The organism is Lacticaseibacillus parahuelsenbergensis (assembly GCF_030770265.1).
Taxonomy (GTDB): domain Bacteria; phylum Bacillota; class Bacilli; order Lactobacillales; family Lactobacillaceae; genus Lacticaseibacillus; species Lacticaseibacillus casei.
In genome coordinates this window covers 921,686-1,037,028 of sequence record NZ_CP132482.1, presented here as the reverse complement: position 1 = coordinate 1,037,028, position 115,343 = coordinate 921,686, and the positions used below count along the sequence as shown (strand labels likewise).

The following is a 115,343-nucleotide window of genomic DNA, read 5'->3' as shown; positions in this document are numbered from 1 at the left end:
TATTTTTTAACGACAGAATCATTATTGCGTTTTGTCGCTTTCTTAACGAATTTCGCCAACAATTGCGAGTCTTCTGCGCCGGGAATTTCCTGCATAAGATGATTGACCTCAGTGGATTGATAGAAGCGATCCAAGGCACCAAGCTTGAAGAGATCCCGTAAGGTTTTGCGATAAATGCTGGCATCGGTTTGCACCAGCTCATCTAACTTATCTGCCGCAAACTCCTGCTGATCGCCCAGCAGATAAACACTGGTTAGTAAACGTTTGATATCAAACTCAAAGCTATTAATCTGGGCTTCGTCAAAGTCATTGAGGTCGAACAGCAAATTCCGTTCCGGTGAGGCGTAAAAGCCGAAGTTTTGTAAGTGCGCATCGCCATCGATTAACAGATTGATCCCCGATTTCTCACCTTGGCGCAAATCATATGCCATCAGTTCGGCAGTGCCACGGAAAAAGGCCGCCTGCGATGCACCCATTCGCTGGTGACGCATTGGCAATAGCGATTCCGTCAAATTCTGTTCCACACTATTAATAAACTGAACTGGATCACGATCAATTTTACTAACGGCAGCGAGGCTCTCAATCGGGGCGGTTTCTCGAATCTTTTTCCCCGTCTCCTTCAAATCATCAATCGTATACTTAGCTGCGACTCGCTCGCGTAATAATTCTTTAAGGTCGGATGAACTTCCCATAACTGACTCCTTCTTGGTTTTAGGTGCTGTCCGTTTCATTTTGTTAGGATAACACTTGGTAAGTCAAAAATAGCGCATTGTTGAGCGGTTTTCCAGTACTGTGAGCGCTGGAGCAACAAAAAACCTGCTTGCACGCGACCTTACACCGGTCAATTGGCAAGCAGGTTTTATTCACATTAGTTTTATCGACAACAAGGCACACGGCAAAATGATGTTCCCCAGTTTATCGTTTAATAGCCTTGTGCGATTTGGGCTTTTTCAAACCATGAGATTCGCGGGTCGTCTGAAAACCGGCCATTGACAATAAAGTCTTGCGTTACGGCGGTTAAAATGTCGACCATCTGATCGCGGGTGATATCGATGAAGCCAGGTGCCATTAAATTAGCAATCCCTGTTGCGACAATCCATACCCCACAAATCGTGTTACGCAATTGCGCTTCGCTTAAGTTCTTAGCAGGTTCATAAGCATCAAAGACGCGCATAGCTGTGCTCATCGCATATTCGCGCATCTCGTCAACCCCAAAATGATCTTCAACAAAAACTGCCCGATACAGCGGACGATTTTCTAAAGCAAAATAAATGTACGCTAACCCCAAGTCAACAACCGGATCATTTGTATAATGCTTCGCCATTTTCAATGCCAACAGTTCTTTGATACGATCCATGACCGCTTGCTTTAATTCAGCCATATTCTTGAATTCTAAATAAATCGGCTGGGTCGAGCAGTTCATTTTCTTTGCAATATTCCGTGCAGTAAAACTCTTAAAGCCTTGTTCCACAACCAGGTCATATGCTGCGTTGAGAATCTGATCATGCGTGATAGTTTTCTTTCGTGCCATATTGTTCCCCTTACTTTCTTTAAAAGTTATTTAAAACTAACTTGCACACAACTAAATTTTAGACACTTGGGGCAACATCTCCACTCCAAAAGATATACCCCGTGCCTTGCTGTTATTTTACCAGAGATGAAAGCATAAAGGAACAGAATTCATAAAGAAATTTCAGTTTTTCTTAATTTATTTTGACATTTTTTGATACCAGCCCGAAGCATCTTACGTCAGTCAGCGATTTGACTATGGTAAACTGTTGCCAAACTACTTGGAGGGATCCCATTATGCCATTAGCCAACTTTAACGAAAAGCTTAAACAATACGCCGATCTGGCGGTGGACATTGGTGTTGCCGTCAAACCCGGCGATACCGTCTATTTGCAGATTGCCGTGGACCAGGCCCCGCTTGCCCGCCTGATTGTTGCCGCCGCTTATCAACGCGGTGCGGCGGAAGTTCAGGTTCAGTGGTCTGACGATACGCTCAAACGCCTAGACATGGCACATATGGCCGAGGATCGCCTTTTCAATATTCCGCCTTTTGTTAAAGGTCAATTTGATTACTGGGTCGATCATCAAGCCAAACGGATCACTGTCATCTCGAGTGATCCGGACAATTTGGCGGCCATTGATCCGACAAGAATCGCCAAATACCAGGAAGCTTTCACGAAAGCCTACCAACGCCTGATGAACGCCATCAGCTCAATGAGCATTAGCTGGACGATTATCGGTGCTGCCAGTCCGGCATGGGCGCAGAAAGTCTTTCCAGACGCCAAAACACCGCAAGAAGCAACTGACCAGTTGTGGGAAGCGATTTTCAAAACCACCCGCATTGACCAGCCTGATCCAGAAGCCGCTTGGAAAGCGCACGATCAGAAATTGAGCGCAAAGGCGAAATGGCTGACGAATGAACAATTTGATCAACTTCATTACATGGCGCCGGGGACGGATTTGGTCGTTGGATTGCCGAAGAATCACATTTGGAAGGGCGGTGACGCCTTCAATCCGCGTGGCGAAGAATTTATGGCCAACATGCCAACGGAAGAAGTCTTCACGGCTCCGGATTTCCGGCGAATCGACGGCACGGTTGTTTCGACCAAGCCCCTTAGCTACAGCGGCCAGATCCTGGAAGGCATGCAATTTACGTTTAAAAACGGGCAAGTTGTGAACGCCCATGCCGATCGGGGGAATGATGTTTTGCAAAACCTACTCAAAACGCCTGGCGCCCGTTCACTAGGCGAAGTGTCGCTGGTGCCGGATCCATCCCCCATCTCGCAATCCGGGCTCATTTTCTTCAATACCCTTTATGACGAAAATGCGTCAGACCACATGGCACTCGGCCAAGCCTACCCATTTTCAGTCAAAGACGGCGTGGCAATGAACGCCGAACAACGAAGGGCAGCCGGCTTAAATCAAAGTCCTACCCATGTTGACTTCATGATGGGCTCCGCCAACATGAACATTGATGGCATTAAACCTGACGGCACTGTGGTACCCATCTTCCGCAACGGCGACTGGGCGTAGTGTCCAGCATCATAGCAGCGTTAAAAAAACCGAATCAAAGCATTTTGCAACAATTGCGAAAATGCCTTGGTTCGGTTTTTGAGTGATATGCCAGTCGATTTAGCTTTGCGCTTTTTCCGGCTGGATCGCCTTCAAGACATCCAAAAAGATTTGACCGTATTTGTCGAGTTTGGCTTGGCCGACCCCTTTAACAGCCAAAAACTCGTCCATCGTTTGCGGCATCGCGCCGCCAATCGCCTTTAGCGTTTTGTCCGAAAAAATCATGTAAGGCGGCAAATGCTGTTGTTCTGCCAACTGACGCCGAGTACTGCGTAATTCCTGGAAGACTGTGTCATCGACTTCCAGTGTTTGCTTCGCTTTCTGCGCGGTTTTCTGGAAAACAGTTGCCTGGCCGCGTAAAACCTCGGCTCCTTTGGCGGTAAGCCCAAGTGTCGGATACTGGCCGCCGCGGGTCTCAAGATACCCACCAGCCGTCAAAAAGTCGATAAACGTTGTGATGTCACGCTGACGGCGATTTTGCATCAAGCCGTATGTAGACAGCTGATCCAAGTGAAACGACAAGACACGCTGATTGTGCGCCCCTGCAAGTACTTGGGCAACAACGCCCTTGCCAAATCGTTCGTGTAGCCGCACAACACATGACAACACCTTCTGGGCATCGATGGTCACGTCAACCGATTCGCGATCATCAAGACAATTAGAGCAGCGGCCGCATGGCTTAGTTCCCGTTTGCCCAAAATAATCCAAAATAAACTGTTGCAGACACTGGTCGGTATTGGCATAACGTTCCATTGTTTTTAGTTTGTCGTATTGCCGCTGTTTGTGCGCCTCGTCGCCTTCGGATTGGTCAATGAAGAACCGTTGTACCTGTAAATCTTGCGGCTTGAATAACAAAATGGCTTCGCTTGGAAGGCCATCCCGTCCGGCACGCCCGGCTTCCTGATAATAAGACTCCAAATCCTTGGGAATTTGGGCATGAATGACAAAACGAACGTTGCTTTTATCGATGCCCATGCCAAATGCATTCGTTGCAATCATAATCGGCTTGCGATCGAACAGAAAATCTTCTTGATTGGCTGCCCGCTGCTTTTCAGTCATACCGGCGTGATACTTTGCCACTGGTAACTTTTTATGTTCTAAGAACGTATAGAGGCGATCCACCTCTTTGCGAGTGCTCGCGTAAATAATGCCGGATTGATCGACATTGAGTTTAAGATAATCCAGCAGATAACGATCTTCGTCCTGATCACGAACCACTTTAAAGCTAAGGTTATCGCGTTCAAATCCGGTATTAATGACCCCATCATCCGGAATCATCAGACGTTGACAAATATCCTGACTGACCCGCGGCGTAGCGGTTGCAGTCAAGGCAATCACAGGCGGATGTGCTGGCAACTGGGCAGCGACCTGGGCTAGATTCAGATAACTTGGCCGGAAATCATGTCCCCACTGTGAAATACAATGGGCTTCATCAATCGCAAAAAGCGCCACATGCGTCGCGGCAAGTTGCTGCACAAACCAATCGTTGTCAAATCGTTCTGGAGCCACATACAACAACTTGATCTGCCCCGATTTTGCCTGATCCAGTCGCTCGTTAATTGTCTGAAAATCAAGCGTGCTGTTAATAAACGTCGCTGGGATATCATTGTCATTTAATGCATCAACCTGATCCTTCATCAAGGCAATCAAAGGCGACACCACCAATGTCAATCCCGGCAGTAACATAGCCGGCACCTGATAGCACAACGACTTACCACCACCGGTCGGCATCACGACTAGGGTGCTTTCTCCTGCCATCACGCGATCAATTGCCTGTTTTTGGCCGGTTCGAAAATGATCGTAGCCAAATTTTTCTTTTAAAATCGTTGTTGGTTGCGTGACAACCATACTTGTCCTCCTAACCGGTTTTTGCTTGCCTCAATTATAGATTTTGATAACTATAGCAGATGCCCTTTTCAAAAGTATTAACTGCGAAATGTGACGCCCTACCACAAATTGCCGTATTTAAAGCAAATTGACTACAAACCAAATAACCAGACTAAAGCCTAACACCATTAAATCCAGTAGTAATAAATTCAAATTCAACAAAGTCCACCACGCAAAGCCAGCTGGCCAAAACGTGAGGAAGAGATAGAAAATGACGATAGTGCCTAAAAAAGCCACCGGTGCACTTTGCCACATATTCTGCAGGTCGCGATGCGATAAAGCGACACCTGGCGTCAAAATCAAGGTCACGACTAGAAAAATAGCCAACCACTGCCAGTTAATCGCCACCATGCCGCGCATCATGACCCATTTTTCACTGAGGCTCGATGAAGCCGCAAGCACTTGCCACACCTGATTGCCTGCCGGGAAAAACGCCCACCGACCAAGGACCAGAAGAACAACGCTGATGCCCCAAACCGGTGCGCTGCTGGATAAAAACAACCCCAGCTGGGCAAGCGGATCATGCCTGTCATAACGCAAACTGACATGTGCGGCGCTGCCTTGCAACGGATCAGCCCGCAACGAAAAATTCGTCACCTGTAACCCAAATAATCGCGCAACAGCCGCATGCAACAGCTCATGAACAAAAATGCCCGGCTTCATGTACCAGATTTGCGTGTTCGATCGGCCGGCATGATTTACCATGGCTTGAACGGTTGCGCCGTTAACCGCGCTGATCATCAGGATGCCACCAATGAAGATCAACCAGCCGGGGACATAAACATTCATGAAAGCTTGCATGTGGGCATCCTCCTTTGGTATGGGTGGATTTTGGATCAGTTAACGTGTTGCTGAAGGAGATGAGGTTATTCACCGATCATTGACAGCATAAGAATGACAGGTTGCTTGGCGCTTTTTTTGCCATTCATTTTGCTTCCATAAACCGTTTGCCAGCCCAGAAATCTGCGTTTAAGGACCTTGTTAGCAATTGTTAGTTAATTTGTGGGGAAGCTCGGTCCGACACTGCCGCGAAAACGCGCTCACTGGCGCAGAAGTCTACGTGTAAGGACCTCAGGCGCAATGGCCAAGACCGGGCCATCACGCCTGAGGCCACTTACACTTCGACTTCTAACCGCGCCAGTTCGCGCTCTGATTAATTTGCCCTAAACGCAGCTTTAGTTTAAACTTGTGAATGTTCCGCGGTAGTAGCTCAATCGGATAGAGCGCCGGCCTCCTAAGCCGTAGGTTGAGAGTTCGATTCTCTCCTGCCGCATCATTATAGCATACCAAAATCGACTAACATAAAATCCACAAAAAGCCTTCCGTCTGTGTTTTTCAGGAAGGCCTTTTGCTTACACGGTAAAAAAACCAATAAAAATAGTAATAAATCTCAAACGGTTCAGTGCCTTTGTTAGTCTGCAATCATTTTGATGGCAGTATTTCGGCTAACACTTCTTTGCTTATGACGTGCTGAAGTGGATTTTTTGAAACGCTTGTAATCATTTTCTTACTTTCCAGCATATCAATGGCACGTTTAGTTCGTGTTCTCGGAATCGAGTTAGGGGTTCGCTTAAGAACTTCAACAATATCACGATCTTGTATACCATAAGTGATGCTTTCGGTAAATAAATACGATTGAAGAAGAACGTACAGGACCTCCTTCATCACGTCATCTAGATCAGTGAACTTCGCATACAACTTTTTGCTAGTTGATTGCAGCTGTTCCTTAGACGACTCCAGCTCATTTATAACGTCTGTTTGACCACTTTCGATAATCTTTAACATCCCTTTTAGAAAGAATGTTAGCTCTGCCCTGTTTTCAATATTATCAGCTTCTTGAAAGAGCCGATAATAGGTCGAAAGATTGTTGTGGATAGCAGTTGAAACAGATAAACCCGTAAATGGATCGAGCTTACTTGAAAGATACGATGACAGCAAATATCGTCCGGTACGGCCATTTCCATCCAAAAATGGATGCGTATTCTCGAACATGAAGTGCGTGATAACCGCTTTTTCAAGGGTAAGCAAATCATCACTGTTCATAAATATGATTAATTGTTCCAAGGCCACTTCAATTTCGTTTTCGGTAACAGGCGTTATATGAACAGCGTGAGCATCTGTACCAATAAATGCAAATTTATTCCTAAATAATTTACCATCGGGCAACTTTGCGTCTGGTATTTCTCCTTTTAGCAACTCATCACAAATGTCACGGTAATCCTTCAACCCGTTAATCTGCCTCATTCTACCAGTGGCCGAATCATGATACTTCCGAATGGTAGACTCCAACCGTTTCTCAACTCTACCAGGCTTCTGCTGTAAATTACCAATGATGGTTCCAATTTCCTTAGGATTTGTCTGAACGCCTTCGATTTCGTTCGTAAAAATAATCTCGTTACTCAAAAGCTTCTTTAAATAACTTCTAATCGCAACAGGAGGCAATTGCTGATGATTGGCTAAACTGACAATCGTCGCCGAATGACTCTGAATACGACTCATAAGGAGATTGATGTCATGTGTCTCGACAAAGAATATAGGATATTTCGCGACAGAAATCGCTTTATTTTCTGCGGCCGCGAGATCCAACAGAGCCGGGTTTTCAAGTACAGGAAAGAGCGTAGTTGTAACCGTTGACGGCCCTGAAAGTCTGAGTCGATATTCAGCATCAATTTCCTGAGGGCTCTTTCTGCCCGTGCCATTATTGTTGTACTTAAATTTGCTTAATGGTAAATAGCTCACGCGTCGCCACCTTCATTCTTTAAATTCCATAAATATTGCTGATTGTTCTTTAATTATCGCCCTCAATTTTAAAAAATCAAGTATTTTTAAAAATAGGAACTCGGAAATATAAGCCAACATGTAATATATCCGAAAAATAGAGAATAGAAAAAGTCTTCCACTTGCACCAGCGAGCAGAAGACTTTTGTTGTCATTAACTTTCATTGCTAGTAACAATGGTTCAACGCGTAACTTACTTGTTAAGCAGTTCGATACGACCGTTCAATCGAGTCGAGCATTCGCCCAACGTTGCGCCGGCGCTTGTGGCCTACGAGCAGCTCAGTGATCATTTGCTTCAGCTGGGCAACCCAGTTGATCGGCTGAACGGTTTCACTCACCTGAACGCGACTAGCCGCAGCACTCAACGGCGTAATCAAATAACGGACTTTGAACCGTGAGAAACGCGTCATTGTCAGCATCGCAAATTCGCGATTGATCACATTTTGTGTGACTTTCACCTGTGCCCATTCACCATCAGGAAACTGCTTGCGGTAGGTAAAACCACCAAGCTCAGCCATATCAACTGGCTGATGGCCAGCTGCGATAATATCGGCTTGGACCGGCGCTACGATTTTACTATATAAAAATGCTGCCGGTGTCTGTAATGTCTTTTCAATTTTCATGGGGATTACCTCTCTTGCTTGTGAGCGTGAGCCGGCGCGCTTAGGGGTCGGAGTGTAAGTGGCCTTGGGCGTGATGGCCCGGGCTTAGGCCATTGCGACCAAGGTCCTTACACGCAGACCCCTGCGCCGGGGAACGCGTTATGGTGACGACGGTGATGCTGATACCTGCCATAGCCGCCCGTTTTACTTTTGGGCATGGACTTGCTGGTAAAGATCAATAATCTCATCAGCAAGGCGACGAATTGTCATGGCACTCATAAGATGATCCTGACTGTGCACCATTAATAAGGTGACGTCAACTTTTTGACCTCGTGCCTCGTACGTCAGCATTTGGGTCTGAGCTTGATGAGCTTGCTTCAGCTTCGCATCCGCGTGTTTCAACAGTTTGCGGCTGCGTTCGATTTGATCGGCTTTGGCTGCATCAATCGCTGCCATCGTCGCTTTCTGCGCATCACCGGCTGCACTCATCAGCGTCATCATAGCAGCCATTTGTTTCGCCTTCATACTTTCCATGACTGCCCTCCGTCCCTATCATACCGCTGATTTCGTCTCATGGCAGCTTCTTATGCTTACCTTTATTACGCCGATCCCGTACGCGATTTTTTTTGTGCTTACGATGTTGCTTTGCGCCGGATTCAGCTGCTTCAGCTGGCTGCTCTTTCTTAAGCATTTTTCGTGCTGACTTTTGCTTAGGTACTTGAGCTGCTGAATCAACGGTGGCGTTGTCTTTTGACGTGTCTGCCGATGGTGTTGGTGGCGTGTCGACTAACTTTCCATCCACCATATACGCCCGGTGAATCCCATATTGCGGTACCAGCTTGGCCAAGTCACGGCGATCATGATCATCCCCCAAGGTCACGACTATCCCTGACTCACCCATGCGGCCGGTGCGTCCGGCGCGATGAATATACACTTCGGCTCGCTTGGGCGGATCAAAATTCACCACGGCCGGTAGCTTGGGAATATCCAATCCGCGGCCAGCCATATCGGTCACTAACAGCAAGGTCACGCGGCCATGCCGAAAATCGGTTAAGGCCCTTTGCCGGCTGGTTTGGCGACCTTCACGCGATAATACGGCAAAACGTACGGCTTGATGGCGCAAAATGCCGGCAGCCCGCTCTAACGAAGCATTTTGATTGAAGAAAACCAATGCCTTGAAGCCATCGGTGTGGGCCAGCGTACGTAACCAATCGATTTGATGCGCGCGATCGGTTTGCAAGAAAAGATGCCGAACTGTTCCTTGCGTTTTATCGATGGCACGGACATCAATCAATTTAGGCGTTTTGCCAAACCACTTAGACATTTCCCTGAAATAAGGACTTGGCGTGGCGGAGAAAAATGCCAGCTGTGTTTCGGCCGGAGCCGCCGCAGCGATTTCCCGAACCTGAGCAAAACCGGGATCCCGCAACATCTCATCGGCTTCGTCAACGACCAGTGTTTGCAAACCAGCCAGTTTTAACTTGTGTGATTGAATCAGTTCCAACAAACGTCCTGCTGTCGCCACAATCACTTCCGGTTTTTCTTTAAGCCGCGTCAACTGCCGCTTCACGTTCGCCGAACCGATAATGCCTTGAACGTTGACATGGATATCTTGCGCGTAAGGCGTTAACACGTCACGCGTCTGGATGGCCAACTCTTGTGAAGGTGCCAAAATAAGCAGCTGAAGGCCATCACCCGGCACGATTTTTTCTAATAACGGTAAGCCAAATGCCAGCGTTTTGCCCGATCCGGTCGGTGCCAGGCCAATCACATCTTCATCGGTTTTTAGCGGCTGATAAACAGCAGCCTGAATCGGCGTTTGTTCGGTAAAGCCATCAGCCTGCCACCGTTTTTGAAACGGGGTTGCAATTGTCAAAATGATCGTCCTCACTAAAAGTCCAGATTAGCGGAAGTCCGCAGAATCGACATAACTTGGTGTACTTCCTTGGCGAGTTGCCAAGCTTTATCAAAGGCATTCCGATCCTGACCGGTAATTGCCTTGGCAAAGTAAGCCGCTTCCGCTTCCATTGGGTTAGCCAGCTTTTCGGTGCTTAAAACCTGATCATCAAGTTTGATCGTCTCAAGTTCCGCTGCATTATCCATCGTCAGGGTCTGCCTGCCGGAATAAATTTCTGATGGCAGCGAACTATTGGTCGTTTTGCCGGTGATTAATGTAACAGAAAAGTCACCATAATCCAACCGTGCTACACCATCGCCATCAACGCCGCTTTTAAGAAAATGCGGCAGGTAAACGGCATTGTCAGGAACCCCGAACCACGCAACGGCATCGTAAACCAGATAAATGCCCAGATCCATTAAGGCACCGCCTGCGAACTCGGGGTTGAAAACATTCGGTAATTTGCCAGCCAAAAAAGCATCATATTTGGACGAATACTTCATATACGTGAGGGTTGCGCCATCGATTTGCTGGCGGTGGGTGAAGTCATTGACAACCTGGAAATTATGCTCATACACATGGCGCGCAGCTTCAAAAAGATACAGTTGTGGCTTTTTGCGCAACGCTTCATCTAATTTCTCAAATTCCATGGCTGTTGCGACCAATGGCTTTTCAACAATCACGTGCTTATCGGCATCCAGTGCCGCCAACGCTTGCGAGGCGTGCAGACTATTAGGACTGGCAATATACACCACGTCCACATCGCTGCCCAGAAAATCGTCCATCTTCGTATACGCCGTTGCAGGTGCCGTCTGGTCGATGAATGACTGAGCACTTTCTTCGTGTCGCGAATAAACTGCCGTCAGCTCAAAGGCATTGGTGGCCTTTGCTGCAGCCACGAATTGCTTGGTGATCCATCCTGTTCCGATCACGCCGAGTTTCAACATGGCAAGTCCTCCTTCAAACATGATCACAGCTGCATTCACACGCAACTGTGCACGTTCTTTTTTGATTCAACCATGGCCTAAATTAAAGGCCATTAGAACCGTTCATGATTATTGTAACAGCCCAGTAACAGAAAAACAGCACCACTGTAACCACTAAATAAAAATCTCATGGTAGACTAAGCATAGATAAAAATGGGAGGTCGAAAACATGGCGAGTTTTTTACGCGGGTTGAAATATGCACTCGCGCACCGCGGTCATCATCACAAGGATAAGGGCAAAGCACCGAATCCGGCAATGGCATTGGCAAAGAACTTCACGGGAAGCTTTGCTTTTCTTGATGAACAGACCAACAAGACCCACTCGCTAGCGATCTCACCGCAGCTGCAGATCGCAATCGACAATAAAATCCTGCCAGGACAAGTGGTTGGAATTACCATTAACGAGCTGACATTTCTTGATCATTATGGGTACAAACTGGTCATCACAGCAGACGACAATGGCCCACAGACCATTTATGACGAAGCCGAAGACGCCACCTATGCCATTATTATTCCAAGTGCGTGACAAGCATCAGCTATTCATCAGTGCAGAAGCCGACTTACGCTAATAGCAAAAAAAGTGCCGATCCATTGCGGACCGGCACTTTTTGCTGTTTTTTTATGATGGCCTACTCAAGCTTGGCCAACGCTGCTTTGGGAACCTGTGAACGTGAGATGCTTTCCCAACTGGTGACGCCTTTTTTATCATTATAGGTGACTTTCAGAAACGCATTTTTTCTTAACGGACGATCTCGATTCGCATTAAACTTCAACTGTTGTAAGCCGCCTCGCTCGTCAAAGCCAGGCAGATCGTAAGCATAAATCGTGTGCTTGTTGCCTTCATTATCACGATTGGTGACTCGCTGACCAGTGTTGGTAATTTTTGTGTAGTACGTGGTGCCGCCATAATTGGTGATTTCAAAAATCTTTAAACCGCCAAAAACGAGTACAACCAGCACGACCAGGCCGATCAGTACTTTTTTCATCCTGTTCACCTCGCTATTAGTATGGCCCAATATGCCACAATCGAGGATAGTTTCGGCGAACATTTAACGAACAGTTTTGTTAGATCAGCTCGTTTTGCGAATGGCCAGGATGATTGCGCAATTGTGCGCCTATTGCGCCAGCCGCAAGAAGCTACTTCGCTTTCCCATAAATACGGCAGCGCGATAAGTTGCTTGCGGTCCGTTGGGGATACGGGCACCTGCAGTATATTGCCAAAAGTTGCCCTTTTGCGCCGGCTGTTTGTCGCTCACGAACCACCGTGGTGCTTGAGGTACAACCGTTTTGACTTTTCCCAAAATATCCGGGCTCCCCATCAATAATACCGGCCGATGATATTGCTGCTGAATGGTCGTTATAAACGCGTTCAAATGCTGAGTCAGCCATGCAGTACTTGGCTTTCGCTCACTGTAATAACTTAAATAAATGCCGATGGGAAGATCGCCAATATTTGATCCGACTTTTCGCTCGAATTGAAGCGCCTGTGCTTGTGGCGTGGTTTCAAAACTGAAAACGTGATAGACGCCAATGCTTAACCGACTGCCGGCCGCCTGGTTAAAATTCGTATTGAAATTGTCATCAAAATAGCTGCTGCCTTCCGTCGCTTTGAGATAAACAAAGCTGACTTTACTGGCGCGTAAACGATCAAAATCCTGAACACCGTCTGTCTGGTCCAACCGCACGCCCAAAATGGGGTATGTTGACGGATCCGGTCGCGGATTGCGCTGCAACCACCATCCTACCAGCAACAAGACAACCAGTATGCCACCGGCGACGAATAACCACCGATGCCACCGATGGCGATAAGTATCTGCATAAATGACCCGCCGACTTCGCAAAAAAATCCTCCCTTATCGCCGCACCCCTTTTTAAAGGCAAACGGTCGCGTTGATTGGTCCTATTGTAACAAAGTCAAACGTTTTTCGGATAATAGGGTTAGAAAATTCTTGCCAATGAACATACAAAATGCAATTTTTACTACGGTAATCCGGTATTTTACGGCGCATGCTAAAACCCCGATTCAGCGCTTTATCAATATCGCAACAATCCTCACCATAAAGCTTACTGTCGCTGAGCCGTCCTGATTGTCTTTCCACTAACCGTGCTTTAGAATTAGCTTGTGATGATAATGGTTAGGGTCAGCCGCCATTATTAATCTGGATACATTTGGAAAGGAGCGACGCCAATGCTTGATGATCGGCTTTTAGGAACCACCTTTATTTTGCCAACCTCGGCGCGACAAGGCGAGATAACGCTTTATGGCATTCATTATCATTATCGCGTCAATGATGATGCTGCGGCTGGCGATTTGGTTGTCGTGAATGCGGTTTCACCTTTGTTCCTCGGCGTCGTTAAACCGGAACATCGCTTAAAATATTAAGCCTTAGAGCAGTTTTGACTCATGGGGGGTCTTGGATATGAATGTTGTTCTTATTTCAATCGCAGTGATTGTTTTAGTCATTGTCATCGCTGTGCTTTTCACCAGCGTTGCCATTATCCATACTGGTGAAGTTGGCATCGTCGAGCGACTTGGTAAGTATGTGGCAACGTTGCAGCCTGGTTTTCATGTGGTACCGCCGTTTATCTATCGCATCACCGAAATTGTCAACATGAAGCAGATTCCGTTAAAAGTTGACGAGCAGGAAGTCATCACAAAGGATAACGTTGTCGTGCGGATTTCTGAAACGCTTAAGTATCACATTACCGACGTCAACGCTTATGTTTACCAAAACAAAGATTCCGTCCTTTCAATGGTTCAGGATACCCGGGCCAATTTGCGTGGGATTATCGGTAATATGGATCTGAACGATGTTTTAAACGGCACCGAAACCATCAACCAAACCTTGTTCCAGCAAATTGCCGAAACAACTGCCGGTTATGGCTTGAATGTCGACCGGGTCAACATTGATTCCATTCAGGTAGATGCCACGATTCAGGATTCCATGAACAAACTACTCCGGGCTTCACGGGAAAAGGAAGCCAACATCATGGAAGCGGAAGGCCACAAACAAGCAGCTATTGCCAAAGCTGAAGGTGAAAAGCAGGCAGCCATTTTGGAAGCCGAAGCCAATAAGCAAACGCAGATTCTCCAAGCTCAAGGTCACGCGGAAAGTCAACGGTTAATCGCTGCTGCTGTTAAGGATCAAATCAACTCAATCAATGCCGGGTTGATCGACAATGGCGACTTATATTTGAAGTATAAAAATGTTGAAGCCATCGAAGCTTTGGCTAAAGGCACGGCCAACACGGTTGTTTTGCCAAGCACGGCTATTGATTCATTAGGCACTTTGCCGGCGTTAGGCAAGTTGTTTAACCAAACGTCTGATACGAAAGAAAATTGAGTCTTTTAAGTCGAATCGCACAAGTTGCCCTTCGACTTTTTAGTTCTGGGTAAATTTAACGCCCATCAGAGCACCCCGAATTTTTAACCACTTTGACCTACGTTATGTTGGTAACAGCCCCTTCACTTTCGCAACCAGGTCAAACAGCGTAGTATTGATTTAAATAAACCCGTTATTTGTCGGGTATTTTGAGGTGAGTCCATGTATCAACTCTTAACCGATTCTTGTTGTGATCTTCCTTATCAGACATTGCATGATCATCACGTCGATTTCGTTTCGATGCACTTTACGATTGATGGTGTGGAATACGAAGACGATCTTGGTGAGGATCATTATGATATCAACGCCTTTTATCAGCAGCTAAAGCAGAATGTCATGCCGACCACCACGCAGGTTAACGTCGGCCAATTTGTTGACTTTTTCACGCCTTACGTCAAGGCAAAAACACCCATTCTTTACATCGGGTTTTCCAGCGGCCTGAGCGGTACATTTAACTCAGCCACCCAAGCTCGCGCTATGCTGCTGGAAAAGTATCCGGACGCCCAGATTTACTTGGTTGACACTTTGGCCGCGTGTGCCGGTGAAGGCCAGTTTGTCCTTGATGCCATTGATAAACGCGATGCCGGCATGCCGATCGATGAATTAGCAAAATGGCTAACCGATCACCGACTTGACTATCGGATGTGGTTCACAGTTGACAAGCTTGATTTTCTTTATCATGGCGGCCGGGTTTCCCGAACGTCAGCGGCGCTGGGCACTATGTTGAATATCAAGCCGGTGATGGATGTTGACACTGAAGGAAAGCTACGCGTCGTTCGAAAAGTTCGCGCCCGCAAACGTTCACTCATCGACTTGGCTAACGAAACCTTAAAAGCTATTCAGGAAAATCCGCAGCACCGCGTCATCATTTCCACGTCCGGTGATCAGGAGGCAGCTAACTTTATTAAAGATCGGCTTCATGAAGCCTCGCCACAAACGCCACTGCAAATCGGCAACATCGGGCCGACAATTGCCAGCCACACCGGTTTCGGTTGTGTCGCGGTTTTCTCGATGGCAACGGAAGATCGGCAGTAATGATCGGTAACCGCAACCGTCACATATGCTTGTGTTTAAGAAAAAAATGCCACAATACCTCTTTAGCAATTTCATCAATAGGAAATCTGATAATGCCATATTTTTAAACGAGGAGGATGCCCGTTATGGCGACACGACGCGCAATGCCAAAAGATATCCCGCATCTATTACCGCTTATCCAAGGCTATTATCACGACAGCCCAGTACCGCTAACGATCGATTCACCGGCAATGGCCGCACATCTCGAACGTTTGCGTAACGACCCTGGGCTTGGTTATTTGTTAGTCGCAGAACACAATGAGCAGTTGGCTGGTTTTGCCATTTTATATCGCAGCTTTGATACGCGAACGTTAAAACCGGTGCTCATCATCAACGACGTCTATGTTGCACCCGAGTTTCGGCGACGCGGACTGGCGCGGCAACTCATGGCCGCAGCATTTGAGCTGGCAGCCGATGAGGGCTTTGCGAGTGCCAACTGGCAGACCCACACCAGCAACCTAGGCGCCCAGCATCTATATGACCAGATCGGTGAACGGGAAACCGGATGGCTGCATTATCATCATGCAATTCCTGACACATAGAAAAAAGGCCGGCTCTTGTCATTAGTAATGAGAACCGGCCTTTTTGTCAATTATGTTTCATTTAAAACACTTTCGTTTAAAAATTAACGATGCCAAATCGTCAATCGCTTCTGCGGCTGCCGATACATCCCATCTTGCGGTTGTACCTGAAAAGCCTGGTACCATGCCGGAAAGTTCTGGACTGGCACATTCACGCGTAACGCAGCCGGCGCATGGACATCCTGACGTAACAGCGTTTTAACTCGCTCCGGCCGCATTTTCGTGGCCCATGAACGGGCGTAAGTCGTGAAAAATGCCTGCAGATCCTTGGCGTCAGGATGTTCGCCAAGCAAAGCCAACGCGACATCCATTCCTGCGTTATCCGCCATGTTTTCACTCACTGTCAGCGTCCCGTTGACTTTAACGCCTTCGTAAGTGAGCCCATCAAATTGCGCCGCCATCGCTTCAACCAGTTGATTGAAAGCCTGCTTATCGGCCGGCGTCCACCAGTTGTGCAAATTCCCGTGTTCATCATACAACGCCCCATTATTATCAAATGAATGTGAAATTTCATGGCCAATGGTCACGCCAGTACCGCCAAGATTCTGTGCCTTTGTCCAATTAAGCGCGTAATAAGGCGGCTGCAGAATCCCAGCCGGAAATGTGATGTCATTTTTCAATGGGTCATAACTGGCATTCACCAAGTGGCCCGGCATGTTCCACTCATTGCGATCTACCGGCTGGCCTACTTGCTTAAACCAAAATTGCTGCGTCTGGCTGCTTAACTTAAGAATGGCTGTCAGTAAATCGTCATCGGCATCTACCGTCAAGTGGTCATACAGTGAAAAGAGCTGATCGGGGTATCCCATCTTCACCTTCATGGTGGCCAACTTGCGGATCGCTTTTTGCTTGGTCGTCGAACTCAGCCAGGTATTGTTCTCGAGTTGAACGCGGTACTGCGCAAGAATCTGTTCGACTATCGCGGTGATATCTGCCTTTGCATCGGCACCAAAATAAGTTTGACCGTAATATTGACCGATCACATCGTCAAAATATTCGTTGGCAATGCCAAAAGCATGCTTGGTCCATGATGACGGCTCCGGCTGCCCCGCCAAGAAACGGTCGTATTGTCCGGCGAGCTGCCGTAGATCATCGCTTAGGTAAGTTGCGCAAGACAACAATTCGTTGATCACCATCCACGCATGCCACTCGGGATAATTGTCGGCCGTGATAAGTGTTGGTAGGTTCGGCACGTAATTCGGGACCACGGCATTAACCTTGGTCTGCGTTTGCGGCATTAAATCGGCAAAGACTTGGGGGATACCCAAGAATCCGGCAGCTTCCTCAAATGCTTGCCACGTCATCGGATTGTCAAAGGTACTATCCACGGCCAAATCAACATTATCCGGCACATCCGCTGCCAAGCGTCGGTCAAACCGCTTAGCCGCTTCAACATAATCTTTTTGGTCACTTTCACTGAAACCTGCAGCTGCCAACATGGCCGTCGCCATTTTCGACCAGGCTGCTAGATCAGCGGCGTTTTCCGCATCACCATTACGATACATCGCAGCATCAGGCAAAATTGTATCCGGACCACTCAGATTTAAAATATTGTGCTCAGCATCATGCATATCGGCATCGACATACGACGTCACCGGCAACACGTATTGCGCAGCTATCAGCGTCGGCATCGCTGCCCGAAACTGATCTAAGGTTTTAAGCTTTACCAGTGTCTGGACGCGCGTGCGCACAGGATCAATCCCCAACTGCTGCCGCTTGGCTTTGTCATCAGCCTTTGCGAATAACCGGGCGGCATATCGCAGTGGTGACACAGTGTCACTTTCTGTCAACGCCATCTTTCTTAAATCGGCCACCAGTTTCGTGCGAATTTCGTCCGATAAATCACTATCCGCACTAACAACGCTCTTATCCGGTGGAATCTGCGTTTTCTCCTGCCACGCGCCGTTAACCGCCATGTACAAATCATCCTGAATCCGTGGTAAAGCCATTGAAATCCCCTCGTTTCTTGATCGTAAGTTTAGCATAGGTTTAAACACAAGGAGCGTCAATCACTTGCACATCACGCTTGGAACCACTATGTTGAAAATAAGCAAATAGTGAGGGTGATTAAATGACATTAGAAAAATACCGTTTCGACGGAACTGGCACGTTTGACATTAAGGCATTCGCCACGGCACCACCAGATGAATTTAAGAACAAAAAGGACAAAATCAAGGAAGATATCGAGCATAACATCAAGACACTGTCGAAGGTGCAAGAACATCTAGCCGCGCAGAAGCAATACAGCGTTCTCATTATTTTTCAAGGGATGGATGCAGCGGGAAAAGACAGCATGATTGAGCACGTGATGTCCGGAATTAATCCCCAAGGAACAACGGTTGTGTCGTTCAAGGTGCCTACTGAATTGGAATTAAGCCATGATTTTTTGTGGCGGATTCACAACGCCTTCCCGGCTGGCGGCGAATTAACCGTCTTCAATCGATCGCAGTATGAAGAGGTGCTCGTCGATCGAGTTCACCCAGAACTACTACTGAAAGAAAATCTTCCCGGTATCGATTCGGTTTCCGATGTGCATGACGACTTGTGGACAGAACGCTTCAATGACATTAAGGCCCTTGAAGCATACGCTCGCCGCAACGGCATTCTACTTTTAAAGTTTTTCCTGCATATTTCCAAAGCCGAGCAAAAAGACCGTTTCCTTAAACGCATCGAAATTCCGGAGAAAAACTGGAAGTTCTCACTGGCTGATATTCGCGAGCGCCGCTACTGGGACGACTATCAAAAGGCTTACCAAGAAGCCATTCAGCACACTGCCACCAAGAAAAATCCGTGGTACATTATTCCGTCTGATGACAAATGGTACTCGCGCCTAGCCGTTTCGCAGATTATCAATCGCGAAGTGACCGCCTTGCCACTCAAGTATCCGGTCATCTCGGAAGCGCAAAAGCAGGGGCTGGTTCAGGCCGTGAGTGATTTGAGAGATTAGATTAATTTCATTTGAAACTGTTTCAAATGAAAATCCCTTCAACTTCATGACTTCCGAAGTTGAGGGGATTTTTATTGCGCTTCACCCATGGCGTAGCGCTGAATTGCAACGGCGGCGCCATCGTGATCATTATCAGGTACAACTGTTTTAATCACACTTGACACTTGTGGCAAGGCATTGTCTAAGGTCACGCCTAACCCAGCGGCCTGCAACATAGGAAGATCATTTTCACCATCGCCCAGCGCCATCGTCTCCGGTATCGGAACGTTATACAATGAGCTCAGGGTTTGCAACGCCGATTTTTTCGAAACGCCATGCCGCACAATTTCCAGATAAGTTGCCTTCGACCGGCTGGCAACCAGCTGCCATTCCGGATGCGCCAAAATGATTTTCTCGGCGCGGTCTACCATAGCAGGATCGCCCATGCATAGCATTTTCTGCACCGATAAGTTATCACGCAACATGTCCCGTATCGGTGCGGTTGTCGGCATTATATCAGTGATTGCGGCTTCCTGATCGGTCCATTTGTCAAAAGCAGCAACATACCAGTGCGTGCCGCTGAACACGTTCAAACTCAGAGGAAGCGTCGATAAAGCGTGATAGACACGGGGTGCAACCCCTTCCGGCCAGGAGGTTGCCGCTAATATCCGAAGTTGCTCACCTTCTGGCTGGCCAATCAAAGCACCGTTCAGACTGACCAGCGGCACTTCCAGTCCCATTTGGCAGGCCAACGCGATCATCGCCAACGGAGGGCGTGCCGACGCCAAGACGAAAATCCCACCTGCAGCAACATAAGCCTGAATTGCCTGCTTAACCCCCGCCGTCAGTTGATGTTGCGAATTCAGCAACGTGCCATCAATATCACTCAAAATCAAACGATAGCGCAAGAAAAAATCTCCCTTCCCGATCAGGATGAATCGGACATTTTCAAAAAGGCAACCGAAAACATCGCACCCTCATCATTTCAAGCGGCAACTGACCTTGTCAAGCACTATCTGCTGTGTGCTGCTGGATGCAACGGATCATTCAGCGCAGGAATGCTCTCCCGAACCGTAAAGGCAAAGCCTAACACCGCCAAAAGAATCAACCCCGTCGCACTGATGAAGAGCAGGCGATAACTGCTAGTTCCCTCAATAATCATCGCGCCCAACAGCGGTCCCAAAGCCCGGCCTGCGGAGGCAAATCCCTGAATCAGCCCTTGATAACGGCCTTGTTGCCCAAGTGGCGTAAACAACGTCACATAAGTCGAAACCGCCGGCAACGCTAGAACTTCTCCTACCGTCAAAACGACCATCGCAACAATGAACGTCAGGTAGGCACCGGATCCATTCAACAAAATCAAAAACGATCCGGCAAACAAGATAAAGCCAACGACCAAGCGTAACCGAATATGTTTTAGCAACCAGCGATCAAATGCTGTCAAAATTGGCTGGAACAACACAATCAATAACGCGTTGATAGTCCATAAGAAACTGTAGTCCTTAATTGTGAGCCCTTCGCTTAGCATAAAGGCAGAAATGTTACTCTGCCACTGTTCGTACATCAACCATGTTACAAATAACGTCACCATCAACATCACCAGACGCGGCCGCGCCGGATTCCGGCCTTCTTGGGTCACTTGCTTAGCTGACGCCGTGATCGTCACCTTTTCAATGCGATAGTGCCAGAGTGCGACTACCAAAAAGATGGCAAATAAACCGGCCGCCAACGCAAAGACCATGGCAATGCCATAAGGTAAAACAAAGCCGACAATCAGAGTACCGATAACAAGGCCAAGGTTTGACGTAAAATAGAGCACATTAAACACAACACTCGGGCGCTTGTCCCGAATGCGCGTCGCATAAGAATTAATGGCTGTGGCTGTCACCCCGCTGCCTAAACCGGAGATGACTAACAGCAACGGATATGCCGGCCACCCATGAAAGAATATCAGCAAAGCGGTTGCGCCAAGATTCAAGCCGATCCCGGCCAAAATGGTGCCATAAGGTTGCCAATGATCAAACAGCCAGCCGCCGAGACTATTGCCCACAACCATAAACATCGAATTCAAAAACAAAACGATGCCAGCCACGGTCAGCGACTCACCCAAATATTCATGCATGTAAATCGTTGTTAACGGCCAAATCAGGCTAATACCCGTATTGGTAATCAGTGATCCCAAAAACAACCACTTCATGGCCAAGGTCTTATGTTGCACAATACTCCCCCATTTCATGTCACTGCTACTGATGATAATGGAAACGAGCGGAAAATGGCAACACGAATGAGCAAATATTTAGGGGGTTATCATGGTTTGCCCAAAAATCTTAGGCAATAAGTTCCCGGCCGTGCCAAACTCCGCAATCTCCGGCCAGCTGGGGCTGGAACGTGGTGGGCACGACTTAGAGCCTCTGCAAAACCGGCAGAGTCTCTAAGCTCGGCCTTGTACTACGCCGGGAAGATCGCCCGGCTAGTACAATTTCACCACTGAGCCCCATCTGGCCTACGATTGCTCCGCCTTGGCACTCATATCTCAAATAACGCCATCATATTACCTCAGGGAAATAAAAAGTGAATATACTCTCATCATTGCACAGAGTATGTTCACCTTTTTTATTGTGACTAGGCTTTATGAACCAGCCTCTTGTTTGTTAACATATCTTCCAAATAACTTGGCAGAAGCAGTCCGTACTATCTGATCATTTTAGTCGCGTGCTTTACGCCACCAAATCATACCCACCGTGGTCAAAATGAGCACGACACCGAGTATCACAAGTCCGTTAACCACTTTTTCGCCTGCACGTGGCATCACGTTATTGTCTCCGCGAACTTTGTTAGGCGACTTTTTATCGGTAAAGGTCACTTTCTTCTGCTGCCCGGCTTCGCTATCTTGAGTTTCCAATCCGGTTGCGGCCGCTTTTAGCACTTGAACCGCATGATCAATGACGGGTTGCGTCGCATTTTTATCAGCAAGAACCTGTTTGGCCGCAGCTAATGCCGCTTCCAGTTTTGTCCAGGTACTGTTGGTGTATCGCTTAGCATCGTATGCCAGGACTTGGTCAACCAATTGCTGTAAAGCATCTTTATTGATTTTGACATTAGCTTTAACAAGCTCGGTAATGGCTTTCTGCAATGTTTGCGCTGCATGATCAACCGCAGCTTGGGTCGCCTCCTGGTCCGTCAAAACCTGATTGGCCGCAGTCAACGCAACTTGGTATTTGCCCCACGAATCGCTGGTGTAATCATTGGCGGCATAGGCGGCGCCCAGGTTCACAAGTGACTGAAGCGCGGTTTTATCGACTTTCGCGGCTTGTAGCGGTTCAATTGTCACCTGAGCATCTTCAATCCCCGGCAATCCGGTCGTCAGGGTCAGTTGTTGCGCCTTTACTGTTAACGGAATCGTGAAGTTGAATTTACCGCCTGCCCCGACATCAGCCGTAGCGACAACATGCCCTTGATCGTCTTTAACTGTCAGCGGCTCGCCGGTTTGCCAGTTACTATCCACGACCGTGCCCGACACAGTTGCGGTCTTTTTCGCTTGATCATAAGCCACGTTGTCGACCCGCACCTGTTTGGTTTCGAGTTGTGCGGCAGTTAAAAGTCCCAACTTGCGCTTCAATGACAAGATCCGGAAAACATGCTGATCGATCGCCTGTTCCGAGAGCTGACCACTGGTGACGGCTTGGTGAATCTGCGGAATCGCCGTCGCATAATCATCGTTCATAATGCAGTCATTGCCGGCCGCTACCGCCAGAACATCGACCGGAACGTTGTTATGACTGGCCGCAAATTTAGTAATGGCGCCCATCCCCAGCGCATCGGTAATAATCAACCCTTTGTACCCGAGTTTGTCACGCAGAAGGTCAGTGACAACACGCTTGGAAAGTGATGCTGGATAAACCGGATCGACGGATTGCATCACAATATGGGCAATCATAATTGAATCAACGCCAGCATCAATGCCTGCTTTAAAGGGCAGAAGATCCTCTTTTTCAAATGCTTCTTCCGATTTCGTCACAACAGCAAAATCAGTATGGGTGTCAACTGCCGAACCATAACCCGGAAAATGCTTAACCGTCGCTGCAATGCCGGTATTTTGCCATGCAGGAACAACCTGTGAAATATAATCTGCTGTTGCCGTATAATCCTGGCCGATCGTGCGTGGATAAATGAAACTATCGGTATCAGCCGTGCTGTCAGCGACCGGCGCATAATTCCAGTTAATGCCCAAATTCTTAAGTATCGTACCAACCTGCTGCGCTTCCTGGGTCACTTTTGCCATGCCGCCTTCAGCGAATAAGGCTTGCGGTGACGGAAAAGCGCGCCCATTTGCAATCAACGGGTTCTGACTCAATCGGGACACACTGCCGCCTTCTTGATCGACGCCAATCAGCAACGGTAACTTGGCACTATCTTGAAAACTCTGCAATTTGTTCTTAAAGGCTGTTTGTGCCGCCTCCGGTGTTGATCCTTCCACACTTGTGAAATCAGCTCCATAAACGATTAAGCCTCCAAGATGATACTTCGCCACATCGGCACGCGCCTGTGCTGTGTCTTGCGGTGTCCGTGAAACAAACATCTGCCCGATTTTCTCATCAAGCGACATCTTGGAAATGTACTGGTTCAGTTCCGCGTCGCTAATCGGTTGGTCACCAGCAGCATGAGCGACTGAAGCACTTGAAGATAGACCAATTGATCCTAAAAGTAAGACGCCACATCCAAGTATGGACGCCACCCGTTTGCCAAACTTCTTCATGAAAGTCCTTCTCCTTCCACAAATCTCCCAACAAATACTTAACATCATATTCTTTATCAGGTGAGATGACTGCCAAGCGCTAATAACTGGTAGACTTGACAGTGCACTAAATCCGGTTGTCTAGAGAATCATTAAGCACAGGCTCATTCTTTTCGGAAACTAGCAATTCCTAGTCATTTCTATTCCTATACCGAAAGTTGAAATATTATTAATATTTTGTTATCCCCTCCCATTTAATTTGCAAATCCCAGCCATTAACGACAGTGTAAGCGTATGCGCCATTGCTGATGGTGTCAAGCAATAATTGATTTAGAACTATTTAATTTTTAATGATAAGATAAGGCAATCACTATTAAAAAAGCCAATCTCAGATTGACGATTTTCGTCACTAAGATTGGCTTTCGCAAATACTTATGCGTTAAATACTTTATAAAAAACCTTACACCCGAAATTAATCGAGCGTCAAAGCCGTAATGCTCTCAATATGCTGCGTCTGAGGAAACATGTCCACCGGCTGAGTTTGCTTGGCGGTGTAGCCGAATCCTGCCAACAATTGCAAGTCGCGCGCTAATGTTGCAGGATTGCAGGAAACATAAACGATCTTTGGCGGTTTCATGTAACCCACCGCATCAATGAAGCTCTTGTCCAAACCCTTACGCGGCGGATCAACCATCAAGACGTCTACAGGCAAGTCAGCGTCTTTCCATTTTTGAATCACATCTTCTGCCTTACCGACTTCAAACGTCACATTTTTAATATGGTTGCGGGCGGCGTTTGCCTGAGCATCGCGCACCGCTGATTCAACCACTTCAACGCCATAAACGTGTTTGGCATGACGCGCCATGGTGAGCGAAATGGTGCCGATACCGGAATAAGCATCAATAACAGTTTCTTTACCGGTCAATCCCGCTGCTTCAATGGCTTGGGTGTAGAGTACTTCGGTTTGAACCGGATTCACCTGATAAAAGCTAACCGGCGAAATCTGAAATTCGCTGCCTAACAGTTTATCCAAAAGGTAATCCTGGCCATAAATCGTTTTTGATTTGCGACCAAGGATGACATTGGTGCGCTTATCGTTTAAGTTCACCACAACACTTGTGACTTCCGGTAGTGCCAGCGTAATTTCTTCGACAATATCTTTCAGGTGTGGCACCTGCCAAGTGCGCGATACCAAGACGATCATCATCTGGTGCGTGGCGTGACCACGGCGAACCATGATGTTCCGAATAACGCCGCGGTTGGTCCGCTCATCATATGCTGGCACCTTGTATTTTCGTAAAAGATCCCGAACAACCACAATGGCGTGGTCAATTTTAGGATCCTGAATCAGAAAATCTTCAATTGGCACCAGGTCATGGCTGTGTTTTTTATAGAAACCGGTTTGCAATTCACCGTTGACCATGCGTACCGGCACCTGCGCTTTATTGCGGTAACCGAGCGGATGGTTCATGCCAATGGTCGGCAAGACATCAATCGCTAAGTGGGCTTTTTTATAAAGTTCTTCGATTTGGCGCTGCTTGAACTTCAGTTGCGCCGGATAAGCCAAAATCGACAGTGGCGCAATCCCTGTGCGAATATAAGCACCGTCTGCGCCCGCGACTCGATCGGGCGAATCGGTTAAACGTTTGACCACCTTGGCAAAGCCGTATTGTTTTTGAACTTTCAGCACGTGCACCTGCATTTTTTCGCCAGGTAAAGCATCCTCGATAAACAGTGGAAAACCAGCGACTTTTGCGACGCCCATGCCTTCATAAGTGAGATCCTGAATGGTAACTTCCAGATCCTGATTCTTGGTAACAGCTGGTTGGGCCAAATTAGTCATCCTTTTCATCTTGTGAGCCGATTTGACCATCACCATCAATATCACGATGCGAGATCGATTCGACTTCTGCCATGTAATCCTTTTGCTTCTGCGCATCCGTCCCAAGATTCTTGGTCGGGATTTCATCCAGATTAGCATACATCGCAATATGTTGCTTCAAATTAACAAATGTCATCGGTGCATCGCCGCCATATTCACCATCTAAGTTGATTTTAAGCGTCTCATTACCACCGGTTTTGACTTTCAGCTTCCTGGTCTTGGTATACACAATGTTCGGGTCGTCGACATGCCGCCCGCCGTTAAACACCAACGCCATCAGCTTCAGTAAATTCGCCATATTCGCCGTTTTGACGATAATCAGGGAAAATTTACCGTCACCCAAAGCAGCGTCAGGCACAATCTGTTCAAAGCCGCCAACCGAATTTGTCAAACCAAGAAAGAACATGCTAGCCGGGCCTTCGTAAACGCCGCCATCATACTCCAGCTTCATCGGCATCGTCCGAACAGCCGGCAGCATTTCCGCTCCTTTGATCACGTAAGCAAAGTAGCCAAAAATCGATTTAACTTCAGACGGCACTGAGTAGGTAAGCTCACTTAATAAGCCGCCTGCCGCGATATTCATGAAGTAGTGATGGTTTGCCTGACCAATGTCCATCGCCAGCGTCTGCCCTTTTAAAATCACCCGCGCCGCTTCAACCGGATTATCCCGGGAAATTCGCAGTGCCCGCGCATAGTCATTGGTGGTGCCAGCGGGAATGATCGCCATTTTCGGTCGCTTCTTGGCCGGCGCGATGCCATTGACAACTTCATTAATCGTCCCATCACCACCGGCCGCGACAATCAGTTCAAAACCGGCTTCCGTGGCGCGTTTTGCTTCTTCGCGAGCAGAAAAAGGCTTCGGCGTTGTCTGAAACGTCGAGCTTTCATAACCTGCTTGCTCCATGATATCTAAAATGTCAGGAACGAAACGCTTTAGCCCTTCGTTGCCGGAGGTAGGGTTGTAAATCAAACGCGCTCGTTTTCTCATGGCTTATTGACTCTCCTTCAGTGCACAAGTTAACGCGCAATGCTGCGAACTTGTGGGTTCTCTTTATTCGGTTGGTGCATGTCCAAATCTGATAGCGACAAAAAATTTTAGCTTAGCCTAAACCGGAAAAACGGCGGCCCCGTGATTCACTCCGGACCGCCGTCAATCTTTACCAATTGTATGCTTACTTGCTAATGGTTCACAAGTACTGAAACGAATTAGCGCTTCTTGATCTCTGCCATCAGAATTTGGTTGACGACTTTAGGATTGGCCTGACCATGCGTTTGTTTCATGATCTGACCCACAAGAAAGCCAATTGCCCGGTCCTTACCTGCTTTAAAGTCATCAATACTTTGCTGGTTATCATCCAACACTGCTGTGATAATCGGGGTTAGTTTAGCCGGATCAGACAGTTGAATCAAGCCTTTTTCGCGAACCCAATGATCAGGATCGGTATCATGTTGGATAATTTCTTTGAAGACTTTCTTAGCCATCTTGCTGGAAATCGTACCGTCACCGATTAACTTGATCATCCCTGCCAAATGCTCCGGAGTCAGCGCGACTTGGCCTAATTCCATATGCTTGGCGTTCAAGTAGCCGGACACTTCGCCCATCAGCCAGTTAGACGCCTGCTTGGCATCAGCGCCTTGTGCCACGGTGGCTTCAAAGAAGTCTGACATTTCCTTGGTCTGAGTCAAAACGCCGGCATCATATGCTGGAATGCCCCAGTCTTGGATGTAATGCTCACGCCGTTCTGCCGGTGGTTGCGGCAACGATGCCTGAACCTCGTCAATCCACTGTTGTGATACCGTGACAGGCGGTAAATCCGGTTCCGGGAAGTACCGATAATCATCGGCTCCTTCTTTGACCCGCATCAAAATGGTCTCTTTTGCATCCGGATCCCAACGCCGGGTTTCCTGACGTACTTCACCACCACTAAGCAACACCGACTGCTGGCGCTTTTCTTCAAATGCTAGCCCATCGCGAACATGAACAAAGGAGTTCAGGTTCTTGATTTCGGTTTTAGTGCCAAGATGTTTTTGCCCGATTGGCCGAATGGAAAGGTTAGTGTCGACACGCATGGAACCTTCTTCCATTTTAACATCGGAAGCACCGGTAAACTGCACAATCTGGCGAAGCGTTTCAAGATAGGCATACGCTTCTTCCGGACTGGTGATATCCGGCTTAGAGACGATTTCGACCAGTGGTGTGCCTTGCCGGTTCAAGTCAACATAGGAATAGCCGTCATCTTCGTGCTGGTTTTTACCGGCATCTTCTTCAACGTGCAGTTCCGCAATGCCGACTTTTTTCTTTTTGCCATTGACTTCAATTTCAACCCAACCGTTTGTCCCAAGCGGTTTCTCACTTTGGGTAATCTGATACGCTTTTGGGTTGTCCGGATAAAAATAGTTCTTCCGATCAAAATGAGTCTCGCGGGTCACATCCGCATGCAGTGCTAAGGCAACCATAATGCCAAGTTGGTAAGCGCCGCGGTTAATACTCGGCAAGACGCCTGGGAAGCCCCAATCAATGACATTGGTTTCGGTATTAGGTTCCTGACCATAAGTCACCGGTGCTGGCGAGAACATTTTTGACTTAGTTTTTAATTCAACGTGGACTTCAAGCCCGATTGTCGTTTCAAAATTCATCTTATTTGCCTCCCGGGATCTGTGCTAAGTAGTCGTTTTGCGTTTCAAAAGCTGCGGCAACTTGGAAGATCGTGCTTTCGGCAAAAGGCTTGCCAATGAGTTGCAACCCAACCGGCATCCCATCAACAAAGCCTGCCGGTACGGAGGCCGCCGGTAACCCGGCTAAATTAACAGGGATTGTCAAAATATCATTCATGTACATCGTGACCGGATCGGTAACTTTTTCGCCAATCTTAAAGGCAACCGTTGGCGTCGTTGGCCCAATGATTAAATCATAATCGTTGAAGACTTTTTCAAAGTCGCGGGTGATCAAGGTTCGTACCTGACCGGCTTTTTTGAAGTAGGCATCGTAAAAGCCTGCAGACAGACTAAAGGTGCCCAGCATAATCCGCCGTTTAACTTCTGGTCCAAAGCCTTCGGAACGGGAACGAACATAAACGTCTTCGATATTGTGGACGTCCTTGGCGCGGAACCCATAACGAATTCCGTCAAATCGCTGCAAGTTCGAACTAGCTTCAGAACTGGCGATGATGTAATAAGCTGGGACAGCGTATTGGGTGTGCGGCAGTGAAACTTCCGTCACCGTGGCGCCCAAGTCTTCAAGCTGTTTGGCCGCCGCTTTGATCTTGTCAGCAACTGCCGGATCGACCCCTTTACCTAAGTATTCCTTAGGCAGTGCAATCTTCATACCTTTGATCGCCTGGCCAATCTTTTCGGTATAGTCAGGAACCGGCGTGTCAGCGGTCGTACTATCCCGTTCGTCGTGGCCGGCAATCACATTCAGAACCTGCGCCGCGTCTTTAACGTTACGAGTCAGCGTCCCAATTTGATCAAGGCTTGAGCTGAAGGCAATAAGCCCCCACCGGGAAACCCGGCCGTATGTCGGCTTGAACCCGACAATCCCGTTAAAAGCGGCCGGTTGACGAATCGAACCACCGGTATCACTACCCAAAGCAGCGACCACTTCACCAGCAGCAACAGCAGCCGCAGAACCGCCTGAAGAACCACCTGGAACGCGCGTATAATCCCACGCATTTTTGGTTGTCTTAAAAGCCGAGTTTTCGGTTGAAGAGCCCATCGCAAACTCGTCCAGATTGGTTTTTCCAACATTGATCGCACCTGCTGCTGCGAGTTTTTCGACAACGGTTGCATTATAGATCGGATTAAAGTTAGCCAGAATCTTGGAGGCTGCGGTCGTCACCACACCCTTGGTCACGATGTTGTCTTTGATGGCGATCGGAACCCCGGATAACGGTTGGCCTGCATCAATCCCGGCAGCATCCACAGCAGCTGCCTGCTTCTTGGCTCCGTCTGCATTGATGGCAAGAAAAGCCGCAACATCCGGGTCGATTTTGTCAATGCCGGCTAATGTCTCGTCAACTAATTGCTGACTGGTTAACTTACCAGTACGCAACTGTTCATGAAGCTGATCGAGACTGGTCTTAAAGTAATCCACGCGTTAATCGTCCTCCTTATCAATAATCGCCGGCACTTGAATCAAGGTACCCTTCTTGGTCGGAACATTCTTGAGCAATTCGGCAACCGGTTCCGCTGGCTTGGCAACATCCGGACGCATTACGTTCTCCAGATGAATACTTTGCGTGGTGACCGGTACATCTTCGGTCGAAACCTGCTCCAACTGTTCGACCATATCCAGAATCTCCGCAAGTTGATCGGTGTACTTCTCCAAATCAGCTTCAGAAAATTGCAGCTTGGCCAGACCGGCCACATGCGCAACACTGTCTTTAGAAATCATGCAATCCCCGCTTTCATTTTCTTTTTCATTCGTAGTTTACCATAAGATTGCCTCAATAACTCCCAAATACATGAGTATAAAAGCCTTTGTCACCGGAACTGCGCGAAACAAACGCCTGGATGCCTTGGGTACTTTGAATGGTAATTTCAATCGGAACGCCTGAAGGAAGGTATTTGCTGGCAGCAGTTGAAATATACTGGGTAAAGCTCTGAATTTCGGTCAACCCATAGAACTGGGTATTAACGGTGATATTCAGGCCAGCCAGGTTGCCATCTTCATAATGTGCCTGAGCGGTAATCCCCGCCAATGTCGGGAAGAACCCTTTTACCTGATTCGTAAAACTGGAAAAATCATTTGAAACGGTACTGTTAATCGCCTTGTGATCGCCGACTACCGGCAAAACCTCATTTTGCTGATTCAGTTTCTTCCATGAACCGATATCAGTGCCGTTTTTACTGGTGGCATGTTCGACATAAACACCGCCGACCAGACTATCCTGTTCCGCATTTTTATAAATGCCGACCACAATTGGAATATCATCCGGCACTTTTTCCATTTTGCGTAAACGGGCGACGACTTTTGCCGCAATCGCTTCGCCTTGCTTTTTGATGGTTTCATCGGAGATTTCTGTCTGATATTGGGCGCCATATTCCGTCTTGGTATAATAGTCGACCTTGTTCATACCTAACGCAATCGCAATCCCGCCTAACTTCATGCTATTGCCATCTTGCAGCATGAAATCCTGTTCAAGAATTTGTTGCAGATAAATCGGGTTACGGGTATCAGGATCCTTTTTCCCATTATCAGGCGGATTTAGGCCTTCAGCATTGGATTTTGATTCACGTTTCAGCCAGCTTCTGGCAGTGGCGGTGCTCAAGAGCTGCCCTTCTTCAAAAGAATACTTATCAGTCGGGAACTGGTTCTTGGCTAACGTCTGCAAGCCACTTTCCATACTCTTGATATTGAAGGTGTTGTCGCCTTGGTCATTTTGCTGCAGCGTCAAACCACGTGCACTGCTCGTCTGATAACGGCCGTTCTTGATAACCCCTTGATACATACTGTTATCAACTGTCCCCGTTGTCTGGTAGCTTCCTGTTTTAGTGCCGCCTGTACTGCTGCTATTACTGTCTAGATTCAACTTGCCACACGCTGCTAACAGCATAATCGCACCGGTCAGTAAGGTTAACGTCAAAAATTTCTTCATTGATGAAGTTCCTCAATTCTTCAAGTTCGCCAACAATTCTGTTTCATCCATCGTCGGAACATTTAATTTCTGGGCTTTCGTCAGCTTACTGCCAGCTGCTTCACCGACAATCACCAAATCCGTTTTCTTTGAAACCGATCCGGTAACTTTGGCGCCTAATTTTTCAAGCTGTTTCGTCAGATCCGGGCGGGAAAACTCGGCAAATTTACCTGTGATGACCACGGTTTTCCCGGAAACAAAGCTGTCTTTTACCGCGGACTGCGTTGGACCGGTATAACGTAGGTTGACCCCTGCAGAACGCAATTGATCGATCAGCTTTCGTACCGTATCAGTCTTGAAATAGGTCACAACGGCTTCGGCAATAGTCGGCCCAATATTAGGAATCTCCGCAATGTCTTCCTGACTGGCAGCCATCAGGTGATCCAAGTCGCCAAAATGTTCCGCAAGAATTCGCGCGGCTTTCCCGCCAACGTGACGAATCCCCAATCCAAAGATTAGGCGTTCCACGGAATTTTGCCGACTGTTATGAATCGCACTTAATAAATTATTAATTGATTTTTCTTTGAATTTGTCCAGCTGAGCCAGATCGGTTGCAGTCAGGCGGTAGAGATCGGCGACATCCCGCACCAGGTGTTTGGCCTGCAGCTGCGCAATGATTTTAGGACCCAAACCGTCAATGTTCATGGCGTTACGCGAAGCAAAATGTGTCAGCTGCTCCTGCATTTGTGCCGGACACATCGGATTAATGCACCGCAACGCCACTTCATCATCGAGGTGCACTAGTTTCTGACCGCACGACGGACATTTTTCCGGAATTGGCGTCGGTGGCGTATTCGCCGGGCGCTTGGCAACCAACACCCGCGAAACTTCCGGGATAATGTCGCCAGCTTTATGCAGCATGACCGTATCGCCAATGCGAATGTCTTTATCATGAATCATATCCGCATTGTGTAAGGTTGCCCGCGAAACCGTCGTCCCCGCCAGCTGAACCGGATCCATCACCGCAGTCGGCGTGACAACCCCGGTTCGACCGACAGTCCAGACGATTTCATGGATTACTGTCTCGGCTTCTTCAGGCGGAAACTTATACGCAATTTCCCACCGCGGCACTTTAACCGTGTTACCTAACTGGGCTTGCAGCGCCAAGTCATTGACTTTTAAAACGATCCCATCAATTCCATACGGCAACGCATCGCGATCACTTGTGTACTTAGTAATGTACGCATCAATCGCCTGCATATCACTGGCGACTTCCGAACTGGGATTGGTGGTAAAGCCCAAATCATGCATGAACGCAATCGCTTCATGTTGCGTTTTCACGTTAAACCGATCAGGATCAATCAACGTGTAAATAAACGTGTCCAGTTCCCGGCCGGCCGTGACACGCGGATTTAGCTGACGCAAGGAGCCCGCGGCCGCATTACGTGGATTGGCAAATGGCGGATTGCCTTCAGTTTCCTGCCGGGCATTCAATTTGGCAAACGCCGCTTTAGGCATATAGCATTCACCGCGTACTTCGAGTGACAGTGGCTTTTTCAAGGTTTTCGGTACCGAATCAATCGTTAGCACATTCTTGGTAACATCTTCGCCAATGTTACCATCACCACGCGTCGAGCCTTGGACTAACTTGCCATCTTCATAAATAAGCGATAAGGCAAGTCCATCAATTTTTAACTCCACATTATAATCAACCGGATGCCCAACATTAGCCTGCATGCGCGCATCCCATTCGCTAAGTTCTTCAAATGAAAAGACATCGCCCATCGACAACATAGGGATCGGATGCTGAACTTTGGCAAAATCCGAGTTGATCACATCGCCAACCTGTTGCGTCGGCGAATCGGGGGTGACCAGTTTAGGAAATGCCGCTTCTAACGCCTGCAAGTCACGATAATGATCGTCATAAACGTTATCCGTTACGGTCGGTGCGTCTTTGGTGTAATACTCCAGACGCCATTGATTTAATTGCTTGCGCAGCTTGGCGACTTCCGCCTCGGCTTCTTCAAGCGTAAATTGAGCAGCTGGTTTTGTTAACACGGCGAGCCTCCTTGAACACCATACTTCATCCTCACGAGCCTATCATTAAGATTCAATTTTCTTGATCGGGGCAAACGCTGCTAGCAACCGCTTGATCCCCATCGCTTTAAAGGCAATGTCCAATTCCTGATCATCGCCTGTTCCAGTGACCTTGACGACGGTACCCGTTCCCCACTTACGATGCGTCACCTTGTCGCCAGCTTCCCAACTGGTTTTCCCTGCACCGGTTGTCGGTACGGGTTTAACCGTCACCGGCGTTGCAGCAGTCTCGGCATGGCGGCTATACGGCGAACTAAATGCCCGATCGGTCCGGTTAATAAACGGAATATCGCTTTTCGGCTGATTGCCGCCAACGACTTCAAGCAAGTCCGGATCGATTTCTTCAATAAAACGACTAGCCGGATTATTTTGTCGCTGGCCGTATAGCATTCGGGCATAGGCATTGGACAGATACAGCTTCTGCTTGGCGCGCGTGATGCCGACGTATGCGAGACGCCGCTCTTCCTCAAGCTCGCCTTCGTCCATAGCCGCTCGACTCAGCGGGAAAAGGCCTTCTTCCATGCCAACCAAAAAGACAACCGGAAATTCCAGTCCTTTAGCCGCATGCAACGTCATTAAGGTAACTTCCTGGGCATCTTCTTCTACTTCGTCCTGATCCGACAGCAGCGCCAGCTCAGCCAAAAAGTCGACAAAAATGTCACTGTCTTCATTCTCCGGCTGATAGCGCTCGTCAAATCCTTGCGTCACCGATAGCAGTTCTTCCAGGTTTTCAATCCGAGTATCGGCTTCCAGCGTGTGTGCTGCCCGCAACGCATCCAGATAACCGCTCTCATCCAAAATGGCCCGCATCATGTCCGTAACATTCAAATCTTTGCGGCGGGTGCCGAGTTCCTGAATCATTTTGCCAAACTTCGCCAGATTACCGCGCGCTTTGCCAGAAATGGGACTGAGTTCGGCATTGGCTGCTGCTTCCAACAACGACCACCCATGCTGGCTGGCAAATGCTTCCAGCTTTTCGACACTGGTATTACCAATGCCACGCTTTGGTTCGTTCACAATCCGTGTGAAACTCATATCGTCTTCAGGATTGACGACTAACCGAAAATACGCAAGCGCATCCCGAATTTCCTTACGATCGTAGAACTTGTGACCGCCCACCATTTTGTAAGGAATATTGGACTTGACGAATGCTTCTTCAATCGCGCGCGACTGGGCATTTGTTCGATACAAAATCGCAAAATCACCATAGTGGCGATGATGTTCGGCCATTTCTTCTTCGATGCGTCGGATGACAAAAATCGCTTCGTCAGTTTCGCTTTGGGCGCGATAATACGTGATTTTGTCACCTTTGCCATTTTCGGTCCACAACGTCTTCACCTGCCGATTCAGGTTATTCTTAATCACGTCATTGGCCGCACTTAAAATGGTCTTCGTGGAGCGATAATTCTGCTCAAGTAAAATCACACGGGCCTTAGGGAAATCCTTTTTAAAATCCAAAATGTTCTGCATGTTGGCACCACGCCAGCCATAAATGCTCTGATCCGCATCCCCGACAACACAAAGATTGTGGTAACCTTCTGCCAGCATGTGCACGAGTCGATACTGGGCCTCGTTCGTATCCTGATACTCATCAACGTGAATATAACGGAACTTACGTTGATAAAAAGCCAGCGTCTCTTTGTCCTTTTCAAATAACACGATGGTTTGCATGATCAGATCGTCAAAATCCAACGCCTGATCGCTATGGAGCCGTTTTTGATACTCCGCATAAACTTCCGCGACAATTTTGGTAAAGGGACTATTAGCCTGTTCATCTGCATAAGTCTGCGGATCGATTAAATCATTTTTGGCATTCGAAATGGCCCCCAGGATTGACTTGGGGTCGTAGCGTTTGGGATCCAAATTGAAATCCGCCAGAATGTGTTTAACCAACGTCAGCTGTTCAGCTGGATCGGCAATTGTAAAGGCGCGATTATAGCCAAGCTTGTCAATATCCCGCCGTAAAATCCGGACGCAAAGTGCATGGAAGGTCGAGACCCAGATATCCCGAGCAATTTCGGGATCAACGAGCTTCCCTACCCGTTCACGCATCTCACGAGCTGCTTTATTCGTGAAGGTGATGGCAAGGATGTTCCATGGATTAACGTTTTTTTCTTCTACCAAATAAGCAATCCGGTGCGTTAACACCCGCGTCTTGCCGGAGCCTGCGCCAGCCATAATCAAAACCGGTCCTTCGGTGGCCAGTACCGCCTCGGCCTGCTTATCGTTCATACCCTTTAATGCGGCATCCATTACCATTTAACGAATCGTCCTTTCAGAAAAACCAAGTGAAAAATTCCTTGACCTATTGTACCAAACTTTGGGCCTAAGCGTGAGTGCCGGCAAGATACGATAGCGGCCAAAACAGGCGGTATTTAATGCTTATTTTAGATTCTCGCTTGACCCGAAATTTCCGTCATTCGTTGTTATTGCATATTCATTGCGTTGACAGGTCACTCTGATACACTTAAAGAAAGCAGTCAGAGAAACAGTGACTTAAAACAAGGTGGTTCTATGAAAAAAGTTTGGGTGGGGTTGGGACTTTTATTATTACTGTTGGCTGCCGGTTGCGGTGTTCAACGGCATGCAGCTAAATCCAGTCGCGCATCGACATCCGCAAGTTCGCGCCAAGTAAGTGCTTCACAGAAGGCATCATCGGTACCAAAGACGCCGTTAGCTAAATTGAAGGCTCGCTCAAAAGATACATTGGTTTATGCACCTTTTGGCGACAGCCTTTCTGTCGGGCTTTTTGCAGATAAAAAAGCCAGTCGCTTCACTTCGCTTTTTGCTCAGCAGTTGGGGCAATTAACCGGCAAAACCGTTACTGAGGCAGGCATTGCCGAAGTCGGTAAAACTGCCACGAATCTCGGCGTCTCGGCGTTGTCAAGCTTAGTGGCGCAGCAGCCGGACGTAGTGACGATCGAGTTTGGCACCAATGACGCTGTGGGTGGTGCGACGCCATCCGCCCTTGCTGCTTACCGCCAAGCCCTCACAACCATTGTGACGACGCTTCAGGAAAAGACCACCGCCCAACTGATCCTCATGACAACCTGGTCGCCGAACAACGGGCCGTATGCCGCCGCGGATTTAAAATTTGACGCTGTTGTCAAAGAGATCGGTCGCTCTTACCACGTGCCAGTGGCTAACTTAGCGACGATCTGGCAAGGCCATGATGATGTAATCGGCCCGGCTGGCACCGCCATTCCCGACTTTGCGGCTAATGGTCCGCGCGACACGTTTCATCCTAATCAAAAGGGGCATGATCAAATCGCTGCCCTACTCATCAAAACTTTGGAGGAATGATCCATGCAAGCATCTTTAAAATTTTGTCCTAACTGCGGTCAACCGATTGGCCCTGATGACGACTTTTGTCCAAACTGCGGCTTTGATTTGCGTGCTGCGCGACAACAGGCGCAAAGCACAAATCAAAAAGAAGCAGCCAATTCACAATCGTCACCTGCCACTCCTTCGTCCACCGCTTCTTCCACAACGGCTACTGCCGAACGTCGCCGCCCACCACGGTCACCACGGCGTTGGCTGCTCATAACCGGGATTGCCGTGATCTTAATACTGGGAATCGCTTATTTTGCTGGTGCGACTTATTACAGTCAGGATCGGCAAGTCACCGAGCTGGCCGAAGAAATGACCAGTGGAGATGCCGATGATATGGCGGAAGTCGCGGTAGCCAGCGATGGGACGGCGTTGCACGAGGACGATTTGAAGCCCCTTGCGCAACTCATCAAAAACCGCAGCGATCGTAGTCTTCTGCATAGCATGATTATGGCTAAGTCGACCAGCGGCACAGTTCAGATTGTCAAGGCAGGCCATGAGCTGCTTATTTTTCCAAAATATAAAGTCAAATTAGGGACAGCCGATGCCGTCGTCAAAACCAACCTTAAAAATGCCACACTCACTTTGAACGGCACGCCAGCGCAAGCCAAAGCGCATGACGGGCAATATATCATCACCGGTCAACTGCCGGGCGTCTACACGCTTAAACTCAGCGGCACGCATGACGGCACAACCAAAGATTTCACACGGGAAGTGGTGATCCCGCTAAAAGGTCAAGCATCGGATTTAACTTTAGATGCGGCAACGGCCTCCTCCAGTACCACATCTTCCAGTACCACATCATCGCAAAATTCACATCCGGACAGCAATACCCACGACGATGACAACGATGACGATTATGATGACAATGGCGTCACGAAAACAACCCGCCAGTATCCTTCCGACACGTCAAAACGCAACGACAATCATTCCACCAGTGGCATTGTTGGACGCTGGGAATCAGGCGACCGGGCAACGTTCACTTTTAATAGCGACGGCACTTATACAGCGACCAATAACGGCACACCAAGCAACGGTAAGTGGGAAGTCGTTTATCGTGACGGCAATGTCTTCAACATTAAATTCACCAAGTCTGATGGCGGCAGTGTCGTTGAACCCTTTGCACTTGATGACGAAGACTTGATCGAAACCAATCTCAAAATTAAATGGGAACGCGATGACTGATTTGTCCGTATCCCCTTTGTCATTGATGCCATGGTGTTATACTAATGGTAGTATCCGAATTTAATTCGTTAGGAGGCGGATCGTATGACATCAGATAAGTGGCGGCCATTAGTGGTCACGTTAATCGTCATTGCCGCCATCTTTGCCGCCCTGTTTATTTTGGAAGTCTTTAACAATGGCGGTGGCATGGGAATAGCCCACGGCAGCATGATGCGCGGCATTTCGTCCTGGCACATGGGCGGTTGCATGCGCTAGATGTTTGCATTTTGATAGCTTCATTGATGCCCCTGTTTGTGCATATGCACAGCAGGGGTTTTTATGTGGTGCTGAGCGTGAGCCGGCGTGCTTAGAAGCCGAAGTATAAGCGGCCTTGGTCGCAGACTTCTGCGCCGGGGAGCGCGTTATAGCATCCCCCAAAAAAATAAATAACTTGCCTAAGCAAACATATGTTCGTATAATGATAAACAGAGGTGATCTTCATGGCCTATGATTATCCACACGAACCGCATCGGGTCATTTTTTTGATTGACAATAAGTCCTTTTACGCCTCAGTCGAAAGCATTGAGCGTGGACTTGATCCGCTCAAAACCATCCTAGTTGTGATGTCTGAACAGGAGAACACCAACGGCGGGCTAATCTTAGCGACTTCGCCTATGGCCAAAAAAATGTATGGCCTCAAGAATAATGTCAGTCGTCAGCGCGATTTGCCCAACGAACCACACCTAATTGTCGTTCCGCCGCGCATGAACCTCTATATTCAGAAGAATCTGGCCATTAACGATATCTTCCGTCAATTCGTCGCCGATGAAGATCTGTGGGCTTACTCGATTGATGAATCTATCCTCGATTTAACCCATACCTGGAAGCTTTTCGGGAAAACGCCGCGAGCAGTTGCCAAGCGTATTCAGTCAACTGTTCAGCAAAAACTGGGCCTGCGTACGACGGTCGGAATCGGTGAAAATCCGGTACAAGCCAAAATTGCCCTCGATGTTTATGCCAAGCACAGTCCTGATTTACTTGGCGAAATTAAGTATGCGACGGTTCCGAACACCATCTGGAAAATTAACGAGATGACCGATGTCTGGAGTATCGGTCACCGCACAGCAGCGCATTTAGCGCGCATGGGCATCACAAACATGTACGAACTCGCCCATGCGAATCCCTATGCCTTAAAACAGGAAATGGGTATTATCGGCACTCAGCTGTTTGCAACCGCTTGGGGCGTTGATCGCACCAAAATCAGTAAGCGCATTGTAACGCGCCAGCCAAGTATCGGTAATTCCCAAGTGCTTCCGCGCGACTATAGCAATCAATTCGAAATCGAAATTGTCATCAAAGAAATCGGTGAACAGGTCGCAGCCCGCTTACGTCATCATCATAAACGTGCCGGTGAGCTTTCACTGGGTATCGGATTCTCATATGCAGAAAGCCAGCAAGACGGTCGGTCCGGTTTTACGCAAGCAAAGCGAATTCTGCCGACCAATCGCAACACCGACATTGTTGCAGCGTTGCGCGAGATTTTTCGGAAAAACTGGCATGGTGAAGTTATCCGCAATGTTGCCGTCTTCACATCCCGCCTGGCACCTGACACCGGCGAACAGCTTAACTTTTTTGAACCAGTTGATCGTCAAATCAAGGCCACCGATCTGGAACGAACACTCGATACGATTCGCAGTCGCTTTGGTTTCAAGGCGTTGGTGTACGCCAAAAGCGCGATGCATGGTGGTACAGCCATTCAGCGTGCATCACTGGTAGGAGGACACAATGGCGGCAATAGCTATGACTAAAGACCTTAAAATCATCATGGAACGGTTAACGCCACTATTTAAGCGCAAACGAAACACACGGTATTGGATCTCACTGGTGAATCAGACCTACACGCCAGCGTTCAACTTCTTTTTTAACATTCAACCCAAGGATCAACGGCAGCGCTCGATCCCGTTGCACAGTCTGCACGGCTATGATCTTGCCCAGTTAGAGGCTTTCCTTGGTTTGTTACGCAAACAAACGCAATTAACCATTGAATTTGTCGGTTTTGAAGACATGCGCTGGCCGCAAACCAACCGAGTTATTCAACGCCGTGCCCGTCTTGATGAATGATGCCCTGCTCGGTAGTCCGATTGCGTGCCTAATATAGCTAAAAGCTGAATATTGACTCCAATAAAAAAGCCAGCCTCAGACAACAAGACCGACTTTTCATTATGATTAGCACTAATTAACCGATACCACCACCAGACGATTGCTCAAATTAATAGGCAATCGTATAAGAGTGGCGTTCATCAAGCACAAAGGCCTCAGCCATCTCGGGGCCGTGCTGGGCAAGAATCTGATCCGCTAGATAAGCCTGAAGATCTTCATGGAAGTAGGTTTCAAACCCAAAACTCCACGCCTGCACCAAATGTTTACCTTGGCGCCGTCCAGCCTTAAAGTTCTCATAAATTGCGTGGTAAATGGAACGACCCGTTAACCGGACGCTCACTGGCAAGACAACGCGTTGATTGCCATGCCGGAAACGCGCATTAACCGTCCGAAAAGTCATGAAGCGAATAATGAGCAAAACACTTGGAATCATAATGCTCAAGCCCACTAGTGCGACAAAAATGATGCCCAAAACAAAGCCAACAGCACTAACTGCCATGGCGCCGGAAATCACGACGCTTAGGCCAATCACAAACAAAATCAGTAACAACGCCGGAAACAAAGCAACGCCAGCGACTAAAACCCAGAGCAACAATTTAATTGCTATTTTCATAAAGCCTCCAAAAACATGCTGTTTATTCAATGGAAATCAGGTGCACATCACTGACACCGCGAATGCCGCCAAGTTTAGTAGCGAGATCATCGAGGGTTCCTTGAAGCGCCGAAATATCAAATGATATAACGACACTTGCCCAGTTGTGGATCGGAATATTCTGGTTAATGGTCACAATGCTGGCTTGAGCTTGTGACATCACAGTCAAAACTTCCGACAAAATGCCGCGATCGTGATGAAGCATCAATGAAATGACCGCCTTACGCGATGCCATTTCATGATCTGGTAAAAACACATAGTCCTTGTATTTGTAATAAGTGCCGCGGGAAATGCCAACTCGCTTAACCGCTTCGCTCACCTGTTTAACTTCGCCATTTTGGAGCAATGCCCGCGCGGCAATCACTTTGCCGACCACGTCCGGAAGAATCGAACTGTCAACAATATAAAACTGCTTCACGCGAATCCCCCCAAAATGAACCGACTGCCAGCAACCGCTTCTCACCGACAGACATCCGTTCGAATATGTTCATATTGTAACAGTCATTGCCACTTCTGAAAAGCAAACGTCAAATTGTAAAAGATTTGACATGTTTTTAGGAAAATAAGCTCTCTTTACTTATAACACTTCGCCAAGCGCTGTCAATTCCACTTTAGGTAATCTCCGTTATAGCTCGATAGCTGCTCCTATTTCATCAATGAACCTTTAAACGTCTGCTATTTTGCAGTAGGCTGATGGTGTCTTTGAAAGGAAAAGCATGAGGGGGCTTTTGAATGAAGATGCGGCAACCGTATCATTTATCTTGGCAATTACTGACAGTGGCAATCATCATCGCGTTTATAGCGTTTGTCGAATACTGGCCGCACCTGAGTGATAACGCGTTAATGGGCAGCGGGCTCATCAGTGGTGGACTTTGCATCGGTGCATTACATATGGCACACCATGTCACCGACACGTCCAGGAGTCACAAGAAAAAGTAACACCTCTTGCCCGACAAAATAAGCTGCGGTTTTAACCGCAGCTCATCACTGTTAACGCCTGATGTTACTCCAATGTTTCAGCTAAAAAAGGATGGGCGTAATTGACTTTTCCGCGCACGCTAGCCAAAACGCCGGGGACCAGCTCCTTAATGAGATGGTCTTCGGCCACGATCGGAAACGGTGGCTCGAGTCGATAGTTTGCGGCCTTGCGAAAGCCGATGCGGCCGAAGAACTGCCGATCGCCGATGACGCTGACAAAATCGCGACGTAGATCTGTGGCCCGCATATCGAGCTCCGAAACAATCGCCATCCCTAACCCACTGCCTTGATAATCAGGTGCTACGGCCAAGGGGGCCAAGGCCACACCTTGCATATGGGCATCAGGCGTAATGGTGACTGCAGTCATCAATCCGTAACCGACTAAATGACCGTCGATGGTCGCCACCACTTCCAGCGCTGCATCATAATCAGCGGTGCGTCGTAACTCAGCGACTAACGCTGCTTCTCCGTGATAGCCGCGCTTGCTGCCGCTAAATGCGGTTTGCAATAAGGCGTCTACCTCGGCAAAGTCGTTTTGCTGTATTCGTCGAATGGTCATAATTGTCTCCTTTTTGTTATAATAATTTTTATTATACACGTTTTAACGTTTCGGTGACGTGCTGTTTCGATATCACTGCCATTTTTGAGGATGCGTTATTTATTTGGCTTAGTCTGTTGATCTGAGCCACTGGTGGTGTTGGCTGTCGAGTCTGGCTTGGTCGCAGCTGAATCGCCTGATGGCTTTGAACCGGTTTGCTTCTTTTGCTTAGGTGCCGTCTCTTCATCAGGGAAGATCAAAGTAAACGTGGTACCTGATCCTAATTCAGAATCAACATCAATGGTGCCGCCATGCAGGCCCATCAGTTGATGGACAATGGCCATACCTAGACCGGATTCGCCGTATTTCGTATTTTTCCGCGAAGGATCAGCTTTATAATATCGCTCCCAGATGTTCTTCATCTGATCTTTGGACATACCGATGCCGGTATCACTCACCCTAAACTCGGTTTGGTGGTAGCCTAATTTCCCATTAATCGTAATTTGTCCATTTTGCGTAAACTGAACCGCATTTTGGACAATGTTGAACATGATCTGAACAAACCGGTCGTGGTCGGCATAAGTTGGCAGCTTTTCCGGTGCTTCAATCGTAATCTTGTCGCCAGCTTCTTCGGCTTTTTGTGCCAGTTGTTCGGCAATATTATCAAGATCCTTGCGGGCGTTGAAGGTATGTTTGCTCAAAAGAATCTGATTCGTGCGAATCTTTTCATAATCAAGGTTCTCGTTGACCAAGCGAATTAAACGATTGGTCTCGTTACGCATGAGTTCAATGCTCTTCCCCTTGCTTTCTTCGGGAATTGCATCATAAGCCAAGCCTTCCAGCAAGCCGTTAATCGTCGTCAGCGGCGTCCGCATCTCGTGAGCTGCATCCGCCATAAACTGACGGCGCCGATCTTCTTGCCGCTGAATTTCCTGCTGGCTGGCTTTCAAAGACGTCACCATGTCACGAAAATCATCCGCTAGTTCTGCCACTTCATCATGGCTGCGGCTTTTCATTTTGACGGTCACATCATAGTTACCTTCCGCCACCTGATGCGTCGCCTGGCGCAGTTGATTAATGCGGCGAACCTGATACGACGCAATGAAGTAGCTAATAATAAAGGCCGCCAAAGTCGATAAGACGAAAGCGATGAGTAAGTTGTGCTCGGTCTTGTTAATCGAGCTTTGAATTTGCTCGACCGGTGCAAATGCCGCAATGACAAATAGTAGTTTTTCACTCAGGAAAACCGGCTGGTAATAGATTGTCATATTTTGGGACCGGCCGCTCACAGGATTGGTCATCAGCTCCGGTACGGCAACGGCTGAACCTTGTTTTAACTTCTTCCAGTAACTCGATTTAATCGCTGCCATCGGGCTTTTTTGTGAAACCGGATACTTAGCCACGTTGTTCGCATCATAAATAACAAAATGCACGTGTTGATCGCTAAGAATCTCCTCGGCATTTTGGATAAAGCGTGCATTGATCACGTAAGTATTTTCATCGACAGCGTTGTTTTTTAAAACGTCAGTGTACTGTTCAAGCTGCTTAAACCCATTTTCCCAAACTGTATTGGTTGTCGAACGAATGAACAGAATCGACACAATTACCAAGGTCACCATGATAACTGCAAAAAAGCCGATTAACTGTTGATAGAGCATTTTCATTGATCAAGCCCCGAATCATCAAACTTGTACCCGACGCCCCAAACGGTTTGAATGATTTGCGGACCGACTTTTTCGATCTTTTGACGCAGCTTTTTAATATGCGCATCGACTGTGCGTTCGTCACCATAGTATTCATAATCCCACACCAGCTGAAGCAATTGTTCGCGGGAAAAGACCTGCTTGGGGCTCTTGGATAAAGTATGCAACAAATCGAACTCTTTGGGTGTCAGACCCTCGATTTGTTTGCCATTCAAATAAGCTTCACGCGTCTTGGTACTGAGCTTGAAATGGTCGGTTTCAACGTCAAAGCCATCCTTCTTTTCCTCCGGCGCCGCCTGCTCCGCACCGACTTCGGCACCAACTTCAGCGCGGCGATGCAACGCCTTGATACGCGCAATTAGCGTAATCGGCGAAAACGGTTTGGTTACATAGTCATCCGCGCCGAGTTCAAGTCCCAGCACCTGGTCACTTTCAGTATCGCGGGCCGTCAACATAATCAACGGGACGGTTTCACTGATCTGGCGGATTTCCTTGGCCACCTGCATCCCGTCCATTTTAGGAAGATTCAGGTCAAGTGTGATAATGTCAAAGCTGTCAGGTGCTTCTTTAAACTTAGCAAGCCCTTCTTCGCCATCATAAGCGTTCACGACTTCCCACTTTTCTTTTTGAAAAAACATGGCCATCATTTCTGCCACGCTTGTATTGTCTTCAATCATTAATAGTTTCACTGATAAACCCCTCATTTCACAAATCTTTAAAACCTTTATGGCGTTTAGGTTTCGGAACGTCATCCGGTGCGACATAATCGTAAGGAAGCTGGTGATGGGCTTCAAGATACTGTCTTAGCCGGCTTTCGGTATAAACGAATCCCGGTAAGAATAACAGTACAGCCACAAAAAGCCAAATGATGAAAAAATTATCCCACGAAAGCCGGTGAATGATCCAACCGGCAGCGCCCTCGAGAGCCCCGGTAACAATCAATGCCTGGCAAAACCATCGTTGCGCTAAGCGAAAACTATCGGCATTGACGCTGGCAAGATAGGATGTGTAGCCCCAGAAATTGGTTTGATGTCGCGGTCGAAAAAGTGCCAGAAGGATGCCCATTAGTAATTGCATGCATCCAGCAACAAGTAAAATCATAGACATACCTCCATAAAATTAGCTTAAAACCTAAGTTTGCGTCAGCATAGTGCCAAGTGCAAACATTTTGACAAGTTTAATTATACCGTGGTAAGATATCATTTGCACCTTGTCGGGGGTGTAATGGTCTCGACATTGCTTTTCGCGCATGCGGTGCACCCCGGAGGCTCGGCTCCGTCATCAACGGAACAGTTAATATAACTGCAAAGAACGAAAATTCTTACGCTTTAGCTGCTTAATAACCAGCTAGCGTGATCCTTCCGACTTCGCTCAAGGGTCGGGTCTGGGTCTCAAATCATTGAGCTACGGTTGATGCTGCCACCTGAGGCATCAACAAGAGACTAGTAGGTTAGCCGCCTTGTGTTAGCCTTGCTGACTGGCGCGACATCGCGGCGAATTTTAAATCAATCAGCTATGGGTGTAGAGCTGCATGTAGCAGGGGTGATGGACAGGAGTTCGATTCTCCTCACCTCCATTATTAAGCTTTCCGATACTTTCCGTTAGTCCCGAAATGCTGTTAAATCAGCATTTCGGGGCTTTTTGTTTGCGGGTGTTTGGGGGTGTTTTAACAAAATGTGTCCGTCTGATGTCTGCTTTGCAGTCTTGAAACACCTTTAATAGTACGTGTTTTGAAGGATAACAAAAACTACTAACAACAAAATTGGTAAAGAAAAAAGCCAAGTGATGAAGAAAGATACTATCAGTCAGGAACGGCTGCCAATATCATTCTGATCGCGACCGGCATCGCGGCATTCATCAAATGGCTTCTAAAGTGGTAAAAGTAACAGAGCAAAGGACGAGGCCCTTACTTCTTGTAGACTCATTCTAACATGGAAATAACAGCATGTCATCTGAAACAAGAAAATGGACGGCGACCCGTATTGTGGCTGATCCCGCTGACAATCGCGGCAGTAGTTTTGGGCAATCAACTTTTTAGTGGGAGCGATCGGATGAGTCGCCTAGATGCGTATCTAAAACAAAACAGCGTAGCAGTCAATAAAAACATTATCAACATTACTCTACCCCATTCTCCTATTTGAAGTTCATTAACACTTTTTGACAACCATAAATGATGCTCGTGATAGCAGACCGAGTTTAACGTCACCGCCGCGATGGACGCTTTAGTTATTCAATAACTTTAATGGACTTGATTTCATTTGCATCAACGCCAATAAATTGCCCCGTCAGACAACCCACAGAAGGAATAATCGTCATATAAGGCAACCCATCGTCAGTTTCATCTGCATCAATTGCGTCCGTGACCTTTCCCTGAAGCTCGTCGCCATCAACAAAAGACACCAAAACTTGTTTTCCTAAATACTCTAAATAACTCTTCATTTTGTGCCAATCCTTTTCAGTATGGTGTGATTGCCGGCTGAGTTTAAAGTCATTCCGCCGGTGGCCGAGTTATTACTTAATGACTTCAATAGATTTAATTTCGTCTTCTGAAAGTGAAATATACGGACCAATGGCAAGCCATCGCTTTTCGCGAGGTGAAATAGTAAGTTCTTGTTCACCGGAAAAAGAATCCTCTACAGGCACCCACTCGTCAATGTACCCCGAAATGATTTCACCATCAGTGAGGACGATTTTGACCGTCTTATTATCGTAATTTTCAAGTTTCATTATCCTCATTCCTGTGTGTAATTGCTGGCCGAGTTTAACGTCATTCCTATGATGGACGTGACTAAGAAACCGTCTTAATCTCAGACTTGAAAACCTCGACAGGTCGCCCCTTTAGTGAGCCTTCCGCTGGGATAATCGTCATAGACTGCTCATTATTTTCGTTATCCTCAGCTTCGGTAACATCGTCAATATAGCCAGCCAAAACTTGTCCATCAGAAAAGGTCAGCCGAACATTTTTAAATAGATATTTGTCGAGATTCATGTTGTCTCCTCCAGGGAACTGGATGCGCACCAGTTTTGCCGTAATAAATTACGAAGTCATAATCCTCGTTGCCATTTTCTATAGTTCCGAGTATTTCACCATATTTAGTTCGTTCCTGCGTATCAACGCCAATAAATTGCACCTTCAGACGACCGACAGAAGAAATAATCGCCAGCTTCATCTGCATCTGCATTAATTGCGTCCGTGACCTTTCCCTGAAGCTCGTAACCGCCAACAGAAGACACCTGAGTTTGTTTCCCAAACTATTCTAAATAACTCTTTATTTTGTTCTTAACCCTTTCAGTATGGTGTGCTTGCCAGCTAAGCTTAACATTATTCTCCGCAGTGAACGCGTTAATTATTTGACAATGTCAATAGATTTAATCTCATCCCCATACACGACATAACTAGTCGGATCGTTATCAAGACTAACTTCGATGTTCTCACCGTTATCGTCATCCAACTCACTCGTGTAGTAGGTCACTAAAGCGTGGCTCCACTTTTCAGGTGTAACAACAGCCTCATGGTCTTTAAAACCGATTCTTACTCGCTTACCTCTAAGATTCTTTGTGAGTTTCATCTTTTGTAACCTCCCCAAGGAACGACGTGGGTTCGCTTCCTCTTACCAGATTCGAGCTTTTCAAGCGCATAATAATTACGCTGAAGGCGCTGCTACTTTTCAGATTTATTATACTTGATCTCCTTGAAAACCGATATTGATTTCGTCAGACCATCTTTAATTAGCTTGGTATACTTAGTGAGTTCTTCACGATTGTTTTTAAAGTTTTTCTTGTGTACCCATGCTTTATCAAACTCACACCAAAATCAGCAGCATCACCGAGCTAAAAATCACCTCAGATTAGCCGTGTTTTGGTAAAATAATAAAGCCAATTCAAAAGAGTTATAACTCATTTACATTAACGCGTTCGTAGTCGCAGAAACCGGGCTGGCGAACGCTCAGGAGGGAACAACTATGAATCATGAAGTTACCACCTTAATCAGCATTCTCGAATCGGCCGGTTTTTCGCACGACGAACTTGCCGGCACGCTCGCCGAACTGAATGATGCCGTTAATAACGGTCAGGCAACATCCATTCAACTTGTGAGTCCGGGTGCCGCGGCACGCTATATCAAACGAATCAACGATGAAACCATTTTCCAAGCCCGATTCCGTCATAGCGATGAACCGGACCTGCTTAATAATGAATCAAGTGACGAACGGATTGAAAACCCCAATCAGGATTCGTGCATTGTAATCAGCTACGACCCAGCCCAACATTAGAAAGGAGGCGCGCATGAAGAAGATCGAGCATCGACCGATTGCAATCGTCACGATCATCGCCGGCAGTCTCGGCGTTGTCGCCAGTGGCATGAGTCTTGTCTCCGGCATTCTGCTGTTGACCAAGCGTCGCCGATCGTAAGTCAATCAAAAAAGCAAAACACCTGCCGTTGCAACTTGCCCTTAAATTTAGGAACAAGTCACAACTGCAGGTGTTTTTTAATGTTCAACGATGTTCATGCGCCAAAATTATTCAGGCGTGACTGACTTTTTCCTTGCCTTCTTCTTCACGCCGCCGATTAATAGCCTTTATATCGGTGACTCCGTCAAACGTTAGCAAGGCAGACTGGTAGTCACCAATGAGTTGGGCTTGCTCGCGGTTGGCACCATTAAACTGAATTGGTAAGCGGACGCCGACCCGCTGAAGGACATCACCGGAAATCGGGCCGGTGTGACCATTCACCCAATAACGGCGATTCGGCTGGGCTAACGGTATTTTCATATATTGCACTGTCCGGCTGTCGGCATCGGCAAGGACGCGGAAGAACCCTAAAACCAGTCGCTTACGGGCATGATCACTCAGCAACCATGCCACTTGATTCTGGCCATTGGATTGACGCGGCAACAATAAGCTGAAGTCGCCATTTAGAACAAGCGGCTGCAGATCATGATAGTAAGAAATCTGGTCCTTGATTATTGCCAGTTCTTTTGGTGACAACTTGGTTAAGTCGAGTTCATAGCCTAAAATGCCAAACGCTGCAACACGAAAACGGGTTGCCAATGGCGTTGTCCGTCCGACTTGTTCATTCGGCACGGCCGTAACATGATTGCTCATGCAGCTTAATGGATAGGCAAGCGCCGTTCCTGACTGAATGGCCAGCCGTTCAATAGCATCGGAATCGTCACTGGTCCAGATTTGCGGGCTATAAAAGAGAATGCCCAGGTCAAACCGTCCACCACCACCAGCACAACCTTCAATCAACAGCTGCGGAAATGCCGTCAACAATTTCTGATAAAGCGTATAGACGCCTTGCACATAGCGATGGAAAAATTCGCCTTGCGGATGGCCGATTTTAGCCAGATAAGGCGAGTATGCCTCGGTGATACTTCGGTTCAGATCCCACTTAACGTAATCCAGATGCGTTTCGGTGATGACTTTTTGCATCTGATCGAAAATATTGTTGACGACCGCCGGATTGCTGAAGTCGAGCACATACTGATTGCGGGTGATCGAGAAGCGTCCGCGTTTTGGCCGGACAACCCAATTCGGGTGCTTCTGGAAGAACTGCGACCGCGGGGATACCATTTCCGGTTCAAACCACAGACCGAACTGCAATCCGAGGTCGTGAATCTCCTGCGCAAAATGGCCAAGTCCGTCCGGAAACTTGTGCTTGTTGGTAAACCAATCACCAAGTGAACTCAGATCGTTATCACGCGTCCCAAACCAGCCATCATCAAGGACAAAACAGTCCACTCCGACTTGACGCCCGAGTTTGGCTAAGCGCAACAGCTTTTGTTCATTTAAGTCAAAATAAGTTGCTTCCCAGCTGTTTAATACCACCGGACGCGTTTTTTGGCGCCATTGCGGATCAATAATATGCCGCGCTACAAACCGCTGATTGACCTGTGCCAGTCCGGCAAGCCCGCCGGAACTGAAACTAAAAACTGCTTCAGGCGTGGTAAAACTAGTCTTCGGATCCAAACGCCAACTAAAGGATGCCGGATGAATACCGATTAGTAGCCGCGTCTGATCCCACTCGTTGACCTCGATACTATCCAAGAAATTGCTGGAATAAATCAAGTTGGCGCCATAAGTGTCACCACTGGTAAACGACCGATTGACAGCATGTAAGGCCACAAAGGGATTCTGTTCATGACTGGAGGCCCCCCGCAACGACTCGACCGAAAACGTACCTTGCGTTAGTGGCTGAGTTTGAATATGCCGCTCTTTTGCCCAATTACCAGATAAGTGCACAACATCAAATCGACCCTGCGGCAGATTCAAGACCCCACTCAACATCCGCTGAATCATCACCGGTTCAGAGCCTTGGTTGGTCAAAGTCGCAGCTCGAACCACCGTCGCACTGTCGGAAAAAATGGTATATTGCAACGTCAGTAACAATTGTGCCGTTTCGTCTTCCAGATGAATCGTCAAAACATCCGTCAAAGCCGGGTTACCAAAACTGGTCGGATGATGAAGATCACGCATTTTCGTGTGACTGATATGATAGTCTTTGAATACAAAATTCGGATACACCGGTGCATCGTCCTGCGTCACACTTAAACTACCTTGCCTAAAATCACCGGTACCATAAACCGGATATTCTTGCTGGGCATCGCCTAAAGCAAAAGGCTGGTCACTAGAAAAATTAGCCATCCAGGCATACGGACTGGAACCTTGTGACAAATAATCCAAGTCTGTGTTGGTTAGTGAAAGTCGCGGTCCAAAATAAAGGTGCCCAAGCTGTCCATTTGGCAACAGCGAACATAGATAACTGATTTTCTGATTATACAAATGAAAGGCATGATCGTGAATAACGTCGATCAATTGAGATCCCCCTTTGATTTTGTTCATACCTTCGTTATAGCATAGAATTTGCGCAGATGTTGTTTTCTGAAAAAGCAATTATGAATTTTCTCAATGAGCACCAGGCACTTGCCTGCGAATACTTTTCACTTAAATGGCAAAATGTTCCCCAATCGCAGAAATGAAGTCAGTTCGCATCCATACACAAAAGCCGGAAACTGTTTTCATAATTTTGAAAACGGCTCCCGGCTTCTTTTTATTTTTGCGGATCCCAGCCTGCAATGTCTTGTGATGAAAAGGTATACGTCAATTTCCGATGATAAGCAGCTTCATAGGCACGACACTTTTGCTGGTAATCGCGTTGCATCATTTGAAAACTGTTGTCGCGAACCGATAATTTAGGATCGGGATAAATGGGATCAAGGACGTGGAGAATGTAGCGAACTTCCCGCAGTTGTTGATTCTCTCTGGCCGGCAGATCGCGAATTTCCGTGAAACAGGAAATGATCGGCACATTGCCAGACGCCGCGTAAAAATAAGCGCCGCGCTTTGGTGGCCGCGGTTTACGGTAATTAAACCACATTTCCTGTTCTGGATAAATCAGAACCCAATGATGCCCGTTAAACGCCGCCGTCAGCATTTGCATAAACGGGCCGTTCAGAAAACTGGGTCGCCCGGATAACGGAATCGTATCATCATAGTTCATGACAAACCCCAACAGCCCTTTCATGGCCAAGTTCGTATCCTGACTCACGATATACATCCGATGACGACCTGCCAAACGGACCGCTTTACGTACAGCCATATTTTCAAAAGGACTGAAATGGTTGCTGGTAATGACCCCGCCACTTTTAATGGAGCGAATCTTATCAATGCCAACAACGTCGACATCCTTTGTCACCCGCAGCGCGTAAGCATTCACCATGAGGCGGCAAATCAATGTTTTGAGCCGAAACGACCAGGCCTGTCGCTGATGCAGGTAGCGGTTGATGATCGCCGTTTCCTCAGCTTCGGAAAAAGTCGGATCATGCTGCTCGACTTTGACGTTGAACGTTTTGGCAGTAACCGCTCGGCGAATGTTCTCAATCACCGCCGCCCGATCCGGTCCGACAAACTTTCCCGATTTCATAGCGCCACCTGTTCACCATGTTTGACGGCATTCAAGATGGTGTTACTTGTATGACATGCCTGGACTGCGGTCTTCAACATGCCGGCCATACTGTCGCGATCGGCTTGTTGATCAGCTGGCGTAAACGCCGCTAACTGCTGCTTCAAATCGTTTTCAAACCCCGAAGCCGGCGCGTAATGCCAGAACCGGTCGCCTAGCTTAGCGTTTTGATAGTGCCACGGCTTACCAAAAAGATTATAGTGAATCAGCTTGCCACCGGGTTCTGCAGCGGTCGGCACGCCGGTTTGCATGTTCCAGATTTTCGGTAAGTACTTGATCCGATGTTGCGCAATGACATTAATGTAATCCTGATCAGCCGCAATCATCGTGAAATGGTACGTTTTCAACAAATGCAGGAACCGACTTGAAAAGTGTTCCTTCCGCAACTGAGCCAGATTCATCAGTAACACGCCCGAATTAATATACTCGCCTGGTTGAACGCCAAAATCACGTTGGATGTATTCAATCGTCTCCGGATAAGTCATCATCACCGGATCAGCCACGCCAGCAAATAAATGATCGCCCATGTTCGTTGCAAACAAGGTGGTTAAATCCCCATCTGCTACCGTATCCGCATCGATATAGATGGCTTTATCATATTGGGGAAACATGTCGGCAATAAACAGCCGAAAATAAATTGTCAGCGTCACATAATCACCGCGTAACTTATTTGTATCGCCACTAATTTGTTTTGTCACCGCATCCATCGCAATGAATCGGATCTTAAAGTGCGGTGCTGCCAATGCTGCCAGTCGCTTTTGGTTATCCGCCAATAAGCCGCTGTTAAGAATATTGATCTCAAAATCAACTTGGGGATTTTTGTTCGCCCGAATCGAGGTCAGCGCAACGGCCAGACAAGGGACATACCCATCATCTACCGAAAAGAAAATTGGAACTGTGGTCGTATTGGTCATTTAAGACACTTCTTTCAATTTAGGGGCTAGATGCCGATAATCTTTTAACAAATCATCATATTCATGTAAGCCTAACTGCTGATGCACCGCCTGAATCTGCCAAGGCTTGACGGTCACAATCCGAAAATATGGCCAGAAACGGAAAAAAGTCGTGAAATGTTGAAAGACGGTATCCGGTTTAAGCTGATGTTGTTCGTTATATTTTTGCGGCAAGATTCGTTTGAATTTAGCCTTTATGTTCAAAGCACTTTGATCCGGCATGAACAGCCAGCGATGCCGAACCAGCCGCCGACACCGAACCAACAAACCATCTTCCCGAATATGGGCAAGATTCATCAACAGCACGCCGGAATTAAGATAATCGAACCAGGCAAGCCGATGATGAAACCACCATTTGCCATAATGATCTAAGACACCGGCAATATCAACATCCGTCATTGATTGATTGTAAAACGCATCAAACGGGCGACGGCAAATCACATCCGTATCCAGGTACAACACGCGATCGGGCAACTCCGGCACTAAATCGGCATACAGCCGAAGCATACAGTAAGGCGTGAACATCGTGCCCATGTTAGCAAGCGGTGGATTAGCCAAGAACTGGTCCGTGATGTCAATCCGCGTCAGTTGATGAGCCGGATTCTGTGCCTGCATCAGCTTAGCCATCCGCTCAGCTGTCTCAGCAGCGAACGGTTGGTAATGATGGTCCTTGACAGTTAACGTCGCCGTCAAAATAAAAATATGTAACGGGTGGCGCGTCTGCTTCATTAGCGACAACGTAGCAATCAAAACGCCGTCTGTCATGCTCGCGTCACCGCAAAACAAAATATTGGTGGTCACGGCCGCGCCCTCCCTTCCTGTTGGTATCGAATATACTCGGTATTGCTTAAAGTGGCACGGTTCGTCATGACTTTTTTTACCTGCTGGGCTAGCTTTTGTTGCCGCAACTTGATTGGGAGTTGACGATCAGGCCAAAATGGACCGTCGACATACAAAATCCGCCGCGGTTTGCGCCGCCAGTGACGTTTTTGATACGTCATGGTGGTCACAAAAACCGGCGCATCAAGTTCGACAGGATAATGAAACGCACCGGTCTCAAACGGGCGGATGCCGGTATAATACGGCCAGACATGGGCTTCAGGATAAATCATGACAACATGCTTAGCCTGAATAAGCTGGCGAATTTCAGTATTGAAATCACGCAACTGATGTAAGCGCCGTGGAACCAGGACACCTCCGCCATAAGGTACCAGACGGCCAAGAACCGGGACGCTCAAGTTCGCAGCAGATGCCAATGTAAATACTCGGCGTGATTGATTCACCCGCATCGGCGTGAAAACATCCCCAAACGGCTGGGTATGATTCCCATAGACAAAATAACCGCGACCGGCTGCCTGACGAAAAACCTGCCGATTGCGGACATGCAGCTTTATGCGACAGTAGCCTTGGGCAAACAGCCATGATCCGCCATAAACAAGATCCGCTTTCAGTCGAAACCCACGCGTAGGCTGCCACCGATAATTAGCAGGGATGACGGAATTTTGATTAGGCGCTGCAACAACGTCATCGGTCAACCGCCGATAAGTCAAAACTTTAGCCATCAAGATCTCCTCTCTCCCCGTGAGTGAACGTGTTATGGCGCCCGAACGTAAACCACTCCGCTCTCAAGCCAAGAACGGTACCATCACCATTAATAACAAAAATAACGCCACCAAAACAATTTACGACCCACTAACAGCATAACGCGTCAGCAAAGTTAGTCAATCCTAAATTCAAAAATGGCAAGTGGTCACTCAATCTATACACATCATTAAAAAGGCTTTAGCCGGCAAGCGTCAAAGAGAAGTTAAGTGATCGCTCAAATTATCGTCAATGTTCAACAACCCGATTTTTTACGCTTTTGCAGCTCGCCGTAACCGCCGTAATATAAAGAGCGTGGCAATCCAAACGACTGCAAAAATCAGTGCCGAAAGCATTGCCCGATCGAACAGCATGATAATAGCGGTCAGGAGGAGAAACCCTAAAACAAGGTAATCCGAAACTGGATAGAACGGCATCCGAAAGCCTTCCCTATGTGGATATAACTTTTTATATCGCAAGTGCGCCAACATGATCATGGCCCAGACAAACAGAAAGCTGATCGTGGCCATACTTGAAACCAACGTGAAAACCGCGCCTGGAAGGAAAAGATTCAAAACGACCGCCACGGCAATCACGGCCGTCGAGATCAAAATCGCGCGGGCCGGCACCTGCCGCCGTGACAATTTGGCCGCCCACTGCGCTGATTGACTTTTACCGGTGACCGTCAATGAGAAAAGTAGCCGACCAGTACTGAAAATAGACGAATTACATGCCGAAGCTGCAGCAGTTAACACAACAAAATTGATGATGTCCGCAGCAAATGGAATACCCACATTATTGAAAACCTCAACAAAAGGACTGTTAACCGGCGAAACATGCCGCCACGGATAAATACACATGATGACAAATAGCGCGCCTACGTAAAACAACAGAATCCGCATCGGAATTTCGTTAATGGCCTCGGGAATCACTTTATGCGGATCCTTTGTCTCACTTGCCGTCAACCCGACCATTTCGATCCCGACAAAACTAAACACAACCATTTGCAGTGACATTAAAAAGCCGCCAAATCCTTTGGGGAAAAGGCCCCCATCATTGACAAGATTGGCCAGACTCGCATGGCCGAGCGGCGTTTTGAAACGAACAATCATCATGAAAATGCCCAGGACAATAAGACCAATAATCGCGACAATTTTGATCAACGCAAACCAGAACTCCGCTTCACCGAAAAGCCCGACACTAACCAAATTCAGTAACAGCAAGACAGCTAATGCAATTAAGCCCGGCAACCACTGCGGAACGTCAGGCAACCAAAACTTAATGTATAAGCCGATGGCAGTCACTTCGGCCATTGCCAGCGCAACCCAGCAAATCCAGTAAGTCCAGCCTGTGACCCAGCCGGCATCTTTACCCAAATACTTGGTAATAAAGTCAATAAACGTGTGCGAATCCACATCAGACATCAATAACTCGCCCAATGCCCGCATCAACAAGAAACAAATACCACCAGTTATTAAATAAGCAAACAAAATCGAAGGACCGGCCGAGTGAATAGATTGACCGGAACCAAGAAACAAACCAGTTCCAATGGTGCCCCCAATCGCAATCAGTTGAACATGGCGACTTTTCAAATTCCGCGCGAGTTCAGGTTGATCATCTTTTTCGGCTTGCATGCGCTTCCTCCTTAAATATAAATGACCCGGGTCAGCTAAGAAGATAGTAAAAAAACCGACTTCTTAGCCAAATGTTTTCGATTCGACAAATTTAAAGGTTTGGACGTTAAATTCGAATATGACAATACGACCGCTGTTATGCCATCATACACGACAACAAACACTGACAGGTACTTTCAACCAATTGATCACAGCAATATCGTGTCATTATCAGGAATGGTACATATCGTTTAACGAATGTCCGTATTAGAAAAATTATACACCATTTTCAGAAAACCCCAAACCAATCACTGATCGACAATCTTAATTTGCTCGGGCGCCATTTTATCTACCAGGAAGCTTTGAAGGGTTTGCGGCGCTTGGCGGAAGTGCAATCTTAAGACAGTCACCTGCCCCATCTGCGCTAATAAAAGTGTCCCGGTGCCTTGCGCCTGCAAAACGAGTCCACTCAGATTTTGGTACATTCGAATACTGCCCAAACCGCCAATAATAGCAGGATCCGCCAAGCCTTTTTGCCAGCTTGCAAAACAAAGAAACATAACCACAATAAACCCGCCACTGACCAAATCGTCAAAATGGCGACTTTGCTGCAGCGTTAGGACCAGGCTAAAAGCGGCAATCGCCAGATAAAAAACGATGCGCCAGACTTTGGGCGTTGCGCGGATCCGCACATGTACAATATCAAAAATGGTGACACCGACCGAAACAATAGCAATTAAAACATACGCAATACTTAATAACGACATAGACATCCTCCTGTTGGTGATAACTTATTCTAACCGATTGCGCGCTAAAAAGCAGGGAGCGCGTTTATGCGGGCAGTAAAGAAAACCAAACAGGCACTGGAGACTTAGCAAAACGTCTCCAGTGCCTGTTTGGTTTAATGAAATATGACGGTGTTTCTGTGTGGATGTGCTCCACTGAAGCAAAAGCCGCTTACGCTAACACTTCTGATGCAACGTTATTTACAACACAATATTGGCTGCCGCCCAATCCTTGACCTTACCAATAAAGGCCGCAAATGCGTCACGATCATTGAGGTCCGGAAACTGCCCAAGCAAGACCTGCTTAGCGCGTTTGACGTCTGGACTTGGCTTTTGCAAAATCAACAGGCTCTTTTCCGCATTCTTATCAGCAAAAAAGTCATCCGGCAAGTTTAACAAGCCTTGAAAATACATGGCCTTTGCCAGCCATTTGGTTAAGCCTTCTGCCTCTTTAGAGCGAAACACCTGACTAGGCACATAAAACAAGCCTAATCCGCCCGGCTTCAGGACATTCATGCTTTGTTCAATTAACAGGTGATGCGCATAAGAATGGCCTTTTTTGGTGGCAGTCGCAAACTTTTTAGCGCGTTCATCAACCGGGTAATAGCCCACTGGCAAATCTGAAACCACCACGTCAGCATCTTTAAACAAAAGATTGTCCAAAGCATCTTGATGAAATAAATCAACGTCTAAGTGTTGAAGACTGCTACTCATTCCTGCTACTGCCAGCAACGCCTCATCATTATCGACGCCAAAGCCTTTGACTTCGGCATTCCAGGCCTTGTGAAGCTGATTCATGACCGCAAACAACAAATTTCCGGTGCCAACAGCCAAATCAGCAACTCGCAGTTGATCGGGATGTTGTTGAATAAAGATGGTGACCATAAACGTCGCAAGACTAGCCATCGCGTCCGGCGTTATTTGCTTGTTCGGCTCAATTCCATCAACTTTGATGGCCTTCACCAAAACTAACTGTAATGCTTGACGAATTTCTTCCGGTTCGTAGGTAGCCAGCTTAATTTGATCAAACAGCGCGGTTAGTTTTTTCTTTGCCTCATCGTTGGGCAAACCATCTTCCTGCATCACCTCACCTGAGTCAAGATCCTCTCCGGCTTCAGTAATCGCCGCAATAAAAGATGTCTTCAACTGTTGATTCAAGATCGTCGTGCTGTCATCTAAAACATGGTAAAGCTTTTCAAGATGTTCGTTTGCCAAACCAGTGCCTCCTCATTACTCTGTCAGCCAAGACGTGTACCTATAGGAAATCTTCCAAGACTCTTAGACGCCGCCTTGTCTTTTAGTGTACTGATTGATAAAAGCTTATTCAAGCATCTCTGCCTTGGAAGCCTTGATTTCTGAAGGTTGTGACGCTTCGTTTGTTGATGTATTTGGTTCGGCGGTGTCACTCGATGGCACAGTTTGAGTGGCCAGTGCTTCTTCCGCCGCCTGACTCGTGACTTCGCCTTGTTGCCTCCAACGAGAATACGCCGCTTCAAATTGAGCTTTTTCGACTTTTGCGATTACTTGATACCGCTGTTGCCATAGTTTGAATTGTTCGAACAAGCCAACAGTCAGGGTTAGAAAAACAGCAAATAAAATCAACGTGTTGACAAACACACTCCCACGAAGCTTCATGGCTCCAAAAACACCCCACCTTCAAATGATTGAGCTGACTTTAATCGTAAGGTATATAAGAAGCCCTGTGGAGCAGCTTGAAACTTTGCTGACTTAACTTGCATAAATAAAGGTACATGACCCCCAAGCGTGGACCCGGTACGAACCATACCTTCGCCACCTCGTTTAGCATAAAATTCGAGTTTATATCTTTTGACTTCGGCCCCATTTTGTCCCTTAAGTAGCACGCTATTTTCCTTTACTTCCACTTCTTTCATCTTGTGAGAGTGTATATCTACTTGTAGATTGTGTTCTGACTGCAACGCGTGAATCAAGTATTGATCTTGGCGGGTAAATCGTTGAATGCCGGTTAAAAGCGGTCGCCAAAGCAAGAGGACGACCATCATTAGACCCAGTCCGATGACAATCTCAACTAAACTAAAAGCTTCAAGGCGTAAATGAGAAAGTCTTGTTTTTATTGTCAGCATGAACAATGACCTCCTTGGCGTGCACCTCAACTTGCCAAATATCGGGACCCACCTTAACTTCCGTTTTTCCGCCTGGTGATGGCAGTCGAACCAACGCAATCCGAGCCGCATAATAGGCCGTTGTTTCCTGACGAGTTGGAATGACAAGCTTTTGATACGTCCGCAGTAGTAGCGTTAGCCAGCTAACCGCGATTAAAACCACTCCCAATGCAGCTAGATGTTCGACTAGTAAAACTCCGCTCATTTTTTGGTGAATACGGCTCGCCCCCATCCCAGTTGAAAACTTACTAACCAGCTAAGTTTGCCCTTGTGCTTAAAATTTAACGAACCTCCTTGCTTAATTTTCCCTCTGTGATTACAAACCAACGTCGCAGCGCCATCAAATTCCAAAGAAGGCGGAAACTGAAGAATCTTAATTGTACCGTTTATTGTTGTAAACTTGACTCGCCTTTCAGAGCCTTCAACGTGAAGATTACCGTCCACGTGATCACTCCTCGCCTTCATCTTCAGCATTTCCCACTCCTCAACGATCCTTTCCATAAACTCCCGCTCCTGCCGATGCGTCAGGGCCCCTCGTCCAACCGGCACCGCTACCAAAGCTAATGCCGTCAAAATAAACATCACCGCAACGATCTCGATCATGGTAAATCCACTTAACCGTTTCATTTAGCGAATTTTGGCGGCGAACCGGATGTTAGTTTATAACCGCCTTTTTTAAGTGCATCGGCCTGACTTTGCGAAATCACGTCTTTTTTGACCAGTTGATCAGGGGAACTAAAATCAACGCCACCTTGATCAGGCTCGTTGTAAGTCATTTCCAACTGCGTATTGACGGTCGCAACCGTGGCTTTAAGGTTTTGCGTATCAACGCGTTTCATCTGTCCTTGAATCGTCAAGACCAGTGCCAACGTTAACAAAATAATCACACCTAAAGCTGCTACGACTTCGATGAGCGTGAACGCCCGTAACTTTTTCCGTCGCATGTTCAGACACCTCCTAATGATTGATAGAGTGGTAATAAGATCTGCAAATAAACCAGTAAAATCTCGCCGCCGATTAACAAAAACAAAAGCGGTTGGATCAAATTAACTAATTTCTCCAATTGGCGCTGCAAATTAAAAAATAGTTGCTCTCCGAATAGCTTGAGGCCTTCCGCCACCAGATGTCGTGACTGTCCCATCGTTAATAAACGCGCGACTTCATCTGGGACAAAAGGTTCCTGGAGCGCCTCAGTCAATTCCTGTCCACGTTGTACTTTTGCCTGAATCCGACTGCCTAAATTCCCCAGTGGCCCTTCTAGCGTCGCTAAATGCCGACAAAAATCAGAAATATCAGCTCCTGCCAACAAAAATTGAGCCGCTCCGGAAGTAAATTGAAACTGATAATACATCCGCAGAACCCGCCACATCCCAGGCACTTTTTGTAGAACCAAGAGACGCTTAAGCGGGGTTAAACGGCGCCAAACCAAATAAATAAGTACGCCAAGCCCGATCAGAACAGCGAGACCACCTAACTGAACCAATACCAATTCCGATCTCGGCAAAGACAAGGCCGGTAGCACGCCAAAAACCACCACAACCTGTAAGACTATCAACATGGCCAATAACAGACACGGATAAACAAGCAGTTGGGTCATTTTCTGCCGATTGCGCACGCGTAAGCCAAGATAGTCGCCCGCTACTGTTAGCGCCTTAGCCAAATCACCGTGAATCTGTGCTAACTGTAACTGTTGAAAAAGGATCGGTGCCAGCTCTTGGTGCGCGACCGCTTCTGAAAAGGCAATTCCGTTAGCCAGTTCCGCTTCAATCCGTTCCCAAACAATCCGGTATTTTGGCGCACTGACGCGCAGGTAAGCAAAAACATCTGGCAAACTGAAACCAGCCGTGATTAACGCAGCACTCTGGCGGCAAAAACGTTCCTGCGCAATTAACGGCACCTTCATGAAACCACCTCTTGTGCTTGGCTTTGCGACGAGCGTTCAAAAACAACCAGTTCTGCCACCGGGTGAATCACCGGACGATAGCGCAACGCAATTGCCGCACTGGCAGTCAACGCAGCCGCAACCAATTCTTCAGATAGGCCGAAACTCGTTAACCGCAAAGGCGTATCACCGGCTGAGCGTGCATGAACCGTCGCCAACACAATATGACCGCTAATGGCTGCCTCACAGGCGCTTTGTGCAGTTTGTCGATCACGAATTTCCCCGATCAGTAAAACATCGGGCCGATGACGCAAGGCCGCCTTTAGCAACTGCGGATAACTCATCTCTGCCTCTGGATTCACCTGAAGCTGAAGAAATTGAGGTTGATTAATTTCAACGGGATCTTCTATCGACAACACCATACGCGACTCCGCCAACCGCGTAGCTAATTGATAAAGTAGCGTTGTTTTACCTGATCCGGTTGGCCCGGCCAGCGTCAACATCCCGCGTCGCTGCAACAAAATGCTCATCAACCGATCCAAGAGTTGCCGGGCGCCGTCCGCATCTGGAATGCCGCTGATTAACCGCACGACCAACGACTCACGGCCGCGATAGTCCGCCACCGAACTTAATCGCAAAAATACTGACGGCGCTTCTTGATAGAAAGCACCTAGTTGAACGCGCCGATGTTCTGCCACGTTCATCCCCGCCATGAACTTCAAATAATTAATTTCCTGTTGACCTAAGCGCACCTCCCGTTTTGCCAGTGTCATCAGTCCTGTAGGTAGTCGAAGTCGAACAAGATACCCCTGTGCACTCGGCAAATAATAGATATCACTGGCGCCTTTTGCTAACGCACTCGTCAACAATTCATTCACTGATTGCATGCCTTTCCCCCCTACACTAAAAGAGTTCGCAATTCACAGGGAAACTCCTTTTACTGCCGATTTTTGAGCAAAATAAAAAAGACAACGCATCTGCATTGCCTTTTCAAACATGTTCTAATAAATCATTTAGTCGTCTGGCCAGTCGCCGGCTGTGTAGACTTCCTGAACATCGTCATCGTCTTCCAGTTGGTCAATCATCGCCTGGAACTGTTCAACTTTGTCCTTGGGAATCGGTGTCAGGTTTTGCGGCACCATGGTTAATTCATTTTGCACGAATTTATAACCCTTTTCTTCTAACGCATCACGAACCTGCGCGAATTCTTTAGGGTCGGTATAAATTTCAAAGGCTTCATCCGACGTCTGCATATCTTCGGCACCGGCTTCAAGCGCATCTTCCAGCATCTGGTCTTCGTCAACGTCAAAATCTTCGCGGGAAATAACCAGATAGCCCTTGCGATCGAACATATAGGAAACCGCACCTGCTGCCGCCATATTGCCGCCGTGACGGGTAATTGCAACCCGCACGGAACTGGAAGTCCGATTACGGTTATCGGTTAAAGCTTCGACCAGAATCGCAACGCCACCCGGGCCATAGCCTTCATAAGTCACTTCATCATAATTAGCTGCATCGCGATCGCTCGCTTTATCTAACGCCCGTTTGATGTTGTCTTTAGGCATGTTGGCAGCTTTGGCTTTGTCCATGACCAAACGGAGGGATGGGTTACCACTGGGGTCAGGACCACCTTGCTTTGCTGCCATGTATAATTCACGTGATAATTTCTGGAAAATCTTACCACGCTTAGCATCCTGAGCGTTCTTACGGCCTTGGATGTTATGCCATTTGGAATGTCCTGACATGATAAACCCTCTTTTCATAAGTATAGATGCATACGGATCGTTAAAATTATAGCAAAGAATGAACCGTTATTCAACGTCGCTTCCGCCACCACAGCCATCCCCACATCACGGTCACGGCAATGGCTGCTGCTGCCGTATCCAGCATCACATCCTGAAATAACGGCGTCCGGCCGCCTGTCAACATCTGGTGGAATTCATCAAACGCGGCAATCCCGGTACAGCTCAACGTTACCAGTGGCCAGTGAAGCCACCGATTCTTTTGATACATAAATGTTCCTTGGGTTAAACCTAGCCCCAAAAGGAAAAAGATCGTGACGTGCGCGCCTTTGCGAATAAAGAACTCGACAAATTTAAAGTAGCCTACCTTTGCTACCGATTGCGTTTCACCGGCATAATCAAAATGAATCGTGCTCAAAAATGGTTTAAACGGTTCACTTTGCAACAGCCGTTCCATGAGCGGCACGGTTGTCTGTTCTTTGTACGTCATGCTAGAACTCACAAATAAAATAAATAAAAGAATAGCCGTCAACCAAAGTCCCCAATGACGTTTAAAAGAATGCACAAATTTGACCCACTTTCACTCATAATTTTCTCATCTACTGTATAATGAACGTATTTCGAAAGGAAGTGCTGATATGTCTTACCCGATTAACTGGAATCTCGATTCAATCTTCCCCGGTGGCATCGACTCACCACAACTTGCCGCCCGAATCCAACAGGTAGCCGACGAACTGCCGCAACTAGAAACCCAAGTTGCTGCTTGGTCGCCTAGCGATGACGCTCCTGAGTTTACCGATTTCAAAACTTTTTGGCAACTGTTTGAAGATATTAGCAAAGGCCTAGGCACCACTGGCAGCTTTGTTGAAATGATTGCCAGCGCCGATACGGCCAATTTAAAAACCGGCCCATTACAAGGTCGGCTCACCACGCTTGAGACGCGTTTTCAAAACATCAATAATCCGCTGGCTAAAAAACTAGCTGCCATGCCACAAGCCGCGTTCGATCAACTGACGGCAACCGGTACTTTAGCGGAAAGTCGCTTCGGGCTCGCTGAAATGCGTGACCAAGCCAAGGACTTGCTTGATGACCAAACCGAAACCATGATCAATGACCTGGCAGTTGATGGATACACCGGCTGGAGTGACCATTACACCACTTTAAGCGGCAGTCTGAAATTCCCGGTTGTCCAAGACGGGAAAACAACTGAGCTAAGTGCCGGACAGACGCAAAACAAGTTTGAGGGTGCGCCTGATCCTAAAGTGCGTCAGGACGTTTTCAACGTTTGGGAACACGTCTGGGATGATCATGCCAGTTTGTTTGCCGAAACGCTCAATCACATTGCCGGATTCCGGTTAACTGATTACCGCTTGCATCATTATCCGGATTATCTTTACAAACCGCTTCAATATAACCGCATGCAACGGGCCACATTAGATCAAATGTGGCACACCATCAGCGCGAATAAGGCACCATTTGCCGCCTACCTCACCCGCAAGGCCCAACTAACCGGCCAGCCAACCATGACTTGGTATGATCAGTGGGCGCCGGTTATCGTTGGCGATTTTAAGCCAAAAACATACACCTTTGACGAAGCAGCCGAATTCATTGTCAGCAATTTTGCCAAGTTCTCACCAAAAATGGCCGCTTTCGCCAAACACGCCTTCGAAAACGGCTGGATTGAAGCCGAAGATCGGCCAGGCAAACGCGCCGGTGGCTATATGACCAGTGTGCCGGATGTTAAAGAAAGCCGAATTTTCATGACTTTTGACGGCTCGGCATCTGGCGTTTCAACCATCGCCCACGAACTAGGCCACGCCTTCCACAGTGATATTTTGAAAGACATGCCGGTTCTGCGTCAAGATTATGCCATGAACGTTGCCGAAACTGCTTCGACGTTTGCTGAATTAATCGTGGCCGATGCGACTGTCAAAGCCGCCACCGATCCCGCAGAAAAGCTTAACCTGCTTGATGCCAAAATGACCAATCCAATAGCCATGCTGCTGAACATCCACGCCCGCTTCCTGTTTGAAGACAGCTTCTATCAAGAGCGGGAACAAGGCATTGTCAGCGTGCCGCGCCTAAAGGAACTGATGACCGAGGCCCAGCAAAAAGCCTATGCTGGCGGTCTGAGTTCATTTGACCCAATGTACTGGGCGAACAAACTACACTTCTATTTTGACAATCCGCCGTTCTACAACTTCCCGTATACGTTTGGCTACCTGTTCTCTAGCGGCATTTACGCCAAGGCACAACAAACCTCAAACTTTGAAGATGATTACATCGCACTGCTGCGGGACACGGCCAACATGTCAACAGAGGAACTGGCCAAAAAACATCTCGGGGTTAATCTGACGCAACCGGCATTTTGGCAACAAGGCATTGACCTAGCTGCTAAAGATGCACAACAGTTTATGCAGTTGAGCGAGGATTACTTAAAATAATTGCTGCCCATTTCTTCTTAACGTAAAGATTCTGATGAGACAAAAAGCCTGTTTGCTAAAATGCTAGCAAACAGGCTTTTTAGTGGGCAATATCACCGTTTTAAGATTAACATTTACTTTTCCATCAATACGCGTCTTATTCGACCGTAACGGACTTTGCCAAGTTGCGTGGGCGATCAACGTCATAGCCGCGATCGGCACTTGTGAAGTATGCCAGCAATTGCGCCGGAATGATGGTAACAAGTGGTGCCAGTAGCGGATCGATGTCGTCCACAATAATCTGGTCCCCCTTTTGTGCCTGACTAGCCATCGCAATGTGCAAGACTTTAGCACCACGGGCCTGAACTTCATCGGCATTACTGCGTGTGCGGGCAGCTGTGACCGGGTCGGAAATGATGGCGACAACCGGCGTATCCTTTTCGATCAAGGCAATGGTGCCGTGTTTCAACTCGCCAGCAGCAAAACCTTCTGCCTGCACGTAGCTGATTTCCTTGAGCTTCAACGCCGCTTCCAGGCTGGCGTAATAGTCGCCGCCGCGTCCGATATAAAAGGCGTTGCGTGTGGTTTTGAACATATCCGTCGCCAGTTCGTGGATGCGATCTTTTTGATCAATCAAGGCTTGCTGACCCGTTGCTGCCAAACCCAGTTGGTGAATGACGTCAAAGTCCTTAGCTGCTTGCAGACCCTTAGCTTCCCCAACGGCCTTGGCAACCAATGCTTCAACGGCAATTTGGGCGGTGTAGGCTTTGGTCGAAGCCACCGCAATTTCCGGACCACCATGCAGCAACAAGGTGAATGTTGCTTCACGGGCAAGGGTTGAACTACCGACATTGGTAATGGTGAGTGTCTGATAACCTTGCTTCTTAACTTCAACCAACACCTGACGAATATCAGCTGTCTCGCCGCTTTGGGTTAGGAAAATAAACAGCGGATGCTTGGACAATAACGGCTGATGATAAGCAAACTCCGAAGCAACGTGTACTTCAGCCGGGATGCCTGCCAGCTGTTCAAACAACGGGGCACCGACTAACCCGGCATGATAACTGGTGCCGGCTGCAACAATATATAGACGATCGGCTTGCTGTAAAGCCTTCATCAGGTCTTCTGGAATCACCACATGATGTTGATCATCGGTATATTTTTCAACCAAACGGCGCATTACAATTGGCTGCTCGTCAATTTCCTTGAGCATGAAGAATGGGTACGTGCCTTTGGAAACCTCACCGTCATCAACTTTAACCGTAAATGGCTTACGTTCTTCGACTTTGCCATCAAGTGTTTCGATGTGAATGGCATCAGCCGTCAGCGTCACAATTTCCTGATCCTTGAGTTCAACAAATTGGTCGGTTTCGCTCAGCATAGCCAACGCATCGGAAGCCACAACGTTGAAGCCCTTGCCCCGACCGATCAAAAGCGGGCTCTTGTTCTTAGCCACATACAGCACGGTTGGATCCAGGCGATCAACCATGGAAAAAGCGTATGAGCCTTGAATTAACTTCAATGTCTTGCGCAACGCCTCTTTGGCAGACAGGCCTTGACGGGCAAACAAGGCAATCAGCTGTACCACAACTTCAGTATCGGTGTCACTATGCAGTTCGATGTCTTGAAGGTATTGCTGCTTCAGGTCATTGGCGTTGGTCACAACCCCGTTATGCACCAGATAGAAGCGTTCGTCATTAGAAACCTGCGGATGTGCATTGGCTTCGGTCGGCCCACCGTTTGTTGCCCAGCGTGTATGACCAATCCCCATGACGCCCTGAACATCCGGTGTCACTGCTTTTTCCAAATTAGAAATATGGCCAACCCGCTTGATCAGATGGTCATGACCGGCTTGATCGTTTACATAAATGCCAGCTGAATCATACCCCCGATATTCCAGCTTCTCGAGCCCTTTAAGCAAGATTTGGGTTGCATTTTTCTTACCGATAACACCAACGATTCCACACATAGTCAACATCCTTTTCCTAATGTCTACAAATTGGTTTAGACAGATTTTTTTATTGGTATCGCTAAAAGCAAAGCTAACTATATGTTTTAAGCGGTAGTATGTCAATACTAAATTTTCAATGGTATACTTTTCGTAAGATTATTGGTCTATATCCATTCCTCCGAAAACGTGATCAACCTTGAAAATTCAAGGTTTGATCGCTTTAGATTTACCATAAACACCGCAACAAAAAAGCCACCGAGATTTTTCCTCAGTAGCTTTTTTGGTTAAACCCTCATGTAGTTTATATGAATCTTAATCTTTTGGACTGCCCATTTCTTGCTTAACAACTGCGACAATCTGATCGACATAACGCGATACCAAGTCTTCGGTTTTGGCTTCTGCCATCACCCGCAGCAGTGGTTCCGTACCGGAAGGACGCACGAGCACGCGGCCATCGCCAGCCATTTCTTTTTCAACGGTATCGATAGCTTCTTGAATTTCCGGATAGGCTTGCCAATTATCCTTGTCGGCAACTTTGACGTTAACCAGTTTCTGTGGGTAATCCTGAACCGGGGCTGCTAGCTCGGATAGTTTCTTGCCTGTCTTCTTCATGACGTTTAGCAAGTGGATGCCGGTCAACATGCCATCGCCGGTGTTGTGATAATCAAACAAAATGATGTGGCCGGATTGTTCGCCACCGATGTTGTAACCGTCTTTACGCATAGCTTCCACGACATGGCGGTCACCAACCGCGGTCTGAACAGACTTCATGCCATTGGCTTCAAGCGCCTTATACAAGCCGAGGTTGCTCATCACTGTGGTCACAACCGTATCTTGTTTCAGGCGGCCTTGTGACTTCATATAGCTGCCTAGAATGAACATGATCTTATCGCCATCGACAATGTTGCCTTCTTCATCAACGGCAATGCAGCGATCACCGTCGCCGTCAAAGGCCAGGCCGACATCGGCACCTTTTTCAACGACAAACTTGGCCAACGCTTGCGGATGCGTTGAACCTACGTCAGCGTTGATATTTAAGCCGTCCGGGCTGGTTGCCATCGTATCGAAGTCCGTGTCAAGATCGGCAAAAATCCGGCTAACCAAACCACTGGTAGCACCATTAGCACCGTCTAAACAAACATGAATGCCACTTAAGTCATCCGAGAGTGTCTGCTCCAAAAATTGCGTATACTTGAGCGCACCTTCAGGATAATCGTCAACGGTTCCCAGTCCCTCTGCAGCCGGACGCGGCAGGTTATCTTCCGGTGCATCTAACAAAGCTTCAATTTCTTCTTCCGTTTCGTCAGAAAGCTTGTAACCGTCTGCGCCAAAGAACTTGATACCATTGTCGGCAACCGGATTATGTGAAGCCGAAATCTGAATCCCGGCATCGGCTCCTTGGATTTTAATTAGGTAAGCAACTGCGGGCGTCGTGATAACGCCAAGATCCAGCACTTCAATGCCAACCGACAGTAATCCGGCAATCAAAGCATCTGCTAACATCTGACCGGAAATCCGGGTATCGCGCGCAACCAGAACCAGTGGCCGATGACTGGCATCTTCTTTGTGCTGAGTCAGCACATAGCCGCCTGTGCGACCGAGTCGAAACGCCATTTCTGGGCTCAATTCCTTATTAGCAATGCCACGAACACCATCGGTACCAAAATACTTTGTCATCTTAATTTTTCCTCATTTCTTCCAGTGGTTATTTTTCACTTGCTGATGTGCTTTCGCTTGATGAACTTGATTGAGAACTACTGGCACTGGATGAATTCGATGAAGCGGTTGACGTGCCAGCGTTAGCGTTAGTGCCCACATCATCATCGTCATTACCACCACCATTACCAGTCCCTGTGTTGCCAACACTCACCGTCACCTTAATGGTTTTCGGGTCGGCCGCAGAAATACTGTCGTTGAGATCTGTTACGTTGAACGTCCGCGTTGTTGTCGAAGTGATGCCACTGATATCAACAGGAACGGTCAATTTACTCAACTTATCCAGACTTTGCTGGTCTCCATATACGGTAACCTGTTTTGTGTCTGACGACAAGGCGTACGTATGCCCGCTTGCCGCATTGCCGGTTTGCTTCAACTCAATATTTACTTTTTTACTGGGTTGGGAAATCGGTAACGTGACATGCACGGTTTGCGGTGACAGCACCACATTCATAGTATTGCCATTATCATCCAACGCTTGCAATAGCACTTCCTGGTCAACGGTCTTGCGGGTATTGTGCGCCAACGAAACATTGGCAACGACCTGGGCAATCGAGTCGATCACGGAGCGTGCACCCGTCACTTCAACGGTTCGCGCCGAAAGCTTAGGATCACCTGCTGCATAACCGGAAGCGATGCTGGCCTTATTATAGCGAACCTGAATCGGCATGGTCTTATTGTCCCGCACCTGGATGTCGACAGTCACTGATTTAGGCGAAATCGAGTAGCTTAAATCTTTGTTCAGACCCTCCGCCTTCAAATGGACCCGATGCTTGCCAACCCCTAAATTGGTTAAATCAGCAACCACCCGAAAATTCTGGGTATTGGCAGTCATGGTAACTAACGAGGCCGTGCCTGTCAGTGCAACCGACACTTTTGACGGGTAACCGGTGATGAAATACTTGTCAGTGTTGGCGTTAACCTGCAACGGTACTTTCACGGTCTGGGTTTTGTTCGCTACCAGGGTTGTATCATCGTTGGCATTCTGCCGCGTGTTGTTGATACTCTCAACGTTGACATAAGCGAACAACCCGATCGCGAGAAGCAAGGCTAACAACCGATTAACCCATGGCTTATCCCATAAGCGATTCATTGCTTGCCCTCCTTCTTTTTGCGTTGATTAAAAAGTCGCGAAAAGAAACTGACAACCGGATTTGGATTGGGCGCCTCTTCTTTTGGTACCAACTGCGCTGTCAAGAACTTCATGTAATCCTCGCGCGTTAGGTTGCGTATCAAATTGTTGTTGTTCGTAATCGTGACTTCGCCGGTTTCCTCAGACACAACAATCGTCAAGGCATCGGTCACTTCACTGATCCCGACAGCGGCACGATGGCGGGTACCCAGTTCCTTGGGAATCAGGTTACTGTCTGACAACGGCAAATAAGCCGCGGCTACCGCAATCCGATTGTTGCGAATGATAACTGCCCCGTCATGCAACGGCGTGTTAGGAATAAAAATGTTGATTAACAACTCGCCACTGATATCCGCATCAAGTGGAATGCCAGTCTCGATATAATCTTCAAGGCCGGTATTTTTTTGAATGGTAATCAGAGCACCGATGCGGCGTTTGCTCATATACTGGATCGCCTTGTCCAGCTCCTTGACCATGCGCGTTTCGGCTTCATGTTGGTTATTGTTTGAGCGGAAAATCAACGATCCACGTCCAAGATGCTCTAGACCGCGGCGGATTTCCGGTTGAAAAATAATGACCAGCGCCGGCACACTCCAGGTGATGACCAAATCTGTCAGGTAGCCAACCGTTTTGAGTTGCAAAAACCAGGAAATGATCTTGATGGCCGCAATGACAAAAACACCTTTAAGCAGCTGCACGGCTTTGGTGCCGCGAACCAGCATGATCAACCGATAAATGACGTACCAGACGACGAGGATGTCAACCAGATTGATAAGAGTGGACCAAGTTAATAAATTTGCGAGATAGGTGCGCATCCGCGTTCCTCCATTGTGGTTTGAAATCAAACTTCTGAATAATTATACCACGAGATGCCTAAACGGCGGGCGCTGAACCGAATGAAGCGGTGCTGCGGCCTTGACCGCGAAAAAATAAGCTTGCTTTTTTGGTAAAAGTCATGATAATAGCAAGTGAGTGAGCACTCACTATATTCCAAAAGAAAGTGGCTAAAATATGTCAAGAGAACCCGTTGTCCAAGTGACCGCCCTTCAGCAGGGTTACGGCCAAAAAATCGTCCTTAGTGACATTAATCTCACCTTAAACTCTGGTCAGATCCTGGCTTTAATCGGTCCCAGTGGTGCCGGCAAAACGACCTTGATCCGAACTATTATGGGTATGATACGTCCCCGATCCGGTCAGGTACTGGTTTTTAACCGGCCTGTCCCCAATCGCTTGCTGCTAGCGCGGATCGGATTCATGGCTCAGACTGACGCCCTTTACGAAAGCCTGACCGGCGCAGAAAATCTCACTTTTTTTGCCAAAATGCAAGGCGTCAAACGGCCCCAAATGGCTGAACAATTGCGCTACGCTGCGCATGTCGTTAACTTGCAATCAGCGCTTGATCAAAGCGTCAAAACTTATTCTGGCGGCATGAAGCGGCGTTTATCGCTTGCCATCGCGTTAATTAGCAAACCGCCGCTTCTGATTCTGGACGAACCGACCATTGGCATTGATCCTGAATTACGGCGCAAAATCTGGCAGGAATTACACAGATTAGCTAGCGATCAAGGCGTCACGATTATTTTAACGACCCATGTCATGGCCGATGCTGAAGAAGCCGATCTGCTCATGATGATCCGCAACGGAAAAGCCATCGCCCAAGGCACCCCTGACCAACTCAAAGCAACCTATCACACAGATTCGATCGAAGCGGTCTTTTTGGCCGCAGGGAGGCAGCAAGATGCGCGTTAATGCATTGATCAGTCGTATTTTCAAAGAAATGATTCGCGATAAACGGACACTGGCACTGATGTTCATTGCGCCGTTGTTTATCATGACGTTAATCTTTTTCCTTTTCCAATCCAACACAAATACAAAAGCCGACTTAGGGATACACGGTGTAGATACATCTGTGGTTCAGGCCTTGGATACGGATCGAATCCGGCTCCACCATGTCGGCAATGAAGATCCGACCATGCTTATCAAAGATCACGATTATGCTGGCATCCTGACTCAGAAAGGCGACAAACTGACACTATTACTCGCCAATGCCGATCAAGGGAAAAGTGCCCTCTTGAAACAGGGCTTACAGGCGGCAACCATCAAGCTTAAAATGCAGGCAGCTGCTACTACGATTAAAAATCAAGCAACCGCTTTACAAAAAATGGCATCAGCGTTACAACATTCCACGCGTGGAACTGCACAGGTAGCAGGGTCCCAACCGGCGTCAACTGCTACTCACTACCGAATCGCAACTCATTATCGTTACGGATCGGCTAATTCGACTTACTTTGACACCTTACTGCCGATTCTGATTGGCTTCATCGTTTTCTTCTTTGTTTTCTTGATTTCCGGCATCGCGCTATTACGTGAACGCACAACCGGAACGCTTGACCGATTGCTGGCAACTCCTGTGCGGCGAGGAGAAATTATTAGTGGCTATTTATTGGGCTATGGCATTTTTGCGGTGATTCAAACAATCTTGATTGTCGGCTATGCCTTGTTCGTCTTTAAAATCCAAATTCTCGGAAGCATTGCCGCAATTTTTCTAATCAACTTATTACTGGCAATCACGGCGCTTTCGCTTGGTTTACTGATTTCAACGTTTGCCAATACGGAATTTCAAATGTTACAGTTCATCCCATTGGTTGTCGTCCCGCAAATTTTCTTTACCGGGCTGATTCCTGTGAATCAAATGCTTGGCTGGTTGCAACCAGTTGCCCGCTTAATGCCGCTTTATTACGGTGCCGATGCGTTAACCGGCATTATTGCAAAAGGCCAGTCATTAAGTGTGTTGTATCCGGACGTCATTGCCCTCCTAGGCTTCTTCTTACTATTTTTAAGCCTGAATCTTGTCACCATGCGGCATTATCGACAGGTTTAAACAAATCTGACTAAAGAAGGAAGTGAATGATCGTGCAGCCGCATAATCTGACGGATTTATTCTCCTCATCGCTTGCTGAAAGCCAGCTGTCAGCCAAGCAACAAGCGGTTTTGAAAGCGAGTCTGAGCCTTTTTTCGGAAAAAGGATTCGATCGTACCAGCACAAAAGATATCGCCCATCTTGCTGGCGTTAGCGAAGGAACCGTTTATAAGCAGTTCAAAACCAAAGAAGGCATCCGCCAAGCGTTACTCGCGCCCATGATTCAACAAGTTATCCCAAGCGCATTCACTGAGTTCATTCATGAAATCGGCGAGCAACACCTACCTGATCTGCATACGTTTCTAACCTTCATCGTGCATAATCGCATGGCCTTTGCCATTGAGAATCAGGCGCAACTTCGGATACTGGCCGCCACTCTTTTGCAAGATGCGGCGCTAAGCCAGGCACTGGCGGAAAAGTTTCAAAAGCAATTCATAGACAAGGCCGTCCAACTGCTCGCCTTCTATCAGCAGGAAGGTGCACTTGTTAACTGGCCGCTGACTCGCATCCTTCGCTATCTTTTCGGTACCATTTTAAGTTACCTGCTGCCAGTTGTCCTGGGGATGCAATCTGATTTTGACCTTGAGACTGCGGTTTCCGAGGCCGTCGCATTTCTGGAACGCGGGTTACATGCCTGATAAAACCAGATATACCAGCTATAAATCGTTAAATTTTAATCACCCAAATTCAATAGTTTTGGGTGTTTTACAACCCACAGAACGTTAGAATGTATTTAAACGTTTTAAAAAAGGAGCCGTGCTTGAGTCATGAAAAGTGAAAAGGAGACGCGGCGCAAGTTTGCAACTGAATCGGTTGCGGATTTACTGAACGACTTGCACACAACGTCAACTGGATTAAGTCAAAAAGAAGCGGCTGCGCGTCTTGCCAAATATGGTGAAAACACGATTACCCGCGAAAAGCAAAAATCCCAGTTACTAGTCTTTCTTAAGAACTTTACCAGTGTCATGGCGATTCTACTCTGGGTGAGCGGGTTTGTTGCAATCCTATCCGGCACCCTTGAGCTAGGTATTGCCATCTGGCTGGTCAATGTTATTAATGGTATTTTCAGTTACTGGCAGGAACATGAAGCCCAAAAGGCAACGGACTCACTCATGAAAATGTTGCCGACTTATACGCAAGTCTACCGGGATGGCAAACTGCAACAAGTCAACGCTACCCAAATCGTGCCAGGCGACGTCTTCAATCTGCAAGCCGGCAATGCCGTACCGGTTGATGCCCGCCTGATTAAGGCCACTTCTGTCCAAGTCGATCAAAGTGCCCTCACCGGTGAATCCGTCCCCGAATCCAAAAAGGTTGACTATAATGCTGGCCAAGGCGAATTCGCTGAATCCAATCTTGTCTATGCCGGCACCACGGTTGGCGCCGGGACCGCAACTGCCATTGCTTTTGCGACTGGCATGAAAACCGAGTTCGGGCGAATCGCCGCGTTGACTCAACAACAAAAACGCAGCCTAAGCCCGCTGCAGTTAGAGCTTAATCGTCTCACAAAACAGATTTCGCTCATTGCCATCAGCTTAGGCGTTCTTTTCTTTGTGGCTGCCATCTTCTTCGTTCATTATCCGGTCGCTCAAAGCTTTATTTTCGCGTTAGGCATGATTGTCGCGTTCATCCCCGAAGGCCTACTGCCAACGGTGACGCTTTCGCTAGCCCAAGGCGTGCAGCGCATGGCCAAGAAACACGCCTTACTCAAAGATTTGAACAGTGTTGAAACGTTGGGTGAAACAACGGTGATCTGCTCGGATAAAACCGGTACGCTGACCCAGAACCAGATGACAGTCGATCATATTTGGACCCGGTCACATACTTATACCGTGAGTGGCCAAGGCTATGTCAATAATGGCCATATTGAGTTAGACGGCAAACCGGTTCAATACGGCAGCGATCCTGACTTGGATCTGCTCATTCGTCTGGTTGCATTCAACAACGACACCGAAGTCGAACCGTCAAAAGGCCAAGCGCGTCCGAAGATTCTGGGGACGCCAACGGAAGCTTCACTTGTAATCCTGGCGCAAAAGTCCGGTATCGACGTGAATGCTTATACCAAAAAATACCCGCGGCTTAAAGAGCTCCCCTTCGACTCCGATCGTAAACGGATGACCACCATTCACCAGCACGATGATCACACGCTGTCCATCTGTACCAAAGGCTCTCTCAGCGATTTACTGCCGCACTGCGATACCATTCAGGAAAACGGCAAAGTCCGGCCTTTAACCGCAGCAGACAAGGAAGCGATCGATGCTGCCAACCGCAAGTATGCTTCTCTAGGCCTTCGCTCAATTGCGACTGCTTATCGTGAAATTCCTCAAGAAGCCGATAAACAAAGTCAGCTCGACAACCTCACGATTGAGACGGCCGAAACCAAGCTTACCTTTGTCGGTTTGGCCATCATGTCCGATCCACCGCGTCCGGAAATTTACGATGCCATCGAGAAATGCCATCGGGCCAGCATCAAAATCATCATGGTGACCGGTGACTCCTCGTTAACTGCGAAGTCTATTGCCGTTAAAATCGGTTTGACGTCCGACAAAGCGCGTGTCGTCACCGGCAGTGAACTCGATGCCATGAGCCAAGACGAGCTCAAGCAGGCACTGGCAGGCGAAATTATTTTTGCCCGAGTGGCGCCTGAACAAAAATATAAGATCGTTTCCACTCTGCAAACGATGGGCGAAATCGTCGCATCCACCGGTGATGGCGTAAATGATGCGCCCGCTTTGAAGAAAGCGGATATTGGCGTTGCCATGGGCGTCACTGGAACCGACGTTGCCAAAGACGCGGCCGACATGATTCTTACCGACGACAACTTTGCCTCTATTGTTGCCGCCATCGAAGAAGGCCGCACCGTTTACAGCAACATTCAAAAGTTCTTGGTTTACATTTTGAACTCCAACCTGCCAGAAGCGGTACCATCTGCCCTCTTCCTCTTCTCGCGCGGTGCCATCCCGTTACCGTTGACTGTCATGCAAATCCTGACAGTCGACCTCGGAACAGACATGATGCCGGCACTGGGATTAGGATCCGAAAAAGCCGAGCCTGGCATTATGGATAAACCGCCACGCGCACGTGATGCTCACCTTATGAACCGCACTGTTTTATGGAAGGCGTTTGCCTGGTATGGCTTAATCGCATCCATCATTTCCAGCGGCGCTTACTTCTTCGTCAACCATCTAAACGGCTGGCCGTTACGCGGCCTGGCAACCAGCGGCTCAACCTACGTCATGGCCACGACCATGACCCTTGCCGCGATCATCTTCTGCCAGATTGCCGCCGCCATGAACTGCCGCACCGAAAATGCTTCGGTCTTCAAAGTCGGTTTGTTCACTAATCATTTGGTCTGGTTCGGTATTGGCTTTGAAATCTTTTTGTTAGCATTGCTTAGCTACACGCCATTCTTACAGAATCTCTTCCACACCGGACCGCTAGCACTGACCGACTGGCTTTTCCTGGCAATCATTCCAATTCCCCTCTTCCTAATCGAAGAAGGCCGCAAATGGCTTAATCGCCGGCGTTTATCGCGTGAAAAAGTCACAGCTACCGCTCGTGCGTCAAGCGTTACTCGTTAACAACATACCCGTGTACTACAAATCAATTAAAAAAGGTCCAGAAGACGTAATGTGTACGCCTTTTGGACCTTTTCTAATTGGCCGTTGTTTATAAACCTTTAACCAATTTCATGTGAACTTATACTTCGTTAACCGATTCAGCAAAACGAGCCTGGTGCAACTCACCATTTTTTAAAAACCGTGACCGTCTCACCAACCGCGCAAAGCCCAAAGGCCAGCATGATGATGATATAAGGTCGGTTCACTTTAATTGCCAAAGCTGCTAATAACAGACAAGCCACTGCTAGCCACAGACTCAGACAACAAATGATATCGAGCCACAAACCTTCGTTGTGCCGACTATGTTTTCTCATTTGGGTCACCTCATATACAACCTATCATACCTGATTGAGCTGCCTGGGACTACTGTATGCTTTCTTTCAATCTGTCTGGTTAAGATGACTTGACACCATTTTGGAGGCTTAATGGTTGCGGCTTGTTTGATACTATAAAAACCATCATAAATTCAAAACAAAAAATCCGCACCGGTCAGGGACTTTTTCCCGTCTGATGCGGATAGTTTTAAATACGAGTTCTCACCGGCGGTACATCTTAAATTCTAAGAATAAGTCATTGTACAGCCCAACTTTCGCCGGCGGAAGGTCTGAATAGATCTCCAAATGCTTCATGGTCTCGTCATCTGGATAAAACTGCCGATCATTTTGGACGCTTTTTGGCAGCAGTTTTTTGGCTGCGGCGTTTGGCGTCGCATAGCCGACATATTCGGCATTTTGAGCGGCGTTTTTGGGTTCCATCATGAAGTTGAGAAAGGCGTAAATGGCTTTGAAATGTTTGGCGGTTTTGGGAATGACCAGGTTGTCGAACCAAAGATTGCTGCCTTCTCGCGGAACGACATAGTGCAGGTGTTTATTGTTGGCCAGCATTTCACTGGCTTCACCTGACCAGTCGACAGCGATTTTAGCTTCGTTTTCAGCCATATACATTTTGATTTCATCGGCGACAACTGCCTTGACGTTGGGCGACAATTGATCGAGTTTGGCTTTGGCCACTGCCAGCGTCTGCGGATTGGTTTCGTTAACTGACTGGCCCATTGAGATCAAAGCCGGCGCGAAAACATCACGCGCTGAGTCGATGAGCATGATCGAATCTTTGAACTTAGGATTCCATAATTGATTCCAGTGTTGAACTTCACTGGCTTTGACGAACTTGTCATTATAGATGATCCCCAGTGTCCCCCAGAAATAGGGAATGCTGTACTTATTGCCCGGATCGAATTCTTTGTTAATCAAGCGCGGATCCATATTCTGCATCCCGTTCAATTTACTTTTATCAAGCGGCAATAGCAGATTAGCCTTTTTCATTTTCTCAATCATATAATCCGATGGGACGGTCAAATCGTAGCTGGTGCCGCCTTGCTGGATTTTGGTAAACATGGCCTCATTGGAATCGAATGTTTCCTGATTCACGTGATAGCCGGTTTGCTTTTCAAATTTACTGATTAATGCAGGATCGATATAATCGCCCCAGTTGAAAAGATTCAGCGTGTTGTCGCCGGTATTGCCTTGGGATTTTTGCAGGTCCTGACTCCAAACGGCTAATCCCAGGCAGACGGCCAGGATGGCGACCGCAATACTAATGAGTCGTTTCATTGATCAACGCCTCGCTTTCTCGCTTGTGCTTGGCCCGCCGGCTTTGACCCGCCCGTTGGAGGAAGTAGTAACCGACAACCAGCAGTAAGGCAAAGACGAACATGACCCCGGATAACGCATTGATTTCCAAGCTGATACCTTGGCGGGCGCGAGCGTAAATCTCGACAGCCAACGTTTCAAAACCATTGCCGGTGACGAAGAAGGTCACGGCAAAATCATCCAGCGAGTACGTAAAGGCCATAAAGAATCCCGAGAAAATACCAGGCGTGATGTACGGCACGATCACGCGTGTCAGCACCTGATAGTTGGAAGCACCCAAGTCACGAGCGGCGTCCAGCAAGGAGTGACTCATTTCCTGCAGACGCGGCAGGATCATCAGCACCACAATCGGAATGGAAAAGGCAATGTGACTCATCAGCACCGACCAGAATCCCAGCGGAACCTTTAACGCCGTGTAAAAAATCAGGAAACTGGCACCGATAATAACATCCGGGCTTACCATCAAAATGTTATTGAGTGACAGGACCGTATTTTTCATCACGGGACGGCTGGTTCGATCAATGGCCAGCGCGCCTAATGCACCGATAATTGTCGCAATTAAGCTCGACAGCAACGCCACCAGCAACGTATCCAGAACAATCTGAATCATTCGCGTATCCGCAAATAGCTCAGCGTAATGTTTCCAGGTGAAACCGGAGAAATTACTCATCCGGTCACCAGTCGAAAACGAATAGATCACGAGATAAAAAATCGGCACATATAGACAGATGAACACGAAAATCAGATAAAGGTTGGACCATTTAAACTTACGCTTCATGACGGCGCACCCCCTTCTTCTTTCGTTCACCGGTCAGGAACATGATGATAAACATGGCAACAATCAAGACCACGCCGATCGTTGAGCCCATGCCCCAGTTCATTGTCGTCAAAAAATGCTCTTCAATGGCGGTCCCAAGGGTGATGACCCGATTCCCGCCAATTAACCGGGTTAACATGAACAGGCTTAAACTGGGAATGAAAACCGCCTGAACCCCTGATTTGACCCCTGAAATCGTCAACGGCCAAATCACTTTAGTAAAGGTCTGCCAGCCTTTTGCCCCCAGATCCTGCGAGGCATTCACCAAGTTTTCCGGTAGTTCTTCAATCGCATTGAAAATCGGCAAAATCATGAACGGAATTTCGATGTAGGCAGCAACAAAAATAAAGCTGAAGTCAGTAAAAAGAAATTGTTGCGGCGCAATCCCAAACATTCCTAAGAAACTGTTGACCCCGCCGTCCTGGCTGAAGATGCCGATGAACGCATATGCTTTTAGCAACAAGTTGATCCACGTCGGTAAAATGATCAGTAACAGCCACAGTTGCTTGTGCTTGGCATAATGCAGCAGATAAGCAGTCGGATAACTGATCAGTAACGTGGCAAAGGTGATCAAAAAAGCATACCAAACCGAATTAATCGTCATCATAATATAAGTGCCGGATTTAAAATAAGTTTGGTAATTCGCCAAGGTAAAATGGCCGCTGATATCAAAAAAGCTTTGATAAACGATCAATACCATCGGCGCGATGACAAATAGTGCGAGCCACATCACATAAGGCGTGTAAAATGCAACATTCGTGGTGGATTTTTTCACGATGACCCTCCTCAGATTCAAAATCTAATGGTGCCTGCCAAGTGTTGGTTTTTCCAGACTACAAACGCCGACAGAACACCGATCCCCCTACCACGGATCAGTCGCCTTCATAGGTTTCCAGCCGTGCGTCGAATTCTTCTTCGGATTCGTTCAACCGCATGACGTGAATATCTTCAGGATCAAAGGTTAATCCGACTGTTTCCCCGTCTTTTGCCGGATTTGTCGAGTGAATCAACCATTCGTTTTTCAGTTGATCGTACGCGACAATTTCGTAATAATCGCCGCGAAACAGTTGGGTATCAACTTCGACATTCACTTTGCCGGCGTCGGCTGCCGTAATGTCCAAATCTTCCGGGCGCAGGACAACTTCAACGGGTTCATTTGGCCGCATGCCGGCGTCGGCGCATTCAAACTGTTTGCCATTGAATTCAACCAGGAAGTCCTTAATCATATGGCCTGGGATGATATTGCTTTCACCAATGAAGTCGGCAACAAAGTGATTGACCGGTTCATCGTAAATATCCACCGGTGTGCCACTCTGCTGGACCTGGCCATCATTCATGACAAAAATTTCATCCGACAGTGCCAGCGCTTCTTCTTGATCATGGGTCACAAATAAGAAGGTGATCCCCAGCCGTTCCTGCAATTCGCGCAGTTCGTACTGCATATCCTTACGCAGCTTGGCATCAAGTGCTGACAATGGTTCGTCCAAAAGCAACACTTGCGGCTCAAGGACAATCGCCCGGGCAATGGCGACGCGCTGTTGCTGGCCGCCTGACAGCTCGGAAATCTCCCGGTCGGCATAACCTTGCAGCCGAACCATTTTAAGCGCATCCGTCACTTTAGTCTGAATCGTTTCTTTGCTCATGCGATGCAACCGCAATCCGAACGCAACATTGTCAAAAACGTTAAGGTGCGGAAACAATGCATAATCCTGAAAAACGGTATTCACTTTGCGTTGGTTAGCCGGGACATCGTTTATTTTTTTGCCATCAAAAAGCACTTCGCCTTCCGAAATATCCAAAAATCCCGCAATCGCACGCAAAATTGTTGTTTTTCCGGAGCCAGACGGACCAAGCAACGTATAAAATTTTCCTTGTTCGATTTCGATATTGACATCTTTTAATACTTGCGTGTCGCCATAACGCTTGCCGACATGCTTCAGTTCCACAATAATGTTGCTCAATGACCCCAACTCCTTATAGATAAGATGCTGTCGCAACCAGCAGGCACTTGCTGCGACCCGTTGCTGCATTCACCAATTGATGTTGCTTCGTCGCATGAAAATAAATGGTTTCGCCTTTTTTGGCAACATAAGCCTGATCGCCTAGCAGCAGTTTTACTTTGCCGCTGACAACGTAAACAAAGGTCTCGGCCGGGGACGGTTCAAAGGTTTTGAAAATGCCATCTGGGGCAAAATCAATCATCACCGGCTCCATCTCATTTTCATTACTTTCCGGCACCAGCCATTTCAGTTGATAGCCTTTATCCTCATCCAGATAAGTGACCTGGTCTTCTTCGTGGTAAACCAGCGAATCAACCGGCTCTTCCCGGAAAAAGTCTGCCGGAGACTCGCCTAGAACGCTCAGAATATCAAAGAAGGTCTCGAGTGACGGTGAACTCTGGTCATGTTCAACCTGCGAAATATACCCTTTCGATAAATCTGTCCGTTCGCCAAGTTCTTCCTGCGTCAGGTTTTTTCGAATACGCAGATCACGAATTTTACTGCCAATATCCATGGCACACCGCCTTTTTAGGTTTCGTTAAACTAAACTTCAAGTTTACTGACTCTGCCTATTATACAAATGTCATGCACCAACGCAAGCTTTTATAACTGAGATGGGCAGAAATATTTTTTCATGCAAGACTACGTGTCTGAAAATTTAATAAATACCGCCACAAATCGTTAGCAGCACAAAAAATGGCGGCATCACATTTTCCTTTGAGAAAACATGATGTCGCCATTCGTTTCTTAACCAAGAATCACACCAATCTTGTCAGTCTTCTAGAATCAAACTTCTTCTAAAGACGTCAGAGTCGCCGCATTTTCGGTAAAGTTGACATTTTGATTCAGCCGCTGGGCCATCGTCATGGTGATGTAGCCTTTTTCCATCAAATCATGGATAGCTGTTCGTTCTGCGGCAAACGCAATGGCACGCAATCGACTTAGCTCATGTTCGTACTGGGTGGATTTATGCGTATTCAACGCCTTGACCGAGGCGATGCGATTGCGGTACTGGACAATCAATGAATAAATCACCTGGCGATTGTAATGGTGGGCCTTGTTTTCTTTTTGCCGGAGAAATTTCGACAAGTACTTCAACCCGCCTTTTGCCGTTTCTTTTTCAATGAACAATTTCTCGTTAAAGAAGCGATGCGAGCGGTTTTGCTCACTGGCCACGGTGTACCAGAAGTGTGATAGTCGCAACGCGGAACGGTCAAAAAGCATGCGCAGCGTCGGCCGACCCGAGCGCTTAGCCATCGAGTCCAAATCATCCATTCGATGCTTTAATTGCTTGCGCGCTTTGGCGTAGCTTTTTGACATGATTTTATTTTCGCGCCACAAATCATCCAACGCATATAATTCGCCTTGAACCCCGACTTTGCGCAGGTCGAGTTCATCTTGGACCAGCGGTGGAATCGCTGCCCCGGTGTCTTCAGCCAGTTCCAGTCGCCGAATCAGATTTTGATACTCCGCGATGAGATCCAATGCCGCTTTTTGATTATTTTCCCGGCGCTCTGATTCAACGCGGCGCACAGCCATTTGGTACACAAACATCTGTGCCTGACTCAACGAAATAATCCGCACATCATTGGCGTGATCCTCATCAGCTTCAGTCTCATCATCGGTTGCTGCGATGGTGGAACCACGCGTTTGTAAAGGCGCGACAGATCGGGTTACGATTGGCAAGGCTATGATCGCAACAATCAGACTCAACACCACAACGCCGGCCGCGATAAATAACATCAGGCTGCGTTCTGGGAACGGATCACCATTGGCCAGTGCGGCTGGTACCGCAAATACCCCGACCAGCGTAATAGCGCCGCGCACTCCGGAAATGCCGCTTAACAATGCCGCGCGCCATGAAGGCTGGTTACCTTTTGATCGCACCGTCAGCAACATGTAGCCATAAATCCATAAGGTTCGTAAAATCAGAATGCCTAAATAGACCAACACGACAAACCCGAGTGCCTGTAACGTGCTGACTTCATGATCGGCAATCGTATCGCGCATCGCCACCGGAAGCTCAATGCCCAAAATCAGGAAAATAATCCCATTAAGCGTATAAACAATTAAATCCCATGTCCGCTCTGACACGATTCTTAACTCCGGTAACGCGGCCACATACCGATTGTGCTGCGTATTGCTCAGTAACCCCGCCACAACCACAGCAATGACGCCGGAAGCGTGCATGAATTCGTCAACAATCAAATAAATAAAAAATGGCGTTAACACCTGCAAAATCGTATGCAGAATCACATCATTGATCCCTTGTTGCAACAACCAGTTACGACTCAAGTTGATGATCCCGATTAAAACAAGCCCAGCCATTGCGCCAACTAACGCCACATAGAAGAAATCCTGGACCGCGTGTCCAAAAGCAAATGTCCCGGTCAACGTGGCGGCAATGCCATATTTGAAGCCGATCAAACCGCTGGCATCATTGATCAGGCTTTCACCGCTGACCAAGTGTAAGACCCCACTCGGCAGATGAGTCCGCTTGGCCAGGCTCTGAACCGCAATCGGATCAGTCGGACTAAGAATCGCCGCTAAGGCAAAACTCGCCGGTAATGGCAACGGCGGAATCAGAAAATGAATCAAATACCCGCCAACCAGCATTGTGGCAAAAACCAGAAAAATCGCATTGCCGATGATCGGGCCGCGCAATTCCCACAACTCCCGCCGCGGGAAATGGCGACCATCGTAATACAAAAGCGGCGCAATGAACAAGAGCATAAACCAGTCCGTCGCCAAATTTATCGTTAAATGAAAAAACAAAGCCGCGCCGAGTCCCAGCGCGACTTGAATCAAAGATACCGGGACAGCGACAATGTAGTGGCTGAGCACGTTTGACACGATGACCAGCGCCATCAAAAACAAGACGGCTTCGACTAAATGCATTGTGGGGCCCCTTTCTTTTATTTTGAATGTAGGCTATGACTGCAATGGTTCGCCAATGATGCGGACTTCAGTTTCCAAATCGACACCAAATTTGGCTTTAACCGTTTTCTGAATCAGGTGGATCATATCCAGATAGTCAGTGGCAGTTGCGTCGCCTAAATTGATAATAAAGCCTGCATGCTTCATTGAAACCTGCGCACCACCAATAATGTGGCCTTGCAGACCGGCTTTTTGAATCATCGGACCGACAAAATGATGCGGTGGCCGCTTAAAGACTGAACCACAGGACGGATATTCCAATGGCTGTTTAGCCGCCCGTCTTGCATTCAGCTCGTCCATTTTGGCGCGAACTGCCGGTTTGTCGCCGGGTTTTAGGGAAAAAGTAACGCTTAAGACAACATCGCCGGTATCCTGAACAATACTATGGCGATACCAGAACTTTAATTCGCGGTGGTTATAGGTTTTGAACTCACCTGCGCGCGTCAACACATGGGCGCTGCTGATGACATTGCAGACTTCACCGCCGTATGCCCCAGCGTTCATGAAAAGTGCGCCGCCGACACTACCGGGAATCCCGGCCGCGAACTCAAGACCGGTCAATCCGGCGCGATACGCAGCTTCGGTCGTGTCAATGAGGCGTGCGCCAGCCTGAGCCGTTACGGTGTTATCTGTCACCGTGATCTCGTTCATGGCCGTCAAAATCAAGACCAGTCCACGGATACCGCCATCGCGCACAATTAAATTACTTGCGTTTCCAATGACCGTTAAAGGCAAATGCTGTTCCCGCGCCGATTCAACCAGAGTCCGAACCTCGGCGACGTTTCTAGGAAAAGCCAGTAAATCGGCTGGCCCACCGGTTTTTGTAAACGTATAATGGCTTAACGGTTCATCATGCATAATGGTGATCCCTTCAAGCATCCGTGGTGCATCTACCACAACATCAGGTCCTTTCAAAAAGACTACTTATATATTTTAGCAGAATTTGACGCTTGTGAACACTTACCTCTCCGTGCGTTTGTTAGAAAAGTCTAGTAGAATAAAAGAGCAATGTAGCGATAGGAGTGAACGTTTTGAAATTAATTTCATGGAACGTGAATGGCTTGCGGGCCGTCTTAAAAAAAGACTTTATGACCATTTTTAATGAACTGGATGCTGATTGGTTTTGTCTTCAAGAAACCAAAATGCAGGAAGGCCAAGTGAAGCTTGATCTTCCTGGCTACTATCAGTATTTTAATTACGCGAAACGCAAAGGTTATTCAGGCACCGCGATTTTTACGAAACACAAACCGCTCAATGTGACTTACGGCATGGGCATTCCCGAGCACGATAAGGAAGGCCGCATCCTTACGCTTGAATATCCCAAGTTTTACTTGATGACGGTTTATACTCCCAACTCTGGCGGCGAGCTCAAGCGACTCGATTATCGCCAACAGTGGGATAAGGATTTTCGCGACTATACTAACCAGTTGGCGGCAAAAAAGCCCCTTGTCTATTGTGGTGATTTAAACGTTGCCCATGAACCGATCGACCTTAAGAATGATAAGACCAATCACCACAACGCTGGGTTCACCGATGAGGAACGTGCCGATTTTACCAAGCAGCTTAAGAGCGGCTTTATCGACACTTTCCGCCATCTGTATCCCGACACGGTCACTTATTCTTGGTGGAGTTATCGGTTCCACGCGCGCGCCAATAATGCCGGGTGGCGGATCGACTACTTTGTTGCCAGTTCAAACTTTCAGCCATATGTTAAAGATGCCAAAATTCTCACCGATATCATGGGCAGTGACCACTGTCCGGTTGAACTCACCACGCAGGATTTACTATAGGAGCGTCAATAATGGACTTTATTGCCATGGATTTTGAAACTGCCAATCGCAAACGCGCCTCAGCCTGTTCGCTTGCCTTAGTGGTCGTACAGCAAAATCGGGTTGTTGATAGTTTCTACACGCTCATCAACCCACAGATGCGCTTTGATCCGCAAAATATTCGCATTCACGGCATCACGCCGGATATGGTTCAGAACCAGCCGACGTTTGATCAGGTTTGGCCGCATATCCAGATGTTTTATACCCCAGGTCGCATCGTGACGGCCCACAATGCCCCGTTTGATGTGTCGGTGTTGCGCCTGACACTTGACCGGTATGGCATCGCTGCGCCGCGCTATCAGGTGATCGACACAGTTAAAACTTCCCGGCTATTTTTACCTAAACTGCCGAACCATCGTCTGGATACGGTCAGTGCTGCGTTAAAAATTCCACTGGAACATCACCACAACGCGTTGGCAGATAGTTATGCCTGCGCGCGGATTCTCATTGCCGAGAACGAACATTTTGGCGAAGCCCGAACGAAAGCTATGATGAAACTGGCTAAGGCGGGTTAATGACCAAGCAAAGCTTAGGCAATCGGTCTTCATGCCATGCCAAACTCCGCAATCTCCGGCCAGCCGGGGCTGGAACGTGGTGGGCACGACTTAGAGCCTCTGCAAAACCGGCAGAGTCTCTAAGCTCGGCCTTGTACTACGCCGGGAAGATCGCCCGGCAAGTACAATTGCACCACTGAGCCCCATCTGGCCTACGATTGCTCCGCTTTGGCACTCATATCTTAAATAACCCAACAAATTACCTTGGGGAAACAAAAGGTGAACATACTCTTATCGCTAGTATGTTCACCCTTTTATTATAGCTATGAATTATGACCCAGACTAAACTGATTTAGAAGATAGCTTTATCCTGCTATATCACTTTTTAGCAACGCTACGCTCTGACTTCCAGATGCTAAAGGACGTTTTCATCGACTGCCACAAGCCTGAACCGGAGTAAACCAGGACATTGTTCCGGTAGACTTTTACCGTAAACATGGTAAACAGCACGAGGAAGACGAGGCTGATGGCGACGCTGATCCACGCCTCGCCCATGCTGGCCCGACCCAGTGACATCTGGGTGGGCATCACGAAAACATTCAGGAATGGGACATAACTCGTAATCTGTGCCAAAGCCGAATCGCTTGATTGAGCCGCAATCGTGATGAAATACCCAATCAGCCCCAACATGCTAATCGGCATGGCCGCCTGCTGCACCTGTTCCTGATTGGAAACCAGCGAACCGGTCAGCGCAGCCAGTACTGAGTAAGTCAAGGTGCCGATGATGAAGAAAACGACAATCATTGCTGTGGTGCCAGACACCAGAATCGAGAAGTCAAACTGTTTCAAAACACCCGATACAAACGACTGGTTTTTGACGAATTGCCAACTGATCACCCCGGCAACCACATAAATTGCCAGCTGCGTCAGTAACAGCGCGAAGATTCCGGCCAGTTTACCGAAGAATTGGGTGGTTGCGCTCACCGAAGACAAAAGAATCTCCATGATGCGCGAGCCTTTTTCCGTGGCAATTTCCTGAGCAAGAATCGAGCCGTAAACCATGGTTACCATCAAGATTAAAATCATGGCGACAACCGCAACTCCGTGGTTCATCAGTTGCGTTGAGTTTGACTTGGTCACCTGTTTGCCGTTTTCAATGGCCACCGTTTTAGTGCTAACCATTGGCGGCTGCGTCAGCGCGCTGACTTGGGCTGTTGTGAGATGCATACTTGCTGCGGTGCTGCTAAGTTTCAAGCCGCTGAGTGCCGTAACCAAAGTGGTTTTATCAACCTCTTGGCCGTTATCCCGCGAAACATAGCGCGAGCGGAATTGATCTTTGGCATTGACAGTTAAAATACCATCAACTTTCTCATCGTTTAGCGCCGCATCGGCCTTTTTACTCGATGAGTACACTTTAAAATGCAAGTCATCGTTGTTTTGCTTACTTAATGCCTGACTGACCGCGCTGACATCGCTGACGACTGCCACTTGGGCGGGTGCCTGCGTTTTGGCAATGTAAAAAGCAATGCCGAATCCAATCGCCAGAAAAAGTAATGGCGATAAAACCAAAAAGATCCACGAACCGCTTTTGGCATTCTTTTTGTAAACCTGACTCATGACGACCCAGAATTTATGCATGTGTTTCACCCACTTTCAAGCGGAAAATCTCATCAAGCGTTGGTGGTTGTTGCCGAAATTCCGGTATGTACCCATTGGCAACCGCTTTTTCAAAAATCTGGCGGCCCACTGCCGGATCTGCCAGCGTCAATTCAAATTCCTGACCATGTTGACGAATGTTCGTCACGCCGTCAAAGGCTTGCAAATCATCTCGGGTTAAACCGGATTCAATGAAGAGCTTCGTCCGGCCAAAGCTTTCGCGGATGTCACCAACAGCGCCGTTTAAGACCATCTTTCCTTGTTTCAACATCACCAAATGATCCGAGATGGCTTCGACATTGGCCATATCGTGGCTGGAATAAATAATCGCCGCACCATTGTCTTTTAACATCTCAATCCCAGCCATTAGCAAGCTTGCATTGACCGGATCGAGCCCAGAGAAAGGCTCATCGAGGATCACCAGTTTAGGCATATGAATCATGGTCGCAATCACTTGCACTTTTTGCTGGTTACCTTTGCTCAGGTCCTTGATTTTATCGGTTGCCTTGCCTTTCACCTGAAAACGTTCCAGCCATTCGGGAATCCGAGCTTTCACATCCGCCGTCTTCATCCCGCGCAACCGGGCAAAATAAATAATCTGATCCTGCACGCGCATCTTCGGGTATAAACCGCGTTCTTCAGGCAAATAGCCGATGATGTCATAATCCTTGGCCGTTAACGGGTGGTCATTCCAGGTAATCGTTCCGGAGTCTGGGGTCAAAAAATTCAAAATCATTCGAAACGTTGTTGTTTTACCGGCACCGTTTTGGCCAATTAGTCCCATAATTTCGCCAGGCTTGACGGTAAAACTCACATCATCAACCGCCGTCATGGTGCCAAAAGTCTTGACGAGATCTTTAACTGCTAACATGGCACACCTACTTTCTTAATTCATATCATGCTCCACATTGCTAACAGTGTAGCATGTATACTTTGCTTATCAAAATATAATTTTTAACTATCATAGCCAATGATTAACCTGTTACACTAAAAATAGCACTAGAGCCACCACTGGTCTTAGTGCTATTTTGGTTGAAATTGAAATAAAAATCGGTGCCGCCAAACTTATTTTAAGCTTTGAAGCAATGTTTCATAGCGCTTACCCTGGGGAACAAATTCAAGATGACGGGTTGTATCCGACTGCTCATCTTTTTGAAAGTGCACCAGCAAATCGGCTTCGGGTTCGCTTGCACCCAGAAAATCCGGCCATTCAACGACCGAGACACCGTCGCCTTCAAAGTATTCTTCAAGTCCGAGGTCCTCGGCACCACCGTCTTCCAAGCGATAAAGATCCATGTGATACAGTGGCAGCCGACCGTGACGATATTCGCGAATAATCGTAAACGTCGGGCTTTTGACATAATCCGTAATACCCAGTCCCTTAGCCAAGCCTTTGGTAAAGCTGGTTTTGCCAGCACCAAGATCACCATCTAAGAGAAGGACATCCCCTGCCTGTAAATGCGGACCTAGCGAAGCGGCGAATGCCTGTAGTTCGGCTTCGCTGGTAAAATCCTTTTTCAAACTTGTCATAGCAAGGTCTGGGCCGCTGTAATAATGGCCAACTTGTAGACGTCTTCTTCCTTGGCGCCGCGACTCAGGTCGGAAACCGGCTGATTCAAGCCTTGCAGAATCGGGCCGATGGCTTCAAAGCCGCCAAACCGCTGGGCAATTTTGTAGCCAATGTTGCCGGATTGCAATTCCGGGAAAATAAAGACGTTGGCTTCACCGGCAACTTTGGACTCGGGCGCCTTTTGCTTGGCGACAGTCGGGACAAATGCCGCGTCAAACTGCAGCTCACCATCTAAAGCCAAATCCGGTGCCAGCTCGTGCGCCTTCTGGGTTGCGGCCACCACTTTGTCCACTTGTGGCCCTTTGGCACTTCCCTTAGTGGAAAATGACAGCAAAGCAACCCGCGGCGGATCGATGTCGAATAAAGCCGCCGTTTTCGCTGATTCAACCGCGATTTCTGCCAGTTGATCGGCATCCGGATCGATGTTAATCGCATTGTCCGCAAATAAGTACCGTTCATCCCGGCCACGCTGCATGATAAACGCGCCGCTAACAAGATGAACGCCAGGACGGGTCTTGATGATTTGTAAAGCCGGCCGCACGGTATCCGCCGTTGAATGCACCGCACCGGAAACCATGCCGTCTGCTTCCTTCATGTAAACAAGCATGGTGCCAAAATAATTGGCATCCTGGACAATCTTTTCCGCCTGTTCCGGAGTTGCTTTGCCTTTACGCCGCTCAACGAACGCGGTCACCATCTTGGCGTGAAGATCATCATGCTCAGGATCGCGAACCGTCAACTTGCTTAAATCCCAGCTTTTTTCGGTTGCCAGGTTATGAATTTTCTCAGGGTTACCCAGTACAATCGCCTGCACCAATCCATCGGCGGTCAGTCGTACCGCGGCTCCTAGAACACGCGGATCCTCGCCTTCCGGAAATACAATGCGCAAATGCTTGTCGTTAATCTTGTCTTTTAAGCTTTCAAATAAATCCAAATCTTATCCCTCCATAAAAGCGCTTTATTCCTTAACATCATACCGTTTTTATCGGGTCGTGACCAGCGGAAGACAATGGAAAAACACTTTGCGTGACTTGATTAACTCGCCGCAGTCACGGTTTCTGGCAGTTGCCAATTAATCGGCGTTTCGCCCATTTTCTTCAATGCTTCATTGGTACGGGAAAATGGTCGGCTGCCGAAAAAGCCGCGAGATGCCGACAACGGACTAGGATGGGCAGAGGCAATGATCGCATTTTTGCTGGTATCAATCAACGCGGCTTTCTTCTTGGCCGCATTGCCCCACAAAATAAACACAACCCCGCCACGCGCAGATAAAGCCGCAATTGCTGCATCGGTCAGCTCCTCCCAACCATGATTCTGGTGGGAATAAGCCCGGCCTGCCTGCACGGTCAAGACCGCATTCAGCAACAAGACGCCTTGATCGGCCCATGCCTTCAGATACCCGTGATGTACTGGCGGATAACCTAAATCGCTTTGTAATTCTTTATAAATATTTTGCAGCGACGGCGGCAATGCCACACCAGGCGCCACGGCAAAACTCGCCCCCACCGCCTGATGCGGATTATGGTACGGATCCTGTCCCAAAATGACCACTTTGACATCATGAAACGGCGTCCATTCGAATGCCTGAAAAATATGATGCATTTCCGGATAAATCGTTTTGGTCGTGTATTCTTCCTTTAAGAACTCATGCAGCCGGGCATACTCGGGACTTTCAAAAATCGGTTCCAGCACCGTCTGCCAATCATTATGTATTAATGTTTTCAAAAGCTGCACCTCCGCAAATAGTGTACAAGAATCCCTGCGCGTTTGCTACCGGGCAAGCGCTTTTCATGCTAAAATTAAGGACGTAATCGCACCATGACAAACCGGAGGGAACAGTAATATGATCAAACTTATTGCATCAGACATGGATGGCACGCTTTTGAATGACAAGATGGAAGTCTCAGACGAAAATGCCAAGGCCATTCGTGAAGCACAAGCCGCTGGTATCGAGTTCATGGTTGCCACCGGGCGCGGTGTTACCGAAGCCAAGCCATTATTGGCGGCACAGCAGCTAAAGCCGGCGTTCATCACGTTAAACGGCGCCATGGTTTTTGACGAGGCCGGCAAACCGGTTGTCACCATCCCTATCGCCGATGATTTAAGCCAGTACGTTATCGATACTTTACAAGCAGCCGACATCTACTTTGAAATCACAACTAACAAAGGCGTCTTTTCCGACAGTCGGGTTAAGCGCATTCAGAACGTGGCAGACTTGCTAGTCGATCTCAACCCTGATACCACTTACAAGCTCGCCGTTGCTTTGGCGGCTGCCCGGTTGGAAATCATGAATATTAATTATGTGGATGACTATCAAAAATTACTGGACGATCCGACGATTCAGATTATGAAAATCATCGCTTACACCGGCGAAACACCTGACATTTTAAAGGCCCCGGCTAAAGTATTTAAAGCGACCGGCAAATTAAGTGTCACATCCAGTTCCGTTAACAATATTGAAGTCAACAATATTAAGGCGCAGAAAGGTTATGCGGTTGAAGCTTATGCCAAACAGAAAGGGATCACAATGGATGAGGTCATGGCCATCGGTGATAATCTGAATGATGCCAGCATGATCAAAATGGCCAAATACGGCATCGCCATGGGCAACGCGATCCCTGAAATCACCGACTTAGCCTGGGGTACAACCGGCACCAATGGCGAAAATGGCGTTGCCGAGGCGATTCGCAAAGCCATTCGGATCAATAAAGCGGAAGCAACTAACGCGCGTTTCTAGGATTGACAGCTGAACCACATCATGCAAGCCTTCAAGGGAGGTTAGCAAATGGCGTTATATCTTGACATCAATGCATTGAGTACCGGCAGTCTTAGTGTGGTCAAAACCGACAATGGTAAGCCTGCCTACATTCTGACCGCCCGTCACGGTCTCATTAACGGTGGTTTCGATTTGAATACGCTCAGTGGCAACCCGTTAGGTTCGATCCGGCAGAAAACGGTTAGTGTTTTCCCGCGATATGATCTGTACATCGCCAACCGGAATGTTGCCAGCGTCAAAAAAATGTTCGGCGTCTGGCATCAATTTATTTTTATTTCAAAACTCAACTGGGTGGCTATGGGGAATCTCTTAAATAACCATTACCAGGTCTTCCACGGCGTTAAAACGATTTTCAGTGCTGAAGAAGTTGCCCCGGCGATCGTCAAGCTAACCATTCCTAACAATCGTGACATTCCAGCTGCAATCTTGCTAGCCGCCATCCTCGATCGCTTCCGCCACGTCGGCGTGGCCGATCCGCTCAAACGTTACGAGTATGGCCTGGACTTTCCGGATTAGCGGCTGGGTTTAAAAAAGCTCCTCAAACAAATAGACATCAGAGAAGGAAACGCATCTCTGATGTCTATTTGTTTAGTGCATTGTGTCTCTGTCCAAAAATCACAGCCGTTACTCACCCACTGGCCGAACCATATGATCATAGCGGTGACTGCCGATCATGAGTTCTCCATTTTTGACAAAGCCATTGCGTTCATACAATTTCTTGGCGCGCGGATTTTGCTGGTCGACATTCAAACTGACAACATCTGCTTTGCGTGAGCGGGCAACCGGGTCAACAGCTTGCAGCAATTTTGTGCCGATGCCATGGCCTTGAGCACTTGGCGCCACTGCCAGTGTGTCCAGATACCATTCTCCCGGGTAAGTTTCGGTATCCGTAAACAGCGAAGATTGTGGCGTTAAGCCCAGCTTTGGCAATAACGGTTGCAAGGCGTCATCAATGTGTGCCTCCTGTTCGTGCAGATATCCGACTGCGATGCCTTCAATTTTGCCATTTTGATCGGCCACGAGCATCTGGGGATAGCCGTAGCGATAAGTCGGCAGAAGAAATGCCTGTTGCAATACTGCATAAAGCGTCTTCTTCGGCACGCGCATCAGTTGCGGAATTTCCATTTCGGTAAAAACAATATCAATCAGCGGTGCCACCTGAACGGCATCCGCAGGTTTACTTGGACGTATAATCAAACAAATCGCTCCTTTTTCTTGTTGTTTATTATAGCAAAAAAAGCGAACGTTCGCGTGTTACCGCTTCCGAATCATTAATCAAATGTTTTTAAGCGAATAAGTCCAATTTTCCGCCGTTCTGGGTTAAAATATGTGAAGAGTTGTGTTGGCTTGCTGCCTACTAGATATAGTCAAGTGGTATAGCTACAACGCAATATCTTGTTCCAAATTTTCTTTTTGGCGCGACCCTGTTTGGCAAACCATGCGGGACCGACGAACGGAGGTGAGGAGCAGAAAACTATTTGAAGGAGCGTACTGGGTTGAAAGTTACTTTCAAGGACGTCACGATGTCCTACGATGGCAAGACAGATACCCTGAAGGATCTGAATTTTACCATTCCCGACGGCACGCTGGTTTCCCTGCTGGGTCCTTCCGGCGGCGGTAAAACCACAACGTTGAATTTGATTTCAGGGTTGTTGTCCCCTACTGCTGGGCAAATCTTTTTTGGTGACACCGATGTGACCAAAAAAGATGCCTTAGCCCGTAAAGTCGGCATGGTATTTCAGAACTACAGTCTGTATCCGCACTTGTCAGTGTTAGACAATATCGCCTTTCCGCTGAAAATGGCTAAAGTCAGCAAGGCCGAGCGCCACGCTAAAGCTAAGGATCTTGCCAAGTTGGTCCATGTCGAAGACCAGCTTGACAAGAAACCGGGTGCCTTGTCTGGCGGCCAACAGCAGCGTGTCGCTATTGCGCGGGCGCTGGCCAAATCACCAAGCCTATTGTTGCTGGATGAACCGCTCTCCAATCTTGATGCGCGGCTGCGAATCGAGATGCGGGAAGAGATTCGCCGAATTCAGCGCGAAACCGGCGTTACGACCATCTTCGTCACCCATGACCAGGATGAAGCCTTGCATATTTCCGACAATATCATGGTCCTGGCTAATGGGTCGATTCAGCAATTCAGTTCACCGCAGACACTCTACGATCAGCCTAATAACCTGTTTGTAGCTAAGTTTATCGGCGAGCCTGTCATTAACACCATTCCGGCACAGGCCTTAGCTGCCGATCTTGCAGGAGCCGTTCCGGAAGATATTTTGAAGCAAGCCGAAACCGCCGGCATTCGCAGTGAGGCACTCATCCCTTACGATGCCGGTGAGAATGTGTTGGCCAAACTCCATGGCAAGATTACCCAAAGTTCTAAATATGGCCGGGAAGCCACCGCCAATATTACTTACAACGGTGAACATCTCTTGTCGACCGAAATGGCCGGTGTTTCCGGTAGTCAACCGGAGTTGGATTTTTATCTCACCAAATCAGGATTCTTTCTCTTTGATCAGTCTGGCGCCTTGATTTTTGGTGGTGAAAGTCATGCTAAATGAAAAAGCCAGCTTAAAATCGACAGCCAAGGCAGCGTTGTATTTGCTGCCGATGCTCGTCATTACCATTACCTTTAACATCTGGCCGATCATCAATTCTTTTTTAATGAGCCTTTACACCAAGTATGACTTTTACACGGATAAGGTCAGCGGCTGGGGATTCGACAATTTCGTCTATCTCTGGAATGATCCTGACTTTCACCTTGCCGTTCGGAATACGTTGGTCTTCGTGGTCGGCGTCGTGCCGATAACGGTCATTCTGTCGCTGATCATTGCGTTGCTGCTGAATCAGGTCAAGATCATTTCCGGCTTTTTCCGAACCGTCTATTTCTTGCCGTTCGTTACCAGTACCGTTGCCATTGCCATGGTCTGGAACTGGATGTTTCATGGTAACTACGGCTTGGTCAATTACTTCTTGAGTTGGTTTGGCGTTCATCCGATCAACTGGTTGACCGATCCGCACTATGCCTTGTTGGCGCTGATCATTATGAGTATTTGGAAAAGTCTCGGTTTTAACATCATCCTTTTCCTGGTTGGCTTGAACAACATTGATCATGGCTACTATGAAGCAGCGGAAATTGACGGCGCGAATGCCCGCCAGCGTTTCTGGAACATCACCATTCCGATGCTTTCGCCGATTACCTTTCTGGTTTCGGTCAACGGGATTATCGGTAGCTTCAAAGTCTTCGATGAAATCTTTGCCTTGTTCCAGGGAACACCGGGACCGGGTAAGGCCGATTTGACGATTGTGTATTACTTGTACCAGAAGTTTTACACCGAGTATAAGTATCCGATTGCCGCGGCATCAGGCGTTGTGCTTTTCTTCCTCATCTTGCTCGTGACACTCGTGCAGTTGTGGTATTCGCGCAAGCACGTTCACTATTAAGGGGGGAAAGCAAAAAATGGCTAAAAAGCTCAGTAAGGTTTTACTTTATCTGATCGTTATTTTAGGGGCCATCACCATGCTGATCCCCTTCTTATGGATGATCTCGACGTCATTGAAAACAGCACCGGAAACCATTGCGGTACCGCCGATCTGGATTCCCAAGTCCCTGCAGTGGGGCAATTACGTCAAGGCATGGAACGAAGCACCGTTTGGTCAGTACTTTATTAACAGTATTATCGTCACGGTCGTCACCACGGTTGGCCAGCTTTTCACCAGTATTCTTGCCGCATTCGCCTTCGCACGGCTGAAGTTTTACGGCAAAAATATTTTGTTCATCATCTTTTTGGGAACGATGATGATTCCTGGGGAAATGCTGATCATTCCTAACTTTGTGACCCTGTCGCATTTAGGGCAAATCGACCACTACGGCGCGTTGATTCTGCCATGGTTGGCTAGTTTCTTTACAGTTTTCACGTTGCGTCAAACATTCCAATCCACACCGGATCAGATTTATTACGCTGCCAAAATCGACGGCGCCTCGGATTGGAAATATCTATGGCAGGTGCTCGTGCCAATGAGCAAGTCCACCATCACGGCGGTGACCGTCCTTCAAGTCATCGGTTCATGGAACGCGTTCATGTGGCCGTTGATCGTCACCAACTCCGATAAGATGCGGACCCTGCCAGTCGGTTTGCAGGCCTTCACGACCGATGCCGGCACACAATATCAACTTTTGATGGCGGCTTCTACTTTCGTCATCATTCCAATGGTCATTTTGTATATCTTCTTGCAAAAGTACATTATTGCTGGGATTTCTAAAGCTGGATTGAAAGGATAATCTATCAAAATGAAAAAGCAAAATTGGGTAAAACGAGTCTTACTTGCAATGCTGACGATCACACTGGTTGCTGTCTTAACCGCGTGTGGTAGCAACAGCAGCAGCAAATCCAGTTCCACGACTAAGAGCGATTCAGGCAAACGTGTCACCATCACCTTCTGGCATGGTATGAACGGCCCTTACCAAAAAGCCATCAACCAGATCATTACCGATTTCAACAAGAGTCAAAAGCAATACAAGGTTGTCGGAACCGCCCAAGGTAACTACACGGCGCTGCAGCAAAAGATTATGGCTGCGGCTAAGTCACGCAACCTGCCAACCATTGCCCAGACCACTTACACGACCGTTCCTGATTACGTTAAAAACGGATTTATCACCCCACTCGATCAGTACATGCTGAAGGGTGACAACAAGATGAGTGCCAGCGACTTGAAGGATATTTACCCGGCCTTCCTGTCAAGCTCGAAGTATCAAGGCAAGTACTACAGTGTACCTTTCTCCAAATCAACCCGAATCCTTTTCTATAATGAAGCCCTGATGAAGAAGTACAACATCGACAAGCCTAAGAGTTGGGAAGACATCAAGAAAGATGCCGACAAGCTGAAGGCTGACGGCGTTGCCGCAATCGGTTTTGACAAGAGTTTCGATATGGAATTCGAAGGCTTAGCCCGTCAAGCCGGCAATCCGCTCATTTCAGCCAAGCCATTGAAAGCCAATCTAGACAGTAAGAAGACCATCACCGCAGCCAACTTCATCATGGATATGGTTAACAATGGTGAAGCCAAAACTGCCGGTGAAGATATTTACGGCGACAAGAACTTCACTTCCGGCAAGACCCTCTTCTATGCCGGTTCAAGTGCCGGAATCACGAACATGAAGCAAAATGCACCTAAAGACTTCAAGTGGGGCACCATGCCGCTGCCAAGTTACAAAGGCAAGAAAGCGACCGAGCTTGCCGGTAACGATATCGTCCTCTTCAAGTCCGCTTCAACCGACCAGCAAAAAGGCGCTTGGGCATTCATGAAGTTCCTGCTATCTGAAAAGGAAACTTCCAAGTGGGCCCAGTTGACCGGTTATGTTCCACTGCGTAAGTCCGCGGTTCAATCAGCTGACTTCAAGAAGTATTTGAACGAAAACGAAACCAGCAAGGCTGCGGTTGATTCACTCGGCTTCGGCTTCCAGTCCACGGCATTCATCGGCTTCTCGGAATATCGTAACGATCTTTTGAACGCGGTCGATGCTATGCTGACGAAACACGAAAAACCGGAACAGGCATTAAAGACCTTGCAAGGCCAAGCTGAAACCATTATCAAGACAAACAAGTAAAGCAGCTCAATCATTCGCGTAGATGATTGAAGCTAAGCATTGTTTTAAATAGCGCCAGACATGATCGACCCCAGAGATGCACCGCGTCTCTGGGGTCGATTTGTTTCAAGCGATACCTGGCCGCTATGATTGCTCAAATGAAATTATTTATTTGCTTTTCAAACATCCGCGGAGTACGATTTAATGTTCTCAAAAATATTGACGAGACATTGGAGGAAATCACGTGACTACAATTCGCTTTTTAAATGGGTTAAATACCATTGGCGGAAATATTGTCGAGTTTGCCACTAAAACCAGCCGAGTCATCATGGACTTTGGGGTTGCGGCTGATTTAAGCCAGGAAACTGTAGCTTCGGCCCTCGAGCAGGGAAAACTGCCGCATGTGCCGGAACTCTTTTTCAATCAACCTGATCATTTTTCCGACGAAGCAATTTTTATCTCCCATCTGCATATTGACCACATGGGTGCTTTGCAATACTTGCAAAAAAACATCCCGATTTATCTTTCGGAACCGTCGTACCGCCTCTATCGACTGCTCATTCAGTTGGGTATCGAAAAACCAGTTGCGAACCTGCATCCCCTCGCTTTTGAAACCCCGCTTGCCGTTGGCGATCTGACGGTCACTGGGTTTCACAGCGATCACGATGAGCCGGGTGTCATGGCGTTGCTGGTCGATGACGGTTCGCGCCGTTTTGCGCATTCAGGCGATGTCCGCCTCAACGGCCCGCATGCTGATCGGGTTCACGCATGGGCCAAACGGTTTAAGGAAGAAAAAGTGAGTCTTTTGATGCTGGAAGGCACTAGTTTTTCGTTTGACACCCCGATTCCCGTTGAAGATCAGGATCATCCCAGTGTGCCATTGACGGAAATGAGTCTGCAGACCAAGTTTCAGCAATTATTGGCGGATAGCTCACAGCTCGTGGTCATCAACCCTTACAATCGCAATTACGAGCGCTTAGAGGCATTTCAAGTTTCGGCTCATGTCAATGGTCGGCAAATGGTTTGGGAGCCAAATGAAGCTGCCATTTTAACAACCATGACCGGCACGCAACCCGATGCCATTCTCGGCCAAACGATCCAGCTGACTGACATTGCCCAGCAACCGCAACGCTACATTCTTCAAAACAGCTTTGCAAATCTGGCCTCACTAGCAAACTTACCGATCAGCGCGTACGTCCACAGCAACGGCGAGCCACTGGGCGACTATGATCCGCGTTTCGCTCAGTTAAAAGATTGGCTAGCTGACCACCAGATTCCATTAGTGTTCATGAACGCCTCAGGCCACGCCGCTCGGGAAGATTTGCTTGGACTAGTCAAAGAAGTCAACCCGCGTGTCGTCGTGCCGTGGCATAGCTTCCATCCCGAACGCGAGGCTGACGCGATTGATGCCCAGACAAATGCCGATGTTCTATTGCCGGAAAAGGATTTGTATTACGATTTCGATCCTTTAACTGAAGAAGAATAGTTAGCAAAAAACAGGCTGCAAGAATACTTTGCAACCTGTTTTTTTAATGCTGGAATAGATCATCTACCGTTGTCTGCAACTGTTTGGCTAAAGCAAAGGCTAAGGAAAGTGTCGGGTCATATTTATTGTTTTCAATGGCGTTAATGGTTTGGCGTGTGACGTTAACAGCATCGGCCAATTCCTGCTGAGTCAGATTTTGCCGGGTTCGGAGTGTGCGGATTTTATTTTCCATGGAACACCAAAAAGAGCAATCCAAGCGTGAGTATGATCACTACTAGTGCAATTGTTAGATATAAAACCCGGCCTGGTCCTTTATCTGTTTGATCAGCATGATGCTTGAACCATTCATAACTGGCAATTTGAACAACCATAACAACATTGACCACAAAGAAATCGAAGTTAGTCTGTCCGGTTCGAATTAGTTCATAGATTCCACTAGACCACAGCATTAAAAACATCATCAGGTAAGCAATTCTAATTGAGCGGTCAGCAAACTTACGCTCCATTTCATCCATTTTTCTCAAGGAAGCCACCCCCTTAATGTCAAATTCTTTTTACATCACGATTATATACCACTCAAAATAGATGTCAAAAGTTTTTGACTTCAAACATAAACCATTTAATGATCCCCGCAGCATTTAAACCAGTAACCCACTAATGCCAAATTAAAAAAGAACCAGTCACTGACCGATCCTTTCAATAAAGCTCTTATTACGCTCATTACCGCCGTTCAAACGCCGCCACAATACGATCGTAATCCAGCTGATCCGTCGTTGACACGCGATAGTCGGCCGCGGCTAACTTGTCCGCATCCCCAATGCCCACCGCAAATTGGCCGGCCGCTTTGATCGCCGCAATGCCGATCGGTGCATCTTCAAAACTGATGACCTCAGCGGCTTGCAACTGCAACAACTGCTGGGCTTTGATATAAATTTCCGGATTGGGTTTGCCATGATGAAGGCTGCTCGGGTCAACGATGGCATCGAACTGTGAAGCTAAGCCCAGTCGCTGCAAAATCATTGGGGCGTTTTTAGATGCCGAAGCAATTGCCATTTTCAAGCGGTGTTGCTTGGCCTTTTCCAGTAACAACGGGATCCCCGGTAGGATATCCGCGGACGTAATGGACGCAACTAATGCCCGGTAGCGCAGGTTTTTCTCCTCCGCCAACGCCACCTTTTGCGCCTCATCATAATTCCGTTCCTGATGGCCGTACCGCAAAATCAGTTCAAGCGAGTCCATGCGCGCGCGGCCGCGTAACGCCGCATCGGCTTCAGGCGGCAAGTGAATGCCCAGCCGCTCAGCCAACTCATGCCACGCCGCTAAGTGGTACTTTGCCGTGTCGGTTAAAACACCGTCCAAATCAAAAATAAAGCCTTTAAGCATGGCCATCCTCCACTTCCAAGTGCACCGTTTTGCCATCAATAGTAATATCCAATGACGGTCCGGCCAGTAGTGAGACAGTGACCTTTTGCCCGACATCAACGGCTAATAAGCGCCCGCGATAGTTGAGTTTGAACTGATATCGGCGCCAATTTTTCGGCAACTGGGGGTGGAACCGCAACTGATCATGATCGTAGCGCATGCCCGCGAAGCCCTGCACGATCGCCAGCCAGCTGCCGCTCATGGACGTGATGTGTAGGCCGTCTTGCGTATCGTGATTGTAATCATCCAGATCCAAGCGAGCAGTGCGGGCGTAAAGTTCAGTTGCCTTATCGATTTTGCCGAGTTCAGCTGCCAACACTGCATGAATGGAAGGACTCAGCGAACTTTCGTGAACCGTGAGCGGCTCGTAAAAGTCAAAGTTGCGTTCTTTTTCCGCCTTGGTAAAGCGATCATTCAGGAAATACAAGCCTTGTAACACATCGGCCTGTTTGATGAACGGTGAGCGCAAAATGCGATCCCATGACCAATGCTGGTTAATCGGCCGCTGATCTGCCGGAATCGTGCTGGCAGGCCGCAAATCCTTATCCAGAAAGTCATCCTGTTGCACAAAAATGCCTAATTGATCATCGGTCGGATAATACATATGGTCGATAATCGCCTGCCAATGCTGCTTTTCCTGCTCGGTCACGGCAAGGGCAGTCACGACATCGGCATCGCCTTTTGCCAATCGTTCTAAGGTATACTGCAACTCCCACACGGCCATGGTGTTGGTGTACCAATTGTTATTGACGTTATTTTCATATTCATTAGGACCGGTCACGCCATGGATCATGTATTGCTGGGTGCGCTGGCTAAAATGAACCCGATCCGCCCAAAAGCGCGCGATCCCCACCAATACTTCCAGGCCGTCATGCTTCACATAACTCTCATCGCCGGTGTAAGCCGTATATTGATAAATCGCAAATGCAATGGCAGCGTTGCGGTGAATCTCTTCAAACGTAATTTCCCACTCGTTGTGACATTCAATGCCATTAAAAGTAACCATTGGATAGAGTGCGCCAGCCAAGCCTTGTTGGCGGGCATTGTGAAACGCCCCCGGCAACTGGTCATGCCGATATTGCAGCAATGCTCGCGTCACTTCCGACGGGGTCACAGCCAAATACATTGGCACGATAAATGCCTCCGTGTCCCAATACGTCGCCCCACCGTATTTCTCGCCAGTAAATCCCTTTGGCCCGATGTTAAGCCGCTTGTCTTCGCCGTAATAAGTCATAAAGAGCTGGGCAATATTAAACCGAATGCCTTGTTGAGCGGCCGGATCGCCTTCGATCACGACATCACTCTTAGCCCAACGCTGATCCCAGCGGGCAGTGTGCGCTGCCAAATGCGCTGCAAAGCTTTGGGCGGCTACTTGCTTCATCAGCTGAGCCGCTGTCGTTGCTTGGGCCGCCGGTGCAACATCACGGCTGGTGACCACAATCACGTCTTTTTCCAGTTGATAGCTCTGGCCTTCCGCTAGTTGCACAGCGACCTGCTCATGTAATTGACCGCTTGTTGTGGCGACCTGACCATTCACTGGCTGATCATTCACGCGCAACTGTTGCTTGAGCAAAACGGTAAACTGCGGTACCCCATAAGGATTAGGTTTAGTTTGCAGCTGAATACTTTTGGCTGCCGCATCTTCATGCAATGGCACCCAAAAGCGCTCATCATAATTGCTGTCTTCGTTGGTGACCTGACCATCCAAAGATGCATTAAACGTTATCGCAGCATGCCCACGCAACACTGTAGCCTTGACGCTCACAAACGCCGCTTCTTTAATCGTTTGGCTTAAAAACCGGGCAAATTCAAACCGCACCTCAACCCCATCGCCAATGTAAACAAAACGTCGCGTCAGCAAGCCTTGATGCAAATCCAGCGCAAGATAAAAATCCCGATACTGACTGGTTGCCAAATCCACCTGCTCGCCATTGACCGTAATTCCGATCCCCAGAAAACTCGGTGCATTAATCACCTTGCCAAAATATTCAGGATAGCCGATTTTCCACCAGCCAACCCGGGTTTTATCCGGAAACCAGACACCGCCTAAGTAAGTGCCTTGAAGTGAATCGCCACTATAGCCTTCCTCAAAGTTACCACGAAGGCCCATATAGCCATTGCCGACCGCCGTGATACTTTCCTGCAACCGCCGATCAATCTTATCCAAATGATGCGTGGCAACCAGCCAAGGATCAATTTCAAATAATCGTTTCAAATTTTTGCCCTCTCTATGCAAATTGAACGTGCAACTGTCAATTTGTCATCAACCCGCGACAACCATGAATCCTTTAGGCGCCAACTGACCATTCACAAATCCTTGCGCGAAAACAGCCTCCCTATTGACGGCAACTGGCTGCTCCGTGGTATTAAAATAGCCCGTCAGCATCTCGCGTCCCCGCCGAACCACTTTAATCAAGCCGGTATCAGTCACACTTAGCCTTGTCGTACCGGTACCAAGCGTGGTTGCATGCTGACGGCGAAAATGAACCAGTGCGGCTACCCTTTTCCAAATCGGCTGACCCAGTTTAGTCCAGTCCATCGGCTTCCGGTTATCCGGATCAGCACCACCGGACATGCCCATTTCGGTTCCATAATAAAGGCAAGGACTGCCAGTTTGCATCAACGTGAACGTCAATGCCTGCAGCGCCAAGTCTTCATCCTCGTGTGCCAACGTCAAAATCCGCGGCGTGTCATGGGAATCCAACATGTTCAGCATCACCTGATTGGTTTGATCTCGATACAGCATCAATTGATCCGTCAACAAGCCAACCAGTTCCGCTGCCGTCCGTCGCCGCTTGAAAAAGTGATCTTCAATTTGTTGCGTGAAGGGATAATTCATGGTTCCTGAAAATTCGTCACCATTTAACCATGCCTGACTACGATGCCACACCTCACCCAGCACATAAAAATCCGGTTTGATCGCTGTGACCGCTTGATAGAACTTTTTCCAAAAGTGATGATCCACTTCATTGGCAACATCCAGGCGCCAGGCGTCAATATCAAACGTTTTGATCCAGTACGTCGCCACCATCAACAAATAGTCCTGCACTTCCGGGTTGGCGGTGTTCAGTTTGGGCATTTTTTCTTCAAAGGCAAACGTATCATATTGCGGTTGGCCTTCACCCTTAAGCGGATTATGAAAAGGCGTCACCGGGGTTTGATGCAAATGAAACCATGATGCAAAGCGGGACTTTTCGCCACTGCGCAATACGTCTTGCCACTGCAGGCTGCCATAACCCATGTGATTAAACACCGCATCCAACATCACCCGCATGCCGCGTTGATGCGCCGCGTGAATCAATTTAGCCAACAACGCCTTATCGCCAAACGCAGGATCCACGTTTAGGTAGTCGATCGTGTCATATTTGTGATTCGAAGTAGCAGTAAAAATCGGACAAAAATATAACCCGTTGATACCCAAAGCTTGTAAATCATCAAGATGATCCAGCACCCCTTGCAAATCACCGCCATAAAAGTCTTCACGTCTGGGATGATCCGCCGGCCGCCAAGGTTTGGTACCAGCTGGATCGTTACTAGGATCACCATTGGCAAACCGCTCCGGAAAAATCTGATACCACACCGTCGTTTTCACCCAGTCAGGCGTTTTGACGCGGTCAATCGCCTGAAAATAAGGCATCCGAAAATAGTTTTCGGCCTCATGTCGTGCGTCTGCGCTATTTTGGCGCAGGCCACGATCACCGTACAGCCAAACCGTGCCATCTTTGCCAGTCACTTCAAACAAGTATTGCAGTCGACGATAAGGCGCCTCCAGCGTCACACCCCAATGGTCCAGCACTTGTCCAGTGCCTAAGAGCGTCATTGCCTGGCGCTGATAAACGAGCTGATCAGCGCCATGGGCATCGGGAATGCGCCAATACGGATCGCCATACAGAACCGTCACCTTTGCGACATCCTGGCGGGCAGTATGAAAACGCAGATGAAGCGTCTTATCCGTGTATAAAAAGCTATCTTCACTTTCCGGTCGATGCGCTAAAGCCGCCAAATTCATGACGCAACCCCTCCTTGAACTGACTCCTGTGTTAAAAATTCACCGCATTGGTTTGAGCCATACGATTTGATATCTATACGGCGATCATACAGCCTTCACGCAGCACACTCAATCAATCCGCATGCTGTTTTACCTTTTGCTGTCCCTGATCATCACAAAAAGCTTAGGCAATGAGTCGCGAGTCGTGCCAAACTCCGCAATCTCCGGCCAGAGGGGGCTGGAACGCTGTGGGCACGACTTTGAGCCTCAGCAAAGCCCGCTGAGTCTCAAAGCTCGGCCTTGTACTACGCCGGGAAGAGCACCCGGCTAGTACAATTTCACAGCTGAGCCCCCTCTGGCCTACGATTGCTCCGCTTTGGCACTCATATCTTGAATAACTCAGGAAAATAAAAAGAGTGAACACACTCATTGCCGAGTATGTTCACTTCTTTATTGTGGCTGTGAATTATGAACCAGCCTCTATTTTTTAGTGCATGCACTCAATTAATAGCGAGCTTTCAAGGCGCGTTGGACTTCACGTTCTTGATCTTTACGCTTCAGAGTTTCACGTTTGTCATAGTTGTGTTTCCCTTCAGCGACGCCTATCAGTACTTTCGCATAGCCATGTTTCAGATACATCCGCAAGGGCACAAGCGTCACGCCTTGGCGCGCTGTCAATTGGCCAAGCTTGCGAATCTCTTTCTTATGCAACAGTAACTTGCGATTGCGCATCGGATCAACATTAAACAAGTTGCCTTCCTTGTAGGGGCTGATATGCACATTTTCAAGCCATGCTTCATTATTACGAATACGGGCAAAACCATCCCGCAAATTAATCTTACCATCCCGCACAGACTTAATCTCGGTCCCCGTCAGTGCAATACCAGCTTCATAGGTATCAAGAATGTTGTAATCATGTCCGACTTTTTTATTCTGGGCGAGCAGGTTATCAGGTTTTTGTCGATGTTTCTTAGCCATTAAACCACCCTTCCTTTTGTGTGAGCGCGAGCTGGCGCGCTTAGGGGTCGAAGTGTAAGCGGCCTTGGGCGTGATGGCCCGAACTTAGGCCATTGCGACCAAGGTCCTTACACGCAGAACCCTGCGCCGGGGAGCGCGTTATCGCATACCAGCCCTACTTAGCGCCACGCTTAGCATTATAATGCTTCCCTTGATGCGGTGCCCCAGCCGGTTTACGCGGGCGTTGATTATCGCGCTGATTACGATTGCCGCCCCGGTTACCATTGCCAAAACTTGGCCGATTGCCGTTCGAGCGGCGATCGCGCCGGTCATCTTTTTTGACCAGCTTGCCTAAATCACTCGTCGGCGTCTTGTCATCCGGGATAAGTGAAAAGTCCACCTGCCGCTGATCAATATCGACGTTATCCAGTTTGACCCGCAAAGATTGGCCGACACGATAAGTTCGCTTGGTGCGTTCACCGACCAAGGCCATCTGACTTTCGACAAAGGAATAATAATCGTCGCTCATCCGTGTGATATGAACCAAGCCTTCGACTGTGTTAGGCAAGGCCACAAACATACCGAAGCTTGTCACCCCACTGACAACAGCGTCGAACTCTTCGCCGACCTTGTCCGCCATGTATTCGGCTTTCTTCAGGTCGTCAACAGCACGTTCAGCGTCAATACTCCGCCGTTCGGCCATAGACGCTTGCGTCGCAATGTCAGGCAGCTTCTTATTCCACGAAGCTTGAACGTCATCGCCAGCGCCTTCCGTTGCATAATCGCGAATCAAGCGATGCACAACGAGATCAGGATACCGCCGAATTGGACTGGTGAAGTGACAGTAATACTTCGCTGCCAAGCCAAAATGTCCAAGTGGATCTGGTGAATACCGCGCCTGTTTGAGACTCCGCAAGAGTTTTACGTTGACCATGGCTTCTTCAGGTGTCCCAGTCACATCCGTCACAACTTCCTGAAGCTGTTTTGGCGTGATTTCCTTACCTTTTTTCATGGGAACCGTAATGCCGAAACTGGCAATGAATTCCATAAATTCTTTTACCCGATCAGCGTCCGGGGTTTCATGAACCCGATAAAGGAACGGCAGGTGCTGTTTGTTGTAGTGTTCTGCCACGGTTTCGTTGGCTGCAAGCATGAAGGATTCAATCATGCGCTCAGAAACGCCACGCTCCCGCAACACGATATCGGTCGGGTGGCCCATATCGTCCACAATGATCTTAGCTTCATTTTCTTCAAAATCAATCGCACCGCGGGCATGCCGCATTTTATACAGAATCTGATGCAATTCGACCATGTCTTCAAACATCGGCACGAGTTCCTGATACTCGGCCATCACTTCAGGGTCGTGGTCAGTCACAATTTTGTTCACATTGTTGTACGTCATGCGGGCATGGCTCTTGATGACACTTTGATAGATCTCGTGACTCACCACATGGCCTTCGTGGTCGATTTCCATGTCACAAGACATCGCCAAGCGGTCAACACCCGGATTCAACGAACAAATACCATTGGACAACCGAAATGGCAACATTGGAATCACGCGATCGACCAAATACGTACTGGTGCCGCGGTCAAATGCTTCCTGATCCAAGGCGGACCCTTCCGTGACATAATGCGAAACATCGGCAATGTGGACGCCAAGATGGAAGTTGCCATTTGGCAGTTTCCAAACGACGACCGCATCATCAAAGTCTTTACTGTCATCGCCATCAATCGTGACAACTGCCTGATCAGTGATATCTTTGCGGCCAACGCGTTCTTCCGGCGTCACATGATCCGGAATGGCATTGGTCTGATCCATCACTTCATCCGGGAATTCGGTTTTAATGTGATTTTGCAAAACCAATGACATGATGTCCACGCCGGGATCATTCTTATTCCCTAGTGTTTCCACCACCATGCCGTACATTAATTTTGGATGGTATTCAGTCGGAAATTCAGTAATCTCCGTCACTGTCATATCGCCAAGTTGCGGAATGGTTCCGGTATCCTTGACATAAACCGGATAATTCTTCAGCTTCTTTTCATGGCTGACAACCATGCCGATAAAACCGGACTTAGCCCGATCTTTATCGGAAAAGGGTTTGAACTCGCCAACCAGGGTCGTTAAGCTGCGTTGAACAACCTTGGTAATTTCGCCTTCTGCTCCGCGCGAATCGTTTGGCCGCGCTTCGCGAACAATGCGAACCTCAACCGTATCGCCATCCAAGGCAAAATCCGTGCTGGTCGATGGCACATAAACATCATCATCCAAGCCTTCAACGGCAACGAAACCAAAACCTTTTTCATTACCATGGAAGACACCGGTCAAAACTTTAGGCGTGCCACCCAATGCATAACGGCCTTCATGATTGGCGTGGATCAGATTGTCATTTTCCATACCATTTAGTGCCTGTACCAGCACTTTAAAATCCGCGCCTTCATTTAATTTCAACGCGCGACTAAGTGTCTGAACCGAATAATCAATCTTCGGATTCCTGCGAAATGTTGCTAATAATTCATTACGAATATGGCCAACTGTGGTCATGCTATCCCTCGTTTTCTTGTTGCATAAATTCAATAACGTCTTGTTCTAGTGCATGGTGAGCTGAATTAACGGTAATCACGTGCTTGGCCCCGTCGTACCAGTGAAAATCCACTCGGGCCGCGTTGATCAAAGCATCGCGTAACTGGTACGCCAATCGACCATCCACTAATTCGTCCTCACCGGCCTGACCAATGAAAGTCGGTTGCTTGACTAGATCCAAATCGGCCGCAACCCCGGTGGCAAACTGATCAATTGCAGTCAGTTGCCCCGGTAGGTAAGCCAGAATCTGGGTACTTTCATCCGGTTTATTGGCCAAGCGATTCATATACTGGGCATATTTTAAAAATCCCGGAATCAAATGATGCTTGCCTGGCAGAATCGGCGATGAAAAAACGCCGCCAGCCGTGATGCCAGGTAACTTCTCTAAAGCTTTTACCGCAAAAATGCCACCTAACGACAGGCCGAACACAAACACGCGGGGGTACTTTGCGGTCATATGGGCAACGGCAGCGCTGGCTTCTGCCCACCAGATGTCTGGATTGCCCTTCGTCAAAATGTCCATGGGCTCGATCGTTCCATGCCCAGCAAAAAGCGGCACATACACCCCATAACCGGCACGTTGTAAAGCTCGGGCCATAAAATTCATGTCATTGGGGCTGCCAGTGTACGCATGAAGTAAAACAACGCCTGTGTCGGTGCCTTCGTATTCAAAAGGTTGCGGTTTGCGAAAAATCATGGTGAAGTCGTCCTTTATGCCTATGAATGATATGCGGCGAATGAATGCCGACTTTTTAAAAAATGCGTTTGGTTTTAGCTGCTAGTCTGTAAACGAAATGATGCAGGCAGCCAAAACTGATCCACCGACTATGCTTGCAGATCACCGATACACCACCAAGTGCTTTCCCAAAGACACGTAAACGTCAGGTTTAAGCAGGTTGGATCATGCTTCTGCAAAAAAAGCCCCCTGAATGTTCCAGGAGACTTTGGTTAATGGGCTTCCAGATAGACCAACGCGATGGCGAGGCCGAAGAAAATGACACCCAATACAACGGTGACTTTCTCCATGAAAGCTTCAAAACCGCGGGATTTGGTCTTCCCGAATAAATCGGTTGCCCCACCGGACAATGCGCTTAACGCATCCTGTTGTTTGCTTGGTTGCATTAAAGTTGCGATCACGATAAAAATCGAATCGATCACAAGTAATGTGGTCAATAAACTTTGCAAGTTGTTGCCTCCCTTGCGAAAAATCTCACTTTAGTAGTTTAGCATAAAAGCAAGGCAAAGGCGAATCTTTGCTGATTTCAGTCATCTTTTTCATCATTGATCTAAAATTAGCCAATTTCAAAGACCAGTAGGCGACTCTCCGCAATATCATGGCCGTTGAGCGATCACGCAATATGAGGCTTTTTTCTGAAAGTCTGATACAGCATGTAGCCACCGATCACGGCCACCAGGAAAGGCATCAAATAGCTTACCTGATCCGCCACACCAAATGGCAACATTTGATTCAAGCCAATGTTCAAACCCATCAGGATCGGATAACCTAAATACCACCAGCGCATCTGCTTATCGATAATAACGCCAACTATGACGAGCGCAACCATGCCCCAGTTCGCTACAAATCCCAGTAAGAATGGCACAATAAAGCTGGCAAAACCGTCACCGGAATATGTGAGCAATCCTAGTTCGCCACCAACTGAATAAAATAAACCAAGTAGGATGCTTGCAACAGCGTACACGATGCGAAATGTTCTCATGGTGATCAAGTCCCTTCTGTTGACGATAGCCATCACTTTGACAGGTTCATTATACATGCATACCGATTAGCTGCCACCTAAAAGCTGCGATTCACAGACACGGCATCACACTCGCGTTTTATGCGCTGTCGCCAAAGCCGCAGACAGGGCATCGATTCGTTTTTTCACCCGCACACGCTCAGCCGCATCTGTCAGCAATACCAATGTATCGCCTTCTCGAATCAATGTATCACCATGGGGAATCACTTCCCGCTCACCCCGGCGAATACCAATCAGCAACGACTCTTTTGGCCATGGCATATCGCGCACCAACTTACCATTGAGCGAACTGCCCACAAAAACCGGGATTTCCAGTCGATCAGGCTGGTGCAGCTGCTCAACGGTCTTGGGGAATGTCATTTGTTCAAGCAAGGCTTCATAAATCGGCGCACCGCCAAGCAGGTCAACCACAAGATAAGCCGTCAACGACAACACGGCCAGCGGCATGAGATGGGTCAGATTGCCCACCATTTCGGTCACCAATAAAATCGCGGTAAACGGCGCTTTTCCGATTCCAGCAAAATATCCGGCCATCGAGAAGATAATCAGATTCATGATGTAGACATGCGGCAGCAGTCCTAACTGATACATGACCACCCCATAAATGGCCCCGATAATCGCCCCTAACGATAAAATCGGTAGAAAAATCCCCCCTGGTAACCCTGAGCCATAAGAAATCATGGAAAAAACAAAGCGAATCACGAAAATACCAAGTAATGTCAAAAGTGGCGGTACATACTGGCCAAATCCGACAATCAAGCTATTGCCGCCGCCAAGTAAATTAGGAGTGAAATAACCAACGGCAATTAACAAGATAAAGGGCACGATGCCTTGCAACGCCCGCGGCAAGTGAGTCAATCGTTGATACCACCGCGGCATGGATAAAAGCACCCGCTGGTATAAATAGCCTAGCAGCCCTAGAAGAATGCCTAGCAGAATCAAATGCCAGTAACTGGTGACCGGCAAACTTCGCGAATAACTCAAATGTAGCACGGGAACCAGTCCAAACACATACAGCGAGATGAAATCCGATCCAATGGCACCGGCCAGTGCAGTCAGCCAAACCAGCGGCGAGAAATTATGATAAACCTCTTCCAGCACGAACAGCGTCCCGGCAATCGGTGCATTGAAGGCAGCTGCGAGTCCGGCCGCCGATCCGGAAGCAATTAGGAGCCGTCGATCGGTTCCGCGCAATTTGAATCCACCAGCCAAGCCTTGACCCACGGCTGCGCCTAACTGAATCGAAGGCCCTTCACGCCCCAGAAACAAACCCGGAGCAAGTGACAGCACACCACCGACGAACTTACGCCAAAGAATGGCCCACCAATGCATTTCCAGTTCGCCGGCAAGCTGCCCTTCGACTTGAGGGATGCCTGACCCGGAAATATAAGGTTCTTGTTTTAACATTAGGGCCACAAGCGCCGCCAGCACCAGATTAAAGGCAATCAATAAGGCCCAGTGCCACCAGACAAACGGCCCCATATGTAAGTATCCGTATACCTGATGACTGGCGCGCAACCCGACTTCAATACAGTAGCGAAAAGCACTGACCACCGTACCGGTCATCAAGCCGACTAATAATCCCAGTAAGACAAATCGTAATCGGGTGATATCGAATTTTTCTTTTTCCTTAATGATTCTTGCCACAACATTTCCCTCCATGCCAACATTCATTCAGTATAAACCTTTAGAGGAAACGAGAAAAATCCCATTTTTTCAAATATTAGGAAAAAAACACGCCACTTATCATAAGTGACGTGCTCGTAACGACAGCAATGACAATTAATTAGTCGATTGCTTTAACGTTGTAGAAGGACTTGCGACCCTTGTATTGTGATTGTGCACCCAATTGATCTTCGATGCGCATCAACTGGTTGTACTTGGCAATCCGATCGGTCCGGCTCATGGAACCAGTCTTGATTTGACCGGCGTTGGTTGCAACAACCAAGTCAGCAATCGTGGTGTCTTCGGTTTCACCGGAACGATGTGAAACAACGGCGGTGTAGCCGGCTTCTTTAGCCATCTCAATTGCTTCGAAGGTTTCGGTCAAAGTACCGATTTGGTTCAGCTTGATCAGGATTGAGTTAGCAACACCCATGTCAATCCCCTTCTTCAAGTAGTCGGTGTTGGTAACAAACAGGTCATCACCAACGATTTGGACTTTGTCGCCCATCTTCTTGGTGAATGACTGCCAACCTTCCCAATCGTTTTCGTCGATAGGATCTTCAACAGAAACGATCGGATACTTGTTGATGTAACCATCGATCATGTTGGTCCATTCTTCGGTGGTGTACTTCTTGTCAGGGTTTGACCACTTGGTTGTGTAGGTCTTGGTGTCGGCATCATACATTTCTGAAGCCGCAACATCAAAGGCCAAAGCAATGTCGTCGCCTGGCTTGTAGCCAGCCTTCTTGATCGCTTCAACAAGCAGTTCAAAGGCTTCTTCGTTGTCCTTCAAGTTAGGAGCGAAGCCACCTTCATCACCAACAGCGGTAATGTCGCCTTTGCTCTTCAGCAAAGCCTGCAGTGCATGGAAGGTTTCTGAACCCATGCGAACGGCTTCACGAACACTCTTGGCACCAACAGGCATGATCATGAATTCCTGGAAGTCAACGGTGTTGGTTGAATGTGCGCCACCATTAAGAACGTTCATCATCGGTGTTGGCAGAACATGAGCGTTCGGGCCTCCAAGATATTGATACAATGGCAGGCCGACTTCATCAGCAGCAGCACGGGCAGCAGCCAAAGAAACACCCAAGATGGCGTTGGCACCCAGCTTGCCTTTGTTTGGTGTGCCATCAAGATCGATCATGGTTTGGTCGATCAGGCGTTGTTCGGTAACGTCAAGGCCAATCACTGCCTTGGCAATTTCATTGTTGACGTGACCAACGGCCTTCAAAACACCCTTGCCGCCAAAACGATCCTTGTCACCATCACGCAGCTCAACGGCTTCGTGTTCACCGGTTGAAGCACCTGATGGAACTAATGCGCGGCCAAAACCACCATCTTCGGTATACAATTCAACTTCAACAGTAGGGTTGCCACGTGAATCCAAAACTTCGCGTGCCAATACATCAGTAATGATAGACATATATTCTTCTCCTTTTTGCCAGAAGGCTGTTTAATATTGGAAACCAGATTAATCTTGGTAGTTAGCCAAGGCGATGAAACTTTCAGGATCCATCGAAGCGCCACCGACTAAGCCGCCATCGATATCAGGCTTAGCCATCAATTCTTTAACGTTCGCTGGTTTAACGGAGCCGCCGTAAAGAATCCGAACAGCGTCTGCCGTGTCTTTATTATACAACTTCTCAACGGTCGCACGAATGTGGGCAACAACTTCTTGTGCCTGATCGGCAGTCGCAGTCTTACCGGTCCCGATTGCCCAGATTGGTTCGTAGGCCAAAACAGAAACTTTGACTTGGTCAGCGGTTAAGCCAGCCAAAGCTGCTTCGATTTGCGAGGCAACCCAGTCTTCGGTTTGGCCAGCTTCACGCTGGGTCAAACTTTCGCCACAGCAGATAATCGGCAGAAGATTGTTCTTAAAGATAGCCTTAGCTTTCTTATTGATATCTTCGTCGGTTTCGTGGAAGTAACCACGACGTTCGCTATGGCCGATGATGACATAATCAACGCCCATTTCCTTTAATGCTTTCGGGCTGGTTTCACCGGTATAAGCACCTTCATCTTCAAAGTAGCAGTTTTCTGCCGCTGTCTTTAAAGGTGTGCCTTCTGCTCCGGCAACCAAAGTCGTCAGATCAATGGCAGGTGCGCCAATAACCGTTTCAACTTTGCTTGCGTCAGGCAGTTTGCCTTTCACAGCATCTAAAAAGGCTTGCGTCTCCTTGGGGTTTTTGTTCATTTTCCAGTTACCAGCAATGAATGGTGTCCGCATGACTTAGCTTCCTTTCATTATGTACCGACACGCTCAGCACGTGTCGGCATTGACTGTTAGATCAGCATCGCTGACAAACTACTTGTCAGAAATGGCTGCGATACCTGGTAACGTCTTGCCTTCAAGATATTCAAGGCTAGCACCGCCACCAGTGGAAATGTGGGTAATCTTAGGCGCGATACCCAATTGCTTGGCAGCAGCGGTTGAATCGCCACCACCGATAATGGTTGTCGCATCTTTCAAGTCGCCAAGTGCACGGCCGACTTCCAAAGTACCTTCAGCGTAATTGCTCATTTCGAAGACACCCATCGGGCCGTTCCAAACAACCGTCTTGGCACCTTGCAAGGCATCTTTGAATTCTTGAATCGTCTTCGGGCCGATATCCAGTGCCATGTAGCCATCCGGAATATCGCCTTCAACAACCTTATGAGGAGCATCGTTTGAAAATTCTGGGGCAACAACAGAATCAACAGGCAAAAGCAACTTATCGCCGGCTTGGTCCATAATCTTCTTGGCTAAGTCGATCTTGTCTTTTTCAACCAATGAGTTACCGATGCTCATACCCTTGGCTGCATAGAAGGTATAAGTCATGCCACCACCGATAAGGATCTTATCAGCTTTAGGCACTAAGTTTTCGATGACACCGATTTTATCGGAAACCTTGGCACCACCCAAGATAGCAATGAATGGGTGCTTCGGGTTGTCAACAGCGTCGCCTAAGAACTTGATTTCCTTTTCCATCAAGAACCCGGCAGCTGTTTGCTTCATGTTGGAAGCAATGCCGACATTGGACGCATGCTTACGATGTGCCGTACCAAAGGCATCGTTGACGAATAGGTCGCCAAGGCTTGCCCAGTACTTGCCTAATTCAGGATCATTGCCGGATTCTTTCTTACCGTCAAGATCTTCAAACCGGGTGTTTTCCATCAAAAGCACATCGCCATCGTTCATTTTGGCAATAGCATCTTCCAGTTCCTTGCCACGGGTAGCCGGTACAAAGGTAACTGGCTTCTTCAGCAATTCACTCAAGCGTTGGGCAACTGGCTTCAATGTCAGCTTAGCCTTATCTTCTTCGGTCTTAACCCGGCCAAGGTGTGACAGCAAGATTGCCTTGCCGCCGTGATCAATGACATATTGGATGGTTGGCAATGCTGCCACGATCCGGTTGTCATCACCGATAACGCCATCTTTGATCGGCACGTTGAAGTCAACGCGGATCAGAACTTTTTTATCTTTAACATCTAAATCTGAAACGATTAATTTAGCCAAAAGATTTGACCTCCTTCATTTTCCCAAAGATGGTGGATGAACACGCGTCCTCCACCATGGTGCTCGCAAAGGGCAAAAATCAGCATAAAACCGATGATTTCTGTCGCCTTTCCAAAAAAAGCGGAGGGAGTAAAGCTCCCTCCGCTTCGGATGTTGCGGTTAGAAAAGCGTTACTCCGGATTAGAGAGTAGCAAATTTCAGCAAGGTACGGATCATCTGGCAAGTAAAGCCATATTCGTTA

Annotated in this window: 113 protein-coding genes, 1 tRNA gene and 1 other RNA gene (2 of these 115 running past the window's edge); 31 read left to right on the top strand and 84 right to left on the bottom strand. The window is 47.9% G+C overall.

Translation table 11 applies throughout. The features are described from left to right. On the bottom strand, window positions 1-692 hold the 5' portion of the coding sequence (locus LACPH_RS05020; RefSeq protein ID WP_274784682.1) for a DUF2252 domain-containing protein. It extends 685 nt beyond the left edge of the window; only the first 692 of its 1,377 coding nucleotides appear in the window; the start codon lies at window positions 690-692; the stop codon falls past the left edge of the window. 230 nt (window positions 693-922) lie between these two features. Further along, window positions 923-1,531 (bottom strand): TetR/AcrR family transcriptional regulator, encoded by a 609-nt coding sequence (locus tag LACPH_RS05015; RefSeq protein ID WP_010489114.1) that lies wholly within the window; start codon window positions 1,529-1,531, stop codon window positions 923-925. A 275-nt stretch (window positions 1,532-1,806) separates the two neighbouring features. Between LACPH_RS05015 and LACPH_RS05010 the strand changes: the two genes are divergently transcribed. Continuing rightward, window positions 1,807-3,042 carry an aminopeptidase gene (locus LACPH_RS05010; RefSeq protein ID WP_274784681.1) on the top strand — a complete coding sequence of 412 codons (1,236 nt, stop codon included), beginning with the start codon at window positions 1,807-1,809 and terminating at the stop codon, window positions 3,040-3,042. Between the two features lie 99 nt (window positions 3,043-3,141). On the opposite strand, the gene recQ is transcribed toward LACPH_RS05010, so the two are convergent. Next, window positions 3,142-4,929 (bottom strand): DNA helicase RecQ, encoded by a 1,788-nt coding sequence (gene recQ / locus LACPH_RS05005; protein WP_274784680.1) that lies wholly within the window; start codon window positions 4,927-4,929, stop codon window positions 3,142-3,144. Between the two features lie 117 nt (window positions 4,930-5,046). Then, window positions 5,047-5,769 (bottom strand): hypothetical protein, encoded by a 723-nt coding sequence (locus tag LACPH_RS05000; protein WP_274784679.1) that lies wholly within the window; start codon window positions 5,767-5,769, stop codon window positions 5,047-5,049. Between the two features lie 398 nt (window positions 5,770-6,167). Between LACPH_RS05000 and LACPH_RS04995 the strand changes: the two genes are divergently transcribed. After that, a tRNA-Arg gene (locus tag LACPH_RS04995) sits at window positions 6,168-6,241 on the top strand. A gap of 149 nt (window positions 6,242-6,390) precedes the next feature. On the opposite strand, the gene LACPH_RS04990 is transcribed toward LACPH_RS04995, so the two are convergent. The 5 genes from LACPH_RS04990 to LACPH_RS04970 all read right to left on the bottom strand — a co-directional run bounded on the left by LACPH_RS04990 (window position 6,391) and on the right by LACPH_RS04970 (window position 11,192). Continuing rightward, window positions 6,391-7,707, bottom strand: coding sequence for a Fic family protein (locus LACPH_RS04990; RefSeq protein WP_274784678.1), 1,317 nt, complete (start codon window positions 7,705-7,707; stop codon window positions 6,391-6,393). 239 nt (window positions 7,708-7,946) lie between these two features. Continuing rightward, window positions 7,947-8,369 (bottom strand): DUF3284 domain-containing protein, encoded by a 423-nt coding sequence (locus LACPH_RS04985; protein ID WP_087913240.1) that lies wholly within the window; start codon window positions 8,367-8,369, stop codon window positions 7,947-7,949. A 183-nt stretch (window positions 8,370-8,552) separates the two neighbouring features. Next, window positions 8,553-8,882, bottom strand: coding sequence for a PTS lactose/cellobiose transporter subunit IIA (locus tag LACPH_RS04980; RefSeq protein WP_274784677.1), 330 nt, complete (start codon window positions 8,880-8,882; stop codon window positions 8,553-8,555). 37 nt (window positions 8,883-8,919) lie between these two features. Beyond that, window positions 8,920-10,224, bottom strand: coding sequence for a DEAD/DEAH box helicase (locus LACPH_RS04975; RefSeq protein WP_274784676.1), 1,305 nt, complete (start codon window positions 10,222-10,224; stop codon window positions 8,920-8,922). 14 nt (window positions 10,225-10,238) lie between these two features. Beyond that, entirely contained in the window at window positions 10,239-11,192 is a 954-nt protein-coding gene (locus LACPH_RS04970) for a Gfo/Idh/MocA family protein (RefSeq protein ID WP_010489126.1), read from the bottom strand. Window positions 11,193-11,400: 208 nt separating this feature from the next. On the opposite strand from LACPH_RS04970, the gene LACPH_RS04965 reads away from it, so the two are divergent. Next, window positions 11,401-11,757: a DUF4828 domain-containing protein gene (locus LACPH_RS04965; protein ID WP_010489127.1), complete on the top strand. Its 357-nt coding sequence runs from the start codon at window positions 11,401-11,403 to the stop codon at window positions 11,755-11,757. Between the two features lie 103 nt (window positions 11,758-11,860). Here LACPH_RS04965 and LACPH_RS04960 read toward each other — a convergent pair whose 3' ends face one another. Beyond that, a complete protein-coding gene (locus tag LACPH_RS04960) occupies window positions 11,861-12,217 on the bottom strand; it encodes a YxeA family protein (RefSeq protein ID WP_049173017.1) in 357 nt (118 codons plus the stop codon). Window positions 12,218-12,346: 129 nt separating this feature from the next. Further along, a complete protein-coding gene (locus LACPH_RS04955; RefSeq protein WP_274784675.1) occupies window positions 12,347-13,072 on the bottom strand; it encodes a GH25 family lysozyme in 726 nt (241 codons plus the stop codon). A gap of 347 nt (window positions 13,073-13,419) precedes the next feature. Here LACPH_RS04955 and LACPH_RS04950 point away from each other — a divergent pair, with 347 nt between their 5' ends. The 4 genes from LACPH_RS04950 to LACPH_RS04935 all read left to right on the top strand — a co-directional run bounded on the left by LACPH_RS04950 (window position 13,420) and on the right by LACPH_RS04935 (window position 16,230). After that, window positions 13,420-13,614, top strand: a complete 195-nt coding sequence (locus tag LACPH_RS04950; RefSeq protein WP_025012952.1) for a hypothetical protein — start codon at window positions 13,420-13,422, stop codon at window positions 13,612-13,614. Between the two features lie 37 nt (window positions 13,615-13,651). After that, a complete protein-coding gene (locus tag LACPH_RS04945) occupies window positions 13,652-14,575 on the top strand; it encodes an SPFH domain-containing protein (RefSeq protein WP_274784674.1) in 924 nt (307 codons plus the stop codon). Between the two features lie 201 nt (window positions 14,576-14,776). Then, window positions 14,777-15,649, top strand: a complete 873-nt coding sequence (locus tag LACPH_RS04940) for a DegV family protein (protein ID WP_274784673.1) — start codon at window positions 14,777-14,779, stop codon at window positions 15,647-15,649. Between the two features lie 125 nt (window positions 15,650-15,774). Next, entirely contained in the window at window positions 15,775-16,230 is a 456-nt protein-coding gene (locus LACPH_RS04935; protein ID WP_306387358.1) for a GNAT family N-acetyltransferase, read from the top strand. A gap of 83 nt (window positions 16,231-16,313) precedes the next feature. Here the strand turns inward: LACPH_RS04935 and LACPH_RS04930 are convergent, their stop codons facing one another. Further along, window positions 16,314-18,218 carry a M13 family metallopeptidase gene (locus LACPH_RS04930; RefSeq protein ID WP_274784671.1) on the bottom strand — a complete coding sequence of 635 codons (1,905 nt, stop codon included), beginning with the start codon at window positions 18,216-18,218 and terminating at the stop codon, window positions 16,314-16,316. A gap of 122 nt (window positions 18,219-18,340) precedes the next feature. Here LACPH_RS04930 and LACPH_RS04925 point away from each other — a divergent pair, with 122 nt between their 5' ends. Then, window positions 18,341-19,216 carry a PPK2 family polyphosphate kinase gene (locus LACPH_RS04925; RefSeq protein ID WP_274784670.1) on the top strand — a complete coding sequence of 292 codons (876 nt, stop codon included), beginning with the start codon at window positions 18,341-18,343 and terminating at the stop codon, window positions 19,214-19,216. Between the two features lie 71 nt (window positions 19,217-19,287). Here the strand turns inward: LACPH_RS04925 and LACPH_RS04920 are convergent, their stop codons facing one another. From LACPH_RS04920 to pcrA, 11 genes are all read right to left on the bottom strand, one after another. Beyond that, complete coding sequence (locus tag LACPH_RS04920; protein WP_274784669.1) at window positions 19,288-20,103, bottom strand: Cof-type HAD-IIB family hydrolase; 816 nt, start codon at window positions 20,101-20,103, stop codon at window positions 19,288-19,290. Window positions 20,104-20,207: 104 nt separating this feature from the next. Next, window positions 20,208-21,431, bottom strand: a complete 1,224-nt coding sequence (locus LACPH_RS04915; RefSeq protein ID WP_306387354.1) for an MDR family MFS transporter — start codon at window positions 21,429-21,431, stop codon at window positions 20,208-20,210. Window positions 21,432-21,899: 468 nt separating this feature from the next. Further along, window positions 21,900-23,951 carry a glycoside hydrolase family 3 N-terminal domain-containing protein gene (locus LACPH_RS04910; protein ID WP_306387352.1) on the bottom strand — a complete coding sequence of 684 codons (2,052 nt, stop codon included), beginning with the start codon at window positions 23,949-23,951 and terminating at the stop codon, window positions 21,900-21,902. Between the two features lie 451 nt (window positions 23,952-24,402). Then, window positions 24,403-25,773 carry a 23S rRNA (uracil(1939)-C(5))-methyltransferase RlmD gene (gene rlmD, locus LACPH_RS04905; RefSeq protein WP_306387350.1) on the bottom strand — a complete coding sequence of 457 codons (1,371 nt, stop codon included), beginning with the start codon at window positions 25,771-25,773 and terminating at the stop codon, window positions 24,403-24,405. Beyond that, window positions 25,766-26,800 (bottom strand): diacylglycerol kinase, encoded by a 1,035-nt coding sequence (locus LACPH_RS04900; RefSeq protein WP_274784665.1) that lies wholly within the window; start codon window positions 26,798-26,800, stop codon window positions 25,766-25,768. The genes rlmD and LACPH_RS04900 overlap by 8 nt, the downstream gene beginning before the upstream one ends. 218 nt (window positions 26,801-27,018) lie before the next feature. After that, window positions 27,019-28,449: an Asp-tRNA(Asn)/Glu-tRNA(Gln) amidotransferase subunit GatB gene (gatB, locus tag LACPH_RS04895; RefSeq protein ID WP_217774580.1), complete on the bottom strand. Its 1,431-nt coding sequence runs from the start codon at window positions 28,447-28,449 to the stop codon at window positions 27,019-27,021. Between the two features lies 1 nt (window position 28,450). Next, window positions 28,451-29,905: an Asp-tRNA(Asn)/Glu-tRNA(Gln) amidotransferase subunit GatA gene (gene gatA, locus LACPH_RS04890; RefSeq protein ID WP_274784663.1), complete on the bottom strand. Its 1,455-nt coding sequence runs from the start codon at window positions 29,903-29,905 to the stop codon at window positions 28,451-28,453. 3 nt (window positions 29,906-29,908) lie between these two features. Then, a complete protein-coding gene (gene gatC / locus LACPH_RS04885) occupies window positions 29,909-30,205 on the bottom strand; it encodes an Asp-tRNA(Asn)/Glu-tRNA(Gln) amidotransferase subunit GatC (RefSeq protein WP_087911900.1) in 297 nt (98 codons plus the stop codon). A 52-nt stretch (window positions 30,206-30,257) separates the two neighbouring features. Beyond that, a complete protein-coding gene (locus LACPH_RS04880) occupies window positions 30,258-31,409 on the bottom strand; it encodes a CamS family sex pheromone protein (RefSeq protein WP_025012942.1) in 1,152 nt (383 codons plus the stop codon). 12 nt (window positions 31,410-31,421) lie between these two features. Next, window positions 31,422-33,446, bottom strand: coding sequence for an NAD-dependent DNA ligase LigA (gene ligA / locus LACPH_RS04875; RefSeq protein ID WP_274784662.1), 2,025 nt, complete (start codon window positions 33,444-33,446; stop codon window positions 31,422-31,424). A gap of 45 nt (window positions 33,447-33,491) precedes the next feature. Beyond that, window positions 33,492-35,744: a DNA helicase PcrA gene (gene pcrA, locus LACPH_RS04870; protein WP_274784661.1), complete on the bottom strand. Its 2,253-nt coding sequence runs from the start codon at window positions 35,742-35,744 to the stop codon at window positions 33,492-33,494. A gap of 255 nt (window positions 35,745-35,999) precedes the next feature. Between pcrA and LACPH_RS04865 the strand changes: the two genes are divergently transcribed. The 5 genes from LACPH_RS04865 (at window position 36,000) to LACPH_RS04845 (ending at window position 40,100) form a co-directional block, all read left to right on the top strand. Then, on the top strand, window positions 36,000-36,788 hold the full coding sequence (locus LACPH_RS04865; protein ID WP_274784660.1) for an SGNH/GDSL hydrolase family protein: 789 nt from the start codon (window positions 36,000-36,002) through the stop codon (window positions 36,786-36,788). 3 nt (window positions 36,789-36,791) lie between these two features. After that, window positions 36,792-38,000, top strand: a complete 1,209-nt coding sequence (locus tag LACPH_RS04860) for a zinc-ribbon domain-containing protein (protein ID WP_274784659.1) — start codon at window positions 36,792-36,794, stop codon at window positions 37,998-38,000. 84 nt (window positions 38,001-38,084) lie between these two features. Beyond that, complete coding sequence (locus LACPH_RS04855; RefSeq protein WP_047105870.1) at window positions 38,085-38,255, top strand: hypothetical protein; 171 nt, start codon at window positions 38,085-38,087, stop codon at window positions 38,253-38,255. 224 nt (window positions 38,256-38,479) lie between these two features. Beyond that, window positions 38,480-39,787, top strand: a complete 1,308-nt coding sequence (locus LACPH_RS04850) for a Y-family DNA polymerase (protein WP_274784658.1) — start codon at window positions 38,480-38,482, stop codon at window positions 39,785-39,787. After that, the gene (locus tag LACPH_RS04845) at window positions 39,765-40,100 is read left to right on the top strand and encodes a hypothetical protein (RefSeq protein ID WP_049169976.1); all 336 of its coding nucleotides are present in this window, start codon (window positions 39,765-39,767) and stop codon (window positions 40,098-40,100) included. The genes LACPH_RS04850 and LACPH_RS04845 overlap by 23 nt, the downstream gene beginning before the upstream one ends. A 148-nt stretch (window positions 40,101-40,248) precedes the next feature. On the opposite strand, the gene LACPH_RS04840 is transcribed toward LACPH_RS04845, so the two are convergent. Together LACPH_RS04840 and LACPH_RS04835 are read right to left on the bottom strand one after the other, a co-directional pair. After that, window positions 40,249-40,752 (bottom strand): hypothetical protein, encoded by a 504-nt coding sequence (locus LACPH_RS04840; RefSeq protein WP_010489165.1) that lies wholly within the window; start codon window positions 40,750-40,752, stop codon window positions 40,249-40,251. Window positions 40,753-40,774: 22 nt separating this feature from the next. Further along, on the bottom strand, window positions 40,775-41,209 hold the full coding sequence (locus LACPH_RS04835; protein WP_025012936.1) for an ACT domain-containing protein: 435 nt from the start codon (window positions 41,207-41,209) through the stop codon (window positions 40,775-40,777). A 314-nt stretch (window positions 41,210-41,523) separates the two neighbouring features. On the opposite strand from LACPH_RS04835, the gene LACPH_RS04830 reads away from it, so the two are divergent. Further along, entirely contained in the window at window positions 41,524-41,730 is a 207-nt protein-coding gene (locus LACPH_RS04830) for a hypothetical protein (protein ID WP_274784656.1), read from the top strand. 64 nt (window positions 41,731-41,794) lie between these two features. Here LACPH_RS04830 and LACPH_RS04825 read toward each other — a convergent pair whose 3' ends face one another. The 4 genes from LACPH_RS04825 to LACPH_RS04810 form a co-directional block, all read right to left on the bottom strand. Next, a complete protein-coding gene (locus LACPH_RS04825) occupies window positions 41,795-42,328 on the bottom strand; it encodes a GNAT family N-acetyltransferase (protein ID WP_049169974.1) in 534 nt (177 codons plus the stop codon). Window positions 42,329-42,423: 95 nt separating this feature from the next. After that, the gene (locus tag LACPH_RS04820; RefSeq protein ID WP_087911892.1) at window positions 42,424-43,971 is read right to left on the bottom strand and encodes a sensor histidine kinase; all 1,548 of its coding nucleotides are present in this window, start codon (window positions 43,969-43,971) and stop codon (window positions 42,424-42,426) included. Further along, complete coding sequence (locus tag LACPH_RS04815; RefSeq protein ID WP_087911891.1) at window positions 43,968-44,699, bottom strand: response regulator transcription factor; 732 nt, start codon at window positions 44,697-44,699, stop codon at window positions 43,968-43,970. Before LACPH_RS04815 ends, LACPH_RS04820 begins: the two co-directional genes overlap by 4 nt. 16 nt (window positions 44,700-44,715) lie before the next feature. Beyond that, window positions 44,716-45,111 carry a hypothetical protein gene (locus LACPH_RS04810; RefSeq protein WP_274784655.1) on the bottom strand — a complete coding sequence of 132 codons (396 nt, stop codon included), beginning with the start codon at window positions 45,109-45,111 and terminating at the stop codon, window positions 44,716-44,718. A 114-nt stretch (window positions 45,112-45,225) separates the two neighbouring features. Between LACPH_RS04810 and ssrA the strand changes: the two genes are divergently transcribed. Further along, window positions 45,226-45,589, top strand: a transfer-messenger RNA (tmRNA) gene (ssrA, locus tag LACPH_RS04805). A 647-nt stretch (window positions 45,590-46,236) separates the two neighbouring features. On the opposite strand, the gene LACPH_RS04800 is transcribed toward ssrA, so the two are convergent. From LACPH_RS04800 to LACPH_RS04780, 5 genes are all read right to left on the bottom strand, one after another. Continuing rightward, window positions 46,237-46,449 (bottom strand): hypothetical protein, encoded by a 213-nt coding sequence (locus LACPH_RS04800; RefSeq protein ID WP_274784653.1) that lies wholly within the window; start codon window positions 46,447-46,449, stop codon window positions 46,237-46,239. A gap of 72 nt (window positions 46,450-46,521) precedes the next feature. After that, window positions 46,522-46,737 carry a hypothetical protein gene (locus LACPH_RS04795; RefSeq protein WP_274784652.1) on the bottom strand — a complete coding sequence of 72 codons (216 nt, stop codon included), beginning with the start codon at window positions 46,735-46,737 and terminating at the stop codon, window positions 46,522-46,524. 61 nt (window positions 46,738-46,798) lie between these two features. Continuing rightward, window positions 46,799-46,999 carry a hypothetical protein gene (locus LACPH_RS04790; RefSeq protein WP_274784651.1) on the bottom strand — a complete coding sequence of 67 codons (201 nt, stop codon included), beginning with the start codon at window positions 46,997-46,999 and terminating at the stop codon, window positions 46,799-46,801. After that, window positions 46,974-47,180: a hypothetical protein gene (locus LACPH_RS04785; RefSeq protein WP_306387333.1), complete on the bottom strand. Its 207-nt coding sequence runs from the start codon at window positions 47,178-47,180 to the stop codon at window positions 46,974-46,976. The genes LACPH_RS04790 and LACPH_RS04785 overlap by 26 nt, the downstream gene beginning before the upstream one ends. Before the next feature lie 177 nt (window positions 47,181-47,357). After that, window positions 47,358-47,483, bottom strand: coding sequence for a hypothetical protein (locus LACPH_RS04780; RefSeq protein WP_306387331.1), 126 nt, complete (start codon window positions 47,481-47,483; stop codon window positions 47,358-47,360). Between the two features lie 489 nt (window positions 47,484-47,972). Here LACPH_RS04780 and LACPH_RS04775 point away from each other — a divergent pair, with 489 nt between their 5' ends. Next, entirely contained in the window at window positions 47,973-48,281 is a 309-nt protein-coding gene (locus tag LACPH_RS04775; protein WP_010489241.1) for a hypothetical protein, read from the top strand. A 13-nt stretch (window positions 48,282-48,294) separates the two neighbouring features. Further along, a complete protein-coding gene (locus LACPH_RS04770; RefSeq protein ID WP_257789391.1) occupies window positions 48,295-48,420 on the top strand; it encodes a hypothetical protein in 126 nt (41 codons plus the stop codon). Window positions 48,421-48,531: 111 nt separating this feature from the next. Here the strand turns inward: LACPH_RS04770 and LACPH_RS04765 are convergent, their stop codons facing one another. From LACPH_RS04765 to LACPH_RS04685, 17 genes are all read right to left on the bottom strand, one after another. After that, on the bottom strand, window positions 48,532-50,826 hold the full coding sequence (locus tag LACPH_RS04765) for an alpha-galactosidase (RefSeq protein ID WP_306387328.1): 2,295 nt from the start codon (window positions 50,824-50,826) through the stop codon (window positions 48,532-48,534). 235 nt (window positions 50,827-51,061) lie between these two features. Then, entirely contained in the window at window positions 51,062-51,934 is an 873-nt protein-coding gene (locus LACPH_RS04760; RefSeq protein ID WP_274784647.1) for a lysophospholipid acyltransferase family protein, read from the bottom strand. Next, entirely contained in the window at window positions 51,931-52,887 is a 957-nt protein-coding gene (locus tag LACPH_RS04755) for a glycosyltransferase family 8 protein (RefSeq protein ID WP_274784646.1), read from the bottom strand. Before LACPH_RS04755 ends, LACPH_RS04760 begins: the two co-directional genes overlap by 4 nt. Next, entirely contained in the window at window positions 52,888-53,727 is an 840-nt protein-coding gene (locus LACPH_RS04750; RefSeq protein ID WP_274784645.1) for a glycosyltransferase, read from the bottom strand. Then, the gene (locus LACPH_RS04745; RefSeq protein WP_274784644.1) at window positions 53,724-54,488 is read right to left on the bottom strand and encodes a lysophospholipid acyltransferase family protein; all 765 of its coding nucleotides are present in this window, start codon (window positions 54,486-54,488) and stop codon (window positions 53,724-53,726) included. The genes LACPH_RS04750 and LACPH_RS04745 overlap by 4 nt, the downstream gene beginning before the upstream one ends. A gap of 291 nt (window positions 54,489-54,779) precedes the next feature. Continuing rightward, the gene (locus LACPH_RS04740; RefSeq protein ID WP_274784643.1) at window positions 54,780-56,141 is read right to left on the bottom strand and encodes an amino acid permease; all 1,362 of its coding nucleotides are present in this window, start codon (window positions 56,139-56,141) and stop codon (window positions 54,780-54,782) included. Between the two features lie 287 nt (window positions 56,142-56,428). Further along, complete coding sequence (locus LACPH_RS04735) at window positions 56,429-56,887, bottom strand: hypothetical protein (RefSeq protein ID WP_025013834.1); 459 nt, start codon at window positions 56,885-56,887, stop codon at window positions 56,429-56,431. A 219-nt stretch (window positions 56,888-57,106) separates the two neighbouring features. Then, a complete protein-coding gene (locus LACPH_RS04730; protein ID WP_274784642.1) occupies window positions 57,107-58,120 on the bottom strand; it encodes a class I SAM-dependent methyltransferase in 1,014 nt (337 codons plus the stop codon). Between the two features lie 105 nt (window positions 58,121-58,225). Next, the gene (locus LACPH_RS04725) at window positions 58,226-58,540 is read right to left on the bottom strand and encodes a hypothetical protein (protein ID WP_274784641.1); all 315 of its coding nucleotides are present in this window, start codon (window positions 58,538-58,540) and stop codon (window positions 58,226-58,228) included. Further along, window positions 58,537-59,007, bottom strand: coding sequence for a type IV pilus minor pilin ComGF family protein (locus LACPH_RS04720; protein ID WP_274784640.1), 471 nt, complete (start codon window positions 59,005-59,007; stop codon window positions 58,537-58,539). Before LACPH_RS04720 ends, LACPH_RS04725 begins: the two co-directional genes overlap by 4 nt. Then, window positions 58,967-59,251 carry a hypothetical protein gene (locus tag LACPH_RS04715; RefSeq protein WP_274784639.1) on the bottom strand — a complete coding sequence of 95 codons (285 nt, stop codon included), beginning with the start codon at window positions 59,249-59,251 and terminating at the stop codon, window positions 58,967-58,969. Before LACPH_RS04715 ends, LACPH_RS04720 begins: the two co-directional genes overlap by 41 nt. After that, the gene (locus LACPH_RS04710) at window positions 59,248-59,649 is read right to left on the bottom strand and encodes a type II secretion system protein (RefSeq protein WP_274784638.1); all 402 of its coding nucleotides are present in this window, start codon (window positions 59,647-59,649) and stop codon (window positions 59,248-59,250) included. The genes LACPH_RS04715 and LACPH_RS04710 overlap by 4 nt, the downstream gene beginning before the upstream one ends. A 20-nt stretch (window positions 59,650-59,669) precedes the next feature. Beyond that, window positions 59,670-59,990 carry a type II secretion system protein gene (locus tag LACPH_RS04705; protein ID WP_025013539.1) on the bottom strand — a complete coding sequence of 107 codons (321 nt, stop codon included), beginning with the start codon at window positions 59,988-59,990 and terminating at the stop codon, window positions 59,670-59,672. Between the two features lie 2 nt (window positions 59,991-59,992). Beyond that, window positions 59,993-60,949, bottom strand: a complete 957-nt coding sequence (locus LACPH_RS04700) for a type II secretion system F family protein (RefSeq protein WP_274784637.1) — start codon at window positions 60,947-60,949, stop codon at window positions 59,993-59,995. Next, window positions 60,946-61,815: an ATPase, T2SS/T4P/T4SS family gene (locus tag LACPH_RS04695; RefSeq protein ID WP_274784636.1), complete on the bottom strand. Its 870-nt coding sequence runs from the start codon at window positions 61,813-61,815 to the stop codon at window positions 60,946-60,948. The genes LACPH_RS04700 and LACPH_RS04695 overlap by 4 nt, the downstream gene beginning before the upstream one ends. A gap of 126 nt (window positions 61,816-61,941) precedes the next feature. Then, window positions 61,942-62,673, bottom strand: a complete 732-nt coding sequence (locus LACPH_RS04690) for a YebC/PmpR family DNA-binding transcriptional regulator (protein ID WP_049169945.1) — start codon at window positions 62,671-62,673, stop codon at window positions 61,942-61,944. A gap of 70 nt (window positions 62,674-62,743) precedes the next feature. After that, window positions 62,744-63,235: a VanZ family protein gene (locus LACPH_RS04685; protein ID WP_025013542.1), complete on the bottom strand. Its 492-nt coding sequence runs from the start codon at window positions 63,233-63,235 to the stop codon at window positions 62,744-62,746. A gap of 73 nt (window positions 63,236-63,308) precedes the next feature. Here LACPH_RS04685 and LACPH_RS04680 point away from each other — a divergent pair, with 73 nt between their 5' ends. Further along, a complete protein-coding gene (locus LACPH_RS04680; protein ID WP_274784634.1) occupies window positions 63,309-65,114 on the top strand; it encodes a M3 family oligoendopeptidase in 1,806 nt (601 codons plus the stop codon). A 136-nt stretch (window positions 65,115-65,250) separates the two neighbouring features. On the opposite strand, the gene glmS is transcribed toward LACPH_RS04680, so the two are convergent. From glmS to cdaA, 4 genes are all read right to left on the bottom strand, one after another. Beyond that, complete coding sequence (glmS, locus tag LACPH_RS04675) at window positions 65,251-67,062, bottom strand: glutamine--fructose-6-phosphate transaminase (isomerizing) (RefSeq protein WP_087911870.1); 1,812 nt, start codon at window positions 67,060-67,062, stop codon at window positions 65,251-65,253. A gap of 294 nt (window positions 67,063-67,356) precedes the next feature. Further along, the gene (gene glmM, locus LACPH_RS04670; RefSeq protein ID WP_274784633.1) at window positions 67,357-68,721 is read right to left on the bottom strand and encodes a phosphoglucosamine mutase; all 1,365 of its coding nucleotides are present in this window, start codon (window positions 68,719-68,721) and stop codon (window positions 67,357-67,359) included. 28 nt (window positions 68,722-68,749) lie between these two features. Then, window positions 68,750-69,853 carry a CdaR family protein gene (locus tag LACPH_RS04665; protein ID WP_025013546.1) on the bottom strand — a complete coding sequence of 368 codons (1,104 nt, stop codon included), beginning with the start codon at window positions 69,851-69,853 and terminating at the stop codon, window positions 68,750-68,752. Then, window positions 69,850-70,707: a diadenylate cyclase CdaA gene (gene cdaA / locus LACPH_RS04660; protein WP_274784631.1), complete on the bottom strand. Its 858-nt coding sequence runs from the start codon at window positions 70,705-70,707 to the stop codon at window positions 69,850-69,852. Before cdaA ends, LACPH_RS04665 begins: the two co-directional genes overlap by 4 nt. 196 nt (window positions 70,708-70,903) lie before the next feature. Between cdaA and LACPH_RS04655 the strand changes: the two genes are divergently transcribed. From LACPH_RS04655 to LACPH_RS04640, 4 genes are all read left to right on the top strand, one after another. Beyond that, a complete protein-coding gene (locus LACPH_RS04655; protein WP_274784630.1) occupies window positions 70,904-71,641 on the top strand; it encodes an ABC transporter ATP-binding protein in 738 nt (245 codons plus the stop codon). After that, on the top strand, window positions 71,631-72,773 hold the full coding sequence (locus tag LACPH_RS04650; protein ID WP_274784629.1) for an ABC transporter permease: 1,143 nt from the start codon (window positions 71,631-71,633) through the stop codon (window positions 72,771-72,773). The genes LACPH_RS04655 and LACPH_RS04650 overlap by 11 nt, the downstream gene beginning before the upstream one ends. A gap of 26 nt (window positions 72,774-72,799) precedes the next feature. Beyond that, window positions 72,800-73,450 (top strand): TetR/AcrR family transcriptional regulator, encoded by a 651-nt coding sequence (locus LACPH_RS04645; RefSeq protein WP_370531189.1) that lies wholly within the window; start codon window positions 72,800-72,802, stop codon window positions 73,448-73,450. Between the two features lie 129 nt (window positions 73,451-73,579). Next, entirely contained in the window at window positions 73,580-76,393 is a 2,814-nt protein-coding gene (locus tag LACPH_RS04640; RefSeq protein WP_274784627.1) for a cation-translocating P-type ATPase, read from the top strand. A gap of 161 nt (window positions 76,394-76,554) precedes the next feature. On the opposite strand, the gene LACPH_RS04635 is transcribed toward LACPH_RS04640, so the two are convergent. The 8 genes from LACPH_RS04635 to murB all read right to left on the bottom strand — a co-directional run bounded on the left by LACPH_RS04635 (window position 76,555) and on the right by murB (window position 84,732). Further along, a complete protein-coding gene (locus LACPH_RS04635; RefSeq protein ID WP_306387317.1) occupies window positions 76,555-76,746 on the bottom strand; it encodes a hypothetical protein in 192 nt (63 codons plus the stop codon). A gap of 222 nt (window positions 76,747-76,968) precedes the next feature. Further along, window positions 76,969-78,042 (bottom strand): ABC transporter substrate-binding protein, encoded by a 1,074-nt coding sequence (locus tag LACPH_RS04630; RefSeq protein ID WP_087911864.1) that lies wholly within the window; start codon window positions 78,040-78,042, stop codon window positions 76,969-76,971. After that, window positions 78,026-78,859 carry an ABC transporter permease gene (locus LACPH_RS04625; RefSeq protein WP_010489273.1) on the bottom strand — a complete coding sequence of 278 codons (834 nt, stop codon included), beginning with the start codon at window positions 78,857-78,859 and terminating at the stop codon, window positions 78,026-78,028. The genes LACPH_RS04630 and LACPH_RS04625 overlap by 17 nt, the downstream gene beginning before the upstream one ends. Then, window positions 78,849-79,673, bottom strand: a complete 825-nt coding sequence (locus tag LACPH_RS04620) for an ABC transporter permease (protein ID WP_025013059.1) — start codon at window positions 79,671-79,673, stop codon at window positions 78,849-78,851. Before LACPH_RS04620 ends, LACPH_RS04625 begins: the two co-directional genes overlap by 11 nt. A 97-nt stretch (window positions 79,674-79,770) precedes the next feature. Then, on the bottom strand, window positions 79,771-80,859 hold the full coding sequence (locus LACPH_RS04615) for an ABC transporter ATP-binding protein (protein ID WP_274784626.1): 1,089 nt from the start codon (window positions 80,857-80,859) through the stop codon (window positions 79,771-79,773). A 13-nt stretch (window positions 80,860-80,872) separates the two neighbouring features. Next, a complete protein-coding gene (locus LACPH_RS04610) occupies window positions 80,873-81,412 on the bottom strand; it encodes a helix-turn-helix domain-containing protein (protein ID WP_010489279.1) in 540 nt (179 codons plus the stop codon). Between the two features lie 272 nt (window positions 81,413-81,684). Then, window positions 81,685-83,796, bottom strand: coding sequence for a cation:proton antiporter (locus LACPH_RS04605; RefSeq protein ID WP_049169927.1), 2,112 nt, complete (start codon window positions 83,794-83,796; stop codon window positions 81,685-81,687). Between the two features lie 33 nt (window positions 83,797-83,829). Then, window positions 83,830-84,732 (bottom strand): UDP-N-acetylmuramate dehydrogenase, encoded by a 903-nt coding sequence (murB, locus tag LACPH_RS04600; protein WP_274784625.1) that lies wholly within the window; start codon window positions 84,730-84,732, stop codon window positions 83,830-83,832. A 134-nt stretch (window positions 84,733-84,866) separates the two neighbouring features. On the opposite strand from murB, the gene LACPH_RS04595 reads away from it, so the two are divergent. Together LACPH_RS04595 and LACPH_RS04590 are read left to right on the top strand one after the other, a co-directional pair. Then, on the top strand, window positions 84,867-85,625 hold the full coding sequence (locus LACPH_RS04595; RefSeq protein WP_274784624.1) for an exodeoxyribonuclease III: 759 nt from the start codon (window positions 84,867-84,869) through the stop codon (window positions 85,623-85,625). Window positions 85,626-85,636: 11 nt separating this feature from the next. Further along, window positions 85,637-86,179, top strand: coding sequence for a 3'-5' exonuclease (locus LACPH_RS04590; RefSeq protein WP_274784623.1), 543 nt, complete (start codon window positions 85,637-85,639; stop codon window positions 86,177-86,179). 357 nt (window positions 86,180-86,536) lie between these two features. Here LACPH_RS04590 and LACPH_RS04585 read toward each other — a convergent pair whose 3' ends face one another. From LACPH_RS04585 to LACPH_RS04565, 5 genes are all read right to left on the bottom strand, one after another. Beyond that, complete coding sequence (locus tag LACPH_RS04585) at window positions 86,537-87,796, bottom strand: ABC transporter permease (RefSeq protein WP_306387303.1); 1,260 nt, start codon at window positions 87,794-87,796, stop codon at window positions 86,537-86,539. Further along, on the bottom strand, window positions 87,789-88,685 hold the full coding sequence (locus tag LACPH_RS04580; RefSeq protein WP_274784621.1) for an ABC transporter ATP-binding protein: 897 nt from the start codon (window positions 88,683-88,685) through the stop codon (window positions 87,789-87,791). The genes LACPH_RS04585 and LACPH_RS04580 overlap by 8 nt, the downstream gene beginning before the upstream one ends. Window positions 88,686-88,879: 194 nt before the next feature. Beyond that, complete coding sequence (gene tsaE, locus LACPH_RS04575; protein WP_047105826.1) at window positions 88,880-89,344, bottom strand: tRNA (adenosine(37)-N6)-threonylcarbamoyltransferase complex ATPase subunit type 1 TsaE; 465 nt, start codon at window positions 89,342-89,344, stop codon at window positions 88,880-88,882. Further along, complete coding sequence (gene pta, locus LACPH_RS04570; protein ID WP_274784620.1) at window positions 89,341-90,318, bottom strand: phosphate acetyltransferase; 978 nt, start codon at window positions 90,316-90,318, stop codon at window positions 89,341-89,343. Before pta ends, tsaE begins: the two co-directional genes overlap by 4 nt. Before the next feature lie 101 nt (window positions 90,319-90,419). Beyond that, the gene (locus LACPH_RS04565) at window positions 90,420-91,109 is read right to left on the bottom strand and encodes a uracil-DNA glycosylase (RefSeq protein ID WP_010489295.1); all 690 of its coding nucleotides are present in this window, start codon (window positions 91,107-91,109) and stop codon (window positions 90,420-90,422) included. A 118-nt stretch (window positions 91,110-91,227) separates the two neighbouring features. Between LACPH_RS04565 and LACPH_RS04560 the strand changes: the two genes are divergently transcribed. After that, window positions 91,228-92,121, top strand: a complete 894-nt coding sequence (locus tag LACPH_RS04560; protein WP_010489297.1) for a Cof-type HAD-IIB family hydrolase — start codon at window positions 91,228-91,230, stop codon at window positions 92,119-92,121. 48 nt (window positions 92,122-92,169) lie between these two features. Continuing rightward, window positions 92,170-92,676 carry an LURP-one-related family protein gene (locus tag LACPH_RS04555; protein WP_010489299.1) on the top strand — a complete coding sequence of 169 codons (507 nt, stop codon included), beginning with the start codon at window positions 92,170-92,172 and terminating at the stop codon, window positions 92,674-92,676. Between the two features lie 108 nt (window positions 92,677-92,784). Here LACPH_RS04555 and LACPH_RS04550 read toward each other — a convergent pair whose 3' ends face one another. Further along, the gene (locus tag LACPH_RS04550) at window positions 92,785-93,357 is read right to left on the bottom strand and encodes a GNAT family N-acetyltransferase (RefSeq protein WP_274784619.1); all 573 of its coding nucleotides are present in this window, start codon (window positions 93,355-93,357) and stop codon (window positions 92,785-92,787) included. A 299-nt stretch (window positions 93,358-93,656) separates the two neighbouring features. Here LACPH_RS04550 and LACPH_RS04545 point away from each other — a divergent pair, with 299 nt between their 5' ends. From LACPH_RS04545 to LACPH_RS04525, 5 genes are all read left to right on the top strand, one after another. Continuing rightward, window positions 93,657-94,718, top strand: a complete 1,062-nt coding sequence (locus LACPH_RS04545) for an ABC transporter ATP-binding protein (RefSeq protein ID WP_010489303.1) — start codon at window positions 93,657-93,659, stop codon at window positions 94,716-94,718. Further along, complete coding sequence (locus tag LACPH_RS04540; RefSeq protein ID WP_049172338.1) at window positions 94,708-95,601, top strand: carbohydrate ABC transporter permease; 894 nt, start codon at window positions 94,708-94,710, stop codon at window positions 95,599-95,601. Before LACPH_RS04545 ends, LACPH_RS04540 begins: the two co-directional genes overlap by 11 nt. Before the next feature lie 16 nt (window positions 95,602-95,617). After that, window positions 95,618-96,439, top strand: a complete 822-nt coding sequence (locus LACPH_RS04535; RefSeq protein WP_039638850.1) for a carbohydrate ABC transporter permease — start codon at window positions 95,618-95,620, stop codon at window positions 96,437-96,439. 9 nt (window positions 96,440-96,448) lie between these two features. Beyond that, complete coding sequence (locus tag LACPH_RS04530) at window positions 96,449-97,765, top strand: ABC transporter substrate-binding protein (protein WP_049172334.1); 1,317 nt, start codon at window positions 96,449-96,451, stop codon at window positions 97,763-97,765. A 223-nt stretch (window positions 97,766-97,988) separates the two neighbouring features. Then, entirely contained in the window at window positions 97,989-99,230 is a 1,242-nt protein-coding gene (locus LACPH_RS04525; protein WP_274784617.1) for an MBL fold metallo-hydrolase, read from the top strand. Between the two features lie 43 nt (window positions 99,231-99,273). Here LACPH_RS04525 and LACPH_RS04520 read toward each other — a convergent pair whose 3' ends face one another. The 15 genes from LACPH_RS04520 to gap all read right to left on the bottom strand — a co-directional run. Continuing rightward, on the bottom strand, window positions 99,274-99,462 hold the full coding sequence (locus LACPH_RS04520; RefSeq protein ID WP_010489313.1) for a helix-turn-helix transcriptional regulator: 189 nt from the start codon (window positions 99,460-99,462) through the stop codon (window positions 99,274-99,276). Continuing rightward, window positions 99,452-99,745, bottom strand: a complete 294-nt coding sequence (locus LACPH_RS04515) for a hypothetical protein (protein ID WP_225421684.1) — start codon at window positions 99,743-99,745, stop codon at window positions 99,452-99,454. The genes LACPH_RS04520 and LACPH_RS04515 overlap by 11 nt, the downstream gene beginning before the upstream one ends. Before the next feature lie 205 nt (window positions 99,746-99,950). Beyond that, a complete protein-coding gene (gene pgmB, locus LACPH_RS04510; RefSeq protein ID WP_274784616.1) occupies window positions 99,951-100,613 on the bottom strand; it encodes a beta-phosphoglucomutase in 663 nt (220 codons plus the stop codon). After that, complete coding sequence (locus LACPH_RS04505) at window positions 100,606-102,867, bottom strand: glycoside hydrolase family 65 protein (protein WP_274784615.1); 2,262 nt, start codon at window positions 102,865-102,867, stop codon at window positions 100,606-100,608. Before LACPH_RS04505 ends, pgmB begins: the two co-directional genes overlap by 8 nt. Before the next feature lie 48 nt (window positions 102,868-102,915). Next, the gene (locus tag LACPH_RS04500) at window positions 102,916-104,661 is read right to left on the bottom strand and encodes a glycoside hydrolase family 13 protein (RefSeq protein ID WP_274784614.1); all 1,746 of its coding nucleotides are present in this window, start codon (window positions 104,659-104,661) and stop codon (window positions 102,916-102,918) included. 483 nt (window positions 104,662-105,144) lie between these two features. Continuing rightward, a complete protein-coding gene (gene smpB / locus LACPH_RS04495) occupies window positions 105,145-105,618 on the bottom strand; it encodes an SsrA-binding protein SmpB (protein WP_274784613.1) in 474 nt (157 codons plus the stop codon). 154 nt (window positions 105,619-105,772) lie between these two features. Beyond that, window positions 105,773-108,142, bottom strand: a complete 2,370-nt coding sequence (gene rnr, locus LACPH_RS04490; protein ID WP_306387295.1) for a ribonuclease R — start codon at window positions 108,140-108,142, stop codon at window positions 105,773-105,775. 1 nt (window position 108,143) lies between these two features. Beyond that, window positions 108,144-108,878, bottom strand: a complete 735-nt coding sequence (locus LACPH_RS04485; RefSeq protein ID WP_025013042.1) for an alpha/beta hydrolase — start codon at window positions 108,876-108,878, stop codon at window positions 108,144-108,146. A 251-nt stretch (window positions 108,879-109,129) separates the two neighbouring features. Continuing rightward, entirely contained in the window at window positions 109,130-109,366 is a 237-nt protein-coding gene (secG, locus tag LACPH_RS04480; protein WP_010489332.1) for a preprotein translocase subunit SecG, read from the bottom strand. 164 nt (window positions 109,367-109,530) lie between these two features. Continuing rightward, window positions 109,531-109,899, bottom strand: coding sequence for a hypothetical protein (locus LACPH_RS04475; protein ID WP_138130994.1), 369 nt, complete (start codon window positions 109,897-109,899; stop codon window positions 109,531-109,533). A gap of 105 nt (window positions 109,900-110,004) precedes the next feature. Beyond that, window positions 110,005-111,585, bottom strand: a complete 1,581-nt coding sequence (locus tag LACPH_RS04470; protein WP_274784611.1) for a ClC family H(+)/Cl(-) exchange transporter — start codon at window positions 111,583-111,585, stop codon at window positions 110,005-110,007. Between the two features lie 139 nt (window positions 111,586-111,724). Then, window positions 111,725-113,029, bottom strand: coding sequence for a phosphopyruvate hydratase (gene eno, locus LACPH_RS04465; RefSeq protein WP_049171467.1), 1,305 nt, complete (start codon window positions 113,027-113,029; stop codon window positions 111,725-111,727). A 48-nt stretch (window positions 113,030-113,077) separates the two neighbouring features. Continuing rightward, complete coding sequence (tpiA, locus tag LACPH_RS04460; protein WP_010489338.1) at window positions 113,078-113,833, bottom strand: triose-phosphate isomerase; 756 nt, start codon at window positions 113,831-113,833, stop codon at window positions 113,078-113,080. Window positions 113,834-113,911: 78 nt separating this feature from the next. Continuing rightward, the gene (locus LACPH_RS04455) at window positions 113,912-115,102 is read right to left on the bottom strand and encodes a phosphoglycerate kinase (RefSeq protein ID WP_010489340.1); all 1,191 of its coding nucleotides are present in this window, start codon (window positions 115,100-115,102) and stop codon (window positions 113,912-113,914) included. Window positions 115,103-115,282: 180 nt separating this feature from the next. After that, window positions 115,283-115,343 carry the 3' end of a type I glyceraldehyde-3-phosphate dehydrogenase gene (gap, locus tag LACPH_RS04450; RefSeq protein ID WP_025013036.1) on the bottom strand. It continues 962 nt past the right edge of the window, so the window shows 61 of its 1,023 coding nt (coding positions 963-1,023); its start codon lies beyond the right edge, outside the window; its stop codon occupies window positions 115,283-115,285.

Coding starts and splice junctions, on each gene's coding strand:
- LACPH_RS04630 (WP_087911864.1), bottom strand. CDS start 78,042: ATGAAACGACTCATTAGTATTGCGGTCGCCATCCTGGCCGTCTGCCTG.
- LACPH_RS04980 (WP_274784677.1), bottom strand. CDS start 8,882: ATGGAAAGTATGAAGGCGAAACAAATGGCTGCTATGATGACGCTGATG.
- eno (WP_049171467.1), bottom strand. CDS start 113,029: ATGTCTATCATTACTGATGTATTGGCACGCGAAGTTTTGGATTCACGT.
- LACPH_RS04820 (WP_087911892.1), bottom strand. CDS start 43,971: ATGAAAATGCTCTATCAACAGTTAATCGGCTTTTTTGCAGTTATCATG.
- LACPH_RS04965 (WP_010489127.1), top strand. CDS start 11,401: ATGGCGAGTTTTTTACGCGGGTTGAAATATGCACTCGCGCACCGCGGT.
- LACPH_RS04850 (WP_274784658.1), top strand. CDS start 38,480: ATGGCCTATGATTATCCACACGAACCGCATCGGGTCATTTTTTTGATT.
- LACPH_RS04560 (WP_010489297.1), top strand. CDS start 91,228: ATGATCAAACTTATTGCATCAGACATGGATGGCACGCTTTTGAATGAC.
- LACPH_RS04715 (WP_274784639.1), bottom strand. CDS start 59,251: ATGAGCGGAGTTTTACTAGTCGAACATCTAGCTGCATTGGGAGTGGTT.
- LACPH_RS04580 (WP_274784621.1), bottom strand. CDS start 88,685: ATGTTAGCAGTTAAAGATCTCGTCAAGACTTTTGGCACCATGACGGCG.
- pcrA (WP_274784661.1), bottom strand. CDS start 35,744: ATGGTAATGGATGCCGCATTAAAGGGTATGAACGATAAGCAGGCCGAG.
- LACPH_RS05000 (WP_274784679.1), bottom strand. CDS start 5,769: ATGCAAGCTTTCATGAATGTTTATGTCCCCGGCTGGTTGATCTTCATT.
- LACPH_RS04695 (WP_274784636.1), bottom strand. CDS start 61,815: ATGCAATCAGTGAATGAATTGTTGACGAGTGCGTTAGCAAAAGGCGCC.
- LACPH_RS04810 (WP_274784655.1), bottom strand. CDS start 45,111: ATGATTTTACTTGTTGCTGGATGCATGCAATTACTAATGGGCATCCTT.
- LACPH_RS04680 (WP_274784634.1), top strand. CDS start 63,309: ATGTCTTACCCGATTAACTGGAATCTCGATTCAATCTTCCCCGGTGGC.
- LACPH_RS04880 (WP_025012942.1), bottom strand. CDS start 31,409: ATGAAGAAATTTTTGACGTTAACCTTACTGACCGGTGCGATTATGCTG.
- LACPH_RS04475 (WP_138130994.1), bottom strand. CDS start 109,899: ATGAGAACATTTCGCATCGTGTACGCTGTTGCAAGCATCCTACTTGGT.
- LACPH_RS04540 (WP_049172338.1), top strand. CDS start 94,708: ATGCTAAATGAAAAAGCCAGCTTAAAATCGACAGCCAAGGCAGCGTTG.
- LACPH_RS04800 (WP_274784653.1), bottom strand. CDS start 46,449: ATGAAGAGTTATTTAGAGTATTTAGGAAAACAAGTTTTGGTGTCTTTT.
- LACPH_RS04590 (WP_274784623.1), top strand. CDS start 85,637: ATGGACTTTATTGCCATGGATTTTGAAACTGCCAATCGCAAACGCGCC.
- LACPH_RS04915 (WP_306387354.1), bottom strand. CDS start 21,431: ATGAAATGGGGGAGTATTGTGCAACATAAGACCTTGGCCATGAAGTGG.
- LACPH_RS04970 (WP_010489126.1), bottom strand. CDS start 11,192: ATGTTGAAACTCGGCGTGATCGGAACAGGATGGATCACCAAGCAATTC.
- LACPH_RS04855 (WP_047105870.1), top strand. CDS start 38,085: ATGACATCAGATAAGTGGCGGCCATTAGTGGTCACGTTAATCGTCATT.
- LACPH_RS04925 (WP_274784670.1), top strand. CDS start 18,341: ATGACATTAGAAAAATACCGTTTCGACGGAACTGGCACGTTTGACATT.
- glmS (WP_087911870.1), bottom strand. CDS start 67,062: ATGTGTGGAATCGTTGGTGTTATCGGTAAGAAAAATGCAACCCAAATC.
- glmM (WP_274784633.1), bottom strand. CDS start 68,721: ATGACAAAGTATTTTGGTACCGATGGTGTTCGTGGCATTGCTAATAAG.
- LACPH_RS04865 (WP_274784660.1), top strand. CDS start 36,000: ATGAAAAAAGTTTGGGTGGGGTTGGGACTTTTATTATTACTGTTGGCT.
- LACPH_RS04530 (WP_049172334.1), top strand. CDS start 96,449: ATGAAAAAGCAAAATTGGGTAAAACGAGTCTTACTTGCAATGCTGACG.
- LACPH_RS04535 (WP_039638850.1), top strand. CDS start 95,618: ATGGCTAAAAAGCTCAGTAAGGTTTTACTTTATCTGATCGTTATTTTA.
- LACPH_RS04935 (WP_306387358.1), top strand. CDS start 15,775: ATGGCGACACGACGCGCAATGCCAAAAGATATCCCGCATCTATTACCG.
- LACPH_RS04555 (WP_010489299.1), top strand. CDS start 92,170: ATGGCGTTATATCTTGACATCAATGCATTGAGTACCGGCAGTCTTAGT.
- LACPH_RS04515 (WP_225421684.1), bottom strand. CDS start 99,745: ATGGATGAAATGGAGCGTAAGTTTGCTGACCGCTCAATTAGAATTGCT.
- LACPH_RS04585 (WP_306387303.1), bottom strand. CDS start 87,796: ATGCATAAATTCTGGGTCGTCATGAGTCAGGTTTACAAAAAGAATGCC.
- LACPH_RS04945 (WP_274784674.1), top strand. CDS start 13,652: ATGAATGTTGTTCTTATTTCAATCGCAGTGATTGTTTTAGTCATTGTC.
- LACPH_RS04605 (WP_049169927.1), bottom strand. CDS start 83,796: ATGCATTTAGTCGAAGCCGTCTTGTTTTTGATGGCGCTGGTCATCGTG.
- LACPH_RS04625 (WP_010489273.1), bottom strand. CDS start 78,859: ATGAAGCGTAAGTTTAAATGGTCCAACCTTTATCTGATTTTCGTGTTC.
- LACPH_RS04500 (WP_274784614.1), bottom strand. CDS start 104,661: ATGAATTTGGCGGCTTTAGCGCATCGACCGGAAAGTGAAGATAGCTTT.
- LACPH_RS04940 (WP_274784673.1), top strand. CDS start 14,777: ATGTATCAACTCTTAACCGATTCTTGTTGTGATCTTCCTTATCAGACA.
- LACPH_RS04845 (WP_049169976.1), top strand. CDS start 39,765: ATGGCGGCAATAGCTATGACTAAAGACCTTAAAATCATCATGGAACGG.
- LACPH_RS04705 (WP_025013539.1), bottom strand. CDS start 59,990: ATGCGACGGAAAAAGTTACGGGCGTTCACGCTCATCGAAGTCGTAGCA.
- LACPH_RS04910 (WP_306387352.1), bottom strand. CDS start 23,951: ATGAAGAAGTTTGGCAAACGGGTGGCGTCCATACTTGGATGTGGCGTC.
- LACPH_RS04485 (WP_025013042.1), bottom strand. CDS start 108,878: ATGATTTTTCGCAAACCGCAACCTTTTGAATACGAAGGCACCGACACA.
- LACPH_RS04825 (WP_049169974.1), bottom strand. CDS start 42,328: ATGACCATTCGACGAATACAGCAAAACGACTTTGCCGAGGTAGACGCC.
- LACPH_RS04770 (WP_257789391.1), top strand. CDS start 48,295: ATGAAGAAGATCGAGCATCGACCGATTGCAATCGTCACGATCATCGCC.
- LACPH_RS04795 (WP_274784652.1), bottom strand. CDS start 46,737: ATGAAACTTGAAAATTACGATAATAAGACGGTCAAAATCGTCCTCACT.
- LACPH_RS04930 (WP_274784671.1), bottom strand. CDS start 18,218: ATGGCTTTACCACGGATTCAGGATGATTTGTACATGGCGGTTAACGGC.
- LACPH_RS04830 (WP_274784656.1), top strand. CDS start 41,524: ATGAAGATGCGGCAACCGTATCATTTATCTTGGCAATTACTGACAGTG.
- LACPH_RS04755 (WP_274784646.1), bottom strand. CDS start 52,887: ATGACCAATACGACCACAGTTCCAATTTTCTTTTCGGTAGATGATGGG.
- LACPH_RS04650 (WP_274784629.1), top strand. CDS start 71,631: ATGCGCGTTAATGCATTGATCAGTCGTATTTTCAAAGAAATGATTCGC.
- LACPH_RS04960 (WP_049173017.1), bottom strand. CDS start 12,217: ATGAAAAAAGTACTGATCGGCCTGGTCGTGCTGGTTGTACTCGTTTTT.
- LACPH_RS04950 (WP_025012952.1), top strand. CDS start 13,420: ATGCTTGATGATCGGCTTTTAGGAACCACCTTTATTTTGCCAACCTCG.
- LACPH_RS04710 (WP_274784638.1), bottom strand. CDS start 59,649: ATGATCGAGATCGTTGCGGTGATGTTTATTTTGACGGCATTAGCTTTG.
- LACPH_RS04520 (WP_010489313.1), bottom strand. CDS start 99,462: ATGGAAAATAAAATCCGCACACTCCGAACCCGGCAAAATCTGACTCAG.
- LACPH_RS04840 (WP_010489165.1), bottom strand. CDS start 40,752: ATGAAAATAGCAATTAAATTGTTGCTCTGGGTTTTAGTCGCTGGCGTT.
- recQ (WP_274784680.1), bottom strand. CDS start 4,929: ATGGTTGTCACGCAACCAACAACGATTTTAAAAGAAAAATTTGGCTAC.
- LACPH_RS05010 (WP_274784681.1), top strand. CDS start 1,807: ATGCCATTAGCCAACTTTAACGAAAAGCTTAAACAATACGCCGATCTG.
- LACPH_RS04775 (WP_010489241.1), top strand. CDS start 47,973: ATGAATCATGAAGTTACCACCTTAATCAGCATTCTCGAATCGGCCGGT.
- LACPH_RS04760 (WP_274784647.1), bottom strand. CDS start 51,934: ATGAAATCGGGAAAGTTTGTCGGACCGGATCGGGCGGCGGTGATTGAG.
- LACPH_RS04985 (WP_087913240.1), bottom strand. CDS start 8,369: ATGAAAATTGAAAAGACATTACAGACACCGGCAGCATTTTTATATAGT.
- LACPH_RS04610 (WP_010489279.1), bottom strand. CDS start 81,412: ATGGATATTGGCAGTAAAATTCGTGATCTGCGTATTCGAAAAAACCTG.
- LACPH_RS04785 (WP_306387333.1), bottom strand. CDS start 47,180: ATGAAGCTGGCGATTATTTCTTCTGTCGGTCGTCTGAAGGTGCAATTT.
- LACPH_RS04655 (WP_274784630.1), top strand. CDS start 70,904: ATGTCAAGAGAACCCGTTGTCCAAGTGACCGCCCTTCAGCAGGGTTAC.
- rlmD (WP_306387350.1), bottom strand. CDS start 25,773: ATGACTAATTTGGCCCAACCAGCTGTTACCAAGAATCAGGATCTGGAA.
- LACPH_RS04690 (WP_049169945.1), bottom strand. CDS start 62,673: ATGTCAGGACATTCCAAATGGCATAACATCCAAGGCCGTAAGAACGCT.
- LACPH_RS04725 (WP_274784641.1), bottom strand. CDS start 58,540: ATGAAGCTTCGTGGGAGTGTGTTTGTCAACACGTTGATTTTATTTGCT.
- smpB (WP_274784613.1), bottom strand. CDS start 105,618: ATGGCTAAGAAACATCGACAAAAACCTGATAACCTGCTCGCCCAGAAT.
- LACPH_RS04860 (WP_274784659.1), top strand. CDS start 36,792: ATGCAAGCATCTTTAAAATTTTGTCCTAACTGCGGTCAACCGATTGGC.
- LACPH_RS04635 (WP_306387317.1), bottom strand. CDS start 76,746: ATGAGAAAACATAGTCGGCACAACGAAGGTTTGTGGCTCGATATCATT.
- gatC (WP_087911900.1), bottom strand. CDS start 30,205: ATGATTTCTAAAGACAGTGTTGCGCATGTGGCCGGTCTGGCCAAGCTG.
- LACPH_RS04645 (WP_370531189.1), top strand. CDS start 72,800: ATGATCGTGCAGCCGCATAATCTGACGGATTTATTCTCCTCATCGCTT.
- LACPH_RS04745 (WP_274784644.1), bottom strand. CDS start 54,488: ATGGCTAAAGTTTTGACTTATCGGCGGTTGACCGATGACGTTGTTGCA.
- tpiA (WP_010489338.1), bottom strand. CDS start 113,833: ATGCGGACACCATTCATTGCTGGTAACTGGAAAATGAACAAAAACCCC.
- LACPH_RS04720 (WP_274784640.1), bottom strand. CDS start 59,007: ATGCTGACAATAAAAACAAGACTTTCTCATTTACGCCTTGAAGCTTTT.
- gatB (WP_217774580.1), bottom strand. CDS start 28,449: ATGAATTTTGAAACGACAATCGGGCTTGAAGTCCACGTTGAATTAAAA.
- tsaE (WP_047105826.1), bottom strand. CDS start 89,344: ATGACAAGTTTGAAAAAGGATTTTACCAGCGAAGCCGAACTACAGGCA.
- LACPH_RS04665 (WP_025013546.1), bottom strand. CDS start 69,853: ATGAATCGCTTATGGGATAAGCCATGGGTTAATCGGTTGTTAGCCTTG.
- LACPH_RS04700 (WP_274784637.1), bottom strand. CDS start 60,949: ATGAAGGTGCCGTTAATTGCGCAGGAACGTTTTTGCCGCCAGAGTGCT.
- rnr (WP_306387295.1), bottom strand. CDS start 108,142: ATGACCACAGTTGGCCATATTCGTAATGAATTATTAGCAACATTTCGC.
- cdaA (WP_274784631.1), bottom strand. CDS start 70,707: ATGCGCACCTATCTCGCAAATTTATTAACTTGGTCCACTCTTATCAAT.
- LACPH_RS04740 (WP_274784643.1), bottom strand. CDS start 56,141: ATGCAAGCCGAAAAAGATGATCAACCTGAACTCGCGCGGAATTTGAAA.
- LACPH_RS04900 (WP_274784665.1), bottom strand. CDS start 26,800: ATGAGAAAACGAGCGCGTTTGATTTACAACCCTACCTCCGGCAACGAA.
- pgmB (WP_274784616.1), bottom strand. CDS start 100,613: ATGCTTAAAGGCTTTATTTTTGATTTGGACGGTGTTTTAACCGACACG.
- LACPH_RS05015 (WP_010489114.1), bottom strand. CDS start 1,531: ATGGCACGAAAGAAAACTATCACGCATGATCAGATTCTCAACGCAGCA.
- LACPH_RS04640 (WP_274784627.1), top strand. CDS start 73,580: ATGAAAAGTGAAAAGGAGACGCGGCGCAAGTTTGCAACTGAATCGGTT.
- LACPH_RS04735 (WP_025013834.1), bottom strand. CDS start 56,887: ATGTCGTTATTAAGTATTGCGTATGTTTTAATTGCTATTGTTTCGGTC.
- LACPH_RS04790 (WP_274784651.1), bottom strand. CDS start 46,999: ATGAATCTCGACAAATATCTATTTAAAAATGTTCGGCTGACCTTTTCT.